This window comes from Streptococcus sp. HMSC066F10, from assembly GCF_001813805.1.
GTDB classification, from domain to species: domain Bacteria; phylum Bacillota; class Bacilli; order Lactobacillales; family Streptococcaceae; genus Streptococcus; species Streptococcus vaginalis.
Genome location: NZ_KV813989.1, coordinates 1 through 115343 on the forward strand (window position 1 = coordinate 1; position 115343 = coordinate 115343).

97 protein-coding genes and 10 pseudogenes are annotated in these 115343 nt (G+C 38.3%); 85 read left to right on the forward strand and 22 right to left on the reverse strand.

The genetic code is table 11. The features are described 5' to 3' along the window. Positions 1-41: 41 nt before the first annotated feature. Positions 42-245, reverse strand: a complete 204-nt coding sequence (locus tag HMPREF2933_RS06255; protein WP_003032129.1) for a cold-shock protein — start codon at positions 243-245, stop codon at positions 42-44. A 191-nt stretch (positions 246-436) separates the two neighbouring features. Here HMPREF2933_RS06255 and HMPREF2933_RS06260 point away from each other — a divergent pair, with 191 nt between their 5' ends. The 10 genes and pseudogenes from HMPREF2933_RS06260 (at position 437) to HMPREF2933_RS06300 (ending at position 7652) form a co-directional block, all read left to right on the forward strand. Next, the gene (locus HMPREF2933_RS06260) at positions 437-673 is read left to right on the forward strand and encodes a DUF2829 domain-containing protein (RefSeq protein WP_024052007.1); all 237 of its coding nucleotides are present in this window, start codon (positions 437-439) and stop codon (positions 671-673) included. Beyond that, positions 666-1364, forward strand: coding sequence for a 3-oxoacyl-ACP reductase (locus tag HMPREF2933_RS06265; protein ID WP_024052006.1), 699 nt, complete (start codon positions 666-668; stop codon positions 1362-1364). Before HMPREF2933_RS06260 ends, HMPREF2933_RS06265 begins: the two co-directional genes overlap by 8 nt. A gap of 13 nt (positions 1365-1377) precedes the next feature. Continuing rightward, positions 1378-2100, forward strand: a pseudogene (locus tag HMPREF2933_RS10385) (GNAT family N-acetyltransferase); the annotation flags it as partial. Positions 2101-2139: 39 nt separating this feature from the next. Further along, complete coding sequence (locus HMPREF2933_RS10390) at positions 2140-2580, forward strand: ASCH domain-containing protein (protein WP_042754033.1); 441 nt, start codon at positions 2140-2142, stop codon at positions 2578-2580. Positions 2581-2673: 93 nt separating this feature from the next. Further along, positions 2674-4053, forward strand: coding sequence for a bifunctional UDP-N-acetylglucosamine diphosphorylase/glucosamine-1-phosphate N-acetyltransferase GlmU (gene glmU / locus HMPREF2933_RS06275; protein WP_024052004.1), 1380 nt, complete (start codon positions 2674-2676; stop codon positions 4051-4053). Between the two features lie 8 nt (positions 4054-4061). Then, the gene (locus HMPREF2933_RS06280) at positions 4062-4613 is read left to right on the forward strand and encodes an NUDIX hydrolase (protein WP_024052003.1); all 552 of its coding nucleotides are present in this window, start codon (positions 4062-4064) and stop codon (positions 4611-4613) included. 10 nt (positions 4614-4623) lie between these two features. Beyond that, entirely contained in the window at positions 4624-4932 is a 309-nt protein-coding gene (macP, locus tag HMPREF2933_RS06285; protein WP_024052002.1) for a cell wall synthase accessory phosphoprotein MacP, read from the forward strand. 51 nt (positions 4933-4983) lie between these two features. Further along, positions 4984-5676 (forward strand): 5'-methylthioadenosine/adenosylhomocysteine nucleosidase, encoded by a 693-nt coding sequence (locus HMPREF2933_RS06290; protein WP_024052001.1) that lies wholly within the window; start codon positions 4984-4986, stop codon positions 5674-5676. A 14-nt stretch (positions 5677-5690) separates the two neighbouring features. Beyond that, positions 5691-5999: a DUF898 family protein gene (locus HMPREF2933_RS06295; RefSeq protein WP_024052000.1), complete on the forward strand. Its 309-nt coding sequence runs from the start codon at positions 5691-5693 to the stop codon at positions 5997-5999. Between the two features lie 111 nt (positions 6000-6110). After that, positions 6111-7652: an ABC-F family ATP-binding cassette domain-containing protein gene (locus HMPREF2933_RS06300; RefSeq protein ID WP_024051999.1), complete on the forward strand. Its 1542-nt coding sequence runs from the start codon at positions 6111-6113 to the stop codon at positions 7650-7652. Positions 7653-7924: 272 nt separating this feature from the next. On the opposite strand, the gene HMPREF2933_RS06305 is transcribed toward HMPREF2933_RS06300, so the two are convergent. From HMPREF2933_RS06305 to HMPREF2933_RS06315, 4 genes are all read right to left on the reverse strand, one after another. Next, positions 7925-8728 (reverse strand): peptidylprolyl isomerase, encoded by an 804-nt coding sequence (locus HMPREF2933_RS06305; RefSeq protein WP_024051998.1) that lies wholly within the window; start codon positions 8726-8728, stop codon positions 7925-7927. 390 nt (positions 8729-9118) lie between these two features. After that, positions 9119-9391, reverse strand: coding sequence for a tyrosine-type recombinase/integrase (locus HMPREF2933_RS09760; protein ID WP_083308047.1), 273 nt, complete (start codon positions 9389-9391; stop codon positions 9119-9121). Beyond that, complete coding sequence (locus HMPREF2933_RS06310) at positions 9292-9864, reverse strand: type II toxin-antitoxin system PemK/MazF family toxin (protein WP_101800867.1); 573 nt, start codon at positions 9862-9864, stop codon at positions 9292-9294. The genes HMPREF2933_RS09760 and HMPREF2933_RS06310 overlap by 100 nt, the downstream gene beginning before the upstream one ends. A gap of 22 nt (positions 9865-9886) precedes the next feature. Further along, positions 9887-10090 (reverse strand): hypothetical protein, encoded by a 204-nt coding sequence (locus tag HMPREF2933_RS06315; RefSeq protein WP_024051995.1) that lies wholly within the window; start codon positions 10088-10090, stop codon positions 9887-9889. Positions 10091-10115: 25 nt separating this feature from the next. Between HMPREF2933_RS06315 and HMPREF2933_RS06320 the strand changes: the two genes are divergently transcribed. The 8 genes and pseudogenes from HMPREF2933_RS06320 to HMPREF2933_RS06355 all read left to right on the forward strand — a co-directional run bounded on the left by HMPREF2933_RS06320 (position 10116) and on the right by HMPREF2933_RS06355 (position 18522). After that, the gene (locus HMPREF2933_RS06320; RefSeq protein WP_024051994.1) at positions 10116-10562 is read left to right on the forward strand and encodes a hypothetical protein; all 447 of its coding nucleotides are present in this window, start codon (positions 10116-10118) and stop codon (positions 10560-10562) included. Positions 10563-10584: 22 nt separating this feature from the next. Further along, positions 10585-10977, forward strand: a complete 393-nt coding sequence (locus tag HMPREF2933_RS06325; protein ID WP_070672644.1) for a hypothetical protein — start codon at positions 10585-10587, stop codon at positions 10975-10977. Positions 10978-11183: 206 nt separating this feature from the next. Continuing rightward, a complete protein-coding gene (locus HMPREF2933_RS06330) occupies positions 11184-11639 on the forward strand; it encodes a stress-induced protein (protein WP_070672646.1) in 456 nt (151 codons plus the stop codon). After that, positions 11629-12938, forward strand: a pseudogene (locus HMPREF2933_RS06335) (PBSX family phage terminase large subunit). Before HMPREF2933_RS06330 ends, HMPREF2933_RS06335 begins: the two are co-directional and overlap by 11 nt. A gap of 147 nt (positions 12939-13085) precedes the next feature. Next, positions 13086-13271 carry a DUF2798 domain-containing protein gene (locus tag HMPREF2933_RS06340; protein WP_042754003.1) on the forward strand — a complete coding sequence of 62 codons (186 nt, stop codon included), beginning with the start codon at positions 13086-13088 and terminating at the stop codon, positions 13269-13271. 108 nt (positions 13272-13379) lie between these two features. Continuing rightward, complete coding sequence (locus HMPREF2933_RS06345; protein ID WP_022525195.1) at positions 13380-13589, forward strand: PspC domain-containing protein; 210 nt, start codon at positions 13380-13382, stop codon at positions 13587-13589. Positions 13590-13675: 86 nt separating this feature from the next. Continuing rightward, entirely contained in the window at positions 13676-15973 is a 2298-nt protein-coding gene (locus HMPREF2933_RS06350; protein ID WP_070672649.1) for a DNA translocase FtsK, read from the forward strand. 248 nt (positions 15974-16221) lie between these two features. Beyond that, a pseudogene (locus HMPREF2933_RS06355) lies at positions 16222-18522 on the forward strand (HAD-IC family P-type ATPase). Between the two features lie 44 nt (positions 18523-18566). Here the strand turns inward: HMPREF2933_RS06355 and HMPREF2933_RS06360 are convergent. After that, a complete protein-coding gene (locus HMPREF2933_RS06360) occupies positions 18567-18920 on the reverse strand; it encodes a DUF3397 family protein (RefSeq protein WP_042754001.1) in 354 nt (117 codons plus the stop codon). 162 nt (positions 18921-19082) lie between these two features. Here HMPREF2933_RS06360 and rplK point away from each other — a divergent pair, with 162 nt between their 5' ends. From rplK to HMPREF2933_RS06450, 18 genes and pseudogenes are all read left to right on the forward strand, one after another. Beyond that, a complete protein-coding gene (rplK, locus tag HMPREF2933_RS06365; RefSeq protein ID WP_003025466.1) occupies positions 19083-19508 on the forward strand; it encodes a 50S ribosomal protein L11 in 426 nt (141 codons plus the stop codon). A 90-nt stretch (positions 19509-19598) separates the two neighbouring features. After that, positions 19599-20288, forward strand: a complete 690-nt coding sequence (gene rplA / locus HMPREF2933_RS06370) for a 50S ribosomal protein L1 (RefSeq protein ID WP_024051988.1) — start codon at positions 19599-19601, stop codon at positions 20286-20288. Between the two features lie 227 nt (positions 20289-20515). Beyond that, a pseudogene (gene acnA / locus HMPREF2933_RS06375) lies at positions 20516-23185 on the forward strand (aconitate hydratase AcnA). Further along, positions 23182-24299: pseudogene (locus HMPREF2933_RS06380) on the forward strand (citrate synthase). Before acnA ends, HMPREF2933_RS06380 begins: the two co-directional pseudogenes overlap by 4 nt. 1 nt (position 24300) lies before the next feature. Then, positions 24301-25487 (forward strand): annotated as a pseudogene (icd, locus tag HMPREF2933_RS06385) (NADP-dependent isocitrate dehydrogenase). A 223-nt stretch (positions 25488-25710) separates the two neighbouring features. Further along, positions 25711-26451, forward strand: a complete 741-nt coding sequence (gene pyrH, locus HMPREF2933_RS06390) for a UMP kinase (protein WP_003025453.1) — start codon at positions 25711-25713, stop codon at positions 26449-26451. 3 nt (positions 26452-26454) lie between these two features. Further along, complete coding sequence (gene frr / locus HMPREF2933_RS06395; RefSeq protein ID WP_070672652.1) at positions 26455-27012, forward strand: ribosome recycling factor; 558 nt, start codon at positions 26455-26457, stop codon at positions 27010-27012. A 338-nt stretch (positions 27013-27350) separates the two neighbouring features. Next, positions 27351-28205: an RNA-binding virulence regulatory protein CvfB gene (cvfB, locus tag HMPREF2933_RS06400; RefSeq protein WP_024051982.1), complete on the forward strand. Its 855-nt coding sequence runs from the start codon at positions 27351-27353 to the stop codon at positions 28203-28205. 80 nt (positions 28206-28285) lie between these two features. Then, entirely contained in the window at positions 28286-29863 is a 1578-nt protein-coding gene (locus HMPREF2933_RS06405; protein ID WP_070672655.1) for a type I restriction-modification system subunit M, read from the forward strand. Beyond that, a complete protein-coding gene (locus HMPREF2933_RS06410; protein ID WP_070672658.1) occupies positions 29853-30848 on the forward strand; it encodes a virulence RhuM family protein in 996 nt (331 codons plus the stop codon). Before HMPREF2933_RS06405 ends, HMPREF2933_RS06410 begins: the two co-directional genes overlap by 11 nt. After that, positions 30848-32593, forward strand: coding sequence for a restriction endonuclease subunit S (locus HMPREF2933_RS06415; RefSeq protein WP_070672661.1), 1746 nt, complete (start codon positions 30848-30850; stop codon positions 32591-32593). The genes HMPREF2933_RS06410 and HMPREF2933_RS06415 overlap by 1 nt, the downstream gene beginning before the upstream one ends. Before the next feature lie 55 nt (positions 32594-32648). Then, positions 32649-35693, forward strand: coding sequence for a type I restriction endonuclease subunit R (locus HMPREF2933_RS06420; protein WP_024051977.1), 3045 nt, complete (start codon positions 32649-32651; stop codon positions 35691-35693). A gap of 58 nt (positions 35694-35751) precedes the next feature. After that, a complete protein-coding gene (gene holA / locus HMPREF2933_RS06425; RefSeq protein WP_070241624.1) occupies positions 35752-36789 on the forward strand; it encodes a DNA polymerase III subunit delta in 1038 nt (345 codons plus the stop codon). A 70-nt stretch (positions 36790-36859) separates the two neighbouring features. Further along, positions 36860-37465, forward strand: coding sequence for a superoxide dismutase (locus HMPREF2933_RS06430; protein WP_003040044.1), 606 nt, complete (start codon positions 36860-36862; stop codon positions 37463-37465). 414 nt (positions 37466-37879) lie between these two features. Further along, on the forward strand, positions 37880-38059 hold the full coding sequence (locus tag HMPREF2933_RS06435) for a hypothetical protein (RefSeq protein ID WP_070672663.1): 180 nt from the start codon (positions 37880-37882) through the stop codon (positions 38057-38059). An 18-nt stretch (positions 38060-38077) separates the two neighbouring features. Next, on the forward strand, positions 38078-38791 hold the full coding sequence (locus HMPREF2933_RS06440; RefSeq protein ID WP_070672665.1) for a CPBP family intramembrane glutamic endopeptidase: 714 nt from the start codon (positions 38078-38080) through the stop codon (positions 38789-38791). 140 nt (positions 38792-38931) lie between these two features. Further along, a pseudogene (locus HMPREF2933_RS06445) lies at positions 38932-39677 on the forward strand (response regulator transcription factor). 33 nt (positions 39678-39710) lie between these two features. Then, complete coding sequence (locus tag HMPREF2933_RS06450; RefSeq protein WP_024051972.1) at positions 39711-41006, forward strand: sensor histidine kinase; 1296 nt, start codon at positions 39711-39713, stop codon at positions 41004-41006. Between the two features lie 21 nt (positions 41007-41027). Here HMPREF2933_RS06450 and HMPREF2933_RS06455 read toward each other — a convergent pair whose 3' ends face one another. The 3 genes from HMPREF2933_RS06455 to HMPREF2933_RS06465 form a co-directional block, all read right to left on the reverse strand. After that, a complete protein-coding gene (locus tag HMPREF2933_RS06455) occupies positions 41028-41177 on the reverse strand; it encodes a ComC/BlpC family leader-containing pheromone/bacteriocin (protein WP_022526763.1) in 150 nt (49 codons plus the stop codon). Positions 41178-41270: 93 nt separating this feature from the next. Then, a complete protein-coding gene (locus HMPREF2933_RS06460; protein WP_070672666.1) occupies positions 41271-42632 on the reverse strand; it encodes a bacteriocin secretion accessory protein in 1362 nt (453 codons plus the stop codon). A 10-nt stretch (positions 42633-42642) separates the two neighbouring features. Next, complete coding sequence (locus tag HMPREF2933_RS06465) at positions 42643-44793, reverse strand: peptide cleavage/export ABC transporter (protein ID WP_024051970.1); 2151 nt, start codon at positions 44791-44793, stop codon at positions 42643-42645. Positions 44794-45074: 281 nt separating this feature from the next. On the opposite strand from HMPREF2933_RS06465, the gene HMPREF2933_RS06470 reads away from it, so the two are divergent. The 7 genes from HMPREF2933_RS06470 to HMPREF2933_RS06500 all read left to right on the forward strand — a co-directional run bounded on the left by HMPREF2933_RS06470 (position 45075) and on the right by HMPREF2933_RS06500 (position 53878). Further along, positions 45075-46130 (forward strand): serine hydrolase, encoded by a 1056-nt coding sequence (locus HMPREF2933_RS06470; RefSeq protein WP_024051969.1) that lies wholly within the window; start codon positions 45075-45077, stop codon positions 46128-46130. Between the two features lie 135 nt (positions 46131-46265). Next, entirely contained in the window at positions 46266-46952 is a 687-nt protein-coding gene (locus HMPREF2933_RS06475) for a Crp/Fnr family transcriptional regulator (RefSeq protein ID WP_024051968.1), read from the forward strand. Positions 46953-47272: 320 nt separating this feature from the next. Further along, complete coding sequence (gene arcA / locus HMPREF2933_RS06480) at positions 47273-48502, forward strand: arginine deiminase (protein WP_021001457.1); 1230 nt, start codon at positions 47273-47275, stop codon at positions 48500-48502. A gap of 23 nt (positions 48503-48525) precedes the next feature. Continuing rightward, positions 48526-49542 (forward strand): ornithine carbamoyltransferase, encoded by a 1017-nt coding sequence (gene argF, locus HMPREF2933_RS06485; RefSeq protein ID WP_003028184.1) that lies wholly within the window; start codon positions 48526-48528, stop codon positions 49540-49542. A gap of 289 nt (positions 49543-49831) precedes the next feature. After that, on the forward strand, positions 49832-50779 hold the full coding sequence (arcC, locus tag HMPREF2933_RS06490) for a carbamate kinase (RefSeq protein ID WP_003025409.1): 948 nt from the start codon (positions 49832-49834) through the stop codon (positions 50777-50779). 237 nt (positions 50780-51016) lie between these two features. After that, the gene (locus HMPREF2933_RS06495; protein ID WP_024051967.1) at positions 51017-52519 is read left to right on the forward strand and encodes a YfcC family protein; all 1503 of its coding nucleotides are present in this window, start codon (positions 51017-51019) and stop codon (positions 52517-52519) included. Between the two features lie 24 nt (positions 52520-52543). Further along, on the forward strand, positions 52544-53878 hold the full coding sequence (locus HMPREF2933_RS06500) for a dipeptidase (protein ID WP_024051966.1): 1335 nt from the start codon (positions 52544-52546) through the stop codon (positions 53876-53878). A gap of 64 nt (positions 53879-53942) precedes the next feature. Here HMPREF2933_RS06500 and HMPREF2933_RS06505 read toward each other — a convergent pair whose 3' ends face one another. Together HMPREF2933_RS06505 and queA are read right to left on the reverse strand one after the other, a co-directional pair. Further along, entirely contained in the window at positions 53943-54416 is a 474-nt protein-coding gene (locus tag HMPREF2933_RS06505) for an arginine repressor (protein WP_003031885.1), read from the reverse strand. A gap of 10 nt (positions 54417-54426) precedes the next feature. Next, entirely contained in the window at positions 54427-55455 is a 1029-nt protein-coding gene (gene queA / locus HMPREF2933_RS06510; protein ID WP_024051965.1) for a tRNA preQ1(34) S-adenosylmethionine ribosyltransferase-isomerase QueA, read from the reverse strand. A gap of 306 nt (positions 55456-55761) precedes the next feature. On the opposite strand from queA, the gene HMPREF2933_RS06515 reads away from it, so the two are divergent. The 3 genes from HMPREF2933_RS06515 to HMPREF2933_RS06525 all read left to right on the forward strand — a co-directional run bounded on the left by HMPREF2933_RS06515 (position 55762) and on the right by HMPREF2933_RS06525 (position 59210). After that, entirely contained in the window at positions 55762-56469 is a 708-nt protein-coding gene (locus HMPREF2933_RS06515; RefSeq protein ID WP_024051964.1) for a glucosamine-6-phosphate deaminase, read from the forward strand. Between the two features lie 116 nt (positions 56470-56585). After that, a complete protein-coding gene (locus tag HMPREF2933_RS06520; RefSeq protein ID WP_024051963.1) occupies positions 56586-57962 on the forward strand; it encodes a DUF1958 domain-containing protein in 1377 nt (458 codons plus the stop codon). A 78-nt stretch (positions 57963-58040) separates the two neighbouring features. Further along, positions 58041-59210, forward strand: a complete 1170-nt coding sequence (locus HMPREF2933_RS06525) for an MFS transporter (RefSeq protein ID WP_024051962.1) — start codon at positions 58041-58043, stop codon at positions 59208-59210. Between the two features lie 253 nt (positions 59211-59463). On the opposite strand, the gene HMPREF2933_RS10120 is transcribed toward HMPREF2933_RS06525, so the two are convergent. Continuing rightward, a complete protein-coding gene (locus HMPREF2933_RS10120) occupies positions 59464-59829 on the reverse strand; it encodes a hypothetical protein (protein WP_024051961.1) in 366 nt (121 codons plus the stop codon). A gap of 170 nt (positions 59830-59999) precedes the next feature. On the opposite strand from HMPREF2933_RS10120, the gene HMPREF2933_RS06535 reads away from it, so the two are divergent. The 18 genes and pseudogenes from HMPREF2933_RS06535 to HMPREF2933_RS10395 all read left to right on the forward strand — a co-directional run bounded on the left by HMPREF2933_RS06535 (position 60000) and on the right by HMPREF2933_RS10395 (position 79359). Beyond that, on the forward strand, positions 60000-61436 hold the full coding sequence (locus HMPREF2933_RS06535; RefSeq protein WP_024051960.1) for a 6-phospho-beta-glucosidase: 1437 nt from the start codon (positions 60000-60002) through the stop codon (positions 61434-61436). Between the two features lie 12 nt (positions 61437-61448). Continuing rightward, entirely contained in the window at positions 61449-61691 is a 243-nt protein-coding gene (locus HMPREF2933_RS06540; protein WP_024051959.1) for a hypothetical protein, read from the forward strand. A 234-nt stretch (positions 61692-61925) separates the two neighbouring features. Then, entirely contained in the window at positions 61926-62165 is a 240-nt protein-coding gene (locus HMPREF2933_RS06545) for a SemiSWEET transporter (RefSeq protein WP_024051958.1), read from the forward strand. A 118-nt stretch (positions 62166-62283) separates the two neighbouring features. Beyond that, entirely contained in the window at positions 62284-62598 is a 315-nt protein-coding gene (locus tag HMPREF2933_RS06550; protein ID WP_003073302.1) for a PTS cellobiose transporter subunit IIB, read from the forward strand. A 55-nt stretch (positions 62599-62653) separates the two neighbouring features. Further along, positions 62654-64645 (forward strand): BglG family transcription antiterminator, encoded by a 1992-nt coding sequence (locus tag HMPREF2933_RS06555; protein ID WP_024051957.1) that lies wholly within the window; start codon positions 62654-62656, stop codon positions 64643-64645. Positions 64646-64657: 12 nt separating this feature from the next. Continuing rightward, the gene (locus tag HMPREF2933_RS06560; protein WP_021001470.1) at positions 64658-64975 is read left to right on the forward strand and encodes a PTS cellobiose transporter subunit IIA; all 318 of its coding nucleotides are present in this window, start codon (positions 64658-64660) and stop codon (positions 64973-64975) included. A gap of 22 nt (positions 64976-64997) precedes the next feature. Further along, complete coding sequence (locus HMPREF2933_RS06565) at positions 64998-65504, forward strand: hypothetical protein (RefSeq protein WP_024051956.1); 507 nt, start codon at positions 64998-65000, stop codon at positions 65502-65504. Between the two features lie 39 nt (positions 65505-65543). After that, entirely contained in the window at positions 65544-66887 is a 1344-nt protein-coding gene (gene celB / locus HMPREF2933_RS06570; protein WP_024051955.1) for a PTS cellobiose transporter subunit IIC, read from the forward strand. A 491-nt stretch (positions 66888-67378) separates the two neighbouring features. Further along, positions 67379-68410 (forward strand): competence protein CoiA, encoded by a 1032-nt coding sequence (locus tag HMPREF2933_RS06575; protein WP_024051954.1) that lies wholly within the window; start codon positions 67379-67381, stop codon positions 68408-68410. Continuing rightward, positions 68362-70164: an oligoendopeptidase F gene (gene pepF / locus HMPREF2933_RS06580; RefSeq protein ID WP_024051953.1), complete on the forward strand. Its 1803-nt coding sequence runs from the start codon at positions 68362-68364 to the stop codon at positions 70162-70164. The genes HMPREF2933_RS06575 and pepF overlap by 49 nt, the downstream gene beginning before the upstream one ends. Before the next feature lies 1 nt (position 70165). Continuing rightward, entirely contained in the window at positions 70166-70849 is a 684-nt protein-coding gene (locus tag HMPREF2933_RS06585) for an O-methyltransferase (protein WP_024051952.1), read from the forward strand. Positions 70850-70955: 106 nt separating this feature from the next. Further along, complete coding sequence (prsA, locus tag HMPREF2933_RS06590) at positions 70956-71894, forward strand: peptidylprolyl isomerase PrsA (RefSeq protein ID WP_070672675.1); 939 nt, start codon at positions 70956-70958, stop codon at positions 71892-71894. Between the two features lie 137 nt (positions 71895-72031). Then, entirely contained in the window at positions 72032-72601 is a 570-nt protein-coding gene (locus HMPREF2933_RS06595; protein ID WP_081333904.1) for an LURP-one-related/scramblase family protein, read from the forward strand. 54 nt (positions 72602-72655) lie between these two features. Further along, the gene (gene alaS, locus HMPREF2933_RS06600) at positions 72656-75274 is read left to right on the forward strand and encodes an alanine--tRNA ligase (protein ID WP_024051949.1); all 2619 of its coding nucleotides are present in this window, start codon (positions 72656-72658) and stop codon (positions 75272-75274) included. Positions 75275-75691: 417 nt separating this feature from the next. Then, positions 75692-77026: pseudogene (locus HMPREF2933_RS06605) on the forward strand (SPFH domain-containing protein). Positions 77027-77076: 50 nt separating this feature from the next. After that, positions 77077-78162: a TFIIB-type zinc ribbon-containing protein gene (locus HMPREF2933_RS06610; RefSeq protein ID WP_024051945.1), complete on the forward strand. Its 1086-nt coding sequence runs from the start codon at positions 77077-77079 to the stop codon at positions 78160-78162. A 17-nt stretch (positions 78163-78179) separates the two neighbouring features. Next, on the forward strand, positions 78180-79064 hold the full coding sequence (locus HMPREF2933_RS06615; protein ID WP_024051944.1) for a TPM domain-containing protein: 885 nt from the start codon (positions 78180-78182) through the stop codon (positions 79062-79064). A gap of 34 nt (positions 79065-79098) precedes the next feature. Then, positions 79099-79359, forward strand: a complete 261-nt coding sequence (locus tag HMPREF2933_RS10395; RefSeq protein ID WP_224783671.1) for a hypothetical protein — start codon at positions 79099-79101, stop codon at positions 79357-79359. Between the two features lie 197 nt (positions 79360-79556). Here HMPREF2933_RS10395 and HMPREF2933_RS06620 read toward each other — a convergent pair whose 3' ends face one another. From HMPREF2933_RS06620 to HMPREF2933_RS06640, 5 genes are all read right to left on the reverse strand, one after another. Continuing rightward, positions 79557-79865, reverse strand: a complete 309-nt coding sequence (locus HMPREF2933_RS06620; protein WP_024051942.1) for an ABC transporter ATP-binding protein — start codon at positions 79863-79865, stop codon at positions 79557-79559. A gap of 62 nt (positions 79866-79927) precedes the next feature. Then, on the reverse strand, positions 79928-81166 hold the full coding sequence (locus HMPREF2933_RS06625; RefSeq protein WP_024051941.1) for an aminoacyltransferase: 1239 nt from the start codon (positions 81164-81166) through the stop codon (positions 79928-79930). Between the two features lie 12 nt (positions 81167-81178). Further along, entirely contained in the window at positions 81179-82393 is a 1215-nt protein-coding gene (locus HMPREF2933_RS06630) for an aminoacyltransferase (RefSeq protein WP_024051940.1), read from the reverse strand. Then, entirely contained in the window at positions 82393-83202 is an 810-nt protein-coding gene (gene yidA, locus HMPREF2933_RS06635) for a sugar-phosphatase (protein WP_024051939.1), read from the reverse strand. Before yidA ends, HMPREF2933_RS06630 begins: the two co-directional genes overlap by 1 nt. Then, the gene (locus HMPREF2933_RS06640) at positions 83192-84511 is read right to left on the reverse strand and encodes an HD domain-containing protein (RefSeq protein WP_042753997.1); all 1320 of its coding nucleotides are present in this window, start codon (positions 84509-84511) and stop codon (positions 83192-83194) included. The genes yidA and HMPREF2933_RS06640 overlap by 11 nt, the downstream gene beginning before the upstream one ends. 208 nt (positions 84512-84719) lie before the next feature. Here HMPREF2933_RS06640 and HMPREF2933_RS06645 point away from each other — a divergent pair, with 208 nt between their 5' ends. Together HMPREF2933_RS06645 and HMPREF2933_RS06650 are read left to right on the forward strand one after the other, a co-directional pair. Beyond that, entirely contained in the window at positions 84720-85106 is a 387-nt protein-coding gene (locus tag HMPREF2933_RS06645) for a YwiB family protein (protein ID WP_024051937.1), read from the forward strand. Between the two features lie 372 nt (positions 85107-85478). Next, positions 85479-88172 (forward strand): cation-translocating P-type ATPase, encoded by a 2694-nt coding sequence (locus HMPREF2933_RS06650; RefSeq protein WP_070672678.1) that lies wholly within the window; start codon positions 85479-85481, stop codon positions 88170-88172. An 85-nt stretch (positions 88173-88257) separates the two neighbouring features. On the opposite strand, the gene HMPREF2933_RS06655 is transcribed toward HMPREF2933_RS06650, so the two are convergent. Further along, positions 88258-88548, reverse strand: coding sequence for a hypothetical protein (locus tag HMPREF2933_RS06655; protein WP_024051935.1), 291 nt, complete (start codon positions 88546-88548; stop codon positions 88258-88260). 105 nt (positions 88549-88653) lie between these two features. On the opposite strand from HMPREF2933_RS06655, the gene HMPREF2933_RS06660 reads away from it, so the two are divergent. Beyond that, a complete protein-coding gene (locus tag HMPREF2933_RS06660) occupies positions 88654-88914 on the forward strand; it encodes a winged helix-turn-helix transcriptional regulator (protein WP_024051934.1) in 261 nt (86 codons plus the stop codon). Between the two features lies 1 nt (position 88915). After that, positions 88916-89716 carry a DUF2785 domain-containing protein gene (locus tag HMPREF2933_RS06665; RefSeq protein ID WP_024051933.1) on the forward strand — a complete coding sequence of 267 codons (801 nt, stop codon included), beginning with the start codon at positions 88916-88918 and terminating at the stop codon, positions 89714-89716. Here the strand turns inward: HMPREF2933_RS06665 and HMPREF2933_RS06670 are convergent. After that, positions 89713-90570 (reverse strand): annotated as a pseudogene (locus HMPREF2933_RS06670) (metallophosphoesterase). The gene HMPREF2933_RS06665 and the pseudogene HMPREF2933_RS06670 sit on opposite strands and share 4 nt — an antisense overlap. Before the next feature lie 135 nt (positions 90571-90705). On the opposite strand from HMPREF2933_RS06670, the pseudogene HMPREF2933_RS06675 reads away from it, so the two are divergent. The 4 genes and pseudogenes from HMPREF2933_RS06675 to ftsX all read left to right on the forward strand — a co-directional run bounded on the left by HMPREF2933_RS06675 (position 90706) and on the right by ftsX (position 94500). Continuing rightward, positions 90706-91452 (forward strand): annotated as a pseudogene (locus HMPREF2933_RS06675) (Cof-type HAD-IIB family hydrolase). A 236-nt stretch (positions 91453-91688) separates the two neighbouring features. Next, a protein-coding gene (prfB, locus tag HMPREF2933_RS06680) for a peptide chain release factor 2 (RefSeq protein ID WP_101749654.1) occupies positions 91689-92784 on the forward strand; the annotation gives its coding sequence in 2 pieces (ribosomal slippage) (positions 91689-91760 and positions 91762-92784; 1095 coding nt in all). A gap of 104 nt (positions 92785-92888) precedes the next feature. Then, entirely contained in the window at positions 92889-93581 is a 693-nt protein-coding gene (ftsE, locus tag HMPREF2933_RS06685; RefSeq protein ID WP_003025346.1) for a cell division ATP-binding protein FtsE, read from the forward strand. Next, positions 93574-94500 carry a permease-like cell division protein FtsX gene (gene ftsX, locus HMPREF2933_RS06690; RefSeq protein WP_024051927.1) on the forward strand — a complete coding sequence of 309 codons (927 nt, stop codon included), beginning with the start codon at positions 93574-93576 and terminating at the stop codon, positions 94498-94500. Before ftsE ends, ftsX begins: the two co-directional genes overlap by 8 nt. Before the next feature lie 92 nt (positions 94501-94592). Here the strand turns inward: ftsX and HMPREF2933_RS06695 are convergent, their stop codons facing one another. Together HMPREF2933_RS06695 and HMPREF2933_RS06700 are read right to left on the reverse strand one after the other, a co-directional pair. Continuing rightward, the gene (locus HMPREF2933_RS06695) at positions 94593-95228 is read right to left on the reverse strand and encodes an MBL fold metallo-hydrolase (RefSeq protein WP_070672681.1); all 636 of its coding nucleotides are present in this window, start codon (positions 95226-95228) and stop codon (positions 94593-94595) included. Between the two features lie 165 nt (positions 95229-95393). Further along, entirely contained in the window at positions 95394-96416 is a 1023-nt protein-coding gene (locus tag HMPREF2933_RS06700) for an IS30 family transposase (protein ID WP_083308048.1), read from the reverse strand. A gap of 125 nt (positions 96417-96541) precedes the next feature. On the opposite strand from HMPREF2933_RS06700, the gene HMPREF2933_RS06705 reads away from it, so the two are divergent. The 7 genes from HMPREF2933_RS06705 (at position 96542) to ezrA (ending at position 106408) form a co-directional block, all read left to right on the forward strand. Further along, positions 96542-99001 (forward strand): bifunctional DnaQ family exonuclease/ATP-dependent helicase, encoded by a 2460-nt coding sequence (locus HMPREF2933_RS06705; protein WP_070672688.1) that lies wholly within the window; start codon positions 96542-96544, stop codon positions 98999-99001. A gap of 122 nt (positions 99002-99123) precedes the next feature. After that, a complete protein-coding gene (locus HMPREF2933_RS06710; protein WP_070672691.1) occupies positions 99124-100104 on the forward strand; it encodes a YeiH family protein in 981 nt (326 codons plus the stop codon). A 47-nt stretch (positions 100105-100151) separates the two neighbouring features. Continuing rightward, on the forward strand, positions 100152-101384 hold the full coding sequence (locus tag HMPREF2933_RS06715) for an FtsW/RodA/SpoVE family cell cycle protein (protein ID WP_024051924.1): 1233 nt from the start codon (positions 100152-100154) through the stop codon (positions 101382-101384). A 12-nt stretch (positions 101385-101396) separates the two neighbouring features. Then, complete coding sequence (locus tag HMPREF2933_RS06720; RefSeq protein ID WP_024051923.1) at positions 101397-101945, forward strand: DJ-1 family glyoxalase III; 549 nt, start codon at positions 101397-101399, stop codon at positions 101943-101945. Positions 101946-102073: 128 nt separating this feature from the next. Beyond that, entirely contained in the window at positions 102074-102637 is a 564-nt protein-coding gene (locus HMPREF2933_RS06725; RefSeq protein ID WP_024051922.1) for an HAD-IA family hydrolase, read from the forward strand. Between the two features lie 12 nt (positions 102638-102649). Then, complete coding sequence (gyrB, locus tag HMPREF2933_RS06730; protein WP_024051921.1) at positions 102650-104596, forward strand: DNA topoisomerase (ATP-hydrolyzing) subunit B; 1947 nt, start codon at positions 102650-102652, stop codon at positions 104594-104596. Positions 104597-104683: 87 nt separating this feature from the next. Next, a complete protein-coding gene (gene ezrA, locus HMPREF2933_RS06735) occupies positions 104684-106408 on the forward strand; it encodes a septation ring formation regulator EzrA (protein WP_070672694.1) in 1725 nt (574 codons plus the stop codon). Between the two features lie 220 nt (positions 106409-106628). Here the strand turns inward: ezrA and HMPREF2933_RS06740 are convergent, their stop codons facing one another. Next, on the reverse strand, positions 106629-107642 hold the full coding sequence (locus HMPREF2933_RS06740; RefSeq protein ID WP_003039903.1) for a lactonase family protein: 1014 nt from the start codon (positions 107640-107642) through the stop codon (positions 106629-106631). Positions 107643-107993: 351 nt separating this feature from the next. On the opposite strand from HMPREF2933_RS06740, the gene HMPREF2933_RS06745 reads away from it, so the two are divergent. From HMPREF2933_RS06745 to budA, 6 genes are all read left to right on the forward strand, one after another. Further along, positions 107994-108650 carry a response regulator transcription factor gene (locus tag HMPREF2933_RS06745; RefSeq protein ID WP_003025323.1) on the forward strand — a complete coding sequence of 219 codons (657 nt, stop codon included), beginning with the start codon at positions 107994-107996 and terminating at the stop codon, positions 108648-108650. After that, positions 108647-110023 carry a sensor histidine kinase gene (locus HMPREF2933_RS06750; RefSeq protein ID WP_024051918.1) on the forward strand — a complete coding sequence of 459 codons (1377 nt, stop codon included), beginning with the start codon at positions 108647-108649 and terminating at the stop codon, positions 110021-110023. Before HMPREF2933_RS06745 ends, HMPREF2933_RS06750 begins: the two co-directional genes overlap by 4 nt. Positions 110024-110172: 149 nt before the next feature. Next, positions 110173-111351 (forward strand): AI-2E family transporter, encoded by a 1179-nt coding sequence (locus tag HMPREF2933_RS06755; protein ID WP_024051917.1) that lies wholly within the window; start codon positions 110173-110175, stop codon positions 111349-111351. Further along, the gene (locus tag HMPREF2933_RS06760) at positions 111338-112567 is read left to right on the forward strand and encodes a tetratricopeptide repeat protein (RefSeq protein WP_042754028.1); all 1230 of its coding nucleotides are present in this window, start codon (positions 111338-111340) and stop codon (positions 112565-112567) included. Before HMPREF2933_RS06755 ends, HMPREF2933_RS06760 begins: the two co-directional genes overlap by 14 nt. Positions 112568-112649: 82 nt before the next feature. Then, the gene (gene alsS / locus HMPREF2933_RS06765; RefSeq protein WP_024051916.1) at positions 112650-114314 is read left to right on the forward strand and encodes an acetolactate synthase AlsS; all 1665 of its coding nucleotides are present in this window, start codon (positions 112650-112652) and stop codon (positions 114312-114314) included. 154 nt (positions 114315-114468) lie between these two features. Beyond that, positions 114469-115188, forward strand: coding sequence for an acetolactate decarboxylase (gene budA / locus HMPREF2933_RS06770; protein WP_024051915.1), 720 nt, complete (start codon positions 114469-114471; stop codon positions 115186-115188). Positions 115189-115343: the final 155 nt, after the last annotated feature.

Genomic DNA, 115343 nt, shown 5'->3' on the forward strand with positions numbered 1-115343 from the left:
TGATAGAAGCTGGGACACTTTTTGCCCAGCCTTTTCTTGTCTTATGCTAATTTTGTAATATTGACTGCTTGAAGACCACGTTGACCTTCTTCAATGTCAAAAGTTACTTTTTCGCCTTCATTCAGTGATTTGAATCCGTCGGATTGAATCGCTGAAAAGTGAGCAAATACGTCTGGCCCGTTTTCTTGTGAAATAAAGCCGAAGCCTTTTTCAGCATTGAACCATTTTACTGTACCTTGTGCCATACATCTTACTTCCTTTCTCTAAAATGTTGCGTAAAAAATAGAAAAAGTAAAGATGAAAAACAAAAATACTCACTCAAAATTCATTTACTCTTGCTAGTCTAACAGAAGTAACAGCAAAAGGCAAGGAAAAACCAGCGATTGGCAATATATTTTGCTATACTAGTAATATGAAAAGCAGAAAGAGGTATATCATGACATTTGAAGAAATTTTACCGGGTTTGAAAGCCAAAAAGAAATATGTCCGCACAGGCTGGGGCGGTGCCGAGAATTATGTCCAGCTTTTTGACAGTATTGAGCAGAACGGAGTGGCGCTTGAAGTGACGCCTTATTTTCTCATCAATGTATCAGGCGAGGGAGAAGGCTTTTCCATGTGGAGTCCGACGCCTTGTGACGTATTAGCAGATGACTGGGTGGAAGTCCATGACTAGGACGGTTTTGGTGACAGGTGTTAGCTCAGGGATTGGTCTGGCTCAGGCGCAGCTTTTTTTGGAAAATGGCTGGCGCGTATACGGTGTAGACCGGTCTGAAAAGCCAAGTTTGACAGGGGATTTTTATTTCCTTCAACAAGATTTGACGTTAGGACTTCAACCAGTTTTTGCTTGGTGTTCGCAAGTAGATGTCTTCTGTAATACAGCTGGAGTGCTGGATGACTACAAGCCCTTACTGGAGCAGACTGCTCAGGAGATCCAAGAAATTTTCGAGATTAACTATGTAACACCAGTAGAGCTAACTCGTTATTATCTGACGCAGATGCTGAAGAAACAATCAGGCATCATCATCAATATGTGCTCAATTGCATCTAGCTTAGCTGGCGGTGGTGGTCATGCTTACACTTCTTCCAAGCATGCTCTGGCAGGATTTACCAAACAGTTGGCACTGGATTATGCGGAGCAGGGAGTGCAGGTTTTTGGGATTGCACCGGGCGCAGTTAAAACAAGTATGACAGCAACGGACTTTGAGCCGGGAGGCTTAGCCCAATGGGTAGCAGACGAAACTCCCATCAAGCGTTGGATAGAACCAGAAGAAGTTGCCGAGTTGACCCTCTTTCTCGCCTCGGGAAAAGCTCAGTCCATGCAGGGCGAGATTGTCAAGATTGACGGTGGCTGGAGTTTGAAGTGAAGAGGCAAGTAGAATGAAAGCAGTGAGCATTGAGCCAAGACTGCAGGAATGTTTCCAACATTGGCAAAAGAACATGGTGAGATATAGTTTGAAGGCGAAGTTAGGGCAGTTTTATACAAATAAAGACGAGACTGCCGTTTTGTATGAACAAGGAGATTTTCTCTTTTTGGCTGGGCAGGCAGATATGGCATTACTGGCGGATTATAGGGACTTTTGTAAGCCAGACTACCGCATTCTCATATCTGAAGAGGCTTCTTGGCAAGGCTGCTTGTCCTCTTGTCCAGCCTTATCTCCTTTTACCCGTTATGCTTTTAAAGATGAGGCAGATTTTGATGACAAGGTTTTGAAAAACATCGTGGAGCAGTTATCGGAGCAGTTCTGTATGGAGGCAATTGATCAAAGAACCTATCAAGAACTAGCTCAGGAAGAATGGTCTCAGGATTTGCAGGGGAATTTTGCAACTTTTAAAGACTTTCAAGAAGGCGGAGCTTTTGGCTTTGTGATCCGGAAGGGTCAGGAAATCGTCGCTGGGGTCTCGACAGCACTTGTCTACCAAAAAGCCATTGAAATTGAGATTGCAACAAAACCGACTTATCAACAGCAAGGTTTAGCTACTGTTCTTGGGGCGAAGATGATTTTGGCATCCCTGCAATGCGGCGTTTTTCCGCTCTGGGACGCCCACAATGAAGCCTCAAAGAAAATAGCTGAAAAGCTAGGTTATCAATGCTTAGGAGCTTACCCATCTTATGAGTTAAAATTACAGATAGGAGAAACCATGACCCCAGAACAATTATGGAATGAATACAAAATAATCAACCCCGCAATTGGTGATGACATTGATGCTTGGGCATTTGGTGTAGAGCCAGATCAGCTGGCGGATTTAGTTTTGAAAAGAGAGAAGAGTGCGACAGCTTCTGCCTACGATTTGTATCAGATAGATGGTGAGCCGATTCCTCAAGCAGGAACCTTTGATGTGATTTTAGACGGTCAAGGTCAAGCTGTCTGCATCATTAAAGTTACCAAGGTAACGGTTGTCCCTTTCAATCAAGTGTCTGCAGAGCACGCTTTTAAAGAAGGAGAGGGAGATAAATCTTTGGCTTACTGGCGGCAGGTGCATGAGGAACTCTTCACGGAATGGATGGCTGAAGCCGGCTTAGCTTTCTCAGAGGAGACGGGCGTGGTCTTGGAGGAGTTTTGCAAGGTTTATCCGATATAAAAGATGCGGATTAAAGCATTACAGAGAGAATCTTAACAAATGATATAAAAAATGCTATAATAAAATAAATTTATTTTGATAAAAGGAACTATTATGACAAACTATGCAATTATTTTAGCAGCTGGAAAAGGCACTCGCATGAAATCAGATTTACCAAAAGTGCTTCACAAAGTTGCTGGAATTTCGATGTTAGAACACGTATTTAGAAGTGTTGCTGCCATTGCACCAGAAAAGACTGTGACAGTAGTCGGACACAAGGCAGAGCTGGTGGAGCAGGTATTGGCGGGGCAGACAGAGTTTGTTCGTCAAACGGAACAATTAGGAACTGGTCATGCTGTGATGATGGCAGAGCCTGTGCTGGAAGGTTTGGCAGGGCAAACATTAGTCATTGCAGGAGACACTCCTTTAATCACAGGAGAAAGCCTGAAAAATTTGATTAACTTTCATGTCAACCACAAAAATGTTGCAACGATTTTGACAGCAGAAGCGGAAAATCCATTTGGTTATGGGCGGATTGTCCGTAATCAGCATGAAGAAGTGATCAAAATTGTGGAGCAAAAGGATGCTTCGGATTTTGAAAAGCAAATCAAGGAAATCAATACAGCAACGTATGTTTTTGATAACGCTCGTCTTTTTGAAGCCTTGAAAAATATCAATACCAATAATGCGCAAGGAGAATACTACATCACAGATGTAATCGGCATTTTCCGTGAGAATGGCGAAAAAGTCGGCGCTTATACTCTGAAAGATTTTGATGAAAGTCTTGGTGTCAATGACCGCGTGGCATTGGCAACGGCAGAAAGTATTATGCGTCGCCGAATCAATCAAGCTCATATGGTGAATGGGGTTAGCTTTGTAAATCCAGAAGCGACTTATATTGATGCAGATGTACAGATTGACCCAGAAGTACAAATTGAAGCTAATGTTAGCTTGAGAGGGCAAACGAAAATTGGCGCAGGCAGTATTCTGACAAATGGTACGTATATTGTTGACTCTGTTATCGGTGAACAAACGGTTATTACCAATTCGATGATTGAAGAGTCTACGGTTGCAGACGGTGTAACGGTGGGACCTTACGCTCATGTTCGCCCAGATTCAAGCCTTGCTAAAAATGTACATGTTGGTAATTTCGTTGAAGTGAAAGGTTCTTCTATCGGTAAAAATACCAAAGCTGGGCATCTGACTTACATTGGTAATTCTGAAGTGGGTGCGAATGTCAATTTTGGCGCTGGAACAATTACAGTTAATTATGACGGACAGCACAAGTTTAAGACCGTCATTGGGAACAATGTCTTTGTAGGTTCTAATTCGACCATTATTGCGCCGGTAGAACTTGGGGACAATTCTCTTGTAGGTGCAGGCTCAACCATTACTAAGGATGTACCAGCAGACGCTATTGCCATCGGACGTGGACGTCAGATTAACAAAGATGAATACGCAAAACGCTTGCCACATCATCCAGATAATAAGTAGGAACGGCTATGGATTTTGAAGAAAAAACGCTAAAACGAACAGAAATTTATCAAGGTCCTATTTTTAACCTTGTCAAGGATAAAGTTCAGCTACCAGCAGGAAAAGGGACTGCTTACCGTGATTTGATTTTCCATAATGGAGCGGTGGCAGTTATTGCGCTAACGCCAGAAGACAAAATGATTTTGGTCAGGCAGTACCGCAAAGCTATTGAAGCAACCTCTTATGAAATTCCAGCTGGAAAGTTAGAAGTTGGTGAAAATGCAGATCCAAAGGCTGCAGCTTTGCGCGAATTAGAAGAAGAAACGGGTTATACAGGTGAGTTAGAACTGCTCTATGATTTCTATTCGGCAATTGGCTTTTGCAATGAGCGAATCAGACTTTATAGCGCTAGCCATTTGACAAAAGTTGAAAATCCTCGTCCACAAGATGAGGACGAGACGTTAGAACTCTATGAAGTGACCTTGGAAGAAGCGAAAGCTCTCCTTGCTAGTGGTGGTATTTGTGATGCAAAAACTATTATTGCACTCCAATATTGGGAAATGGAAATGAATCGAAGATAGGGGGACGCTCATGGGAAGACCTTTATTAACAGATGAAATGATTGAACGGGCAAATCGTGGTGAAGATATTTCAGGTCCACCTTTGCATGATGAGGAAGAAACCAAAATTTTAAAAACGCCTAGAAGCCAGTTTGGTTATTCCTCTCAAAATAGTGTCTTCAATCAAGATACGCTGCAAATTGATGTGGAACCAACGGTAACCAAAAGCCGACGCATTGAAAATGCAAAACGTGGAGTATTTCAAGCAAAATTAAACAAAATTCTATTTTGGATTGTCCTGCTTTTGATTGCTTTGATTGCTGCTATTATTTGGCTATAAAAAGCGATAAGCTCGACTTTCGCTTTTTTTGTGATAGAATGAGAGGAAATAATGAAAATCGGAATTATTGCGGCCATGCCTGAGGAACTAAAAATTTTAGTGGAAAACTTGGAAAATGCCGAAAAACACTTACGTTTGGGGCATGTTTATCATACGGGAAATATCGGTCGTCATGAAGTTGTGCTGGTGGAAAGCGGGATCGGCAAGGTTATGTCTGCTATGAGCGTGGCTGTTTTGGTCAATGAGTTTAAAGTGACGGCTGTCATCAATACAGGTTCTGCTGGTTCGGTAGCTGAAGGTTTGCAAATCGGCGATATTGTAGTGGCTGACCGGCTAGTGTACCATGATGTAGATGTAACAGCTTTTGGCTATGAATACGGACAAATGGCACGCCAGCCACTTTATTTTGAAGCGAGCCGTTATTTGGTTTCTGAGATGAAAAAGACTTTAGAAAAGACACATCAGACAAGTCGCGTTGGCTTGATTGCAACAGGGGATAGCTTTATTGCCAGTCAGGACAAGATTGACCGTATCAAAGGACACTTTCCAGACGTTCTAGCGGTTGAGATGGAGGGCGCAGCCGTCGCTCAGGCTACGCATTCGATTGGGCTACCTTTTATGGTTATTCGGGCCATGAGTGATACAGCTTCTCATGACGCCAATATTAGCTTTGACGAATTTATTCATGAAGCTGGCAAGCGCTCAGCAGACACTCTGATTCAATTTCTGAAAGAATTGGTTTAGACAAGGAGAATATAGTGTATAAAGAATCTTATTTCGACGGTGGCCTCTTTTCTTACATTGGTCATGTCATCTTAGCCATTTTGATTACTGTCATGACGTTGGGTATCTGTGCTCCTTGGGGCATGTGTATCCTGTATAATTGGAAGATTAAGCACACAGTCATTGACGGACACCGTCTCTATTTTGATGGTACTGCGATGCAGCTTTTTGGAAATTGGGTGAAGTGGTGGCTCTTGACGATCATTACTTTTGGCATTTATGGTTTTTGGCTTAATATCAAGCTAACCCAGTGGATTACCAAACACACCCATCATTTGAATTAGATGAAAGCAAGCGAGAATGAAGCAGTCTCGCTTTTCATTTGTTCTACCTTGCCAAAAAATCCCTTTTGATGGTATAATCAAGAAACTGTAATCAATGATAGAGGAGAAAAGATGAGTATCTTAGAAGTAAAAAATCTCAGCCACGGTTTTGGAGACCGGGCTATTTTTGAGGATGTATCCTTTCGTCTGCTGAAGGGTGAGCATATCGGCTTAGTTGGAGCCAACGGTGAAGGAAAGTCCACCTTTATGAGCATTGTAACTGGTCAATTGTTGCCAGATGAAGGCAAGGTTGAGTGGTCTAAGTATGTGACAGCTGGTTACTTGGATCAGCATGCTGTGTTGAAAGAAGGTCAATCCGTGCGTGATGTGTTGCGGACTGCTTTTGATGAACTTTTCAAGACTGAAGCTCGGATCAATGATATATATCTGGCTATGGCAGAAGATGGAGCTGATGTTGATGTCCTTATGGAAGAAGTGGGTGAATTGCAGGAGCGATTGGAAAGTCGAGACTTTTATACTTTAGATGCTAAGATTGATGAGGTAGCTCGTGCTTTAGGGGTTATGGATTACGGTATGGAAACGGATGTCACCGCTCTTTCTGGAGGTCAACGAACCAAGGTGCTCTTAGCAAAACTTCTCCTTCAAAAACCAGACATCTTGCTCTTAGATGAGCCTACCAACTATTTGGACGCAGAGCATATTGATTGGCTCAAGCGCTATCTGCAAAATTATGAAAATGCTTTCGTGCTCATTTCCCATGATATTCCTTTCTTAAACGATGTAATCAATATCGTCTACCATGTAGAAAATCAAAACTTGACCCGCTATTCTGGTGATTATTATCAATTCTTAGAAGTCTACGAGATGAAAAAATCTCAGCTGGAAGCAGCTTATGAGCGTCAGCAGAAGGAAATTGCAGACCTCAAGGACTTTGTAGCTCGCAATAAAGCCCGTGTGGCGACCCGTAATATGGCCATGTCCCGCCAGAAAAAATTAGACAAAATGGAACTGATTGAACTGCAGGGCGAGAAGCCTAAGCCCTCCTTTGACTTCAAAATGGCTCGTACACCAGGGCGCTTTATCTTTCAAACTCAGGATTTGAAAATTGGTTACGATCGTCCATTAACTTCACCGCTTAATTTAACTTTTGAGCGTAATCAGAAAGTTGCCATTATAGGAGCTAACGGAATCGGAAAAACCACCCTGCTAAAGAGTTTGCTAGGTATCATTCCTCCAATAGCTGGTCAAGTAGAACGTGGAGACTATCTGGAATTGGGCTATTTTGAGCAAGAGACAGCTAGTGGTAATCGCCAGACTCCTCTGGAAGCTGTTTGGGATGCTTTCCCGTCACTCAATCAAGCGGAAGTTCGTGCTGCTCTGGCTCGCTGCGGTCTGACCTCAAAGCATATTGAAAGCCAGATCCAGGTTCTTTCAGGTGGGGAGCAGGCCAAGGTCCGCCTCTGTCTCCTGATGAACCGAGAAAATAATGTCTTAGTACTGGATGAGCCTACGAATCACCTCGATGTGGATGCCAAAGATGAACTCAAACGCGCTCTCCAAGCGTACAAAGCCAGTATTCTCATGGTCTGCCATGAGCCTGACTTCTACGAAGGATGGGTAGATCAGATTTGGGATTTTAATCAATTAATGTGAGAATAAAGAAAATGAGGAGTAAGTCTGTAAAAGCTGATAGCATCAGTGCATATAGAGCGCTCAACTACTGCGTATTGAGTTTTATTCTAGAAAGTAAACGAGAGTTTGGGACAAAAAGATTTCAATTTTGAAAAATCTTAATTATTAAGCCCTTCAAATCTATAATTAAATGCGAAAAGCGAACAAAGCAGAATTCTGATTACCAGAAAACTAGTTTTGTTCGCTTTTTATATTTGAGGTCGGACTTTTATCCCAGCTTCTTCGTTTTGTAATTATTTCTTAAGTGTATAGTCCTTAATGACTTCAATTTTCTCGATTTTGATTTCTTTTTTTGGTTTGTCGTTTTCGCCTGTCTCAGTCGTAGCGATTTTATCCACGACATCCATGCCAGAAATGACTTGCCCAAAGACAGTGTAATTTCCATCTAAACTTGGATTTCCACCTTTTTTATAGGCTTCAATAATTTTTTCAGGATAAATTGTGCTAGAGAGTTGACTCGAACTGTCCTTGGTGTTTTGGTTGATGAAAAATTGACTACCGTTGGAATTTGGATTGGAAGAACGAGCCATGGCTAATGCACCACGGATATTGTAGAGATAAGACGAAATCTCTGTTTTAAAGCCACTTCCAGAGTCGATCTTAGAGTTTTTGCCTTTCCAAATGGACTCACCACCAGTCCCGTCTCCTTTAGGATCTCCTGTTTGAATCATGAAATCCTTAATGACACGGTGGAAAGTTACACCGTTATAATAACCTTCTTTAGCGTGCGTTAAGAAATTTTCAACTGCAAGTGGAGCATATTTTGGAAAGAGCTTCAAGGAGATAATACCTTCAGTTGTGGTTATTTTCACTTCCGCTTCATCGTTAGCGACCTTGTCAGACAACTGTGGGAAATGAGCATTTTTATCGGTCAAAGCAGCTTTTTGCTCTTCTTTTTGTTTTTCAGCTGCTTTTGAGCTGGATTCGGAAGCAAGACTGGAGTCTACATAGTCATTTCCTCTGATAGCTCTTTGTAAATTGGTACAACCTGTCAAAAATAAACCAGCAGCCAGTCCTAAGATAAGTAATTTTTTCATAGATTTCCTTTCTGAATGTTGAACTATTCACATTTTACTATAAGTAAAAGCCTTTTTCAAATCTTTTGAGAGGTTGTCTCTGCTAACTGAAAGGTACTATCGGACTATCTTTTTGATGTAAAGATAGCTCAATCGTTTTGAGTATGAAAATATTTTCTTATGAAAAGTTTTGTAAATTCGCTTACGAGAAAAAAATTTTTTGTGCTAAAATAGCGTTTATCAACAAAGAAATGGAGTTTTTATGCCGAAGAATTTTAAGGAATTATTATTTTTTACAGCCCTTATGTGTAGCATGATGGTATATATAACTAAAACCCTTGTAATATCAAGGGTTTTACTATTGTCTGAAACATGATTAAAGGCAAGGAGGGGCAAAAAAGGGGCAAAAGTTTATAACTTGTTTAGAGCGTCTATAGCATTCTTTCTTGCGTTTTTTGTGACGTGATTATAAATAGCTAGAGTAGTTTTTGGATCAGAGTGTCCTACTCGTTCCATAATTACCTTAAGCGGCAGGTTTAACTCGGATAACAAAGAGATGTGAGAATGTCTGAATATGTGGCTAGTTAAATGCTTTTTGAAATGTAACTCTTCTTCTGTGGAAGCAAGTACAGAATTAAATGAACGAATGGAGAGCGGTTTCTTTTTATGAGAGGCAAGAAAGATAAAAGAATCGTCGTTGGTTCAATTCTAGATGGTAATGCTGAATTGATTTCATCGAGCAATGTTTGGTCTACTTTTTTACTATTTTCAACCGCAACTTGATGTGTCATATGAAATAATTCTCTTGAAAAATTGAAATCAAGTTTGAGTTTATCTTTTCCTGACTTTGAGGTAAGCGGTACAACAGTTATTGTCCTTTTCTTTTTGTGATCGTTTTTAGATAGGGTAATAGCGAAATGTGTTTTTGAAAATTCTTCCCCAAAATTCATTCCAAAGTGAACATAAACAATTGTACCGGGTAGATATTTTTTATAGCGTCGTCTATATTGTTTAATATCTCTTTCGAGTTGATTGACATAGTTTGAAAAACTTTGCCCCATTCCTAAAGATTTATGATATTGAGGGTTACGCTTGATTAACTCAAGTAATCTGCTAGATGACGCTGACAACAATTCCAAGTCTTCTTGTCTATCCAAAATTTCACCCCACTAAAACTTTTTATTTTGCTTTAAATGTTCTACCACAGTTTTTACAGTGCCAATTGTTTTTTCCGTTTTTTCCAACAAGGCCAAGCAATACCAATGGCCAAGCTATCAGAAAACCTATACATCCTACAAGACCATTGAAACCTTTTCTTTCTTGGTTCATAAACTCAATATCAGTTGACATACAATAAGGACAACGTTGTGCAAACAATCCCATAATATTTTCCTTTCACATCAGCTTTTTGTGTGGTTCAGTTATTGCACATTATTTTAATTTTTATAAATCTAAACCTTCTATAACCAGAGCTGAGCGGAGAAGACTGATAAAAGCAGGATATTTTAAAATAGAGCAGAAAAGGGATGCCCCTAAAAATAACTCAAAACCATCCTTTAATAGAGCAAAAGAAATTAGTAAATTTAGTGATTTTGCTTATAGAAAAGAAAACACTCCTAGAGGAGCTAAGTCATTTGCTACAATGTTCCAGAAAAATGGCAGCTTGACTCACGGTATATTAGCTCATAACGAAGAGTACGCAATAGCAAAATGGGCGAACCAAAAAGGGTATAAGAACCTAGATAAAAAATCCAAAAATGATATTGGAAAAATTATTGGTGAATACTCTAAAGGATATAATCCGAAACTATCAAGAGTAGTTAATTCTAATGAATGGGATTGGCACAAATATTGATAAACGAAAAAGAGGTTAAAACATGGGTGGACGTGGTGCAAGCATTGGTCTTGGCTTTGGTAAGTATAAATACGGTACAGAATATGAAACATTACATAGTTCGGGCAAGATAAAATTTGTCAGAAGTACTAGCGGTTCAGCAAAAGCTCCCATGGAAACACGAACTAAGGGGCGTATTTATGCCACCGTGAACAAGCAGAATAAAATAAAATCTATATCTTTTTATGATAGAAAAAATAAAAGAAAACGACAGATAGATGTGACAGGATCTCCGCATACTATAAAAGGCAAGAAAATCATTCCTCATGTACACAAAGGATATAATCACAATGAAAAAGGTGATAGAAATCTGACCATCAGAGAGAGGAAATTACTTGCAAGAGTTCAAAGAATATGGGATAATAGAAATAGATAAGTAGGGCAGTGGTTTGAAGAAGGAATACGCTCTATATCATAGAGAAATGGCGGTGCAAATCCGTCCGACTACTTAGATAAGCTCCAGAAATGGGGCTTTTTATTTTTTTGTCTCAAAACAGCGTAAAACATCCCCTTTTTAATAAAATAAAATGAAATCATAAGTAATAAATACTTGTGATTTTTTTGTTTGAAAGGAGGTCAGAATTGCCTAGAGATGGAACTAGAAACTTAAAGCCAATGAGCGAACGAAGCAAAGACGAAGTAAAGAAGATTGCATCTAAAGGTGGCATAAACAGCGGCAAAGCCAGACGTAAAAAAGCTGACCTCAAAAAAGCATTTGAAACGTTGCTCTCATTGGACGTAACGGATAAAAATATCAAGAAGCAACTTGAAGATATGGGAATGGATGGCAGTAATGAGGCTTTGTTAGCCTTTGCCACATTTCAGCAAGCTGTAAAGGGCAATCAAAAAGCCACAGAAAACATCATCAAGCTAACCAATACAAAAGATAAGTACGACATTCAAGAACAAAGAGAGCGCATTAAATTGCTCAAATTGGATAATAAGGAGCGCACAGAGAATAATAAGATAACTGATGCGCCTATTAACATCATAGATGAATGGGCTGGTGATGTGGAGGGAGCAACAGATGACCTTTAATGTTCAGAAGAATGTCAACCCTCATTTTAAGCCTGTCTGGGTGTCAAGATTGCCATACAATGTATTAAAGGGCGGGCGTAACTCTTTCAAATCGTCTGTAATCGCGTTGAAACTAGTCTATATGATGTTGCGATATATAAAAACTGGAGAGACAGCAAATGTAGTGGTTATTCGTAAGGTTGCTAACACTATTAGAGATAGCGTGTTTAATAAAATCTGGTGGGCTTTAAATCTATTTGGAGTTGGTGATAAGTTTAAAAAGACAGTCAGCCCGTTTCAAATCATCCACAAGAAAACAGGTTCAACATTTTACTTTTACGGTCAAGATGACTTTCAAAAGCTCAAATCTAATGATATTGGTAATCTGATAGCTGTTTGGTATGAAGAAGCGGCAGAGTTTGCAAGCCGAGAAGATTTTGACCAATCTAACGTAACATTCATGCGGCAGAAGCATCCACGCGCTAAATTTGTACAATTCTTTTGGTCTTACAACCCACCACGAAATCCATATAGTTGGATAAATGAATGGTTTGAGGATGTCAATACTAATGACAATTATCTAGCGCACTCTAGCACTTATCTTGATGATGAATTAGGCTTTGTAACTGATCAGATGCTAGAAGATATAGAACGTATCAAAGAAAATGATTACGACTATTACAGATACTTGTATTTAGGCGAGGCAGTCGGACTAGGTAACAACGTGTATAACATGAGCACGTTTCACGCTATTGAGACTTTGCCGAGTGATGATAAGCTGATAGGTATCTCATTTGCGCTTGACGGAGGACATCAACAGTCAGCAACGGCTGTATGTGCTTTTGGTATCACAGCTAAAGGTAAGGTAATCTTACTTGATACGTGGTACTATTCACCAGCTGGTCAAATTGTCAAGAAAGCGCCCAGCCAGCTATCGCAAGATATTAACAGTTTTATCAATCGGATTGTGGATAAGTATAAAGTACCAGTATTGCAATACACAATCGACAGCGCAGAGGGTGCTTTGCGTAATCAAATGTATCTTGACTTTGCTATCAGATGGCATCCAGTAGCTAAACTCAAAAAGGTAACAATGATTGATAGTTTTCAGTCATTGTTGGCACAAGGTCGCTTTTATTATTTGAATACAGAGAATAACAAGATATTTGTTGAGGAGCATAAGATGTACAGATGGGATGAGAAAACTATCAAATCAGACAATCCTAATGTGATCAAAGAAGATGACCACACATGCGACACCGCGAATATTTTGTATTAGATAATGCTAAAATACTAGGTTTGCGCGTGGGTAACACATAAGGAGGGCAACAATGAGCCTATTAGACAAAATAAAAGACTTTTCTCTTAGACCTTCTTGTGGCAGGACCAGTTGTGAAGGGACTTGTTTTTAATTTTTTAACAGAACGCCATAAACCTTGGTAGAAGATCCTCGTTGTTTCAGGTGGTATGGTTCTGATTATGGTTTCATTGATGTCTCTTTATGATCTGCTTTTTAACGGCGTGCCGCTTTCAGTAACCAATTACCTTGGAGCTTGGTTGACCAATTTTATTGTAGCGTTTCCCTTGAATTTTCTGATTGTTGGACCAATTTCTCGCTTTATTTTAGGTCAACTGCAACAGCAACTTTTTTAATCTTGCTGACGATGAACATTTGACAATTGGTTCATGGAAATTCTTTATGATATTTATTTAATGGTAAAAAATTTATGTTATAATAGATTTATAAAGGAGGGACAGAGAATGGCTAAACGATTGACAAGAGATGTGCGAAATAAGAAAATTGCGGGTGTCTGTGCAGGTATAGCAAATTATTTTGACATTGATCCTACCATTGTACGACTGATCTGGGGAGTAGCATTTTTTGTATATGGAATCGGTCTAATCCCTTATTTGATTTTGTGGTTTGTCTTGCCAGAAGATGATGGGAATGATGATGTGATATGGAAGTAAGCAATGTTGTTTCAAAAGTGGAAGCATGGAGCTTCTGCTTTTTTCTTGCATTGGATTAGTGTTCAATTTGTGGTATAATAAAATTTATGGCAAGTAAGAAAAATAGTAAAAAAGGTCGGACAACGAGACGACCTACAAAAGCAGAAATGGAGCGGCAAAAAGCCATTCGGAGGATGCTTGCAACTTTCGGTATCGCTTTTTTGCTTCTTTTTGCAGCATTAAAATGGGGTGCCGTTGGAATCACTCTATATAACCTTATTCGATTGTTAGTAGGAAGTTTAGCCTATATGGCTATTATAGCCAGTCTCATTTATCTTTTCTTTTTTAAGTGGGTCAATAAGCATGAAGGGTATAAATCAGGCTTTTTCAGTATTTTTATTGGCTTGCTGCTTATGTTTCAAGCTTATTTTGTAAATGTTTTAAATTTAAAAGGACAGGTTCTAAGTACAACCTTGTTACGGATTTTAACGGATTTGACAGCTGTTAAAGTCAGTGCTTTTGCTGGTGGCGGTTTATTAGGAGCGACACTCTATACTCCTATAGCCTTTTTATTTTCAAATATTGGCACCTACTTTATCGGACTCCTCTTAATATTGCTAGGGGCGCTACTCATCAGTCCATATTCGATTTATGATATTTTTGAAAAATTAAGTGAAACCTATCATACTTGGAGTGAGAAGCGAGAAGCAAAGCGTCAGCAACGTTTTATCGAAAAAGAAGAAAAAGCTGCGCAAGCAGCGATGAATGCTATTCAGGTAGAGCAAGACGAGCCACAAATTGATTCTGAAACGGGAGAAATTTTAGATGATGAGGTCTTAGCTCATACGCCGATTCAGTTTGAAGAAGCAGAGCCAGAAATTTATGATTATGATGAGAGTTTGTCTGAGAAACAACACAAAGAAGAGCAGCAAGATAACACAGATGAAGATGTTGAGGTTAATTTCACACCCAAAGAAAGTTTAGATTACAAACTTCCAACAATCAATTTGTTTGCGCCAGACAAGCCTAAAAATCAATCCAAAGAAAAGAAAATTGTCCGCGAAAATATCAAGATTTTGGAAGAAACATTTGCTAGTTTTGGCATTCGTGCTAGCGTTGAACGTGCTGAAATCGGACCGTCTGTGACTAAGTACGAGGTCAAGCCAGCTGTCGGAGTGCGGGTCAATCGCATTTCCAATCTGGCTGACGATTTAGCTCTGGCTTTGGCTGCCAAAGATGTGCGAATTGAGGCACCTATTCCGGGCAAATCTTTAGTCGGAATTGAAGTTCCGAATTCCGAGATTGCGACGGTTACTTTCCGTGAGCTTTGGGAGCAGTCTAAGACAGACGACAAGAAATTACTTGAAATTCCTTTAGGAAAAGCTGTCAATGGCTCTGTTCGGACATTTGATTTGGCAAAGATGCCTCATTTGCTGGTGGCAGGATCGACTGGTTCTGGAAAATCCGTTGCAGTCAACGGCATTATTGCTAGTATTCTCATGAAAGCACGACCAGATGAAGTCAAGTTCATGATGGTTGATCCAAAAATGGTTGAATTGTCTGTCTATAATGATATTCCTCACTTGCTGATCCCTGTTGTGACTAATCCGCGCAAGGCGAGCCGAGCTTTGCAAAAAGTGGTAGATGAAATGGAAAATCGCTATGAGCTATTTTCTAAGGTCGGTGCTCGCAATATTGCAGGTTACAATGCCAAAGTAGCCGAGTACAATGCCAGTCAACCAGAATATAAACAAATTCCTCTTCCCTTGATTGTGGTCATTGTGGATGAGTTGGCAGACCTTATGATGGTAGCCAGCAAAGAAGTGGAAGATGCCATTATTCGCTTGGGACAAAAAGCTCGAGCAGCTGGTATTCATATGATTTTGGCCACTCAGCGACCGTCTGTTGATGTTATCTCTGGGCTCATCAAGGCCAATGTTCCTTCGCGGATTGCTTTTGCTGTCTCTAGCGGAACTGATAGCCGAACGATTCTAGATGAAAATGGTGCCGAGAAACTCTTGGGACGTGGGGATATGCTCTTTAAGCCGATTGATGAAAATCATCCTGTCCGTCTGCAAGGCTCATTTATTTCCGATGAAGATGTAGAGCGCATTGTCACTTTTGTTAAGAATCAAGCCGAAGCAGATTATGATGATAATTTTGACCCAGGCGAAGTATCTGAGAATGACATGGATTCAGGTAGTGAGAGTGAACAAGGAGATCCACTCTTTGAAGAAGCCAAGGCTTTAGTCATCGAGACGCAAAAAGCGAGTGCTTCAATGCTCCAACGTCGATTGTCTGTTGGGTTTAATCGTGCGACTCGGCTCATGGAAGAGCTAGAAGCTGCGGGTGTCATCGGTCCAGCAGAAGGCACCAAGCCAAGAAAAGTTTTATTGAATAACTAAAACTAAATAGGTGTGGTTTAAAAAATGTAACATCCTTTCCCAACAAATTTCTGTTGGGATTTTTTTGTAGCTGTTCTATTTTAAAGTTTTGTAGAAAAGGTATGAAAAATCTCATGTTTTCCAGTTTTATGACTTTTCTATGACCTAAGGATAACTTTTTTGATAGAATACTAATATGATTTGTGAATGGAGGCTATATGTCAGAACAGATATACACAGGGCTTAGCCAATAAAAGGTTGAAGAACGAATTCAAAAAGGCTTAGTCAATAAAGTAATAGTTAGCACGGAAAAAACAACTTGGCAAATCATTCAGTCGAATGTGTTTACTTATTTTAATTTTATATTTTTTGTCCTTGCTATGTTGCTAGTTATTGTACAATCATGGAATAATTTACTTTTTTTACCTATTCTTATTATCAATTCTTTGATTGGAATTGTTCAAGAGCTTAGAGCGCGCAAAATATTGAGCAACATGCAGTTACTTCATCACTATACAGCGATTGCAGTGCGAGACGGTAAAGAAATCCAACTAGAGACAAAAGATTTAGTACAAGATGATATCGTTCTTTTCTCGGCAGGGGACCAAATCTATGCAGATGCTAAGATTGTATCAGGTGAATTGAAAGTCAATGAATCACAGTTGATAGGATAAGCGGATGAAATAGCAAAGCAAATAAGTGATACAGTTATGTCAGGCAGTTTTGTCGTATCTGGTAAAGCCTATGCTCGCTTGGAAAAAGTAGGTGATGAATCCTATATCAATCAACTGACGTTGAAAGCAAAAGAAGTCTCTGGAAAAGAAGAATCTGAAATGGTACGTTCGGTCAATAATTTGGTTAAAGTGATTGGATTTTTGATTATTCCTTTAGGGCTTCTTCTATTTTTCCAAAGTTATGTGACCAATCACGAAAGTTTTCAAGTTAGTATTGTCTCCACGGTAGGAGCTATTATTGGGATGATTCCAGAAGGGCTTTATCTTTTGATGACTCTAGCGCTGGCTTTGGGATCAGCTAGTCTAGCAAGACAGCAGGTTTTATTAAACAGTATGAAGGGGATTGAGTCTCTTTCTCGTGTAGATGTTTTGTGTGTAGATAAGACAGGAACCATTACGGAAAATACGATGAAAGTTGCACAAGTACTCTCTGTTCAGCAAGACAAGAATGCTTCGCAGGAAGCTCTTAAACAATATCTGGTAGCAAGTCCAGATGAAAATGAAACGATTGCAGCGATTCGAGACTTTTTTGTTTCAGAAGTAGTAGAAAAGGCTTGGACCGTAGTGAAAACCTTTCCGTTTAGTTCAAAGACCAAGTTTGGTGCTATTTCTTTCAAAGAAGGCAATTTTATTTTAGGTGCTCCAGAGTTTGTATTAAAAGAAAAGTTGGAAGAATATCGCAGCTATTTTCAACAATATGCAGAAAGCGGCTCACGTGTTCTTGTTTTTGCTGAATCAAAAGATCAACCATTTACAGGTGATTTGACTCAAACAGTAGAACCCCTACTCTTCATCTTATTAGAAAATCCAATTCGAGAAAATGCAGCCGAGACCTTTTCATATTTTGATGTTCAAGGTGTGGAAGTCAAAGTTATTTCAGGAGATAATCCTGTCACAGTTGCTGCAGTGGCTACCAAAGCAGAGATTCCTCATGCTGAAAATTATGTAGATGCGCAAAACTTGGATACTGATGAAAAAATCACTCAAGCAGTTGAAAAATATACGGTCTTTGGTCGAGTGACCCCTCAACAGAAACAAAAATTAGTTCAAGCACTTCAAGCTAATCAACATAAAGTTGCAATGACAGGTGACGGTGTAAATGATATTTTAGCAATGAAGACTGCAGATTGCAGCATTGCTATGGAGTCAGGCAACGGTGCTACCAAACAGATTGCACAAGTTGTTTTGCTGGATTCTGACTTTTCGCATATGCCGCATATTGTGGCAGAAGGACGTAGGGTTGTCAATAACATTCAGCGTTCCGCTAGTTTATTTCTTGTAAAAAATATCTTTTCCATTTCACTAGCTATTTTGTCCAGTTTGTTTGCTTTTACCTATCCTTTGCAAGCATCACAAGTTTCCTTGATTAGTGCGTTCACTATTGGTATACCTGGATTTATGTTAGCTTTGGAGCCCAACAAGCAGCGCATTCGAGGGCGTTTCATAAGAACGGTTTTACAGAATGCGATACCAGCAGCTTTTGTTGATTTATTGGCCGTTTTGATTGTCATGGCTTGTGGTCGGATTTTTCGATTATCTACGCAAGAAGTTGCGACATCATCTGTTATCTTATTAGCAGTGGTTGGTTTCATTATCATCATCAAGCTTATTCAGCCGCTCAATCGAATGAAAACTATTGTCGTACTCTTTAACCTCATCGGCTTAGTGATTTCGGGCTTGTTATTTCACTCTATTTTTTTGTTATCCAAAATCTCACCGATTACCATTATCCTCACAGTCATTCTCTCCTTAATGTTAGAATCACTCATGAGACTGTTCCAATTCATAACAAATAAGTTATTTGCTCTATTTGATAAGTTCTCAACAAAATATTAAATATAAAAATATCGGAAGCAGATGAGTCTGTCCGATATTTTTTATTATTTTGTTAAAAATAAGCCAATCACCATGGCGAGGTAGAGAAAGAAGGTCAAAATAAAACCAGCTCGCCAGAAAAATTTAAAGAACTTAGGATAGTAAAAACTGCGTTTAATTCGAAGAAAGTAGACAGTAATGGCAATTGCTAAGGCAGAAAGGGCTAATGCTAATTCTGGCAAGAAACTGTGGTAGAAAGCTCTATCAGAGATGACATAGAATTCCAACACAAAAAGTGGAAAAGCCAAATCTGCAAAATTCCAGCCAAATCGTTTCAAGCGAAATAATTTAGTAATAATAATGGTTAAAATAATAGTTAAAAAGATAAATAAAATAGATGCGATTTTTAATAATGTCATACACATATTTTACCACAAAAATCGAGAAAAATAGAGAATTTTTTTAGTATTTTTTCTTGCAATTTAGTCGTTTTAGTGTATAATAGAAAGGTATGCAAGAAGCATACTTGTGGGAGGTAAAAATCTTACATTACCGCCAAAACCACAAAGGAGGATTTAAAGATGGCTAAAAAAGTCGAAAAACTTGTAAAATTGCAAATTCCTGCTGGTAAAGCTACTCCAGCTCCACCAGTTGGTCCTGCGCTTGGTCAAGCCGGTATCAACATCATGGGATTCACAAAAGAGTTCAACGCTCGTACAGCTGATCAAGCTGGTATGATTATCCCAGTTGTTATCTCAGTATATGAAGACAAATCATTTACTTTCGTAACAAAGACACCGCCAGCTGCTGTTCTTTTGAAAAAAGCTGCAGGTGTTGAAAAAGGATCAGGTACACCAAACAAAACAAAAGTTGCAACAGTTACTCGTGCACAAGTACAAGAAATTGCTGAAACTAAGATGCCAGATTTGAACGCTGCAAACCTTGAGTCTGCAATGCGTATGATCGAAGGTACTGCTCGTTCTATGGGATTCACTGTTGTTGACTAATCAATAACACCCAAACCCGCAAGACTTCATCATTTCGAGAAGGACGTGGGAGATGAAAATCGATTGAACCACTTACAAGGAGAATAGAAAATGGCTAAAAAAAGCAAACAACTTCGTGCTGCTCTTGAAAAAATCGACAGCACAAAAGCATACAGTGTAGAAGAAGCTGTAGCACTTGCAAAAGAAACAAACTTTGCAAAATTTGACGCAACTGTAGAAGTTGCTTATAACTTGAACATTGATGTGAAAAAAGCGGATCAACAAATCCGTGGTGCAATGGTTCTTCCAAACGGAACTGGTAAAACTCAACGTGTGCTTGTTTTTGCACGTGGTGCAAAAGCAGAAGAAGCAAAAGCTGCTGGTGCAGACTTCGTTGGTGAAGATGACCTCGTTGCAAAAATCAACGGTGGCTGGCTTGACTTTGATGTCGTAATTGCTACACCTGATATGATGGCACTTGTCGGACGTCTTGGACGTATCCTTGGACCACGTAACTTGATGCCAAACCCTAAAACTGGTACTGTAACAATGGATGTTGCAAAAGCAGTTGAAGAGTCTAAAGGTGGTAAAATTACTTACCGTGCAGATCGTGCAGGTAACGTACAAGCTATCATTGGTAAAGTTTCATTTGACGCTGATAAGTTGCTTGAAAACTTCAAAGCATTCCACGATGTGATTGCAAAAGCTAAACCAGCTACAGTAAAAGGAACTTACATAACAAATCTTACTATCACCACTACTCAAGGTGTGGGTATTAAGGTTGATGTTAACTCACTTTAATTTAGAATCTAAAACTCTATCTTCGGATGGAGTTTTTCTTTTGCAAAATCAAAAGCATTGGATTGATGAAATTCATCGCTTTTTTATGCTTTGGATTTTTTGGCGAATACATATTTGAAATAGTAAACGAAAACCAGTAATGTTATATTTTCTTACATGTTTTTATAAAAACTATTGCATGAATTTTTGTAAAATATAAAATAATTATTCCTAGTGGGAGGTTTCTCATGCTAACATATAAATCTATATTATATCAAGATAAGCGAGAATATAGCTATATTGATCTCGAAAAAGTTGCATTAGATATGGGTGGAGACTTAGACAATCTTCCTTATTCTATTCGCATATTATTAGAAAGTCTTTTGCGAAAAGAAGATGGCGATGTTGTGAGAAAACATCACATAGAGAATCTAATGCACTATCAAGCTGTTAAACCGAGAGGTGAAGTGCCCTTTAAACCAAGTCGTGTTATTTTACAGGATTTTACGGGAGTACCAGTTGTTGTTGACTTGGCAAGTATGCGCGATGCAGTTGTAACAAATGGGGGAGATCCAGAACTTATCAATCCTGAAATTCCTGTGGATTTAGTCATTGACCATAGTGTGCAAGTTGATTGTTATGGCTGTGAGACTGCTTTGGAAGAAAATATAACAAAATAATTTTCACGTAATAATGAGCGGTATGAATTTTTGAAATGGGCTGAGCAATCTTTTGATAATTATCGTGCAGTTCCACCTGCAACTGGGATTATTCACCAAGTTAATATTGAATTCCTTAGTGATGTTGTTATTGAAAAAGACGGCATGCTTTATCCAGATTCAATGTTTGGAACAGACAGTCATACAACAATGATCAATGGAATAGGGGTTCTTGGCTGGGGAGTTGGAGGAATTGAAGCAGAGGCTGCTATGTTGGGAGAAGCTTCTTATTTTCCAGTTCCAGAAGTGATTGGTGTACGCTTAGTTGGGGAATTGCCTAAGATTACAACGGCAACTGACTTAGCTTTAAAAGTAACACAACGATTACGACAAGAAAATGTAGTTGGAAAATTTGTAGAATACTTTGGGGAAGGACTAGCAACACTTGGTTTGGCAGACCGCGCAACAGTTGCAAATATGGCGCCAGAATATGGAGCAACCTGCGGTTACTTTCCTATTGATGAAGAGACCCTTCATTATATGCGACTAACAAATCGGAAAGAATAACATATTGCGTTAACGAGGCTCTATGTCCAAAAGAATAATTTATTTTATGATGAAAAAGTGGAGCCAATTTATTCAAAAATTGTTGAGATTGATTTGTCCACCATTGTTCCGAGTATTTCTGGTCCCAAACGGCCACAGGATTTAATTGAATTGACAAAGGCTAAGTAAGAATTTCAAGCGAGTCTTATCCGAGAAGTGGGTGTTCGAGGTTTTGGTTTGCCAAGAGAGGAATTGAGGAAAACAGCGACGGTATTGTTTGATGATTATGAAGAAGAGATTAAAACGGGTCATGTCGCTATTGCAGCAATTACTAGTTGTACTAATACCTCCAACCCATATGTCTTAATGGCGGCAGGCTTAGTAGCTAAACGTGCTGTGGAAAAAGGATTACGTGTTTCAAAAACAGTCAAAACGTCACTTGCACCAGGCAGTAAGGTTGTTACGGCCTATTTGAAGGAGAGTGGTCTCCAAGTCTATCTGGACAAATTAGGTTTTAATGTTGTTGGATATGGCTGCACCACTTGCATTGGCAATTCTGGAAATTTGTTACCAGAAGTGGCAAAAGCAATTACGGATACGGATTTACTTGCTAGCGCTGTCCTATCAGGTAATCGGAATTTTGAAGGACGAATCAATCCTTTGGTTAAAGCAAATTTTTTAGCTAGTCCGCCACTGGTGGTCGCTTATGCTTTAGCTGGGAATGCAAATATTGATTTAACAAGTGCACCGCTTGGATATGATAGGAATGGACTACCTGTTTACTTCATGGATCTTATGCCAAATCATGATTTGGTAGCAGACTATGTACAAAAATACGTTACCAGTAGTTTGTTTAAAAAAGAGTATGAGCATGTTTTTACTGATAGTGAAAAATGGAATCAAATTTCAACAACAAAATCGAAAATCTATCATTGGAATCAAGCCTCTACTTATATACAAAATCCTCCTTACTTTGATGGCTTGGAAGATGATACAAACATTCAAACGTTGAAAAATCTAGCTGTTTTAGCAAAATTTGGAGATACGATTACGACAGATCATATTTCTCCAGCAGGAAATATTGCTAGAAATAGTCCAGCAGCATCATATCTAGAGGAACATGGTGTAAGCTATCAAGACTTTAATTCTTATGGTAGTCGTCGCGGGAATCATGAAGTGATGATGAGAGGCACCTTTGCCAATATTCGGATAAAAAATGAACTAGCAGCTGGAAAACTTGGTGGTTATACAAAGTATAAGGGTGAACTGATGCCGATTTATGAAGCTGCTATGTGTTATAAGAAAGAAAAAGTGGATACGATTATTTTGGCAGGTCGAGATTATGGTATGGGTTCTAGTCGTGATTGGGCAGCTAAAGGAGCAAATCTTTTAGGTGTTAAAGTGGTTTTAGCTGAAAGTTTTGAAAGAATTCATCGTTCCAATTTAGTCATGATGGGCATTCTTCCTCTTCAATATTTGGACGGCGAAAATGCTCAAAATATTGGATTAACTGGAAAAGAAATATTTGATATTCAATTGCCGAAAGAGCCACAGGTAGGGCAAGTCATAACGGTTATTGCAAAAGAAGGCGATCGAATCACACGATTTAAAGCACGTCTTCGTTTTGATGCAGATGCGGATATTCGTTATTATGAAAATGGGGGAATTTTACCAATGGTGGTTAGAAAGAAATTGCAAGAGGTAAAACAATGACACAAAGCAATGGTTTAAAAGATACGATTGCCTGTGAGACTCGTATCAGTCAGATTATAGATGATACTCTTTCTTATGCAGTCTATAATATTTCAGAATTGATGGAGAATAATGCAAGTTTTGAAGAAGTCATTTACCTACTTTGGAATTTACATTTGCCAACTCAGATTGAATTGAAACATTTTGTGAACGATTTACGTGCCAACTATGCCCTTAGTGATGCGGTGGAACAATGTATTCTCATCCAGTCGCGCAAGCATCTGCATCCAATGAGTGTATTGCGTTCTACAGTTAGTCTTTTAGGAGTCTATAATATCCATGCCGAAGAGACGTCTCTAGAAGCAACTTATGAACAAAGTATTCAATTGATGGCTAAGATTCCAACGATTATTGCAACATTTACAAGGTTGAGATTGGGACAAACTCCGATTGAACTGAGAAAAGATTTAGGATTTGCGGCGAACTTTTTATATATGTTAAATGGGCAGGAACCAACAGAATTAGAAATTCAAGCTTTCAATCGTGCTTTGGTTCTTCATGCAGATCACGAGTTAAATGCTTCAACTTTTGCAGAGCGGGTCTGTGCTTCCACTTTAACCGATATTTATTCTTGTGTGACGGCGGCAATCAGCGCTTTAAAAGGGTCACTTCATGGAGGTGCCAACGAATGCGTCTTTGACATGTTAAAGGAAATTAAAGCCGAGGGAGATACGAATGCATATTTGGATCGAAAATTAGCCTCACATGAAAAAATCATGGGCTTTGGTCATCGTGTTTATAAAACACAGGATCCTCGTGAAAAATATTTGCGAGAAATGGCAGAGGAATTGACAAAGGGAACAGAAAAAGAAATTTGGTACAGATTTCAGAAGAAATCGAACGTTATATGAAGCACACCAAGTATTTAATACCGAATGTAGATTTTTACTCAGCAACGGTTTATCATGTTTTAGGTATTGACAGTAGTATCTATACATTGATTTTTGCAATGAGTCGGGTGTCTGGCTGGATTGCCCACATTCAAGAACAGCGCAAAAATAATAAGTTGATTAGACCTCGCTCTCATTATGTTGGCGCTCAAAATTTACATTATATTCCTATTGGGAGGAGATAAAATGGCAGAAAGAATTCGTCTTGTGAATAAGCAGTTGCTAGTTCCAGATAATCCCATTATCCCTTATATCGAAGGTGATGGAATTGGGCACGACATTTGGAAAGATGCACAGCTTGTCTTGGATAAAGCGGTGGAGATAGTTTATGGAAGCAGTAGAAAGATTTTTTGGAAAGAGATATTGGCGGGAGAAAAAGCCTTTCGTTTGACAGGAGAATGGTTGCCAGAAGAGACTTTAACGACAATTCAGCATCATTTGGTTGCGATTAAAGGTCCTATTACAACTCCTGTTGGTGGTGGCATTCGTTCTTTAAATGTTGCCTTGCGTCAAGAACTAGATCTCTACGCTTGTGTACGTCCCGTACGGTATTTTGCGGGCGTTCCTAGCCCACTACGACATCCTAAAAGACGAATATGACAATTTTTCGTGAAAATACCGAAGATATTTATGCAGGAATTGAATGGGAAGGTGAGTCTGATGAGGCTCAACAAGTGATACAATTTTTACAAAAGGAAATGGGAATTGATAAAATTCGTTTTCCGAAGACGAGTGCTATTGGCATTAAACCAATTTCACGCCAAGGAAGTGAACGGTTGATTCGTGCAGCGATTCATTATGCTCTATCTGCCAATGTAAAAAACGTAACTCTGGTTCATAAAGGGAATATCCAAAAATTTACAGAAGGTGGTTTCAGAAAATGGGGATATGAGCTTGCTGAGAAGGAGTTTGCAAAGGAATTAGTAGCTGGAAAATTGATTGTGACAGATGTGATTGCAGATAATTTTTTACAACAAATTCTATTAAATCCTGAAAAATTTCAAGTAGTAGCTTTGACAAATTTGAATGGGGATTATGTTAGTGATGCTCTGGCTGCTCAAGTCGGCGGCATTGGTATTGCTCCTGGAGCTAATATCAATTATGAAACAGGTCATGCTATTTTTGAAGCAACGCATGGAACGGCTCCTGATATCGCAGATCAAAATAAAGCAAATCCTTGTTCACTTTTATTGTCTGCCTGCATGATGTTTGATTACATTGGATGGTCCGAAGCTGCGCAAGTTATTATAAAAGCAATTGAAAAAGCGTTAGCACTTCAAAAGATGACAGATGATTTTGCTAGTCAGATAGAAGGTGTCCCTGCGCTTTCAACGAGTGATTTCACTCAGGTTTTATTAGATTTTTTAGCTTAGGTTCTGATTTTTACACATGAAACAAACGGCAAAGAAGCTGAGACAAAAGTTTCTGATTTCAATATTCGTTGCATAATGAATGAACGACACCATAGCTGGTTGCTCAAATAGCGTGGCAAACTATCTTCTCCCTTTTATCGAAATTTTTATTTTTTAAAGAATTTGACTATATAAAAATCTCAAAATATGGTAAAATAGTACAGATAAAATAAGGAGAATAAAAATGGTAGCCCCGAAATATAAACGTATTTTAATCAAATTATCAGGTGAAGCTCTTGCTGGTGAGAAAGGTATTGGAATTAACATTTCAACCGTTCAAAAAATGGCAGAGGAAATCAAGGAAGTACATGATTTGGGTATTGAAATTGCCCTTGTTATCGGCGGTGGGAATCTCTGGCGTGGAGAGCCTGCGGCAGAAGCAGGAATGGATCGTGTGCAGGCTGATTACACAGGAATGTTAGGAACAGTCATGAACGCTCTGGTTATGGCTGATTCCCTTCAACAAGTGGGGGTGGATACGCGCGTACAAACAGCGATTGCGATGCAGCAAGTAGCAGAACCTTATATTCGTGGACGCGCTCTGCGACACTTGGAAAAAGGACGTATCGTTATCTTCGGTGCTGGAGTTGGTTCTCCCTACTTCTCAACAGATACAACAGCTGCCCTTCGCGCGGCTGAGATTGAAGCTGATGCGATTCTGATGGCAAAAAATGGTGTAGATGGTGTTTATAACGCTGATCCGAAGAAAGATAAGACTGCGGTGAAATTTGATGAATTAACCCACCGTGACGTGATTAACAAAGGTCTTCGTATCATGGATTCAACGGCTTCTACTCTTTCAATGGATAATGACATTGACCTTGTTGTCTTTAATATGAACGAACCTGGTAATATCAAACGCGTTGTCTTTGGTGAGCAAATCGGAACAACCGTTTCAAATAATGTAGAAAAAGAAGAGGAATAAGTTATGGCAAATGCAATTGTAGAAAAAGCGAAAGAAAGAATGACACAATCACACCAAAGTTTAGCGCGTGAATTTGGTAGCATTCGTGCTGGTCGTGCGAATGCCAGCCTTTTGGATCGGATTTCAGTTGAGTATTATGGAGTGGAAACTCCACTTAATCAAATCGCGTCTATCACGATTCCTGAAGCGCGTGTCCTTTTGGTGACGCCGTTTGACAAATCTTCTATCAAAGATATTGAGCGCGCACTCAACGCTTCTGATCTTGGTATTACCCCTGCGAGTGACGGTACGGTTATTCGTTTGGTCATTCCCGCTTTGACAGAAGAAACTCGCCTTGATCTTGCTAAGGAAGTGAAGAAAGTCGGTGAAAATGCTAAAATTGCTATTCGTAATATCCGCCGTGACGCCATGGATGAAGCAAAAAAGCAAGAAAAAGCAAAAGAAATTACTGAAGATGAATTGAAAACACTTGAAAAAGATATTCAAAAAGTGACAGATGAGGCTGTTAAGCATATTGATGATATGACTGCCAGCAAGGAAAAAGAATTGATTGAAGTGTAAGCTTTTCTCTGTATGTAGTAAAAAATAGAAAGCAAGGAGGGTGGGACGAAATCAGTCGTTTCCTAGAAACTTGACTCTTCGCAAAGTTGAGTAGGGCTGTAAAAGTTGATTTATCAACGAGTTAGAACCCACTCAGCAGTGATTGATTAGGCACTAAAGTGCCAAATAATTGTGTATGAGAAACTCTAATTGACTAAAGTCAACGTAGTTTCTCCAAATCACTACGTCTTAGAATGATAACTATATAAACAAAGGAAGCTGAACACTTTTGTTCCAGCTTCTTCTTTTGAAGTAGGAAGAAAGTTTCATATCCGCTTCGAACGATAGAAAGATGAAAAATGAATACAAATCTTGCAACATTTATAACAGGTCTTGTAACCGATGAAAATAATCGTTTTTACTTTGTTCAAAAAGATGGGCAGACATATGCTTTAGCTAAAGAAGAGGGGGAGCATCAACTGGGCGAATCGGTCAAGGGCTTTGCCTACAGCGACATGAAGCAGAAACTTCGCTTGACGACTCTTGATGTAACAGCGACCCAGACGACTTTTGGCTGGGGAACAGTGACGGATGTTCGTAAGGACTTAGGTGTTTTTGTTGACACAGGACTTCCAGATAAGCAAATTGTAGTGTCCCTTGACATTTTGCCAGAAATAAAAGAACTTTGGCCTAAAAAAGGCGATTGCCTCTATATCCGTCTGGATGTGGATAAAAAAGACCGCATTTGGGGGCTTTTGGCCTACCAAGAAGATTTCCAGAAATTAGCTCGTCCAGCTTATAATAATATGCAAAATCAAAATTGGCCGGCTATTGTTTATCGTTTGAAGTTATCTGGAACCTTTGTCTATCTGCCTGAAAATAACATGCTGGGCTTTATCCATCCCAGCGAGCGCTATGCTGAGCCGCGTCTGGGACAGGTATTGGATGTGCGTGTCATTGGTTTTCGTGAGGTGGATAGGACTTTGAACCTTTCGCTCAAACCACGCTCTTTTGAAATGCTGGAAAATGATGCTCAGATGATCCTGACTTATCTGGAGACTAACGGTGGCTTCATGACCTTGAATGATAAGTCAGCTCCAGAGGATATTAAGGCGACTTTCGGCATTTCCAAGGGACAGTTTAAAAAAGCCCTGGGTGGCCTCATGAAAGCTGGTAAGATTAAACAGAACGCGACTGGGACGGAGTTGATTTAAAAAGAAAATGCTTGTTGTCAATTGAAACAAGCATTTGTTTTTTGTACAATAGAGAGTAGTAAGAAAATGAAGGAATGAATATGGCGAAACATAATAATGAAGCGAGTCAGAGAGCAGAGTTGCACCGAAAAATATGGGCAATTGCTGATGATGTAAGGGGGGCAGTCGATGGATGGGATTTCAAGCAGTATGTACTCGGAATTCTTTTCTATCGTTTTATCTCAGAAAACATGTCTGCTTATTTTGATAAAGCGGAGCATGAAGCGGGTGATTTGGACTTTCGTTATGCAGACTTGAGTGATGAGGAAGCAGAAGAAGATTTTCGTCCAGATACAGTTGAGGACAAAGGTTTTTTCATCCTTCCCAGTCAATTATTTGAAAATGTTGTGAGGCATGCTGCTGAAAATGATGATCTGAATATAGAGTTGGCTCAAATTTTCAAAGACATTGAAGCATCTGCGATAGGTTTTAAGTCAGAAGAAGATATTAAGGGCTTATTTGATAATTTGGATACCCGCAGTAATATCCTGGGAGGAACAGTAAAAGAAAAAAATAAACGTCTTTCGGATATTTTAAATGGTATTAATAGTATTAATTTTGGAAATTTTGAAGAAAATGATATTGATGCCTTTGGGGATGCTTATGAGTTCTTGATTTCCAACTATGCCAGTAACGCAGGGAAAAGCGGGGGTGAATTTTTTACACCACAGACAGTATCTAAACTGTTAGCTCGACTAGTCATGGTCGGCAAGGACAAGATTAATAAGGTCTATGACCCGACCTGTGGTTCGGGCTCACTCTTGCTTCAGATGAAAAAACAATATGAAGAACATATCTTGGAGGACGGTTTCTTTGGTCAAGAAATCAATATGACCAACTATAACTTAGCTCGTATGAATATGTTCTTGCATAATATTAACTATAATAGTTTCAATATAAAGAGAGGGGACACACTTTTAAACCCTCAGCATCTGGAAGAAAAGCCTTTTGATGCCATCGTGTCGAACCCACCCTATTCTGTCAAATGGGTGGGAGATGGAGATCCAACTCTAATAAATGATGATCGTTTTGCACCAGCTGGCAAGTTAGCACCCAAGTCAAAAGCTGACTTTGCCTTTATCATGCATAGTCTCAATCATTTGTCCAATAAAGGTCGGGCAGCTATTGTTTGTTTCCCAGGTATTTTCTATCGTGGAGGTGCTGAAAAGACCATTCGTCAGTATCTGGTAGATAACAACTTTGTTGAGGCAGTCATTGCTCTTCCAGACAATCTCTTCTTTGGAACTTCTATCGCAACGACAATCTTGGTTTTGGCGAAAAATAAAGTGGAAAATAAAACTCTCTTTATTGATGCGAGTAAGGAATTCAAAAAAGAGACTAATAACAATGTCTTGACGGATAGCAATATCGAGCATATAGTTGAATTATTCTCTAATTATCAAAATGTTGACTATAAATCTGCTCTTGTTGATAATGATGTGATTGGCTCAGAGCAGGATTACAACCTGTCTGTCTCAACCTATGTCGAACAAGAAGACACACGTGAGAAGATTGATATTGATGTGCTCAATAAAGAAATCGCTGAGACTGTTGCCAAGATTGACCACTTGCGTGCAGAGATAGATAAGATTGTAGAGGAATTGAGCCATGGCAAATGATGTGATTCTCTATAGAACAGATGACGGAGAGTCCGCTATTGAGCTTCACTTAGATAATGGAACAGTCTGGCTGACCCAACAAGAACTAGCTGAACTCTTTCAGACTTCCAAGCAAAATATTAGTAAACATATCAAGGCTATCTTTGATGATGGTGAATTATCGGAAGAGGCAACTGTCAACTATAAGTTGACAGTTCAAAATGAGGGGAATAGAAGTGTTCAGCGAAATGTTGCCTACTATAATCTCGATATGATTTTGGCGATTGGTTATCGAGTTCGATCTCCTCGTGGAATCCAGTTCAGACACTATGCTTCGACAGTCTTGAAAGAGTATCTGATCAAGGGCTTTGCCATGGATGATGAGCGCTTGAAAAACTTGGGTGGAGGCTCTTATTTTAAAGAACTCCTTGAGAGAATCCGAGACATTCGCTCGAGTGAAAAAGTCTTTTACCGTCAGGTTTTAGATCTTTTTGCGACATCAAGTGACTACAATGCAAATGCACCAGAGGCAAAGAAATTTTTTGCGACGGTGCAGAACAAGATGCATTACGCTATTCACCACAATACTGCGAGCGAACTCATCTACAATCGTGTTGATAGCGAAAAGGAGTTTATGGGCTTGACCACTTTTAAGGGAGACCTCCCTACTCTATCTGAAGCAAAAGTTGCCAAGAACTATCTGACAGAAAAGGAACTCCGTGGACTTAATCAGCTTGTATCAGGATATCTAGACTTTGCTGAAAGACAGGCAGAGCGAGAGGAAGTCATGACCATGGCGGACTGGGTGACACATGTAGATCGTATCCTTCAGGCTACTGGAGAAGACTTGCTGGATAACAGTGGTTCGATCTCTCGTGAACAGATGAAGCAGAAGGTAGATAAGGAATATAAGAGATACCAAGCCAAGACCCTTAGTCAAGTTGAAAAAGATTACCTCAAGGAAATTAAAAGCATTGAAAATCTAGCCAAGGAAGGAGGTAAGTGATGAACATCCTAGAAGAAAACCAGAACTGTCCCGTTGAGTGGAAAGAGTTGGGGGAAGTTTGTTCTGTTAAAAAAGGTAAACAACTAAATAAAAATTTATTGACAGAAGATGGATTATATCCTGCATATAATGGTGGACAAACTTATTCAGGAAGAACTAATGATTACAATGTGGAAGCTAATACAATCATTGTAAGTCAAGGTGGAGCTTCTGCGGGTTTTGTTAATTTTGTCGATACTAAATTTTGGGCTAATGCACATTGTTATTATATACTTCCTGATGAGACTCGAGTGAATAATAGATTTGTATATCATTTTGTAAAAATGAATCAGAAATATCTTATGGATTTTCAACATGGAGCGGGGATACCCGCGTTAAAAGCTGACAAATTGTCCAAACTATTACTCCCCATCCCTCCTCTAGAAATTCAAGAAAAAATTGTGCAAATACTTGACAAAATGACTGAATATGTTACAGAATTGGCCTCAGAATTGGCCTCAGAATTGGCCTCACGTAAAAAGCAATATTCTTATTATCGAGATAAACTTTTATCATTTGAGGATGAGGTTTATCAGGTTGAGTGGAAGACGTTGGGGGAAGTTGGTAAAGTTTCGATGTGTAGGAGAATCTTAAAAAATCAAACTTCGGATAATGGTGAGGTTCCTTTTTATAAAATTGGGACATTTGGTAAAGTTGCAACTTCTTATATTTCTAGAGAATTATTTGAAAACTATAAATTAAGGTTTTCTTATCCTAAATTGGGAGATATTTTAATTTCGGCGTCTGGTACTATTGGTCGAACAGTTGTATTTAATGGTGAGGATTCTTATTTTCAAGATTCTAACATTGTTTGGCTTGATCATGATGAGAGTCAAGTTCTAAATCGCTACCTATATTATTTTTATCAGATGAATCCTTGGAAAGTCTCAGATGGTGGGACGATCAGTAGGCTTTATAATGGAAATATAGAAAAAACAAGAATCCCAGTCCCCTCCCTCGAAATTCAATCACGCATTGTTCAAGTTCTAGACAATTTTGATATGGTTTGTAATGACCTAAACATCGGACTTCCCAAAGAGATTGAACTTCGTCAAAAACAGTATGAATATTTTAGAGAAAAACTCTTGACATTCGTCGCCGAAGGCGAGTACACTGAGAGTAGAGTAGAGGAGTGGGACAACTCTGCAATTATCAAACTTTTACAGTGGGTATTTGGTCCAATTCGAGTGAAGGTGGGACAAGTTGTCAATTTGCAACGTGGGAAACGTCTTGTTAGAAAGCAACTAACTACTTTAGGAAGTATTCCAGTTTATCAAAACAGTTTGACGCCTTTAGGATATTATACTGAATCAAACAGAGTGAAAAATACTAGCTTTGTAATTTGTGCAGGGGCGGCTGGTGAAATTGGGTATAGCGCTGTGGATTTTTGGGCAGCAGATGATGTCTACACATTAGAGACATCAGATAATATTTCTGATAAATTTATGTACTATGTCTTGTTAAGTAAGCAAGATAGACTCAAATCACAGGTTCGAAAGGCTAGTATTCCTAGATTATCTAAGGATGCTATTGATAAAGTAACGTTCTACTTACCATCCCTTACTGAACAAAAAAGAATAGTTTCCATTCTTGACCACTTCAATACCCTAACCACTTCTATTTCAGAAGGTCTTCCTAAAGAGATAGAACAGAGACAGAAACAGTATGAATACTGGCGGGAACAATTATTAAACTTCACTAGATAAATTCTTAAATTATTTTGAGAAAGAATCTTTATTAAAACAAAAAAGGAAGCATGCTATGGTTGATTATTCAAAAGTACATGAAGTAATTGCGGAAACAAATGAAGGGATTCTCTTGGCTGAATATCAACCAGAGTATCGCACAGATAGAGAGTATCAGTCAGAAGCAGATTTAGAAAATCGGTTGATTTCTGATTTAGTAAATCATCTCAACTACGAACGCTTAAATATTCATACACCTAAAGAGCTTTTAGCAAATGCCAAGCTCCAAATTGAAAAACTTAATAAGGTAACCTTTACGGAGACTGAGTGGAATCGCTTTGTAGTGGAGTATCTGGACTGTCCCAATGAAGGACTAGTTGAAAAAACACGAAAAATCCAAGAAAATCATATCTACGACTTTGTCTTTGATGATGGACGGATTAAAAATATTTTTATCCTTGATAAGAAAAACATTCACAACAACAGCATGCAGGTCATCAATCAAGTGACCCAGGTGGGGAGTCATACCAACCGTTATGATGTGACCATCCTAGTAAACGGCCTCCCTTTAGTTCAGATTGAATTAAAGAGACGTGGAGTTAGTCTGCAAGAAGCCTTTAATCAGGTTCACCGTTATAGCAAGGAAAGCTTCAATAGCGAAAATTCTTTATACAAATACATTCAGATTTTTGTGATTTCGAATGGGACTTATACACGCTACTTTGCAAATACGACTGCTCAAAATAAAAATCACTATGAGTTCACCTGTGAGTGGGCAGACCGCAAGAATAAAACAATCCACGACCTAGAAGACTTTACTGTCACTTTCTTAAGTAAGCGAGTCCTTTTGGAAGTTTTGACCAAGTATTGTGTTTTTGATGCTGATAATACCTTGCTCATCATGCGCCCTTATCAGATAGCAGCAACTGAGAGTATCTTGCGCAAGATTCATTCTTCCAATGAAATGAAGAACTTTGGCACTATCAATGCTTGTGGCTATATCTGGCATACAACGGGGTCAGGAAAAACTTTGACTAGCTTTAAGACTGCGCGCTTGGCAACAGAGTTGGACTACATTGACAAAGTGATTTTTGTGGTCGATAGAAAAGACCTTGACTATCAGACCATGAAGGAGTATCAAAAATTCCAGCCAAATTCAGTCAATGGTAGCAACAATACCAAAGAGCTTCAACGAAGTATCGAAGAAAATGATGATCGAATCGTTGTCACAACCATTCAAAAGTTAAATAAATTTATAACTGCGAATCCAAACCATGAAATCTATAGTAAAAAATGTGTTCTAATCTTTGATGAATGTCATCGCTCTCAGTTTGGGAAGGCGCAAAAGCGTATTAAGAAGGCTTTTAAACAGTATGCTCTATTTGGCTTTACAGGAACACCGATTTTCCCAGAAAATAGCTTGACGGGTGAAACGACACAAGAAGTCTTTGGAGAACAACTTCATAACTACGTTATCACAGATGCTATTCGAGATAAAAAAGTATTGAAGTTCAAGGTTGACTATAACTATATCAAGCCTGAAATCAATAAATATAGAGACGCAGAAAAGGCAGTCGGTCAAGAGCTTGATGAGAAGAAACTCAAAAAGATGGAGAAAGAACTTCTTCTCCATCCAGAGCGGATAGCGACAATCACTGACTACCTGTTGAGAGTTTATAATACCAAAACGCACCGAAATCAACACTATACCCATAAACAAAAACAGATGTCTGGATTTAACGCCATGTTAGCAGTACAAAGTATTGAAGCTGCTAAGTTATACTATGACGAACTCCATCGACAACAAGCAGCTTTACCAGAGGCTAAGCGTTTGAAAGTTGCTACCATCTTTAGCTTTGCACCTAACGAAGAACAGTCTGCTTATGGGGAAATTCAAGACGAAGAGCTAGAACCTCAAGATACAGCTATGCCTCTATCTTCTAAAGAGTTTCTTTCTAGGGCGATTGATGACTATAATCACATGTTCAAGACCAACTTCTCAACCGATGGTAAAGAGTTTCAAAATTACTATCGTGACCTTTCTAAACGAGTTAAGTCCAAGGAAGTGGACCTTCTAATTGTAGTGGGAATGTTCTTGACGGGATTTGATGCTCCGACTATGAATACTCTCTTTGTCGATAAAAACCTACGTTATCATGGTTTGATTCAGGCATTCTCGAGAACCAATCGAATTTTTAATAAGGTTAAACCTTTTGGAAATATTGTTTGTTTCCGTGATTTAGAAAAGGCTACGCAAGAAGCTATTAAGACTTTTGGAGACACAAATAAGCTTGAAATTATCTTAGAAAAAAGCTTTAGTGAATACATGGATGGTTTCGTGGATCAAGTAACGGGTATCGAGGTCAAAGGATATACAGAAGTCTGTCGGGAAATTCTTGAGAGATTCCCAAATCCACAAGAAATTAAAACAGAAAATGATAAAAAAGAGTTTGTCAAGCTATTTGGTGAATTGCTGAAACTAGACAATGTTCTCAGAAACTACGATGAATTCCAAGAGTTAGACAAACCAATCTCAGAAGGATATCTCCAAGATTTGAAGAGTGCTTATGTAGAAATTCGAGATGAATTCTTAAATCTTAAAAACTATGGAAAGAGCAAAGATTTAGAGGTTGACCTTTCAGATGTTGAATTTGAAATTGAACTCTTAAAAACAGATGAGATTAATCTAGATTATATTCTGGCATTGATTGTTGAAAAATCTAAGAATTCTGAGTCCAAAGAGGCAATGAAAGCAGAAGTTAGTCGTGTGATTCGTTCTAGTATTGATATTCGTGCCAAAGAAGAGTTGGTTATTGGATTTATCAATGATACTGATTTAGCGAATCTGAAAGATCATGATGAGATTATCAATGCATTCTATGCTTATGGTAAAGAACGTAAAGCAGTCGCTATTCGTGAATTGGCAGAGTCTGAAAAGCTAGTAGATGGCTATCAATTATTCATTGATCGGGCGATTCAACGGGGATATGCGGAAAATAGTGGAACAGATTTGGATGAAATCATTCCACCAACCTCTCGTCGTAAGGGAGCTCGAGAGTTGAAAAAACAGCAAATTCTTGTTAAAGTTCAGCACTTAGTTGAGATTTATAAAGGTATTTAATTTAATAGAATAAACAACACGTGAAGAGAGAAACGTAAATTTATAAAAGGAGATCATGGTGTTAGCGATTGAAGAGTGCAAAGCTGTAAATCTGACAAATCTACCTAGTTTGACGATTTTGACTGGTGATGATACAGGGCAATTTGAATTGATGAAATCACAATTTTTACGTCAAATTCAATACGATGCTGCAGATTTAAATATGACTTACTTTGATATGAAAGAAGCCGTTTATCCAGATGTGGAGATTGATCTAGTGAGTTTGCCCTTCTTTTCTGAAGAGAAGATCGTCATTTTGGATCATTTTTTGGATGTGACAACAGCTAAAAAATGCTATTTGACGGATGATGAGCTAAAATCTTTTGAGCAATATTTGGAAAATCCTGCCGATACGACAAAATTAGTCATTTTTGCAGAAGGGAAGTTAGACAGTAAACGGCGAATTGTAAAATTGCTCAAGCGAGATGGTAAAATTTTTGAAGCAAGTGAGCCAAAAGAGCAGGAGCTGCGGGCATACTTTAGTAAGTTGGCTCAGGAACAAGGATTAGAATTTAGTTCACCAGTTTTCGAGGAATTGTTTGTCAAATCCGGCTTTGATTTTAGTGAAATTAGTAAAAACTTAGCTTTTTTAAAGGATTATAAAAAAGATGGCATCATTACAAGCGATGACATTGCTGAAGCAATTCCAAAAACTTTACAGGATAATATTTTTGATCTTACCCAGATGATTTTGCATCAAAAGGTAGATGCGGCAAGAAGCCTGGTGCGAGACTTGACATTGCAAGGTGAAGATGAAATTAAGCTGATTGCGATTATGTTGGGACAGTTTCGTATATTTGCACAAGTGAAAATCCTCTTTGAAAATGGACGTAATGAAAGTCAGATTGTAGCAGACTTGTCCAGTTATTTAGGACGAAAGGTGAATCCTTTTCAAATCAAATATGCTTTGCGTGATGTGCGATCTTTACAGCTTGATTTTCTAAAAAAAGTACTTGCTTGCTTGATTGAAACAGATTACCAAATCAAGTCTGGAGTTTATGAGAAAAGTTACTTATTTGACTTGGCTTTGTTAAAGATTGCTACCCACAACTTATAAGCAAATAAGTTGAAAATTTTGTAGGTCTACGTTATCATTTTCATATAAAATGAAAAAGGGGAACAAACCAATGGCAATTATTTTACCTGATCTACCTTATGCTTACGACGCTTTGGAACCGTATATTGACGAAGAAACGATGCACTTGCATCATGACAAACACCACAATACTTATGTCAATAATGTAAATGCAGCTCTGGCAAAACACCCTGAAATCGGTGAGGATTTGGAGCAACTTTTGTCAGATGTGGCAACTATTCCAGCGGATATTCGTCAAGCTGTTATCAATAACGGTGGTGGTCATCTCAACCATGCTCTTTTCTGGGAATTGATGACACCAGAAAAGACAGAGCCATCAGCAGCATTAGCAGCAGACCTTGAAGCAACATTTGGTTCATTTGATGACTTCAAAGCAGCATTTACAACAGCTGCGGCAAGTCGCTTTGGTTCAGGTTGGGCTTGGCTGGTGGTCAATAATGATGGTAAATTAGAAGTGACTTCAACTGCTAATCAAGACACACCAATCTCTGAAGGGAAAACACCAATTTTAGGAATTGATGTTTGGGAACATGCTTATTATGTGAAGTACCGCAATGTTCGTCCAGATTACATCAAAGCATTCTTCTCAGTCATCAACTGGAATAAGGTTAATGAATTGTACGCAGCAGCAAAATAAGGTGTGCAATGAGATAGAAAAAACGAATCTGATTAGGTTCGTTTTTTTCTGTTATAGTAAAATTACCTATAAATTCCTTCCAAATAAAACCAGATTTGTTGTTTGAAGAATTTCAGAGAATGATCGTTTGTTCTGTCAATCACACCAAAAACGAGATAGTGATTTTTAAATAATAGCTCATAATCAATATTTTCTCCGACAATAATAATTTTTCCTCCTGTAGAATTATCTTACCATATAATATGATGTATGGATGAGCAAAATCTTAAATAGTCGTCATATGTACTGAACGATATTTTTGCCCATTCAGGACATCAGAATTACCATTCAGGATTTTCCGGAAATTTTTTATAAAAAGTTGATAAAATGAGAATGTAACGTTACAAAAATAAATTATAGAAAAGAGGAATATCTATGAATCATTTAACATTTAGAGAATTGTCGGAACAAGACTTAGCCAACTATAACGGTGGTGGATACACTTTTGAAGCATATCGTGGTGAGTTTCCGCCACCATCATATTATAGCCAAGCATTAAGCCCACAAGCTTTACACGCACGTATGACTGCATGGGCATATGGAGTTCGTCCATAATTAAAATCAGGAGACGTGATGAAGAAACTAGCATGTTCATTTATTTTTCTAATATTTTTCACTATTTTGCTAGCTGGCTTTCCGGAAACAGTAGCGCTTCATATTGCTATTTTGTTTAAGTGGAATTTAGATGCAGTTGGTGTGATGGTGTTGGTTCAAGAGATTTTGTTGCTATTCTTCATCATTTATCTCTTGAAACGAGCAAATTTATATTCTATTTTTAAAAAGAAAAAGATCCGTAGAGGAGATATACTAGGGTTGCTTGCTTTGTGTTTTATATTTTACTTCTTAACGCATATTAGACAAGAGCTGGTGCAGTATATGGCTCGGACAACCATGAATGCAAAACTTTATAGTAAGGTTGGTATTTGGACTGGGAGTAAACTATTTGAGATTTGTAGCGTTTTGATAACAATGTTGATTTCTCCAATAATTGAGGAACTCTTTTACCGAGGTTATGTCATGTCTCGTATTTTTGTTAAGTCAAAATATTATTTAGATGTCTTATTTTTAGCTAGTCTGTTTGCATTGGGGCATATGGTCTTACTTCAAAGAGATTGGGTCAATCTCAGCTTTTATTTCTTAAGTGGGTTTGCAATGTCTCTATTTTATCGTTATTGTAAAAATATACGACTCCAGATTTTCTTTCATATATCATGGAATGTATATACTTTTATAGCTTCTATTTGGTATATCATTTATAATTGGATTTATTTTCATTTCTTTTTTTAATAGGTGAAAACAAGTTGATAGGTATTAGCTTGTTTATTTTTGTTTAATTATTTTGAATATACAGAATATTCTTTCATTTTATTTTTGTGAATTTCTTATTCTTTTTATATAATAAATTATATGATAGGGAGAATCATGAAATGAATATTTTTATATTAGAAGATAACATTGTGCAACAATATCGCATTGAAACGATTATTAAAGAGATTCTAGAAGAACATCATCTACAATATCACAATTTTGAAGTCTTTGGAAAACCTAAACAATTACTAGAAGCCATATCTGAGAAGGGAAGTCATCAGGTTTTCTTTTTAGATATTGAAATAAAAACCGAAGAAAAAAGGGCTTAGATGTTGCCAAAAAGATACGCGAAATAGCTCCTTATGCAGTCATCGTGTTTGTAACCAGTCATTCTGAATTGATGCCTACTGCTTTTCGACTACAGGTTGCTGCTCTTGATTATATCGACAAATCTTTATCCAATAAAGCCTTTAAAGCACGGATAGAAACTGCGTTGTTTCACGCTAATAGTATGACGGGAAAAGGACTGGCGGATGACTCCTTTATTTTTGAGTCTCCTAATGCACAGATTCAAGTTCCATTTAAAGACATCCTTTATATAGAAACTTCGTCTCGCCCTCATCGCTTAGTCCTTTACACATATAGAGGACGGACAGAATTTACTGCTAATCTTTCAGATATTTTAGAGCAAGAAAAACGGCTATATAAATGTCACCGTTCCTTTGTTGTTAACCCTGCGAACATTGCTCGAATAGAGAAAAAAGAACGTATCCTTTATTTCCCAAACGGTGCTACTTGCCTTATTGCAAGAACAAAATTAAAGGGGGTGTTAGAAGTAGTTGCAGCCCTACATCGGAGGAGATGATAGATAATACAACTATTATTAGTAGTTTTAGATATGTTTCTGTTATTGTTTCTTTTTTCTTATGTTAGTGGCCAAAAATTAACAAGTAAAATATATCTAGTAGCAATTTTAACAAATTTACTTTATAGTATAAGTTTTTCTGCTATCCCAAATAGTTTATTTTCGTACTTAATAGGTCCGACCTATTCCTTGATATTTGCTTGGATTATTGGAAAGTCTTATAGTAAAACATTAAAGATTTTTTATGGGCTTTTTCCGATTACGTTATGGAATTTGATACAACGTTTGATAATCTTTTTTATATTTCCCTTATTTGGATTTGGTGTGGTAAGACTTAATAAAAGTTTGTTGGGGCCGATTATGACATCGATTATGGCTGCTTTAATGGTATTGCCTTTTTTACGATTGATTCAATATAATTTTAAGACATTATCATTTCAATTGATTGACCAAAAAGATAAAAAAGTTTTAATCTTTGTAAATTTGAGTATGATAATTTACCATTTAATTGTTCAAATCTTGGCTTATTTAGAGAATGAGAGTGGTGCACAAACATTAGTTTTTAGAGAAAGTTTGGTAGTCTTTTATCTTATCCTTTTCATGAGTGCTGCAAATTATTTGGATAAGCGTTTACGAGAAAGGATTCAAAGTGATTTAATGTTCCAAAAAGATTTGCAGTTAAAAAATTTGAAAGACTACAGTCATCATATTGAGGGATTATATACAGAAGTTCGGAGTTTTCGGCATGATTACGCAAATATTTTAACGACTTTGAAATTAGGAATTGAGCAAAATGATATAGAAATTGTAAAAAATGTTTATGACTCAGTGTTAAAAGATTCCAATAAGCACTTTCGTAATCCAAAGTATGATATTGGACGATTAATCCATATCAAAAATGATGCTTTAAAGAGCCTGTTAGCAGCTAAGTGTGCACAAGCTCAAGAACATAATGTGGCAGTTTCATTGGAGATTCCAGAAGATATTTATTCACAGGGAATGGAATTAGTTGACTTTATCACTATTGTCTCCGTTTTGTGCGATAATGCTATTGAAGCTGCTGCTCCAAATATGACGATTGCCTATGTTTCATCAGGACAAAAGCAGATATTTTCCGTTGAAAATTCAGTAAAAGAAGAAAGTGTGGATATTTCACAAATCTTTGACTTGGGAGTTAGTTCGAAAGGGGCTACGAGAGGAGTGGGACTGCATAATGTAATATCTATTTTGGATAGATATCCTAATGTTTCGCTTAATACAACTAGTCAAAATTATTGTTTTCGTCAGACAATTGAGATTCAAATAAAAGGAAATCATTACTGTAATTAAATTCAGTAATGATTTTGTATATTATCCTAAATTAGTTTGGCTGGATTGACCTAATTTATATTTATTTAAGTAAGGAGAAAGTAGCTTCTCTAACCAGCCACTACCAACAATTTGTTCAAGTTCTTGGTCTGTGAGAGTATGAAAGTGATTAAGTGTTTGTTCTTTGTCCATAATAGGAACCCCCTTTTTGATAAATTTATTATAAACTAAATTTTGCTTTGTGTATCATTGGATCTTAAACGGAATTGATTTCGTCTTAAACGATCATTCAACGTTGTTTAACAGTTTATCTTTGTAGTAATGAAAGAATGATTTTTTCGCAATGACACTCGTTACTCGTCCTTGCAAACCGTACTTCAAGATTTGGCTATCTTTTTTAGATACGGAGGCTTTTGCAGTGATTTTAAACAGGTTTTCCTGTTTTGTTTCAGTAGCAGAAGTGTCAATGCTGTTAATTTTACCGATAATAGTGATTGTCTGATTTCCAATTTTTTCTAGAGTAAGGCGGGAAGTTTGTCCCTTTTTTAAATTGGTCATATAGGTTGAAGGAACGTAATAGGTGATAAGAACTTCTTTTGTTTTCGTAATATCTGGATAAATCTGAGCAATTTCCGTTCCTTTTGGTAGTAAAGTCTTTCCTTTGAGCGTACTGCTGATATGAAGAATACCTGTTTCAGGAGCAGTTAACTGATTGTTTTGAAGCTGAGCATTTGCTTGGTTCAATTGATTTTGCAAATCAGTAATTTGTGTCGTAAGACTTGCTAACTGTTGGTCTGCTGTTTGGATAAATTGTGTGCGAAGTACCTCAATCTTAGTCGAAAGGCTATTATCATAGGTCGTCGCAGTTCCAGTGCCAGCTTTTTGAATCTTTAGATTGGCAATGGAAGAATTTAGGCTGGATATCTTTGTATCAATTTGAGCTAAGTATTGATTTGTAGTTGACGAATCATGTTTGACGTGATATTCATTTTTATATAAGTTAAAGGTTGCTTGATGAGGATTGCTTTTTGGCAAATTTGAGGCATTGCTAGAAATGGCATTATACAATTCATGATAATCATTGATTTGTTTTGTTAATTCGTTCATTTGCTGATCAATAGTAGCAATTGTTTGATTGGTTAAAGACACTTGCTTACTAACTTCAGAATTATTTTTTGAAATGCCGATAGTTAAATCTTCTGATTGTTTGATAAAAATGTTAAATGTGTTGGCATAGCCAAACTCATCTTTGCCTGTAAAAAGATTTGTTCCCTGATGTAAACTGTTTTTTAATGTTTCTAATTCTGCTTTTTGGCGCTGGTAAGTGGCAAGTTGCGTTTCAATGGTTGTTTGTTGAGAAGAATCTATATTTTTTGTATATTGAACCAACAGCTCTCCTTTGGTGACGGTCTTATTTTCAGCTAAATGATTGGTCAGAACCGTATTGTCACTAGTTGACTGAATCATGGCAATGACTTTCGTTGGTGTGATTTCGCCAATGGATTTGACAGTCACTTCTTTTTGCCCGACAAAGGAAAAGAGGACAAGAAATAGAGCGAAGACTACCAAAGGCAGAATGAGAACAGTCGCAAAGTTGTGGTATCTTCGATGATAAAATTCTGCACTTTTAAACAGATTGGGATTCATAATTTACTCCTTATTTATTAAATAGATGATAATAAAAACCTTTTCTTCCTATCAATTCAGTATGAGAACCAATTTCAGTCACTTTTCCTTGGTCAAGGACGATAATCTGATTTGTACGCTTTGAAATGCTGAGACGATGAGCAACAAAAATAATGGTTTTGTCGGGTAATTTCATGAGATTATCAATGACTTTTTTCTCTGTTAAAACATCTAATCCACTCGTTGCTTCATCTAAAATGAGAATGGGAGATTTCGTCAGCAGAGCGCGTGCAAGTGCAATTCGTTGCTTTTGTCCACCAGATAATCCAGCTCCGTCAGACAATTCTGTCTGGTATCCCATGGGCATTTGTTCGATATCTGAACGAATTTCTGCAATTTCACAGGCACGAAGAATATCTGATTGAGAAACTGTTTGATCGGCTCCTAATGTGAGGTTGTCTAGAATGGAACCACTAAAGATGTAAGCTTGCTGAGGTAAGTAGTTGATATATTGCCGAAGAACTTTCTTATCAATTGTCTTGAGGTCATTTCCATTGAGGCGAATTTGTCCTTGATAAGGCTCATAAAAATGAACAATCATCTTAGCAAGTGTTGTTTTTCCCGAACCGCTAATACCGAAAAGACTGATTTTATCTCCCTTCTTGATAGTTAAACTAATATCTGATAAAGTATCTCGTCCAAAGCCATATTTATAGGAGACGTTATGAAAAGTAATATCACCAGCTAAGAAATTTTTCTCCGTAAGGACTTGTTTGGTTTTGAATTCGGATTCTACCAGATAAACTTCATTCAGTCGATGATTGGCAACTTTAGCTGATTGCAGTTTGGTTTGAAGATTGATAATACTTTCAAGCGGGCTTGTAAAATACGAAAGGAGTGCATTAAAAGTAATCAGTTGACCAATTGAAATCTTTTGAGACATGACTAAGGACGCTCCAACCCAGAGAATGACCACATTCAAAACAAATTGTGCTCCTTGTTTGAGAGCGGTCTGCATAATGGAATATTTACTTAATTTGAAAGTTTTATCCAGATAATCAACAAACTCGCTATCAATCTTCTGGTAACGACTTTCTTCACTGGTTAAGGATTTAATAGTTTCAATTCCATTGATATCTTCGATAATGGCAGAATGTACCATAGCATTGCTTTGCATAACATCGTTGTTCATTTTTTCAAAGGGCTTCATAAAAACAAAAATAATGAGAGCGTAGATAGGAATTGCAAGCAAAGTGAGTAAAAAGAGATTGACATTTTGCAGTAAAAGAACACTACCGACAATCATCACAATGAACAAATCAAGAAAGAAAGACAGGATAGTTGAAGCTAGAGCATCAATAATAGAGTTGGCATCTGTAAAACGAGAAATAATCTCTCCAGTGCGTCTCATCGCAAAAAAGGACATTGGCAATTCAAAAATATGCCGAATATAAGACAAAATCACATCAATTGTTAATCGTTGACTGAGTACTGTTAGCAGGTAGTCTCTTGAAAAACTCATCATTTGCTGTAAGATGTAGGCAATGATAAGTCCAATCGAAATAATCCCAAGAGTTGATTTCATCTGATTTGGGATGTATTCGTCCAAAACACTTTGCAGATAATAGGAGCCAACAATGTTGATGAGGGTCACGAGCAAACTAGCTAAGACAATATAAAAAATCAAAGAACGCTGTTTAAAGATGAGTGGTAAAAAGCTAGCAAGTCCATTTTTCTTATCCTTATGAGGTTTATAGCTAGGTTTTGGGGCGAGAAAGATAGCAACACCTGTCCATTCTTTAGTAAATTGTTCTTTGCTAATCTTAGTTATTTTGACAGTTGGATCAGGATCACCGATAAGCAAGTGCTTTTGCTCGTTTTTATAAACGACATAATAGTGTTGAAGCTTGCCGTCTTTGTTGACATGTGCGATGAAAGGATAGGGAAGCTCTTCTGTATCAAACAATGTCATGTCTGCTTGGATTGGTCGGGTTTCAAAGCCCATTTCTTTTGCTGCTTTGACAATTCCAAGTGCAGTTGTCCCTTCTTTGTTTGTCTTTGCGAGCTCTCTCAAGTGTGCTAAAGAATAATTTGAACCATAGTATTTAGCAATGGAAGCCAGAGCAGCAACACCACAATCTCTAGCATCTATTTGTGGAACAAACGATTTTTTAAAATTCACTATAATGTTTTCCTTTCGTTTTGTAATGTTATTTTCTCAAAATACGCAAGAAAAAGAGTATTTTAATCTTAAATGGTAGTTCTGATGTCTTAAATGGTTAAAAAACACTATTTAGGATGTGAAAGCTACCATTCAGGCTTATTTTAAATGAACTAGAATTGTTACTTTATACTGTATATATACAATAAAGGAAGTTGAAAATAATTGATGATTCTGTTTATCATATCTTGTCATTTTTTCATTCTTCCTATATAATGAGGTATATAAGTTAGGAGAAGTGCGTGAGTAAAAAGACAATAATTCTTTGTTTGCTTGGTTGCTTTATGATGTGTGGTGTGTTGGTGTTAAGTGCTGTGCACTTTGGGCAAGCTAGAAAGCCACATCATACGAAGGTAGCTAAAAGTTACACAGTTAGTCAAGAAAAGAAAAAAAGTCCGTCAAAAGAGTCAAAACCAGCCACTCGTGTTCCAATAAAAAGTATGGAAGAAAAGCAGAAGGTCATGGAAGCTGATTTGCCGGTAATGGGTGCCTATGGTTTGTATTATGATTATGCCAATCTAAATTTGGTTCAAGTTGTACAGGCTTATCTTGATGAAATGGGTATTGAACATTCACAAGTTGCATTTTCTTATAAGGATTTAACGAGTGGGCAAACCTATGCTATGAATGAGACGCAGCCGATGACAGCAGGCTCAACTTACAAATTGCCATTAAATATGTTGGTCGTTGATGAGGTAGAAAAGGGAAATTTATCACTAACCGAGCGGTTTGATATTACACATACTCGCTATGAATATATCGGTGAACACAATAATTACGTAGCGGCATTTAATGGGACAATGAACATTCCTGAGATGCAGGAATACTCTCTTCTCTATTCTGAAAATACACCTGCTTATGCTTTAGCGGAACGCTTAGGTGGCTTGGATAAAGCCTATACGATGTATCAGCGCTATGGAAAAGGAAAGGGCGAGATTAAGACAATCAACCAACAGAATCAAACAACGACGGATTATTATATTCAGGTATTGGATTATCTTTGGAAACATCAGGAGAAGTATAAAGAGATTTTGTATTATATCGGTGAATCTTTTCCAAACGAATACTATAAACGATATGTAAGAGATATTCCAATCTACCAAAAGCCAGGTTACGTTGCAGAAGCCCTGAATATAGACGCAGTTGTATGTGAAGCAAAGCCTTATTTGATTGCCCTTTATACAGCAGGTCTAGGGGGAACGACTTCCGAAAGCGATGAGATTAGCGGCGTTGGTATTACGCAAGTTGGACAATTGGCCTATGTCATCAATGAATGGCATCGAGTGAATATGAATTAAGATGCATATATTTATAGGGTGAAGGACACGTTGTAAAAAGAACAAATTTCAGAAAAATGTAAGGGTTCTCTTTAAGATTGAAGCCCTTTTGTGTTATAATGAGAACAGAATGTAAAAAAGGATCACAAGGATATCATGATTAACAAAGAGCATTATCGTTACATTAGGGAACATCCTGCTTTTGAAAATTTACCAGTTGAACATTTTGATAAAATAGCGGTTGAAATTCAATTTCGCAAAGTGCCAAAAGGGCAAATTATTTTCTTTTCTGGAGATAAGCGAGAGCGACTTTTTTTGATTTATAAGGGTTATGTTCGGATTGAGCAGTATGATCAGACAGATTCGTTTAATTACATTGATTATGTGAAAGAAAATACCATGTTTCCTTATGGTGGCATGTTTGAAGATAAAGATTATCATTATTCTGGGATTTCTGTGACGGATTTAGAATACTTTTCGATTCCTGTTGACTTGTATGAATACTATTCCAAACAAATTATAGAGCAAATGTTATTCATTACGCATAAGTTATCAAATATTTTGCGTTTCCATGAATTACGCTTGCGAAATTCCGTTTTAGCGAGTGCGACAGAGCGAGTTATCCAAGTGATTTCAATTTTATGTATTGATTTTTGTCAAGATAGAGATGATATTCCTTTTGCCCTTAGTATGAAAGAGTTAGCCAAGTTGGGGGCGACCACTCGTGAAACAGTTAATCAAGTGTTGAAAAAATTGACAGAAGAAAACATTATTCAATATAATCGAAAGAAACTCGTCTTTTTGAATAAAGAATACTTTTTAAAGTATTTTGAAGATATGTAGAAAAGAAGGACAGAATTGCAGTCCAAAAAGCAATTTTTGGTCCTTTTTTAATTTAGAAACCTAAACATTTAAAAATATCCTCAAAAACTTCATTTGTTTCTAAAAAATAATTATTCATAAAATCAATAAAATGCATAAAATATTTATAGAAAGCGTTTTATTTTGGGTAAATATCTGAATTTCTTTTAAAAAAAGCAAAGGATTTGGCATTTTAAATGTATAATTGATTGTGAAAACGAAAACAAAAGATATTACAATATGACATGTAAATAGAACTTAAGGAAACTTAAGTCACAAAGAAAAAAAGAGGAGGACATAAGATGTCTACACATCCTATTCATGTTTTCTCAGAAATAGGAAAACTGAAAAAAGTTATGCTACATCGTCCTGGTAAAGAGTTGGAAAACTTGATGCCAGACCATTTGGAACGTCTACTTTTTGACGATATTCCATTCTTGGAAGATGCTCAAAAAGAACACGATGCATTCGCAGACGCTCTACGTAAAGAAGGTATTGAAGTTCTTTACCTCGAAAAATTGACTGCTGAATCATTGATTTCTCCAGAAATTCGTAACGAATTTATTGAAGAATATCTTGACGAAGCAAATATTCGCGGAGCACAAACAAAAGTTGCTATTCGCGACATTCTTCATGGTATAGAAGATAACCTTGAGTTGGTTGAAAAGACAATGGCAGGCTTCCAAAAAGCAGAATTGCCAGAAATTCCTGAAGAAGCTAAAGGACTGACTGACTTGGTAGAATCAGACTATCCATTTGCCATTGACCCAATGCCAAACCTTTATTTCACACGTGACCCATTTGCTACAATTGGTAATGCGGTGTCATTGAACCACATGTACTCAGATACACGTAATCGTGAAACACTTTATGGTAAATACATTTTCAAATACCACCCAGTATATGGTGGCAATGTTGACTTGGTTTATAACCGTGAAGAAACAACTCGTATTGAAGGTGGAGATGAACTCGTTCTTTCTAAAGATGTCCTTGCAGTAGGTATTTCACAACGTACAGACGCAGCATCTATTGAAAAACTTTTGGTTAATATCTTCAAGAAGAATGTTGGCTTTAAGAAAGTGATTGCATTTGAATTTGCTAATAATCGTAAATTCATGCACTTAGATACAGTCTTCACAATGGTTGACTATGACAAATTCACGATTCACCCAGAAATTGAAGGCGACCTTCGCGTTTACTCTGTTACTTATGAAAATGAAAAACTTCATATTGCAGAAGAAAAAGGCGATTTGGCTGAATTGTTAGCTAAGAATCTTGGTATTGATAAAGTTCATTTGATTCGTTGCGGTGGCGGAAATGCTGTTGCAGCTGCTCGTGAACAATGGAACGACGGTTCAAACACCCTTACAATAGCACCAGGTGTAGTAGTGGTATATGACCGTAACGTTGTTACAAATAAGATTCTTGAAGAATACGGACTTCGTTTGATTAAGATTCGCGGAAGTGAATTGGTTCGCGGTCGTGGTGGACCTCGTTGTATGTCAATGCCATTTGAACGTGAAGAACTTTAAGATTAGAAAGAGGAAATAATAGAATGACAAACTCAGTGTTCCAAGGACGCAGCTTCTTGGCAGAAAAAGATTTTACACGTGCAGAATTAGAATACCTTATTGGTTTAGCAGCTCACTTGAAAGATTTGAAGAAACGCAATATTGAACATCACTACCTAGCAGGTAAAAATATTGCTCTCTTGTTTGAAAAAACTTCAACTCGTACTCGTGCAGCTTTCACAACAGCAGCGATTGATCTTGGCGCTCATCCAGAATATCTAGGAGCTAACGACATTCAGCTTGGCAAGAAAGAATCTACTGAAGATACAGCTAAAGTATTGGGACGTATGTTTGACGGGATTGAATTCCGTGGATTTAGCCAACGTATGGTAGAAGAACTAGCAGAATTTTCAGGCGTTCCTGTATGGAATGGTTTGACAGACGAATGGCATCCAACTCAAATGTTAGCTGACTATTTGACAGTTCAAGAAAACTTTGGGCGTTTGGAAGGCTTGACTCTTGTCTACTGTGGTGACGGACGCAATAACGTTGCAAACAGTCTCCTTGTAACAGGTGCTATCCTCGGTGTAAATGTTCATATCTTTTCTCCAAAAGAACTCTTCCCAGCTGAAGATATTGTGAAATTGGCAGAAGGATATGCGAAAGAAAGTGGCGCACATGTCTTAATTACTGACAATGCAGATGAAGCTGTTAAAGGTGCGGATGTCCTTTACACAGACGTTTGGGTATCTATGGGTGAAGAAGACAAATTTGCAGAACGTGTTGCACTGTTGAAACCTTATCAAGTAAATATGGATTTGATTAAGAAAGCTGACAATGAAGATTTGATCTTCTTGCACTGCTTACCAGCTTTCCATGATACAAATACTGTTTATGGTAAAGATGTTGCTGAAAAATTCGGCGTTGAAGAAATGGAAGTAACTGACGAAGTATTCCGCAGCAAATACGCTCGCCAATTTGACCAAGCTGAAAACCGTATGCATACTATTAAAGCAGTTATGGCAGCAACTCTTGGTAACCTTTATATTCCAAAAGTATAATTTAAAACCAAAACCGTTTACCAACAGCTATGAGGGCTGCGACTAATAGCTTTAGTCCAGTCCTCATTTTTGATAGTTCTTGTGTTCATTTTAGTATGATGTTAATAGAGGAAAAAGGCGATAGAACAAACAACTATAATTACTGATGCAGTCACTCTCAGAGAAATGTAGTCTGAGACAATGCTATTCTAACCTCATTCCTACGTTTGTTGCAGCTGGATTCTATCTTGGACTACTAAAATGAAATTGAAACACTATAATGAGAAAACTCTAAGGAGGCTAATTATTTATGGCAAATCGGAAAATCGTTGTGGCTTTGGGAGGAAATGCCATCCTTTCATCTGATCCATCAGCTAAAGCACAACAAGAAGCATTAGCAGAAACAGCAAGTCATCTTGTAAAATTGATTAAAAATGGTGATGACTTGATTATCACTCATGGAAATGGACCGCAAGTTGGAAATCTTTTATTGCAACATTTAGCAGCAGATTCTGAAAAAAATCCAGCATTCCCGCTTGATTCGCTCGTTGCGATGACAGAAGGAAGTATCGGCTACTGGTTGCAAAATGCTCTTCAAAATGCTTTACGTGAAGAAGGGATTGAAAAAGAAGTTGCTTCTGTTGTGACACAAGTCGTGGTTGACAAAAACGACCCAGCTTTCACAAATTTGAGCAAACCAATCGGACCATTCTACACAGAGGAAGAAGCAAAAGCAGAAGCTGAAAAGAGTGGAGCTACTTTCAAAGAAGATGCTGGACGTGGCTGGAGAAAAGTAGTTGCTTCACCAAAACCAGTTGGAATCAAAGAAATTGAAACTATTCGTACACTCATCAATGCAGGACATGTCGTTGTGGCTGCTGGTGGTGGCGGCATTCCTGTTATCAAGGAAGACAATGGTCATCTTGCCGGCGTAGAAGCAGTAATTGACAAAGACTTTGCTTCACAATGTCTGGCTGAATTGGTCGAAGCAGATCTTTTCATTGTCTTGACAGGTGTTGACTATGTTTATGTGAACTACAATAAACCAGATCAAGCTAAGTTAGAGCGTGTTAATGTAGCTCAGCTTGAAGAATACATCAAGCAAGAACAGTTTGCACCAGGAAGTATGTTACCTAAAGTGCAAGCAGCTATTGCCTTTGTAAATGATCGACCAGAAGGCGAAGCTGTCATTACTTCTCTTGAAAACTTAGGTGCTTTAATTGAGTCTGAAAGCGGAACGATTATTGAAAAAGGATAACAGAGTGTTATCATTTATAAGTTTAAGACTGTAATAAAACTTTTTAAAACAATGTCGGTGTTTCCTATTTTTAGATTTGCTTTCTTTAAGTCTATTTTACTGTTGTAAAATGATAATTTTTTTGAAAATGACTAGTATTTTTCATTTGAATATGTTAAAATATAGTCAAAGGAAGCGCTTTCTGAAAATGGGATTCGGTTAAATTTTTACAATTTGTTACATTTAGGAGGAAAACAAATGAGTGAAAAAGCAAAAAAAGGGTTTAAGATGCCGTCATCTTATACCGTTTTGATGATTATCATTGCCATTATGGCAGTATTGACCTGGATTATTCCAGCTGGTCAATATGATGCTGATAAGTCTGGTAATCTAATTACAGGAACCTATAAGACTGTTGCTCAAAATCCGCAAGGGATTTGGGATGTCTTAATGGCTCCGATTCGTGCTATGCTTGGGAAAGAACCAACATCAGCAGCAATTGATGTTGCCTTCTTTATTCTGATGGTTGGTGGTTTCCTTGGTGTTGTCAACGAAACAGGTGCCCTTGATGTAGGGATTGCTTCTATCGTGAAGAAGTACAAAGGCCGCGAAAAGATGTTGATTTTAGTCTTGATGCCTTTGTTTGCTCTTGGCGGATCCACTTATGGTATGGGTGAAGAAACCATGGCTTTCTATCCACTTCTTGTGCCAGTTATGATGGCAGTAGGATTTGATAGTTTGACTGCGGTGGCTATTATCCTTCTTGGTTCTCAAATTGGATGTTTGGCTTCTACTCTGAATCCATTTGCTACAGGTATAGCTTCTGCGACAGCAGGTGTAGGTACTGGTGACGGTATCGTTCTTCGGTTAATCTTCTTTGTTGTAATGACAGCACTTGGTACGTATTTCGTTTATCGTTATGCGGATAAGATTCAAAAAGATCCTACAAAATCTTTGGTTTACAGTCATCGTGAAGAAGATTTAAAACATTTCAATGTAGATGCAGTTGCTAATGTAGAATCCACTCTTAGCAAGAAACAAAAACAAGTGTTGGTACTCTTTGTCTTGACCTTTGTTCTCATGATTATGAGTTTCATTCCATGGACAGACTTGAAGGTAACTATTTTTGAAAGTTTCAATAAATGGTTGATTGGACTTCCGTTCATTGGTAAAATTGTGGGTACATCAACTTCTGCATTAGGTACTTGGTACTTCCCAGAAGGAGCAATGCTTTTTGCAGTTATGGGTATTATCATTGGTTTTGTTTACCGCATGAAAGAAGATCGCTTCATCACTGTATTTATCAATGGTGCAACTGATTTGCTTGGTGTTGCACTTATCGTAGCTGTTGCTCGTGGTATTCAAGTTATCATGAACGATGGTATGATTACGGCTACAATCCTTCACTGGGGTGAAGTAGGACTCAAGGGTCTATCATCTCAAGTATTCATCGTATTGACTTACATTTTCTATCTACCAATGTCGTTCCTCATCCCATCAACATCTGGTCTTGCCAGTGCAACAATGGGAATTATGGCACCACTTGGAAAATTTGTCAATGTGCAAGCAAGCTTGATTATCACTGCTTACCAATCTGCTTCTGGTCTTTTGAACCTTGTTACTCCAACATCTGGTATCGTTATGGGGGCACTTGCTCTTGGACGTATTGATTTGGGTACTTGGTGGAAATTCGTTGCAAAATTGGTTGCAGGAATCTTTGTAGTAAGTATTCTACTTCTTATTTTAGGAACGTTCTTATAATAGGAAAATAACGAGGTGTTCTTTATGAAACAATTTTTAACCGAAGAAATTAAGTCTGATTATTTAGAATCGCTGAAAACAATCGTTTCCTACCCATCAGTTCTTAATGAAGGAGAAAACGGAACACCTTTCGGACAATCTATTCAAAACGTCTTAGAAAAAATGCTAGAGCTCACTAGGAGTTTAGGTTTTAAAACTTACATTGATCCTAAAGGCTATTATGGATATGCAGAAATTGGTCAGGGAGAAGAACTCCTGGCCGTTCTCTGCCATTTAGACGTTGTTCCAGTGGGAGATTTGTCCGATTGGGAAACTCCTCCATTTGAAGCAACTATAAAAGATGGTTGGATACATGGACGTGGGGTGCAAGATGATAAAGGTCCGTCCCTAGCTGCACTTTATGCTGTTAAAGCATTGATGGATGCAGGTGTGACATTTAACAAGCGGATTCGTTTCATCTATGGTACAGACGAAGAAACTCTGTGGCGCTGTATGGCTCGTTACAATGAGCTGGAGGAAACAGCGACGCTTGGTTTTGCACCGGATTCTTCTTTCCCGCTGACTTATGCTGAAAAAGGTTTGCTGCAGATTAAGTTACATGGTTCAGGTTCGCAAGAACTTGCTATTGAAGCAGGAGAAGCCTTTAATGTTGTACCTGCAAAAGCAAGCTATACGGGAAATTTAGCAGATTCATTAGAAGTTGAATTGAAAAAACAGGCTTTTGAATACGAACGAACTGCAGATACAGTAACAGTCATTGGTGTCCCTAAGCATTCAAAAGATGCAGCTGAGGGAGTGAATGCTATTGTACGTTTGGCAATGGGGCTAAATCCACTTGTTCAACACTCTACTATTCAATTTATGGCAGAAGCAGTTGGTGAAGATGCTACAGGCAGCAGCTTGTTTGGTGAAATTTCAGATGAGCCTTCAGGAACCTTGTCGTTCAATGTTTCTGGGCTAACTATAAATCAAGACGAGTCCGAGATTCGGATTGATTTGCGGATTCCAGTTCTTGCTGACAAAGATAAATTAGTACGAGAACTAAGTCAAATTGCTGAAAAATATCAATTACGTTATGAAGAATTTGACCATCTTGCACCGTTATATGTGCCACTTGATAGTGAATTGGTCAGCACCTTAATGGCTGTCTATAAAGAAAAAACCAATGATGATAGCCCTGCTGTGTCTTCTGGCGGTGCTACATTTGCTCGTACTATGCCAAATTGTGTAGCTTTTGGTGCACTTTTCCCTGGTGCTTTGCAAACAGAACATCAAGCCAATGAACGAACTGTGATTGACGATCTGTATAAGGCAATGGATATTTATGCTGAAACGATTTATCGCTTGGCTGGAAAATAGTTAGAAGAAAAAAGCTGAGAGTGGACAAAAATGTCCATTCTCAGCTTTTTCATACTTAAAAAGGTTATTCTTTACTAAAGAAGAACGGGGGTGCAAATTGTTTTAATTTGTTAAAACAGTCTTGTGCTTTTTGATTGTCCTCGCAGATAATCAAGCAGACATCATCACCGCAGACCGTTGCGACAATTTCGGAAAATTCTAGAGCATCTAAGATAGAGCCGAATGATTGTGCCAATCCAGGAAGAGTTTTCATGACAACTTGATGTTGAACAGGACGCAACATAATCAAGGCATCTTCCATATAGAGACGCAGGCGTTTTTCCCAGCGTGAAGGTGCCATGCTATTGATAATATAATAAGAAATATCTGCTTCATGTACTTTTACTAAGTTCAAAGCTTTAATGTCTCGAGAAAGTGTGGATTGCGTCACTGTAACGCCATTTGCTGAAAGCAAATCTTGTAATTCTTGTTGTGTGTGAATTTTTTTCTCTAGGACAAGCGAGCGAATGAGTCGATGACGGCTTTCAATTTTATTCATATTTCACCTATTATTTTATAAACATAGCATCTCCAAAGCTGAAAAAGCGGTATTTTTCATCAATGGCATGTTGATAAGCGGAGAGCACCAATTCTCGCCCTGCAAAGGCTGAAACGAGCATGACGAGAGTGGACTTTGGAAGGTGGAAATTGGTAGAAAAAGCATCTACGATTTTCCAATCGTAGCCAGGTTTAATAAAGATGTTGGTCCAACCAGAGTCAGCTTTGATTTCCCCGTTAAACTTTGAACCAATTGTTTCCAGTGTACGGATAGAAGTTGTTCCAACTGCAACGACATGATGTCCACTAGCTTTGACTTGTCGAAGCGTGTTAGCTGCTTCTTCAGACAATGTATAGAATTCTGAATGCATCTCGTGTTCGTCTACATTGTCTACAGAGACAGGACGGAAGGTTCCTAGACCAACATGAAGCGTCAGATAGACTAATTTTACGCCTTTAGCTTCAATCTGAGCCAGCAGCTCTTTGGTAAAATGAAGTCCGGCAGTAGGAGCAGCCGCTGAGCCATTTTCTTTAGCATAAACAGTCTGATAGCGTTCACGGTCTTTTAATTTTTCATGAATATAAGGTGGCAAAGGCATTTCGCCCAGACTTTCAAGCACTTCCAAGAAAATCCCTTGGTAATGGAAACGTACAATTCGTCCGCCGTGTTCTAATTCTTCTAAGACAGTTGCTGTTAAGCGCCCGTCACCAAAAGATATAGCTGCTCCGACTTTTAAGCGCTTGGCTGGCTTCGCTAGCACTTCCCAATCATCTCCTGCGATGTTTTTCAACAGTAGTAATTCAACATGTCCGCCTGTTTCAGACTTTTCACCATGAAGGCGTGCTGGCAAGACGCGCGTATCATTCATAACCAAAGCGTCTCCAGGATGTAATTGATCAATAATGGCATCAAAGTGCGTATCTTCCATTTGACCAGTTTCGTGATTGACGATTAAAAGGCGGGAAGCATCTCGCTTTTCTAAAGGGGTTTGTGCAATTAATTCTTCTGGTAAATGAAAGTCAAAATCAGCAGTATTCATACATTCTCCTTAGGCTGTAATTAAAATCCATAACGAATAACAACAAGCAACAAGTGGCAGGCACATGAGTAAAATGCCTAAAATCAATAGGGTATAATACCAGATTCGCTTGGTTTTGAAAAGGAGCGCAGCGATAACAAATGCAACTCCCAGTAAAAATAAACAGAGTAAATAGACTAACATTCTTCTATTATAGCACGATTTTTCGTGCAAACAAGCTCGGATTTTTTAAAAAGAAACAAATTCTCTTGACAAAAATCGGTCTATACCATATAATGTAATTAAATAAGGAAAAGGAGTTTAGCGATGAGAATTATTCAAGTGGAAAATCAAGTAGACGGCGGTAGAGTAGCCTTTGAATTATTAAAAGAAAAATTAGCTGAAGGAGCTAAAACGTTAGGCTTAGCGACAGGGAGCAGTCCTTTGAGTTTTTACGAGCAAATTGTTGAAAGTGACCTTGATTTGTCAGGCTTAACCAGTGTGAATCTAGACGAGTACATAGGATTAAGTGGGGAAAATCCTCAGTCTTATCGTTATTTTATGCAAGAACATTTATTTAATCAAAAGCCTTTTAAAGAAAGCTTTTTACCAAATGGTGTTGCTGAAGATGCGGAAGCAGAAGTGAAACGCTACAACCAAATTTTGGTAGAACATCCTGTTGATTTGCAAATTTTGGGAATTGGTACAAATGGTCATATTGGGTTTAATGAACCAGGGACGAGCTTTGATAGCACGGTTCATGTAGTGGATTTGGAGCAATTAACTATTGAAGCGAATGCTCGTTTCTTTGATAAAATAGAAGATGTACCGACGCAAGCTTACTCAATGGGGATTCGGAATATTCTCGATGCAAAATCTATTATTTTATTTGCTTATGGTGCTTCAAAAGCTAAAGCGATTGCAGGAACAGTAGAAGGACCGATTATAGAAGAACTACCAGGAAGCGTCCTTCAAAAACATGAAGATGTTGTCATTATCGCAGATAAAGAAGCTTTAAGCATTTTGAAAAAATAAGAATCTATTTCCTATCTAATTTTTAGGTAGGTTTTTTGACATTTTGAAAAAAGTTCGTTATCCTATGGATAAAGTGTGCTATACTAGAAGATAAGTGAGAACTTAGGAGGATTCTAGTGAAAAAGCTGTTAGCTATTGTTTGTCTTTTTGTGTTGTATGTGGGAGTAACTGCTGCTCGTGCAGATGAGTTGGTTGATATGGCACAAAAAATGTATCCAAACGAGAAGATCAATCCAATCAATCGACCTAAATCGTCCTTGATTGTAGATGCTAATACGGGAAATATCCTTTGGCAAGACAATATTGATGAAGTTCGTGATCCTGCCAGTATGAGCAAATTGATGACCTTGTATTTAGTTTTTGAAGCAATTCAGCAAGGAAAGTTGAGCGAAAATACAGTTATCAAAGCAACACCACGTGATGAAGCAATTGCCAAAATTTACGAAATTTCCAATAATAAAATTGTGGCGGGAGTAGATTATACTGTCTCTGAATTGATTACGATGACAGCTGTTCCATCTTCAAATGCGACAACTGTTATGTTAGCCAATTATTTATCTAACAATGATCCAGATACATTTTTGGACATGATGAATGCCAAGGCAAAAGAATTAGGTATGACCAATACAAAATGGTTCAATGCTAGCGGAGCTGCAGCTGTTTCTTTCAAAGGCTTGTATACTCCACAACGGTATGATAACAATGCAGCCAATCAGACAACGGCGCGCGATTTAGCCATTTTAGGGTACCATTTCGTCAAGAATTATCCAAATATTTTAAATTACACCAATAAACCAGTCGTAACGGTAAAAAAGGGAACGCCGTATGAAGAAACCTTTGAAACCTATAATTACTCACTTCCCGGTGCCAAATATGGCATTGAAGGCGTCGAAGGTTTAAAGACGGGGTCAAGTCCACGAGGAGCTTTTAATTACATCGCAACGATTAAGCGAGGGGAACAACGTTTGATTAGTGTTATCATGGGAGTTGGGAATTGGTCTGACCAAGACGGAGAATATTACCGCCATCCATTTGGCAATGCCTTGATTGAGAAAGCTTATGCTGATTATGAGTACAAAAAAATTTTCAAGGCTGGAGAACAAACAATCAATGGAAAAAGATATAACCTGTCAAAAGATTTCTATGCAACAGTGAAAAAAGACACAGCAGCAAAAGCAGTTGTGGAAAATGACGTATTGAAAAATGATAATGGTTTGGAGCAACTTTCTTCGCTTATTTCAAACGGAGATAATGTCACAGAAGTAAAGAATACAGCAATTAAAAACAGTACAGCTAAATCAACTGTAAAAACTACAACAGCAAAATCTAGCGGAAAAAGTTTGAAGCAACTCTTTTTAGATTATCACATTCTGGTCGCAGTTCCGTTGCTTATTCTTTTGCTCATTGTCGTTTTTGAAGCAACGAAACGTAAGCAAAGAAGAAAACAGCGTACGACTAACGATACACAATTATCTCGTCGTCAGAAACGTTAATTACTCATTTGTAGAATAGAAAGCTCGATTGGTTGATCCAATCGGGCTTTGTCACCTTTTTAGGGAGAAGGAAAAATCATGTTTAGGAAATTTCAAAATAGCTATTTTGCTTATTTTTTGATGTATAATTTTTATTTTTTATCATACTCATTGTTTTCAACTTTAATTTCAGTTTATATGCTGGATAAGGGGTATTCGGCTAGTCAGGTTTCACTTGTTGTCTCTGCCTCGTTCTTTTCTTCAATGCTTGTACAGCCTATTATGGGTGTTTTGAATGATGCGATTGGCATTAAAAAAGTAACCATTTATAGCTTTCTTTTCATCATCGTTGGAGCAATTTTTTTCATGCAAGCCAATAATCTCTTGCTCTTGACAATTTGGTACAGCGCTGTTTTAATGCTAATCAACGGTGTGAATCCTGTTATGGACGTTCTAGCTGCTAGAAGCCCTTATACTTATGGGAAAATCCGTATCTGGGGGACTTTTGGCTATGCAATGGGCTCACAATTAGCAGGGCTGATTTATAAGTTCATCTCTCCGCAAGCGATTTTCATCGTGTTTATCGGTATGATGTGTGTGAGTATTCTTGGAGTGCTGGGAATTGAGCCAAAACAAGATCAGCGTCCTAAAAAAACGACACAAACGAAAAATGATTCCTATATTGGACAGATTTTTAAAAATAAAACATATTTGTTTTACCTCGTTATTGTAGCGCTCTATTCTGGAGTCGGGAATACTGGTCACACTTATATACCATCTATGTTAGAGCATAGTGGTTTAAGTGTCAATGTGGCGACGACTGTGGTAGCTATTTCTGTTATTTGTGAGTCGCCCTTGATCTTCTTTTCTTATCTTTTTATGGATAAACTTCCGATTAAAAAATTGCTTTATATTTCCCTGCTCATTTTGCTCTTACAGTATGTGATTTATGGTCTGGATTTTGGATTGACTTCCAAGATTCTTTTGACCTTGATGTCAAAGCACGCCACAGGAATGTTGTTGATTATGGTGACTTTAAAGATTGTTGCTAATGTAGTAGATGAAAAATATATGGTGACAGCTATTGTCCTTGTTCAAACAGCCCGAAATTTGGGAACCATTCTTATCCAAAATATTGCAGGAGACATTATTGACAAATCTGGCTATGAAATGATGAGCTTTTTCTTAGCTGGTGTGATGATTGTAGTGCTTGTTTTAGCCTTCTTTTTGAAAGTGCCAAACAAGCCAAATCAGAAATTATTCGGTTAAAATAAGAGAGGTATAAAAAATCTGGATTGAAAGTCTCCAGCTTCATAGCATATTGTATAATAAAGCAATGACGAATTAGTTACCGGATAAGGCTCATGAAACGAGTCTTAACCTTGTTTGCTTTTTAAGCTCGAAAAAACACTTTTGATGAAAACGTCGTTTTTGTCATTCACCATCTCAACTGTCTCTCAGGCTGTGGGGTGAGACAGAACTAAAAATTTTCAAATTTTAGTTCTGTTTCACTCTTTTTAATTTACTCATTTAGTTTTTTCTTAAATAAAAAGAGCCAAACATAGGCAATCAGGCTGACACATCTATAAACGACTAAAAATGGAAGTGTAATACTAACAGGCTTGATACCAAGTAGAAAAAGTCCTGTTTTTAAAACTCCGTCTATAAAACCAGCAAAGATAAAAGTAGAAACTTTCTTTTGCTGAAAGAAAGGAGGTAAGCTAAAAGGAAAAGTAAAGAGGGAAAGATAAAACGGGCGTGAATCAATGGGTAAAAAGTACAATAAAAAAGCTATCATAGTACAAGTTATAGCAATAATAGGTATATAAATCAAAAACTTTTTGTAATCATAGCGGAATGAGATGACCTTTCTTAGATAGAGAAACATAATGTAGATTTTATATTCTTTTCCTTCATTATAGAAAGAAATGAGCCGAAAAAGCAACCGCTTTCACAAACTTTGGATTTATTTTCCGCATTGCTGTGGCAAAAATATGGGTTTTAAAAGCGCTTTCTTAGGAGTATAATAAAAGTATCAAAATCAGGAGGACTTTAGACATGTCAACATTTAAAGACGGATTTCTCTGGGGTGGAGCAGTTGCAGCTCATCAACTAGAAGGTGGTTGGCAGGAAGGCGGCAAGGGCATTAGTGTGGCTGATGTGATGACAGCAGCTCGCCATGGGGTTCCGCGTGAAATTACGGCTGGAGTGTTGCCAGGCAAATACTACCCAAATCATGAAGCAATTGATTTTTATCATCTTTATAAGGGGGACATTGCTCTGTTTGCGGAAATGGGTTTCAAGTGCTTCCGAACTTCTATTGCTTGGACGCGGATTTTTCCTAAGGGAGACGAAGAGCAGCCCAATGAAGCTGGTTTGCAGTTTTATGATGACCTTTTTGATGAATGTCTCAAATACGGGATTGAGCCAGTTATTACTCTGTCGCATTTCGAAATGCCTTATCATTTGGTGACCGAGTATGGTGGCTGGAAAAATCGTCAGGTGATTGACTTCTTTGTCCGTTTTGCAGAAGTTGTTTTTGAGCGTTATAAGGATAAAGTCAAATACTGGATGACTTTCAATGAAATCAATAACCAAGCTAATTATCAGGAGGATTTTGCTCCCTTCACTAACTCTGGGATTGTCTACAAGGAAGGCGATGATCGCGAAGCAATCATGTATCAGGCGGCTCACTATGAGCTGGTAGCTTCTGCGCGAGCAGTTAAAATCGGTCATGAGATCAATCCTGACTTCCAAATCGGTTGTATGATTGCCATGTGTCCGATTTATCCAGCTACTTGCAATCCTAAGGACGTCCTCATGGCGATGAAAGCTATGCAGAAGCGTTATTACTTTACAGATGTGCATGTCTTTGGCCGATATCCTGAGCATATTCTCAAATACTGGGAAAGGAAGGGAATCAAGGTGGACTTTAGCGAGCAGGATCAAAAAGACTTGCTAGAGGGCACTGTTGACTATATTGGTTTTAGCTACTACATGTCCTTTGCTATTGACTCCCATCGGGAAAATAATCCTTACTTCGACTATATAGAGACTGAAGATTTGGTTAAAAATAACTTTGTCAAGGCTTCTGAATGGGAATGGCAGATTGACCCAGAAGGCCTGCGCTATGCTCTCAATTGGTTTACGGATCATTATCATCTACCGCTTTTCATTGTGGAAAATGGCTTTGGAGCTATTGACCAAGTGGAAGCAGACGGTATGGTACACGATGATTACCGGATTGACTATCTGGGTGCTCATATCCGCGAGATGAAAAAGGCCGTGGTAGAAGATGGTGTGGATCTCATGGGCTACACGCCTTGGGGCTGTATTGACCTAGTATCAGCAGGTACGGGTGAAATGCGCAAACGCTATGGATTTATCTATGTCGATAAGGATGACGATGGCAAGGGGAGTTATGAACGTTCACCGAAGAAGTCCTTTAACTGGTATAAGGAAGTCATTGCATCAAATGGAGAAACTGTAGACTAGATAAGGGATTTTATGAGTAAAAAAATAACCTATGTCATCAAATTTTCTAAAGGAGTCGCTGTGCCAGACTTGGCTGCCAATCCAGCTATCACTCAGCATTTGACGATTAAGTTGAAAAATGCAGACGGCTTTTTCGTAGACAGTGACATCAATGATGCCAAGATTCGCGAATTGATTATGGAAATCTATGGTTTGGAAAAGAAGGATGTCCAGGTCCTGTTAAAATATCCAGGTATCATGAATGCCTACATCTGATGGAAAGACACTGATCCCAAAAGGAGTGGAAGAGGAATGGAGATTTTTCTTCCGCCCATTTTCTTTGAGAGGAAAATGTACTTTTCTTCGTCAAACTCTTCAAAATAGATGGTTGGTGGGTATTTCCAGTCAATAAAATTTGATACAAGTTGAAGAGTTTTTCGTAGACTATGCGTCACTTGGCCATAGGCTCATCAAGAGCGCTGGTCGTTACTTATTATTCAGGAGATAAACATGATTGGCAGTATTGCTGCTATTTTAACAACCTTTGCCTTTTTGCCCCAGGTTTTCAAAGTCATCAAGACCAAGGACACAGAGTCTATTGCGCTTGGCATGTATCTGATGCAAGTTGTTGGTATTGCTTTGTGGCTGTTTCATGGCTTGGTGATTAACGATCTGCCTTTGATTATGGCTAACAGCGTTTCTTTGGTTTTATCAGGAACTATTCTCCGTTATAAGTTAAAATATAAGTAAAAAAAGTGACTAAGGAAATGTTTCCGTTTAACTAAGGAAAAAAATAAGATGGAAGTTGCAACCGTTTTCATATATAATGAGTTTATAAAATAAATTTTATTTATAAGGAGAAAATCTTATGGCTAAAGCATTGATTATCTGTGCAGCAGGTATGTCATCTTCTTTGATGGCAAAGAAAACAACGGAATTTTTAAAGAGCAAAGGGCATGACATTGAAGTAGATGCTATTAGTGCGACAGAAGGTGGAAAAGCCATTGCTGCTGCTGAATTTGATCTTTATCTCATTAGCCCTCAAACAAAAATGTATTTCAAGCAATTTGAGGATGCTGGAGCAAAAGTCGGCAAACCTATTGTACAAATTCCTCCGCAAGCCTACATTCCTATTCCAATGGGAATTGAAAAAATGGCAAACCTCATCTTGGAAAAGATTTAAATTTTCAGCTCAAAAAGGGTAAAATAGTTCTTATAAATGCGGAAGGAGAACTGTATTGCTACATCAGAAAGAAAAATTGATTCTTCAATCTTTGTTGGAAAATAAAGATCATTATATTACAAGTAAGGAATTAGCTAGTCAGCTTTCTTGCTCTGATCGTACGATAAGAACTTACCTGAAATCATTGATGGATTGGAAGCCTGATGAAACTGGTTGGAAGATTACAGCCAAGCAAGGTTATGGTTATCGACTTGAACTTCAAGATAAAGCTCTCTATCGAAACTTTATAGAAACAGAATTTTTTACAGAGCAAAACTCTGCTAAGACTGAAAATATAGAGGATCGTTACAATTACATTTTAAATAAATTGCTCTTTGAGCAGGAAAAACTTTATTGTGATGACTTAGCAGAAGAGCTGTTTGTCAGTCGTTCAACCTTGTCAGCAGATTTCAAGAAAATCAGACAAGACTTGGCAAAGTATGATTTACAAATCGAGAGCAAAGCCAATCGTGGTGTTTATGTAAAAGGCAGCGAACGGAATAAACGACGTTTTATCATGGATTACTTTTTTCGTGATAATTTCTTTCAAAGTTTGCACAATTACATTAACATTGAAGTTCCAGGACGGCAAATCAGCTTAGAAGAATTGACGATTATCGTATTGGACGAATGTCGTGAAGGTCACTTAAAGTTGTCAGATTTTGTGATTCAAAATTTAGTCATTCATATTGCCTTATCGTTTAAAAGGATTGCAGAAGGCTTCCAAATTAGCAAGATTGAAGACTGGGAACAAGGTAATTATCTGGCAGAACGAAAGATTGCTGAGAAAATTTTACACAGAGTGTATTTGGCAACTGGGCTGGAATTTCCCAAAGAAGAAGTAGACTATATCACGCTCCATTTGATTTCAAAAGCTTCTTGTCAAGAAAGCCAGAATACCAAAATAGACACCAATCAAGAAATTCGCAAGCAGCTACTAGAGGCGTTAGAGCAAGTCGAGCATGTCAAGGCTTATCAATTTCAGCATGATTTTCAATTAGTTGAAGGAGTTGTTGTTCATTTATCTACTTTCTATGTGCGTTTGCAAAATCATGTGATGCTTGAAAATCCCCTTTTACAGGATATTCAACAGCAAGCACCAGCAGTTTTGGAAATGACACGAGAAATTTTGCAGGAAATGCCGATTTTTTCTAAGGAAGACTTATCAGATGATGAAGTGGCTTATGTGGCACTGCATTTCATGGCTGCTTTGGAGCGATTAAAGGAAAAGCAAAAGTTTAACATTTTGGTGATTTGTGCTACGGGTTATGGATCGGCATTAATGCTAAAAAATCGGATTGTCAATGAGCTGGGTAACTTAGTTCACATTGTAGATGTGATTGGTTATTATGAGTTGGATGATGAACGTTTGAAAGATATTGATTTCATCATTTCGTCTATTGACTTGTCAAATTTAGTCTTTAGTGTTCCTGTTTTTACTGTTAGTATCTTTTTAAATGCAGAGGAATTAAAGTCCATCAAGCAAAAGGTCAGTCAGTTAAAGCCGATTGGAACCTGTTTGCCAGTTAAAGCGATGATAACATTTGATAAAGATAGTGAAAGGATTTTTGATGAATATTTCTCTCCATCTTGTTTTATTCTCATGCAGGATGCGTCAAAAGAGCAGATTTTGCAAGAATTATTAACAAAAATGGAGCAGGGAGAAGAAAAGGATTTTGTTACACATATGCAAGAGCTAATCAAGCAGCGTGAAAAGATGAGTTCTGTCGTTTTTTCAGAACAAGTTGCGGTGCCTCACCCGATTAAGCCCCTTGCAAAGAATCATAAAATTGGTGTTGCCATTGTGAGAAATGGCGTGCAGTGGAATGAAGAAAGTCCTAAAATTCAACTCATTTTTCTCCCTTCTCCGTCCGTTTATGGGAATGAAGAAATGGCAACGTTGACATCAAAGATTGTTGATTTGTTAGAGCAGCCTGACCTGCAAGCAAAGATATTGAGCTGTCAGTCGTTTACAGAATTTAAAGCATTATTTTTAAACATAAAGTAAAGGAGATTGTCTATGAATCAGGAAGAATTACAAGTTGCAGCTTTTGAAATTATCCTGCATAGTGGTTCAGCAAGAACAACAGTTCATGAAGCATTTGCAGATATGCGCGAAGGGCATTATGATGAAGCTGCTGAAAAGTTAGAAGCTGCCAATGCAGAACTATTGGAAGCTCATCATGCACAAACAAATTTGCTACAAGAATACGCAAGTGGAACGGAAATCAAAATTGAAATTATCATGGTGCATGCTCAGGATCATTTGATGACAACTATGACCTTGCGTGAGGTAGCACTTGAAATGCTCAGTCTTTATCGAAAGATTGAAAAGTAAAAGATGAATGAAAGGGGAAAACATGACTGAAAAAGAGAAACAAGAACTAGAAGCAAGACGAAAAGAAGCAGCAATAAAAAACATGTACTACACGCGTTTCTTTTCAGTCCGCTACGCGACAGCATTTTTCTTCTTTGCTAATCTTTATTGGATGCTAATGCTGTATCTTTCAAAGGCTGGTTTAGTTTTGCTGTTGCCTTTGTTGCTAACTGTTCTAGCGGCGTTGGCAATGTGGGAACAAACACGAATGTACAGCGTTCATCAAAAAGAAGCGACATTAACGCGGTTCTTTTACAATATTTCTGCTTTAGCAAATGTTTTGCTACTGATAATTGTTTTTGTGGGACAGTATCATTTCCTCTTTCCATTTTTTTCGATTAGTACAACCACTGTAACCGTTTTAACGGTTGTACTTTTATTGGGGCTACTTTTAGCCATTCTAATGTTAAGAAAATTAAGTCGAATTCATCACCATACAGATAAGCAATATAAACGCATTCAAGAATATATTGCCACTGTTCAACGTTAGTTTATAAATTATATTTCAAACATCATAGGAGGATATATTATGAATAAATTGTTTGAATTTCTAGAAAAGTACCTCATGGGACCAATGGGGAAAGTCTCTACTTGGCGTCCTGTTCGTGCTATTGTTGCTGCCGGGATGGCCAGCATTCCCTTTACAATCGTAGGGTCTGCTTTCTTGGTTCTTAGTGTTATACCGCAAGCCTTTAATCTTCAATTTATTGTTGATTTGTGGGCGAATTCATTTGATAAGATTCAAGCTCTATACTTGTTAGCTTATAAGTGTACAATGGGGATTTTGTCTCTCTATTTTGCCATCGTTATTGGGTATGAATACACAAAAATTTATGTCGAAGAAGAAGGGCTCAACCTCAATCCACTCAATGGTGGTCTCTTAGCGGTATTTGCTTACTTTTTGACCATTCCTGAATTAACTTATTCTAAAGGAGTGATTTCAGCCGTTACAGGAAAAGCAACAATTGGTGGTTGGACTGTTGGCGGAGATAGTTTGACACGTTTATCTACATCAGGTATGTTTACTGCGATTCTGATGTCCATTCTCGCTGTGCAACTATATCGCCTTTGTGTGCAGAAGAATTGGGTCATCAAGATGCCTGAAGCTGTTCCAGAAGGAGTTGCTCGTTCATTTACAGCCCTCATTCCAGGTTTTGTCATTGCATTTGCAGTACTCTTCATTAACGGTATCTTTATCCTATTTGGTACAGATATTTATAAAGTTATTGCAATTCCGTTTGCCTTTGTTAGCCATATCACTAATACATGGCTAGGTATCGTTGTGATTTACTTATTGGTTCATGCTCTTTGGATTGTCGGTATTCACGGTGCTAATATCGTTATGGGACTGGTTAATCCGATCTTGCTTGCTAATATGGCACAAAACGTTGACGGCAAATTCATTGCTTATGCAGGTGAATTTACCAACTCTTATGTAACAATCGGTGGTTCTGGTGCGACCTTATTGCTTTGCTTCTATATTGCTTTCCGTGCGAAGTCAGATCAATTACGTATGCTTGGAAAAGCAGCTATGGGTCCAGCTATTTTCAACATCAACGAACCCCTTATCTTTGGTCTACCAATTGTGTATAATCCAATGTTGACCATTCCGTTTATTTTGGCTCCAATTGTCTCTGCTTCAATTGGTTACTGGTCTGTCCGACTTGGACTAGCTGGTAAAGCAATTGCCCAAACACCATGGCCAACACCTATTGGTCTTGGAGCTTATGTTGGTTCAGGTGGTAATATTGGTGCTTTCGTAGTTGCACTTGTCTGTGCTCTGTCTGCCTTTGTGATTTGGTATCCATTTATTAAGATGTATGATACGAAGTTGTACAAAGAAGAAATGGGCGGCGCTGAAGCGATTCAATAATTTTGTTTCCCCTTATAAAAAATTTGAAGCTGGAACGAAAGTCTCCAGCTTCAATTTATATAGTGCAATAAACCAAGGTCGCAGTAGCTGTTTGCTCAAAGCACTACTTTGAGGTGGAGGATGAGAGTGGGGCAGAAATCAGTAGTTTTGTAGAAACTTGATTTCATCGTCCCACCTCCGCACGGTTGAGTAGGACTGTAAAAGTTGATTTATCAACATATTAGAGTCCACTCAACTACTGTGTCTTATAATTCTAACTATATAAACAAAGGAAGCTGAGCACTTTGCCCCACCTTCAAAGTTCTTCATTTTTCAAGCTCAGAAAAGCACTTTTGATAAAAACTTTGTTTTCTTTATCCACCAGCTCAACAGTCTGGAAGACTGTTGAGCAACTTTGCGGGGGTGAAACAGAACTTAACTTAAAATTTTTAAGATGAGTTCTGTCTCACTCTTTTTTTACGAATAATTTAAGTAAAAGGGGAAAATAATCTATGTTAATGGCTTGTCAGGAAAACGGAAAAATGCTAAATGCTGTGGAAGATACGGTAAATCCGTTGGATAGGTTTCTCTGCCCGGCTTGTAAGGAAGCGGTGCGATTTAAGAATGGCAAGGTGATGCGATCGCATTTTGCTCATATTTCCTTGAAAAACTGCCATTTTTCTACGGAAAATGAAAGTGCAGAGCACCTAAATCTGAAAACTGCTTTGTTTACTTGGGCTAGAAAATCCAATCATGCGATTCAAGTAGAAGCTTATTTACCAGAATTGCAGCAAATCGCAGATTTGTTAGTTGAAAAACAAATTGCGCTTGAAGTTCAGTGTAGCTCGCTTAGTCAAAAACGCTTAAAAGAGCGTACGGACAGTTATCGTCAGCATGGTTATCGCGTCTTTTGGCTCTTGGGAAAGAAACTTTGGCTGAAAGATTCCTTGACCAATTTACAAAAGGACTTTCTCTATTTCAGTCAAAATATGGGCTTTCATCTATGGGAATTAGACGAACAGCAACAGCTCTTGAGGCTTAAATACTTGATTCATGAAGATTTGCATGGCAAGGTTCAGTATAAGGAGAAAAGTTTTGCTTTTGGTAAAGGAAACCTTTTAGACATCTTTCGTCAGCCATTCTGCAAGCAGGAAATGACGAGTTTTCTGGCAAAAGAAGATAAAAATATTTGCAGTTATGTGCGCCAGCAGCTCTATTATCAGCAGCCCAAATGGATGAAATGGCAGGCAGAATTGTATCAAACGGGTGATAATTTATTAACCAAAACGGCTAGTGACTTTTACCCGCAAGTCCAACCTGTTCGTTCCAGCTCTTTCTGCCAGATTTTTCAAGATCTCACACCTTATTACCAGCAATTTTCAGCTTATTATGAAAAAGAAAAAAATAAAAATTTCCAAATTCTCTATCCTCCAGCTTTTTATGCAAAGATTTTTGGCAATATTTATGATAGAATAGGAAGGACGGAGGAAATTTTATGGCAAAACAAAGAAATGAAATTGAAGAAAAATACACTTGGGACCTAACAACGATTTTCACAACAGATGAAGCTTTTGAGGCAGAGTTAACTCAAGTTTCAAAAGAATTAAAAGAAGCCAGCAGCTTAGCAGGGCATCTTTTGGACTCATCTGACAGCCTTTTAAAAACAACAGAAATCCAATTGGACTTGATGCGTCGTATCGAAAAACTCTATTCCTATGCTCACATGAAAAATGACCAAGATACGCGCGTGGCAAAATATCAAGAATACCAAGCCAAAGGAATGGCCATTTATAGTGAGTTCGGACAGGCCTTTGCTTTTTATGAGCCAGAATTTATGGCAATCACAGACGAGCAATATCAGACTTTCTTAGCTGAAAAGCCCGAATTGCAAATCTATCAGCATTTCTTTGATAAGCTACTGCAAAAGAAACCTCACATCCTTTCTCAACGTGAGGAAGAATTGTTAGCAGGAGCTGGTGAAATTTTTAGTGCTGCGGGTGAAACTTTTGGAATCTTAGATAATGCTGATATTGTCTTTCCAACCGTGCACGACGAAGAAGGAAATGAAGTGCAATTGACGCACGGAAATTACATTAGTTTAGTGGAGTCGAAAAATCGTACAGTCCGCAAGGAAACTTATGAAGCGCTTTACAGCGTCTATGAGCAATACCAACATACTTATGCTAAGACACTCCAAACGAATGTTAAAGTTCATAATTACAATGCCAAAGTTCGTAATTTTTCTTCTGCGCGTGAAGCTGCTTTGTCTGCTAACTTTATTCCAGAAAGTGTTTATGATAGCTTAGTGTCTGCGGTCAACAAACACTTGCCACTCTTACATCGCTACATTGCCCTACGTGCAAAGATTTTAGGCCTTTCTGATTTGAAAATGTATGACCTCTATACACCATTGTCAGAAGCAGATTACAAATTTACTTATGAGGAAGCCTTGATGAAAGCAGAAGAAGTCTTAGCTATCCTTGGAGAAGATTATCTAGGTCGAGTAAAAGAAGCCTTTTCAGATCGTTGGATTGATGTTTATGAAAACCAAGGCAAGCGCTCTGGGGCTTATTCTGGTGGTTCTTACGATACCAATGCTTTTATGTTGCTCAACTGGCAAGATACGTTGGACAATCTTTTCACGCTGGTTCATGAAACAGGTCACAGTATGCATTCTAGCTATACTCGTGAAAATCAGCCATACGTTTACGGAGATTATTCTATTTTCTTAGCTGAGATTGCTTCTACGACCAATGAAAATATCCTGACGGAGAAATTATTGGAAGAAGTAGATGACGATCAAACCCGCTTTGCGATTCTGAATCATTTCTTGGACGGTTTCCGTGGAACTGTTTTCCGCCAAACTCAATTTGCCGAGTTTGAACATGCCATTCACAAAGCTGACCAAGAAGGTCAAGTCTTGACGAGTGAATTTTTGAATGATTTGTACGCAGATTTGAATGAAAAATATTATGGTTTGACGAAAGAAGACAACCCACAAATTCAATACGAATGGGCACGGATTCCGCATTTCTACTATGATTACTATGTTTTTCAATACTCAACCGGTTTCTCAGCTGCTTCTGCCTTAGCAGATAAGATTGTTAACGGAACGCAAGAAGATAAAGAGAAGTATCTCAACTACTTGAAAGCAGGAAATTCTGATTATCCGCTAAATGTCATTAAAAAAGCTGGTGTAGATATGGAAAAAGAAGACTACCTCAATGCTGCTTTTGCAGTCTTTGAACGTCGTCTTGATGAATTTGAAGCATTCGTAGAAAAGTTAGGACTGGCATAAAATGGTTGAATCCTATAGTAAAAATGCCAATCACAATATGCGTCGTCCCGTTGTCAAAGAAGAAATCGTCGATTTTATGCGGACACGGCAAAAGCAAGTTTCGGGCTCCTTAAAAGAGCTCGAAACTTTTGCTCATGCAGAAAATATTCCCATTATTCCTCACGAAACAGTTGCCTATTTTCGTTTTCTGTTAGAAACTTTACAGCCACAGAAGATTTTGGAAATTGGGACAGCCATTGGTTTTTCAGCTCTTTTAATGGCAGAACATGCACCGCACGCACAAATCACAACGATTGATCGAAATCCAGAAATGATTGCTCTTGCCAAAGCGAACTTTTCCAAGTTTGATAAGCGCAGGCAAATTACATTGCTGGAAGGAGATGCAATGGATATTCTTCCTCATTTGAAAGATTGCTATGACTTTGTCTTTATGGACTCTGCTAAGTCCAAATACGTTGTCTTTCTGCCAGAAGTTCTGAAGCGCCTTTCTTCAGGAGGAATTATCATCATAGATGATGTTTTTCAAGGTGGAGATGTCACAAAGGAGATGAGTGAAGTTCGCCGAGGTCAACGAACGATTTATCGAGGGTTGCACCAATTATTTGATAAAACACTGAATCAGCCTGAATTGACTTCAACCTTGCTACCACTTGGCGACGGCATTCTGATGATTAGAAAAAAATGAGATTCTTAATATTTTCCTAAATTTTCAAAGTTTTTAGGAAAATTTAAGATATTAAATCTATTTTATGGTACAATAAGAAAGTGAATTAAAAAAAGGAGTTTTCATAATGAAGAAAAAAATTCTAGCAGGAGCCATTACGCTTTTGTCAGTTGTAACATTAGCGGCATGCTCGCAAGCTGGTGGTAAAGATATTATCACGATGAAAGGAAATACAATTACTGTCAATGATTTCTATGACAAAGTAAAAAATAATGCAGCTGCTCAACAAGTACTTCTCAATATGACCATTCAAGAAGTTTTTGAAAAGAGCTATGGTAAACATGTTACAGAAAAAGAAGTCAATGAAACGTTCAATAAGAGTAAGAGCACTTACGGAACTGCTTTCCAACAAGTATTGGCAAGAGCAGGATTGACGGAAGATACTTATCGTGAACAAATCAGAACCAATAAATTGGTCGAATATGCTGTCAAAAAAGCAGCTGAAAAAGAATTGACAGATGCAAACTATAAAAAAGCATACGAATCTTATACACCAGAAGTGACTGCTCAAATCATCAAGGTAGATAGCGAAGATAAGGCAAAGGAAGTATTGGAGAAAGCAAAAGCTGAAGGTGCTGATTTCGGACAAATTGCCAAGGAAAATTCTACGGATACGAAGACCAAAGATAAGGGTGGGGAAGAGAAGTTTGACTCAGCTTCAACAGATGTTCCAGATGCTGTTAAAAAAGTGGCTTTTTCCCTTGAAGCAAACGGTATTTCTGATGTTATCACCGTTAAATCATCAACCTATTCTTCAAGTTATTATATTGTGAAACTAAATAGTAAGTCTGAAAAATCAGCAAACTGGAAAGACTACAAGAAACAACTGAAAAATGTTATCTTGACACAAAAACAAAATGATCGAACCTTTATCCAAAAAATTGTTGCCAAAGAATTACAAGCAGCCAATATTAAGGTGAAAGATCAAGCTTTCCAAAATCTGTTCTCACAATATGTCAAGTCAGATAGCAAATCAACATCTAGCTCGTCATCTTCATCAAAATAAGTTGACGAAAAGCTCATAAGTGAGTATAATAGGACTATTGAGAATTGATTTTTGACCTCTTAGTTCAGAGAATTGGCGGTGCTGCAAGCCATGTAAGAACGAAAATCATGCTACTCAAAGGAAAAATTGCATATATAATGAGAATGACAAGTTCATTGAATGAAGGTGGTACCGCGGTTTTTCGCCCTTCGTCTAGTGGACTTGTCTTTTTGCGAGGAACCGTCATGAAGACTTATCTTGTAAAACAAAAATTTCGCTTTGGTGGTGAGAAATTTGACATCAAAGATGATCGTGGGAACATTGATTATCAAGTGGAGGGAAGCTTTTTAAAAATTCCCAAAACTTTTACGATTTATGATGACAAGGGTGAAGTGGTCAGCCAAATTCAAAAGACTGTGCTAACAGTCTTACCTCAATTTGAAATTCAATTGCGCAATGGTTCGAGTTTTTATATCCGTAAAAAATTCACTTTTTTACGAGATAAATATGAATTTGATAACTTAGATCTGCGCATCGAGGGGAATATCTGGGATTTAGAATTTCGTCTGCTGGATGCGCAGGGACAAGTGATTGCAGAGATTTCAAAAGAACTCTTGCACCTGATGTCCGCTTATCAAGTTGTAGTTTATGAAGATGCCTACGCGGATTTAGTGGTTTCATTGTGTGTGGCTATTGACTATGTAGAAGCTCTTGAAAGTAGTTCTTAAAACTCACATGGGCAATAGAAAAATCAGTTAGAGAAATGTTTTAAGGAGAAGAAAATGAAACAATTATCAAGTGCTCAAGTACGCCAAATGTGGCTAGATTTTTGGGCCTCAAAAGGACATGCTGTCGAACCGTCTGTTAGTCTAGTACCGGTCAATGACCCGACTCTACTCTGGATTAACTCTGGCGTTGCAACATTAAAGAAATATTTCGACGGGACTATTATTCCAGAAAATCCACGGATTACCAATGCGCAGAAAGCGATTCGGACGAATGACATTGAAAATGTCGGAAAAACAGCACGTCATCATACTATGTTTGAAATGCTGGGGAATTTTTCTATTGGTGATTACTTCCGTGATGAAGCGATTGAATGGGCATTCGAGCTCTTGACTAGTCCTGATTGGTTTGATTTTCCAAAAGACAAGCTATACATGACTTACTATCCAGATGATCATGATTCTTATAATCGTTGGATTTCAGTTGGTGTCGATCCAAGTCATTTGATTCCAATTGAAGACAATTTCTGGGAAATTGGTGCAGGACCTTCTGGACCAGATACAGAAATCTTCTTTGACCGTGGGGAAGCATTTGACCCTGAACATCAAGGAATTCGTTTGCTTGCAGAAGATATTGAAAATGATCGTTATATTGAAATTTGGAATATTGTTTTGTCTCAATTCAATGCTGATCCAGCTGTTCCAAGAAGTGAATACAAGGAGTTGCCGCACAAAAATATTGATACGGGTGCAGGTCTAGAGCGCTTAGTAGCTGTTATTCAAGGGGCAAAGACCAACTTTGAAACAGACCTTTTCATGCCGATTATTCGTGAAGTAGAGAAGTTATCTGGTAAGAATTACAATCCAGATGGTGACAATATGAGCTTCAAGGTCATTGCAGACCATATCCGCTCTCTGTCATTTGCTATTGGCGATGGTGCGCTTCCAGGAAATGAAGGACGTGGCTATGTTCTGCGTCGTTTGCTCCGTCGTGCTTCGATGCATGGTCAAAAATTAGGAATCAATGAGCCTTTCCTTTATAAACTTGTTCCAACTGTCGGAAAAATTATGGAAAGCTATTATCCAGAAGTGCTTGAAAAGCAAGATTTTATCGAAAAAATCATTAAAAGTGAAGAAGAATCTTTTGCTCGCACGCTTCATTCAGGTCAACACTTTGCACAAAGTATTGTAGAAGAGTTAAAGGTAAAGGGACAGTCTGTTATTTCAGGAACGGATGTCTTTAAACTGTACGACACCTATGGTTTCCCAGTAGAATTGACCGAAGAAATTGCCGAAGAAGCTGGTATGACAGTAGACCGCGAAGGCTTTGAAGCTGCTATGAAAGAGCAGCAAGAACGCGCACGGGCTAGTGTGGTTAAAGGTGGATCTATGGGCATGCAAAATGAAACCTTGCAAAACATTACAACTGAAAGCCACTTTAACTATGAAAAAGAGGCTTTATCTGCGGAGTTGGTTGCGATTGTGGCAGATGATAAAGAAGTAGAAGAAGTGGCTTCTGGTAAAGCTTACCTCGTTTTTACAGAAACGCCATTTTATGCTGAAATGGGCGGACAAGTAGCAGACCACGGACAAATCTTTGACCTTGCAGGCAATCTCGTTGCACAAGTCGTAGATGTTCAAAAAGCGCCGAATGGACAACCGCTCCATACGGTAGAAGTGGTGTCACCACTCACGCTAAACCAAGAATATAAGCTTGAAATTGACCACAATCGTCGTCACCGTGTTATGAAGAATCACACAGCAACACACTTGCTTCATGCGGCTCTTCACAATGTTTTAGGCAAACACGCAACGCAAGCAGGTTCTCTCAATGAAGTAGAATTTCTTCGATTTGACTTCACTCATTTCCAAGCAGTTACAGCAGAAGAGCTACGTCGCATTGAGCAAGAAGTTAATGAAAAAATTTGGGAAGCGATTGACATCAAAACGATTGAAACAGACATTGATACGGCTAAAGAAATGGGTGCGATGGCTCTCTTTGGAGAAAAATACGGAAAAGAAGTTCGTGTGGTGACAATTGGAGATTACTCTATTGAGTTGTGTGGCGGTACTCACATGAAGAATACTTCTGAAATTGGTCTTTTCAAGATTATCAAAGAAGAAGGAATTGGCTCAGGAACTCGTCGTATCCTCGCTGTGACGAGCAAAGAAGCATTTGAAGCTTACCGTGAGGAAGAAGATGCTTTGAAAGCTATTGCAACGACACTGAAAGTCCCACAAATGAAAGAAGTTTCGCATAAGGTTGAAGCCTTGCAAGAACAACTTCGCCAATTGCAAAAAGAAAATGCTGAACTGAAAGAAAAAGCAGCAGCAGCAGCTTCAGGTGAAGTCTTCAAGAATGTTCAGGAAGCTAATGGACACAGCTTTATTGCCAGCCAAGTTTCTGTATCTGATGCGGGTGCTCTACGCACTTTTGCAGACACTTGGAAACAAAAAGACTATTCAGACGTTCTTGTCCTTGTGGCAGCCATTGGTGAGAAAGTGAATGTCCTTGTGGCTAGCAAGACAAAAGATATTCATGCTGGCAATTTAATCAAGGAACTTGCTCCAATCGTAAATGGTCGTGGTGGTGGTAAACCAAACATGGCTATGGCTGGAGGAAGCAACCAAGCAGCTATTCAAGAATTACTTGCAGTTGTTCCTGAAAAAGTATAATGTCATATACTTTAAGTGAGATAGATCTGTGCTTGTCTCTACAAGGATTTCAAAAAATGAAATCTAAGAGAGTTGCATAAAAATCATACAAAAAACGAACAGTTTCGATATTCTGTTAGTCAGAACATCGGAATTATTCGTTTTTTTATTTATACGATTAAGTTCTGGCGTTTTATAAATCCAAAAATAGCTTTCATATTTTTGATAGTTACAATTTTATAAAAATATGGTAAAATAGTTTTGGAGATAAAACGCTTTCATACAGCTAATTATGTTGCGATAAAAAGACAAATATTGCCAGTTAGCGTATGATTTTTTGTAAAAATTTACAAATTTATGATAAAGGAGATGATGTCGTTCAGTAGTACAGTGTATGGTAGCGGAAACATGCTTTTTAAAGAGAGAAAGGAGATTCTTATGGGACTCATTAAAGCAGGAATTGGTGCCGTAGGCGGCGTATTGGCTGACCAATGGAAATAATTCTTTTACTGTGATGCCATGGACAAGTCCGTCATGGTGGTCAAAGGACAAAAGCAAGTATCTGGACGTTCATCTAATACGAAGGGCAGCGACAACATTATTTCGAATGGTTCTGGAATTGCTGTTGCAGATGGTTAGTGTATGATGATTGTTGAGCAAGGAAAAATTGTTGAAGTCTGTGCTGAGCCTGGTCAATTCACTTATGACACTTCTAGCGAGCCGAGTATTTTTACAGGTAATTTAGGTGATTCCATTAAGAAGACCTTCAAACAAATCGTAAAACGGTTCACTTATGGTGGTGACACAGGCAAAGATCAACGTGTTTATTATTTCAATACAAAAGAGCTGATTGATAATAAGTTTGGCACACCAAATCCGATTCCGTTTCGTGTGGTGGATTCAAAAATCGGCTTAGATGTGGATGTTTCTGTCCGTTGTTCTGGTGTTTATTCTTATAAGATTGCAGACCCACTTCTTTTCTATACCAATGTCTGTGGCAATGTCGAAAAAGAATATTTGCGTGAAGAATTAGAATCACAGCTAAAAACCGAATTTATCAGTGCCCTCCAACCAGCTTTCGCTGCATTATCTGATCTAGAATTGCGGCCAAATCAAATCGTTAGCCACAATACAGAACTTGAAAATGCTATGAATGAAGCACTCTCTAGCAAATGGGGCGAGCTTCGTGGCTTGAAAGTCGTCAGTGTAGCTCTTGGTTCAGTAACTCTTCCAGACGAAGATGCTGAAATGATTAAGCAGGCTCAACGTGTGGCTATTATGAAGGACCCAACCATGGCAGCGGCTACCTTAGTCGGTGCACAGGCAGATGCTATGAAAGCAGCGGCTGAAAATCCAGGCGGTGCGATGACTGGCTTTATGGGAGTAGGAATGGCAGCGGGCGCAGGCGGCATGAATGCTCAAAATCTTTTTGCGATGGGATAAGAGCAAGCAGCTAGTCAGCAAACGCAAACAGCGAGTGCAACCTCTCAAACCCAAACTACTGCAGATAAATTGACTTGTCCAAATGGACATGAAGCTTCAGGTAAATTCTGTCCTGAATGCGGTTCACCAAAACCTGTGAGTGACAGCTGGACTTGTACTTGTGGGACTGTCAATAATGGTAAATTCTGTTCAAACTGTGGTCAACCGAAACCAGAAACCCGCCGTCAATATCGTTGTAGCAATTGTGGCTGGCAACCAGAAGATGCTTATAATCCACCTAAATTCTGCCCTGAATGTGGCAATGTATTTGATGAAAATGACCTTGTTTAAAAGCTTTTCTAACTATCTCATAGCTCGATGACAGTAGAAAGGAGGTCATCATGGCTGATTTACAAGAATATAAATGTCCAAATTGTGGTGGTGCTCTTGAATTTAATAGTTCAATCCAGAAAATGAAGTGCCCTTATTGTGATTCCGAATTGGATATGTCAAGTTTGAAGGAATTGGATGAACAATTAAAAACCCAGACTGATGAAAATATGACTTGGAGTACGCAGGCTGGTGGTGAATGGGATACGGGCGAGATTGATCAGCTATCAGTTTATGTCTGTAAATCTTATGGTGGTGAAATTGTTGCTGACGAGTCAACAGCAGCCACTTCGTGTCCATTCTGCGATAATCCTGTTGTTATGATGGGACGCTTTGCTGGTGATTTAAAGCCAGATTATGTGATTCCATTCAAATTAGATAAAAAGGCAGCAAAGGCGAATCTGAACAAGCATCTCATGGGGAAACGTCTCTTGCCAAAAGTTTTTAAAGACCAAAATCATATTGATGAAGTAAAGGGGGGTTATGTTCCGTTCTGGCTTTTTGACACAGAAGCAGATGCGGATGTTCATTATAAAGCAAGCAGGATTAGAACATGGAGTGATAGTGAGTATGACTATACCGAAACAAGCTATTTTTCAGTTATTCGTTCCGGTCAGTTAGCGTTTGAACATATCCCGGTAGACGGTTCAAGTAAATTGGATGATCAATTAATGGAATCCATTGAACCCTTTGATTTTTCAGAAGCTGTTGATTTTCAGACAGCTTACCTAGCAGGATACCTAGCAGATAAATATGATGTCGGAGCCGAGGAGAGCATTACTCATGCTAACAGCCGTGTCAAGCAAAGCACGGAGGAAGCCTTTGAAGATACAGTTACGGGGTTTTCTACCGTTACCCCAGAATCTTCGAATATTCGCTTGATAAATGGTTCAACTAAGTATGTTCTCTATCCAGTTTGGCTCTTAAATACGACTTGGAGGGGCAAAAAGTTTGTCTTTGCAATGAATGGTCAGACTGGTAAATTCGTCGGAGATTTGCCCTTAGACAAGCAAGCTTATAGACGTTGGCTAATCGGACTGGGCGTGGAGGCAAGTATAGTTAGTTATGCGGCTGTATGGCTGATTCACTTACTGTAAGAAGGGAGGATGAGATTATGTTGAAGAAATTCATAACATTACTGACAACTCTTCTTCTCTCCTTTCTCATGATTGGGACTGTCTGTGCAGAAGAAACCAGCTATATTCGTGATGAAGTCTCAGCCTTTTCAAGCAAGGAAATAACAGAGATTAACAAAGCGGCTAAAGCTATTGAAGAACAATATCATTTTAAAGTTTACTTTTTGGCAGCAAAATCAGTAGGTGAAGATGGTATTTTGTCTGATGCTGAAAAGGTTTATCAAGAATCTGCAGGCACAGCTGAAGGTATTCTCCTTGCTGTTGATAAAGAAAAAAAAGAATGGATCCTATATTATGCCGGAAACGCTAAAGAAAAGCTAGGAGCAAAGAGTGACGACATACTTTGGAAAGCTTTTGAGAGTGGGAAAAATATTTATAGCGGTGTTCGGTATTATCTCAATAAAGTAACCAAATTGCTCAATGCATCGGCCAATCCATTACTGGTAGATGAAGCGGACTTGCTGAAGCCGGATCAAGAAAAAGCCTTGTTAGCAAAGCTCAAAGATGTTAGCAAACGCCAAAAATGTGATGTCGTTGTCGTGACCGTTAAGAGTCTGGAAGGAAAAAGTGCTCAAGACTTCGCAGATGACTACTTCGACTACAATGGCTACGGTCAAGGAAAAAATCATGATGGGGTGCTTTTCTTAATCAGTATGTCAGAACGGAAGTGGCATATTTCAACGACAGGCTACGGCATCACTGCTTTTACCGATGCTGGCTTAGACTACCTATCAAAGCAGTTCTTGCCTGATTTAAAAGATGGTGACTACAATGCTGCTTTTACAACCTACGCTGAGCAGTGTGATGAATTCCTCACTCAAGCACGAAAAGGGCAGCCTTATGATGTAAAAAAGTCTCCCTAAGGAGCCTTTAAGTTGGTACTGGATTCCTGGAGCATTGGCTATTGGCTTTGGTATCGCCTTTCTCATCGTAACAGGAATGAAAGGTCAGCTCAAATCTGTCTATCATCAAACCGGAGCCACTGATTACATCAAGAAAAATAGTCTCCAGATTACCAATGCTCAAGAATTCTTCCTCTACTCAAATGTAGATAAGAAAGCAAAACTGGAGCCTAGCAGCTCCAGTGATTCTGGGGGTAGTAGCACACATACATCTTCATCAGACAGAAGTCACGGGGGCAGTGGTGGAAGTTTTTAGATGGATAATAGTGGAAGTTAAAAAAGGTCAGGATATTTATGCTAGCCTTTTTATTACACTTCATTTTACAACGGGGCGAATTTTAAAATTTTCAAACGATGTTGTCCACAATAATTTTATTGCTAGGGAAATTCAACGAGGAATGGTAAAAGATATCAATTTGCTTTACATCATTTTCCAAGTCAGAAAGAATATCTTCATTTTTTGCACTTAGATTGTAAATTCAAGTACAAAAAAGTAGCAAACATCTTTCCTTTTATATTTGCATTGAAATCTGCAATGACTTTTGCATAAAAATAGCGTTTGCCTACTAAACCTAAGACAATCAGCATATTTCCAAAAATTCCCAACATCAAGATTTGCCAGAGAATTTTTAAATTTTTCGTTTGAAAACTATCAATAATCATCCGAACGAGCGTTGGGTTTAAAACTGACTCAATCCATGTCAGCACGATAAACAGAAAGTAAATCGCTAGTAGTTTTTTTGAAATAAATCGTTTCAGCATATTTGATAAGTCCTATCTAAAATACGAATATTTAAAAACTCTCAAAAAGCTGTTTGAGAGTTTTAAGCGCGCCGTAGCAGTTTTTTAATCAAACTGAGAATTTTAAATTTAAGTGGTTGTGGATAATAGCGGAAGGTCCCCATTTTGCGAACAATGTAGCCATTGAAATTTTGCTTGAAACGGAGCACGCCGTCTGAGCCATCGAAAATTCCTGTAATACCAAGAAAATTGTAAAAGGGAATATGTCGCTTGATAGCTTCTTTCATGACATATTCTTGGAGAAGCGCTGGGGCATAAAATTTGTTAAATTCAGGATAGGAACCACTAAAGAGGTAGGTCGCTTCTTGTGGTGTATAGAGGAAGAGGCTGCCAGCAAGCACTTGGTCTTCCATTCCATATTTATCTATCAATTCTTGTGCTCCGGCTTTACGTGTTTCAAAGCTTTCAAATTGGCTGGAGAATTCACGCAGTTGATTGTGTTTTTTCTCTGACTGAGGATTTTTTTCTAAATCCGCTTTTAATTTTTGAATTTTTTGTTTTAGTTTTTCTTGATCATGTTGCAGATGTTGCAGATAATCTTGAAAATTAAGCGTTGCAATCATAAAGTCCGCTTGATTGCCAAAAGCATCGTAGAAATCTTGGTAATAATCCAAAGGTTTGTCACTATATTCACGCCGTTCGGAAGTGGCAGAAGTGATTTCCTTGAAAATATTTAATTCATCTCGCTTCAATTTTTTTAATTGAATGCCGAAAGTATTGGCTTTTTTTACAGTCGATTTACCATTTTTGCTGAAGGATTTGAGCAGATCTTTTTCAGTTAGTTCAGTCAGGTCTTTGACATAGTGCCAATCAGGTTCGCCGCCTGGATAACCTGTCTGCAATCCATCAAATTCATAACCTAAGTCTGTCAACTCTTTTATCAATTCTGTTTTTTCGGGCGAAGTAGGTTGACCATTGCTGTCAAATGTTTGATAAGTTTCATAAGGTTTGATAATTAGCTCTAAAGCACCATTTTCTTTGGCGTAGGTCTTGAGTTCACGGTAAAAAGCTTGTAGGTCGTGAGGATTTGTTGAAACAGGACCGCAATTGATTTCCATGTGCAGTCCGCCTGTCATGGGCATACTGTAGAGCACGGCTGAAACGGTTAATTCACCGTGTTCATCTGTGTGACCGACATATTGGCAAGTAAAACCGCGTTTCGCTAAGAGCATTTCCATTTCTACTGTTTGCATAAAAGAACGTTGAGTGCAAGACGCGCTATGGTTTACAAATTCTTCCTGACTAAGTCGTTTGAATGTCATACGATTCCTTTCTTAGTGTTTGCTGCGGAATTTCTTTCTCAAAGTATAGGCAAGGTTAGAGAGATGATAGAGTGGATTGGTTGGCAAGTTAAACTCACCGACAAACTCTTCAATGGTTGGATTGAACTTGGACTTAAAGTGATAAAGTCCGCCGTCTAAATCATTTTCAACACCACCCATGTTTTGCCAGTTCGCCCCACGGTCAAAGGCGTGCTTTGCTGTTTCATACCAAGTGAGGAGAGCTGGCTGGTAGCGGCGGTATTCTTCATCCATTCCAGCATAGATATTTTCAGAAGTGGCACCATATTCGAGAACCAAAGTTCCAGAGAGAGGAACAATAGTTGCTCCCTGTGCTATTTTTTCTGACAAGAAATCCATTTCTTCTTGCAGTCGTTTTTGTTCTTGCTTATTGTTTTCAATTTTACCAGGTTTAGTTTTTTCAGTGAATTTGCTGGCTTCTTTTTCAGCTTTGGCTTTTTGAGCTTGAAGACTTTCTAGACGCTCATTTAGGTCAATGCTTGCAAGTGTGATATAGGAATGCTCTGGGTAAGTATCAAGGAGTTTTTGATAATAGTCCTTCCCCCGCAAGTGAATACTCTTTCGATTCTCGGTTTTTTTCATCAAAGCAGAGAAATCATCCAAAAGTTCTTTGCCACCAAACTGGACTTGAATGCCTTTGTTTCGTGCAGTGCGAATGGCTTGGCGTGTACTTTTTGATAAAAGTTCTTCGCTGAAATTATCCTTATAAATATTTGCTTGAAAACGTGGCTGAATCGTTTCATCAAGTGATTCTGTTCGCCCCACCCAAATAGCTCCCGCTTTCTGGAGATTTTGAATCACGTCAAGTGTTTCTTGCTGTTCTTTTCTGTTTTCTCCGATTTGAGCCTGCACGAGGAAAAGACTCGGATCAAACTTGATAAAAAGGGCTTTTTTAGTTTTAGCAAATTGTTTCAAGGAAGTCAGGACAAATTGCAGTAATTCTTGATTCTGATAATCCATAATAAGACCGCGAGGAATATAAAGCATAGTCATACCGAGCGGCAAAGGCTTAATGAGAATACTAGCAGAAGCCACTAATTGGTTATTTTTGTAAAAGCCAATTCGTTCATTGTTCCAATTATCTTTGACCTTTGCCCAAGAAGCACTTTGAAGCAAGTTGGTTTGAGAACTTTTCTTAACAAAATCATCGTGTTCTTGAGCAGATATTCCTATTTTATAAGTGTACATTAGTTTAAAACCCACTCTCTAATAGCGTATGCAACGCCGGATTCATCGTTTGATTTGGTGATATATTTGGCAATTTTCTTCAACTCGTCAGTCCCATTTTCCATTACAACAGGATTTCCCACAACTTCTAGCATCGCACGGTCATTTTCTTCATCACCAATTGCCATGGTTTCCTCTTTTGTCAATCCTAATTTTTCCGCTAGATGCACGACTGCAGCCCCTTTATTGACGGATTTTTTGACAATTTCTAAGTAAAAAGGTGCTGATTTCACGAGTGTGTATTTGTCATACAATTCTTTAGGGAGTTTGGCGATTGCTTGATCTAAAATTTCTGGTTCGTCAATATACATGATTTTGACGATTTCTTTGTCTACCATCTCTTCTGGAGTGCGGTAGTAGACTGGCATATTGACCAGTCCGGCTTCGTAAACGGTATATTTTCCAATGTTACGGTTAGCAGTATAAATACCGTCCTTGGTGATAGCGTGCATGTGAACCCCTAATTTGCGACTGAGACATTCAATATCCAAATAATCATCGTAGGTTAGAGTTTCTTTGATATATTCTTCCCCTGTAACTGTATCTTGAACCAGCCCGCCATTGAAGGTAATGACATAATTACCTGGCTCGTTTAGGTGTAACTCTTCAAGCAAATTTCTCACTCCTGGAATGGGGCGTCCAGTTGCAATGACAATCTTTACTCCAGCAGCTTTGGCATCTTGTACAGCAGAAAAAACTTCTGGTGTGACTTCTCTTTTGGTGTTTAATAAGGTTCCGTCAATATCAACGGCAACTAGTTTAATACTCATGTTCGTATGCTTCTCCATATATAAATTGGTCGTTTTTGATATACGACAAGAAAGTTTTACTATTTTCACTAAAAAGTCCAGCTTCTTTCAGCATTTCTTTTGGGAAATAGAAACGGTTGTCGCCGTGCCTTGTGCCTGCTAATGTTTCGACGATAGGGGATAAAGTGGACAACTCCGCGAGACTGCCATCCTTTTGGATAATTTCAATCTGAGTGCGTGGTTTTTCGACATCTGGACGGTAAAAATCATAAGGTAAGTCAAAATTACGATGAATGGCAGTGTAATAATCAGGGTCAAAACCAACTTCCGCAACTAAGCTCCGCATGACATTCAGATATTTCTCATTTTCTTTTGAAAAAATAATAGATTTAAAGACTTTGCGGTTGATGAAACGCTGTGCTAAGTCAGATAAAATCGTATCAGGACTCGTCATCCAGACCTGAAAATAAGTATTCATCACGCCGTCATCCAGTGCTAGATAATCTTTCAAGGTCACTCGCTTTTCAAAGAAAGGAATGAGGTTGGGAGAAGAGAGTGCAAAATAGTCTTTCTGCTTTTCGTAGAGAAATTTAGCTCGCTTGAGCAAGTTTTGCAAGAGCACTTCCATTGCCCGACTAGCAGGATGAAAATAAACCTGCATATACATCTGGTACCGACTGACGACATAGTCTTCCACGGCATGCATGCCGTGGCGTTTGAAAGCAATGCCATTTTCAACAGGACAAATAACGCGCAAAATCCGTGTTAAATCAAATTGTCCATAAGAAGCGCCTGTATAGTAGGAGTCTCGCAAGAGATAATCCATGCGATCGACATCAATCTGACTGGAAATAAGTTGCACCACCTGTTTGTTTGGATAGGTGTGGTTGATAACGCTGGCTACTTTTTCCGGAAAATCAGGCGAAACTTGAACCAGAACTTTGTTAATCTCTGTTTCAGGGTTTGTGATAATCTGGCGTGTAATTTCCTCGTGGTCGGTATCAAAGAGACGCTCGAAAGTATGTGAATAAGCGCCGTGACCGACATCGTGCAAGAGGGCTGTTGCCATGACAAGTAAGCTTTCATGACAATCCCAAACCTCTGGATATTTTTCGTCAAAGATTTTTGTAATTCGTCTTGAAATTTCATATGCTCCGAGGCAATGCGAAAAACGGCTGTGCTCGCCTCCGTGAAAAGTATAGCCGGAAGTTCCTAACTGTTTAATGCGGCGCAGTCGTTGAAATTCTTTGGTGTTTATTAAATCATAGATGACTTGGTGATCCACATGAATGTAATTGTGGACGGGATCACGAAATACTTTTTCAATCATGGCTCTATTATACCACATCTCGTCTAGCAGTCCAAATAACAAAGTAATCTATAACCTCTGAAAATAGCGATTCAAACTTGCTGTTTTAATTCAAAAATTCTCCCATTCAGAGCTATGGTAAAATAAAAGTATAAGAAAAAATGGGAGAAATATTTTTGATTTTCTGTTAAAATGAAAAAAGAAATAGGAAGACGAGGAAATTTAAAGAGTGAAAATTAGAATCCAAAATCGAATTCAAATGGATGAGCAAGTAGAGCAAATTGACCAAAGTTACGCTGTAGATTGGACTCAAAAGGGCGCTTATCATTATTTATTGTTTAAAAATGAAGAAGGAGAGAAGGTTGTGCTGAAGTTTCATGATGAAGAACTAGTCATGACACGCTTCTCTACTCATAAATCTTTGATGCGGTTTATCAAAGGAGGAGAAGCCTTGATTGGAATTCCCACACCGGTCGGCATACAGCAATTTATCACAAAAACAAGTCATTACCAGGTTGATTTGAAAAAGCAGACACTTGAACTGCATTATCAATTGAGAACACCTGATGGCGGTCGAGCTTTTGCGGATTATCAAATGGAAATTTCGTGGAGGTAGAAAGTGATGGGAAGAATCCTTTTTAGTTTAGTAATAGCGGCTATTTTTATTCTCAGCAGATTTATTTGGTTTTTTATAACAAGACAAAGCTTAATATGTTCTTTGACCTAACAGGGACACTTGTCATAGCGATTATTTTATTTATTGCGTCTTATTCTTTGTTGGGTAAAATAGATAGAAATTGAACTTTTTTTGCTTGAAAAAATTGAAGAATTTGATATAATAAAAACACTCAAGGGAGTAGCTAGCGGGATATCCGTTACAAGGTCGTCAATACGAAAGCAATTTCCGGCCTTGTATGAAACAGCGAGACTTGTTGCAATAAACAGGTCTCTTTTTGTTTGTCAAAAAGGGATCAAAGGAGGAAATATTTTGTCAAAAGAACAAAAACGCCAAGCGTTTTATACGCAAGGTTCGGAGGAAGTTTTAAAAAATTTAGAAACTTCTGAGCAAGGTTTATCAAGCAATGAAGCCGCTAAGCGTTTAGATGAATACGGACGCAATGAACTGGATGAGGGAGAGAAAAAATCCCTTCTGATGAAATTCGTTGAGCAATTTAAGGATTTGATGATTCTTATTTTGCTGATTGCGGCTATTCTTTCGGTTGTGACTTCAGGTGGTGAAGATATTGCAGATGCGATTATTATCCTAGCTGTGGTCATTATTAATGCCATTTTTGGAGTTTACCAAGAAGGTAAGGCAGAAGAAGCAATTGAAGCACTCAAATCTATGTCTAGCCCAGCTGCGCGTGCGCTGCGTGACGGGCATGTGACAGAAGTAGACTCAAAAGAATTGGTCCCTGGAGACATCGTTATGCTGGAAGCAGGTGATGTGGTACCTGCTGACATGCGTCTTTTAGAAGCAAATTCTTTAAAAATTGAAGAAGCGGCTCTGACTGGCGAATCCGTTCCAGTTGAAAAACATCTGACTGTTGATGTAGCTACTGATGCAGGTATTGGCGACCGTATCAATATGGCATTCCAAAATTCAAACGTTACGTATGGACGTGGAATGGGTGTCGTTGCCAATACAGGTATGTTTACAGAAGTCGGTCATATTGCTGGTATGCTCCAAAATGCTGATGAAACAGATACTCCACTCAAGCAAAATCTAAATGGCCTTTCAAAAGTGCTGACCTATACGATTTTAATCATTGCAGCAATCACTTTTGTGGTCGGCGTATTCGTTCAAGGAAAAGACCCGCTGGGCGAATTGATGACATCAGTCGCACTTGCTGTGGCAGCAATTCCAGAAGGACTTCCTGCTATTGTGACCATTGTCTTGGCACTTGGCACACAAGTTTTGGCGAAGAGAAATTCCATTGTCAGAAAGCTTCCTGCAGTTGAGACGCTTGGCTCTACTGAAATTATTGCTTCTGATAAGACTGGTACATTAACTATGAACAAAATGACAGTTGAAAAAGTCTTTTATGACGGCAGTTTGCATGAAGCAAAACAAGATATTGACCTTGGACTCGACTTGCCATTGCTACGCTCGGTTGTCCTTGCTAATGATACTAAAATTGACCAAGACGGAAAACTCATTGGTGACCCAACAGAAACAGCCTTTGTTCAGTATGCACTTGATAAAGGGTATGATGTTAAAGCTTTCTTAGAGAAATATCCTTGTGTCGCAGAGTTGCCGTTCGATTCTGAACGTAAGCTCATGTCAACCATTCATCCTTTGCCAGATGGTAAATTCTTGGTTGCTGTAAAAGGTGCGCCAGATCAACTTTTAAAACGTTGTGTGGCTCGTGACAAGGCAGGCGATATTGCGCCGATTGATGAGGCAACGACTCAGTTAATTAAGGAAAATAACTCAGGTATGGCTCATCAGGCTCTGCGTGTGTTAGCTGGTGCCTACAAAATTATTGATGAAATTCCAGAAAACTTAACGTCTGAAAATCTTGAAAATGATTTAATATTCACAGGTATGATTGGGATGATTGATCCTGAACGACCAGAAGCTGCTGAAGCTGTTCGAGTGGCTAAAGAAGCGGGTATCCGTCCGATTATGATTACGGGTGATCACCAAGACACAGCGGAGGCTATTGCTAAACGTCTTGGAATTATCAATGATGATAGTAAAGACCATGTCATGACTGGTGCTGAGCTTAACGAATTGTCAGACGAAGAGTTTGAAAAAGTTGTTGGTCAATATTCTGTCTATGCGCGTGTATCTCCTGAGCATAAGGTGCGAATTGTCAAAGCATGGCAACATCAAGGCAAGGTTGTTGCTATGACAGGTGACGGTGTAAATGATGCACCAGCCTTGAAGACAGCCGACATCGGTATCGGAATGGGGATTACAGGGACAGAAGTTTCGAAAGGTGCTTCTGACATGATTCTGGCTGATGATAATTTTGCAACGATTATCGTGGCTGTTGAGGAAGGACGGAAAGTCTTCTCTAACATTCAAAAGACCATTCAATATTTGCTTTCAGCCAATACAGCAGAAGTGTTGACGATTTTCCTTGCAACTCTTTTTGGCTGGGATGTGCTGCAGCCGGTTCATCTTCTCTGGATTAACCTTGTGACAGATACTTTCCCAGCTATTGCACTAGGGGTTGAGCCAGCTGAGCCGGGTGTGATGACGCATAAACCGCGTGGTCGTAAGTCTAGCTTTTTCTCAGGTGGTGTCATGAGTTCGATTATTTATCAAGGGCTTTTGCAAGGTGCTTTGGTACTCGGTGTTTATGCTTATGCTTTGATGAATCCAGTTCATGTTGGTGACATGAGAGCTATTCATGCGGATGCGTTGACCATGTCCTTTGCAACGCTTGGACTAATCCAGCTTTTCCATGCCTTTAATGTAAAATCTGTTTATCAATCACTTCTAACAGTTGGGCCATTCAAATCTAAAACTTTCAACTGGTCTATTCTTGTTTCATTCATTTTATTGGCTTCTACCATTTTGGTTGAGCCACTAGAAGGAATTTTCCATGTAACAAAATTAGACCTCTCACAATGGGCAGCCGTTCTCATTGGAAGTTTCTCCATGATTATCATCGTAGAAATTGTTAAATTTGTTCAACGTAAATTAGGCATGGATAAAAATGCCATTTAAGACAGAAAAGTCATCTTCGGGTGGCTTTTTTAATTGTCAAACTATAATAAAAAATTGCCGTGAATACGACAATTTTAAGTCCTTATTACAAGCCATAAATACGAACATCTGGATCTTGTTTCCAAAGTGGTTGAAGTCCAACAAAAACATCATTTTTGAACATATCACTTTGTAGATAATTTTGAGCGTGCTCAACAGAGTCAAAACCATGTAAAACTTGCACATCTTCTGTGCGAATAAGTAAGTTCTTGCTCACAGCCCCTTCGATAGTATCTAGAAATGGCTTGCGATAGTCATTATAAACTTTCGCTACGGCAGGAAGACTTTCATTCGGAATATCTAGAGTGATTTGTAAATATGCTTTAACTTGAGACATAGTATTAAGTTCCCTTTCCTTTTATTTGAATTTATTATAAAATAGTGCTATTTTAAATGCAATATGTTACCAAATTAGTGAGTAACTAACTAACTATAAGCAGAAATGCTAGATATTACAGATACTGTTCTCTCTAGAACTTTGAAAGAATTGATGCAAAATAATATGGTAGAAAGACGACAATATAATGAAATCCCTATGCGTGTTACTTATCAGTTAATAGAAAAAGCAGAGTCTGTGATACCAATTTTTGAAACGATATGTCAATGGTCAAAAAAGTATTTAGCGCCTGATGATATTAATAATAGTATTTATGGACAGTTTCCTAAACAGGATGGTGAGTTTTTCATCTTAGCCGAGGAATAAAATGGTAAGAATAAAAGATAGTTTACAGCAGAAGTTACTTGATAATCAAGTGCATTATGAAAGGGAGGAAATTCTTTGGATGTTAGATTATATCGGTCATCCTGATTATAAAATACGAGATGAGTTAATTTTTGTTACTCTAGCTAGAGCCATACAAGAGCAACTATTTACAAAGGAACAGTTTGATTTTGTAGCGATTGAGGCTCTAAAACGACAAGGACTCTTGTATAAAAAAGAAGAGGTTGGTCAAGCGACTCTGACTCGATCTTTTACGGCTTTATTATTCGCTAATTTGCTAAATGCAGATGCTAAGAAAAATTCACTTTATTTTAAAAGACTTTCTAGTCAGCAAAGAATGGCTCTATTTGAACAAGGAATGTCTTATTTGCTGTATGAAAATGATAGGACTGACTATTCTGAAGAATATGGTTGGGTGCATGCCTTTGCTCATGGTGCAGATCTTTTAGTTGAGATTATTTGTCACCCAGATTTTCCTATAACACGAGTAAATGAAGTTCTACAAGTATTAGAAAAGATGTTTAAAAGAGTGAATTGGCGCTTTATCAGTGATGAGGACTGGCGTTTGGCACGAGTCATCTATCAGGCTGTTTTAAATGAAAGACTCTCACAAACCAGAGTTGCAGCTTGGTTAACTTCACTTGACTTTCCACTAGAAAACTCAACAGACTTCTTACAATTTTCTAATGCTCGTTCGTGCTTGTTAGAAGTTTATCTTCAGTTAGACAAAGAAAAAGCTCTATCAGACGAGCTAAGAGAAGCTATTCAGTTGTTTTCGTACTAAATATCAAAAATGATAAGGGCATCTTCTAGTTCTTTTCGGAGGTGCTTTTTCTTATATGATTGGAAAAGAGATAAGTCTTGTACTGCATTATAGCGTTTGTGGAGACGGTACATTTGAGGGATTTTGTATTGAGGATAATCTTCAAAAAATTGCTGAGTCAACTGCCATTCGCGGATGTAACCAAGAGGTCTTGTATGATAGCAGACACCGTCAATCATTCGAGCGGAGTGGCGGTGGTGAAGATGACCAAAGACAACATCTTTCACACCATATTTGACAAAGAGATTATGAAAGGATTGACTACCCAGAAAAGCATTAAAGCGCTGAAAATAAGGGTGATTGTAAAGAAAATCTTTGTGAGGAACAAAATGCATAGCTAGGATAATAGGATCATTCAGAGAAGTCAAAATTCTCTCAAGTTGTTCTAGGGTCTGTTGAGTGAGTATAGGGTCATCAGTGTTGCGGTTCAATCGTCTATCAAACCAGAAAAATTGCTTGGTCCGTTTGTGTTCTTCAGGTGTTTTTTCGGGAACGAAGCCATAGTCATACCAACCTGCTAGGCTAATAAACTGAGTCTGTCCAAATGATTGTACATTGAAATTGTGCTGTTAAATGTCGTCTTCTGTCATTCCTAGCATGTCATGATTGCCTAAATTGTAAGAAACGGAGAAGGATTTTTTGAGCTTTTGTAAAAAAGGCAAACTAATGTGTTCAAAATCATTAGACAGATCCCCTGCAAAGTGAATGTGGTCAACTTTTTTCTTTTTTAGTAAATCAATCAAAATGGTGATGTCTTTATCGGTAAATTGGTTTGAATCCAAATGAAGATCGCTCATAAATGCTAAATTTGTCATGCTCCTAGTGTAGCATATTTGAGGTAAAATGAAAGAAATAAATTTTTCGTCAAAAATCATAGGAAAGTTTAAGTCTTTTGGTGTAAAATAGAAGTAAGTGGAGGTCTACGAAAGATAAAATTAGTAGCATTTGACATGGACGGTACATTTCTGCGCTCAGACAATACCTATGATGTGGAGCGCTTTGAGAAAATTTATCGACCATTGCAAGAAAAAGATATAAAAGTAGTCGTCATTTCAGGCAATCAGTATGCCTAACTGGCTTCATTTTTTCCAAAATATCAGGATGAGTTAATTATTGTTTCAGAAAATGGAGCACTAATTTTTGAAGGCGAGAAGTTATTACGAGAAGAAAAAATCGCTAGAACAGAGATTGAAAAGGTTTTAGACGTGCTTGTGTTAGAAGGATTAGAAAATGCGACAACTCTTTGCAGGCTTCATTCTGCTTATTTGATCAAGTCAGCGCCCAAACAGTACAAAGAAGAAATTGCAATTTATTATCATGCATTGAAAGAAATCTCTAATTTTCAGGATTTACCAGAAGATGATTTTGTCAAGTTAGCTTTATTGGTGCCAGAAGAAAAAACAGATCAACTCCTTGAAAAGCTAAATTAAGTTACTGGTCAACTCGTTCAGGCAGTTTCAAGTGGACATGGTTCGATTGATATCATCCAAAGAGGTGTTCATAAAGGCTCTGCTCTTGAATTCCTTAGTCAGCATTTTGGTATTGCACTACAGGAGATGATGGCTTTTGGGGACGGTGGAAATGACCTAGAAATGCTAGCTTATGTGGGTCACAGCTATGCGATGGCAATGCTCCTGAAAAGGTCAAGAAAACAGCAAAGTATCAAGCGCCAAGCAATCAAGAATCAGACGTTTTAGAAGTTCTTGAACAAGAGATTGTAACATAACTCATTACATACGCATCATTTTGGTATATCTATCCTCTTAATATTTTTAGCCAGACGGCAACCTATCTAATAATCATGTAACAAAGAACGAAATTTCTTGATTCAGAATTAGAAATTTTATACAATAACTATTATTGGACTCTGTCAGAAATTAGAAAAAAATACTGACTTGTGATATAATAAAACGATATGTGAAAAGAGGTAAGTATGGATATTTCAGAAATTCGTCAAAAAATTGACGCAAATCGCGAAAAATTAGCTTCTTTCAGGGGGTCTCTTTGACTTAGAAGGTCTGGAAGAAGAAATTGCAATCTTAGAAAATAAGATGACAGAACCTGATTTTTGGGATGATAATATTGCGGCGCAAAAAACATCTCAAGAATTAAACGAACTTAAGCAAACCTATGATAACTTCCAGCAAATGGCTGATTTATTTGACGAATCAGAGATTTTGCTTGATTTTCTAGCGGAGGATGATTCTGTACAGGAAGAGTTGGAAGAAAAATTAGCAGAGTTGGAAACAAAAATGACCAGCTATGAAATGACACTCCTCTTGTCGGAACCTTATGATAATAACAATGCTATCCTTGAAATTCATCCAGGCTCTGGTGGAACAGAAGCTCAAGACTGGGGGGATATGTTGCTGCGGATGTATACACGCTTTGGCAATGCTCATGGTTTCAAGGTTGAAGTATTGGACTATCAAGCGGGAGATGAAGCGGGAATTAAGTCTGTTACTTTGTCTTTTGAGGGACCTCATGCCTATGGTTTGTTGAAGTCTGAAATGGGAGTTCATCGCTTGGTGCGCATTTCGCCATTTGACTCAGCTAATCGTCGTCACACTTCTTTTACTTCAGTGGAAGTCATGCCGGAGTTGGATGACACGATTGAAATTGAGGTGCGAGACGAAGACATCAAGATGGACACTTTCCGTTCCGGTGGTGCTGGCGGGCAAAATGTCAACAAAGTTTCAACCGGTGTTCGTTTAACCCACATACCAACGGGAATTGTGACACAATCCACTGTTGACCGCACACAATATGGAAACCGTGATCGGGCAATGAAATTGCTTCAATCGAAACTCTACCAAATGGAGCAAGAAAAAAAAGCAGCTGAAGTGGATTCCTTAAAGGGAGACAAAAAAGAAATTTCTTGGGGAAGTCAAATCCGCTCTTATGTCTTTACGCCCTATACCATGGTGAAGGATCATCGAACTGGTTATGAAGTAGCCCAAGTTGATAAAGTCATGGATGGCGATTTAGATGGCTTCATCGATGCCTACTTGAAATGGCGGTTAAACTAAACATTAAATTTACGAGAGTGGAATAAACAACCATAATTGCAATGCAATCATGGTTGTTTATTCCACTCCCTCAACTATCTTACGAAAGGAACTCTTAACAATAAATGTCAATTATTGAAATGAGAGATGTTGTCAAAAAATATGACAACGGGACAACAGCCCTGCGTGGTGTGTCCATTGAAGTAGAGCCAGGAGAATTCACCTATATTGTAGGTCCTTCTGGAGCAGGGAAATCAACTTTTATTCGATTATTGTATCGTGAAGTGAAAGTTGATAAGGGAAGTCTGCAAGTTGCTGGCTTTAATCTTGCTAAAATTAAAAAACGTGATATTCCAATGTTGCGTCGTAATGTTGGCGTCGTTTTCCAAGATTATAAATTGCTACCCAAAAAGACGGTGTATGAAAATATCGCCTACGCTATGGAAGTTATTGGAGAACGCCGTCGGAATATCAAAAAGCGCGTTATGGAAGTGTTGGATTTGGTTGGTTTAAAACACAAAGTCCGTTCATTTCCAAATGAACTCTCAGGAGGGGAGCAGCAGCGAATTGCCATTGCTCGTGCGATTGTGAACAATCCTAAAGTTTTGATTGCCGATGAGCCGACAGGAAATTTGGACCCAGATAATTCGTGGGAAATCATGAATCTACTGGAGCGAATTAACCTGCAAGGGACGACGGTTCTAATGGCGACCCACAATAGCCAAATTGTAAATACTTTGCGTCACCGCGTTATTGCCATCGAAAATGGTCGTGTGGTGCGTGATGAAGCAAAAGGAGAGTACGGATACGATGAATAGTAGATTTTTAAGTCACCTGCTTGAATCGCTCAAAAGTTTGAAGCGAAATGGTTGGATGACAGTTGCTGCAGTCAGCTCCGTGATGATTACACTAGGGTTAGTCGCAATCTTTGTGTCAGTCATTTTAAACACGGCGAAGCTAGCAACAGATATTGAAAATAATGTGCGGGTTATGGTCTATATGCGACCAGATACAGCGGACAATGAAGAGACTATTACAAAAGAAGGTCAAACAGTCAAAAATGAGGACTACCATAAGGTATATGATGCCCTCAACAAAATGTCAAATGTGAAATCAGTAACATTTTCTAGCAAGCAAGAACAATTAAAGAAACTAACAGAAGTCATGGGTAAAGATTGGAAACTCTTTGAAGGAGATGCCAATCCCCTACATGACGCTTATATTGTCGATACAACCGACCCCAAATACGTCACGTCTGTCGCAAACAATGCGAAGAAAGTGGAAGGGGTTTCTGAAGTAGAATACGGTGGAGCCAATACAAAACGTATTTTTGCGTTAGCTAATTTTATCCGTACATGGGGAATTGTAGGAGCGCTCCTCTTAGTCTTTATTGCTGTTTTCTTGATTTCAAATACTATTCGGATTACGATTATTTCACGCAGTCGTGAAATTCAAATCATGCGTCTGGTGGGAGCAAAAAACAGTTACATTCGAGGTCCGTTCTTGTTAGAAGGAGCTTGGATTGGCTTGCTTGGGGCAGTTGTTCCAGCTGGCTTGGTCTATTTTATTTACGAAATGACCTATAAGTCATTTAATCCATCTCTTGCTAGTCAAAATCTTTCAATGATTGTACCCAAAACCTTTATTCCATTGATGATTTCTTTCCTTTTTGTAGTAGGAATTATCATCGGAGCATTTGGCTCGGTTCTCTCAATGAGACGATTCTTGAAAATTTAAAAAAGAAGTGATAATAAAAACCCTATTGAACCCTGACCCGAAAGTTAGACAGAAAAATCTAACTTTCGAGATGCAGTTCATTTAGGGCTTTTTTAATGCAAAAATGGATTAAACATTTTTTCATGAACAATGGTGGTTTGAGGACCATGACCAGGGTAAACATCATAATCAGTCAAGACCAGCAACTCGTTTTTGATGCTAGAAATGAGTTGTTCTATATTTCCAGTATAGAGGTCCGTTCGACCAATTGATTCGCAGAATAAAGCATCGCCAGTTAAAACAAAGTGCTCGTTAGGAAAGATGATTGAAACACCACCGATTGAATGTCCTGGTGTTGGTACGACGTAAAAATAAAAATCATCTAGACTGTAAGGACTATGATAGTCAAAAAAGACATCGGCAGGCTGGAGAATGATGTTATCAATATCTTGGTGGCGAGCTAGTCCAGATAGATTATACTCTGGAGTGTAAAGCCAAGTTGCTTCACTTTCAGCGACATAGACAGGTGGATGTCCAAAATGTTGACGAACTAAATCAACACTCATAATATGATCGTAATGAGTATGGGTCAGCAAAATAGCTGTAATTGGCTTATTGATTTCTTGGATTTTTGCTGCAATTTTATCCCAGTCACTACCCGGATCAACTACGATGAGGTGATGCTCATTTTCTAAATAATAAGTATTTTCATATGCTTGAGCGTTTAAAGTTTTATGAATTGTTATCATGAGAACTCCTTTCACTTCATAGTTTAGCAAAAAATATGAAAAATGACATAAAAGAAATATTAAGTTATTTATCAAGGGAAAATAAGGCATAAAACGTGATACGAAATAGTTCCCCACTTGTCAAGTCAAGTGCAACAAGTTCATTGATAACTAGAGTTCCAGAGGTTAAGCTGTTTGGGCTAGCCCAAACAAAATATTTGCGGTTTTATACTTTTGAATTCGTCTAGGCCTGTCATTGATAGCAGAGACGTAGTGATTGAGTTCTTCTGTCGTTAGTGAGTTAAGAGAGACACCTTTTGGGAGAAACTCTCTCAAGAGACCATTGAAATTTTCATTTGTTCCTCTTTCATGAGAAGCATAAGGATGGGCAAAATAGACTTCCACACCTTTTAAGTCTGACAAGCTACTGAACTCTGAGCCGTTGTCCGATGTGATAGAGCGAATAGGGTACTGTGATAGTAAGCTCTTAACAGCCCTATTGATGGTTTCTGCTTGTTTATTAGCCAGTTTTACAGCGATGGCAAATCGTGTTTGACGCTCTACTAGGGTCATGACAACAGCTTCCCCTTTGGTCTTCTTGCCAAGCATGAGATCAATTTCCCAATGTCCAAATTCAGAACGATTGGTAATAGTTTCTGGACGTTTTTCAATGGATTTTCCTAAGATTTTCTTCGTGGCCTTAGGCGTTACTTTAGACCGTTTTCGGATGCACACCATCTTAGGTAAATCAATCGGTTTAACCCTCAACAGTCCGTCTTTGATGTAACGATACACTGTCTTGGTGGAAGGGATAACTTCCAGTGGATGTTTTTCTTGGTAAGTTTGAACAAAGCTATCGACACTGTGACAACGAGGTTTCGTTTTCAGGGCTTTCTCAAGTTCCTTGAAGAAGGTCTGGGAGCAGTACGATAGTTTATGATAGGCACTTTTTCGACGATTGGTTTCATAAACACGTTGACCACTATCTGGAAAGTAAACCGTTGAGTAGATTCGTTTCCCGTTCTTATATTGAACCTGAGAAACACTTCCTCGTTTGATTTCACGACTGATGGTTGAGCGATGACGCCCAAGCAGACGAGCAATCTCAGAGGGGGTTTTGCCCATCTTGAGATAGGCGCTGATTTCTCCTCGTTCAGAGGCTGAAAGGTGTGAGTATAACGATTTTTTGGTAGAATGATTAGTGGACATGTTCATCTGCTTTCTATACTGAGTTGGAGAATTCTAGTATATCAGACGAGCATGTCTTTTTTGTTGCACTTCATTTTACAACGCGGGATACGAAATAGTTGGATTTATGGTATAATTTTTCTAATATGACACAAGAAAAAAGAAAATATGCTGTGGTGGATTTAGAGGCAACGAGTGCCGGCAGCAACGCAAAGATTATTCAAGTCGGGATTGTGCTGATTGAAAATGGTCAGATTGTTAAAACTTATGAAACCGATGTGAATCCTCATGAGAAGCTGGATTCTCATATTTGCCAATTAACAGGATTGACAGAAAAGCGATTGAGAAGGGCGCCAGACTTTTCTCAAGTAGCTCGTGAGATTTATGAGTTGATTGAGGATGCCATTTTTGTGGCTCATAATGTGAAATTTGATGCTAATTTATTGGCAGAAGCCCTCTTTTGGGAAGGATTTGAATTAGTGACTCCGAGGGTAGATACAGTAGAGCTTGCGCAAGTCTTTTTCCCAACGTTTGAAAAATACAATCTAGGAATATTATGTGAACAGTTAGACATTCCTTTGAAACATGCGCATACAGCGCTTGCGGATGCCTCGGCAACGGCTACATTATTTTTAAAAATACAAGAAAAAATCCAAAAACTTCCGAAAGAATTAGTGGAATATTTGTTGAAATTTTCGGATAGTTTGATTTACGAATCACGCTTAGCAATAGAAGATGCTTTTAACCAAATGTCGGACATAACTTTCCACGATTTGATGAAGTGTCAGGGAATTTTTCTTAGAAAAAGTAAAAAAATTCAAAAAGCGCGAAAATTGTCCAAAAATTTCACTCATAACATCAATTTGCTGGATTTAGAGGAGCGAAAAGAACAAGATGAGTTTGCACATGATGTGGAACAGGCTTTAAAAAGTCAGCAACCAAGTTTTTTACAAGCTCAGACAGGTTTAGGCAAGACCTATGGTTACTTGCTCCCTGCTTTGGTTCAAACGAGCAAGCAAATTTTGGTAACGGTTCCTACGAAAGTGTTGCAAGATCAGATTGTGGCAAATGAAGGACAAAAGTTAGAAGAAATCTTTCATGTTTCTGTTCATAGCTTGAAAAGCCCTGCTAATTATTTAAAACTTGACTTCTTTTATGACAGTTTGCAGCAGGTAGATGACAATCGTTTGGTCAATCGTTGCAAGATGTTGCTTTTAGTTTGGCTCACAGAAACGGAATCTGGTGATTTGGATGAAATTAGTCAACGGCATCGCTATCAGACCTATTTTCAACAGGTGCTTCATGATGGCAAATTGAGCAAAAAATCCCTCTTTTATGATGCGGATTTTTGGCAAAAAGGTCAAGAAAAATCGAAATGCAGCCGTGTGTTAGTGACCAATCATGCTTATTTTTTGACGCGGCTAGAAGATGATAAATCTATAGTGGAAGATCGACTTTTGATTGTGGACGAGGCTCAAAAATTGTTTTTAGCTTTGGAAAATCTTTCTCGAAAATCTCTCAATATGACAAAATGCTTGCAGCAAATTCAATCAGAACTTGAAATAGCAGATACCATTTTGAAACGTCGTTTATTAGAAGATATTCAATTTGAGCTGGCTCATGCGGTGGAGCAATTCCAACACTACAAGAAAAATGAGTTAACGAAAGAAACCTGTTTCAAACTCCGACAAGATTTATCAGAGTCAGATCAAAGATCTCTTTCTGACTTACGCACTATTTTTGTCACAAAATACGACCAGTTCTGGTTAAAAGAAGAGCAGTTCGATGATTATCGAGTGACGGTGTTGGAAGCCGCTTGCCTAGAAGTGCTAGATTTTCGAGCTTTGCTGCCTGAAGAAGTTCAAGTCTTATTCGTTTCAGCCACGCTTGAAATCAGTAAAAAAGTGCATTTAGCGCATTTACTTGGTTTTGAAAATGCACCATTTTATCAGTTACCACAAAAGCAGAAACATCAGCAGAAAATATGGTTGGATAAGAATTTTCCAAATGTTGTAGACTTGGATGTGGACACTTATGCAGAATTGATTGTCAAATGGGTTCATAAATTAGCTACTCAGGAAGTTCCACTTCTCGTTTTATTTACATCGAAAGCGTTATTGTTAGCTGTTTCAGAACGCTTGCGCCTGCCTCACTTAGCCCAGTACAAGAATGGTGAAGCGGCTAATATTAAACGTCGTTTTGATAGAGGGGAAACGAGTATTTTACTAGGAGCGGGTAGCTTTTGGGAAGGGACAGATTTTTCTAGTCAGAAACAAATGATTGAAGTTATTACACGGATTCCATTTGACAATCCGAGTGATTTCTTTACGCAGAAGCTCAATCGCAAATTGCGGCAAGAAGGCAAGAATCCTTTTTATGATTATAGTTTACCTGTTGCGATTTTACGCCTAAAACAGGCTTTGGGACGTACAATTCGACATCAAGAGCAGCAGTCAGCAGTCGTCATTTTAGACAATCGCATGTTAACCAAACGTTACGGACGCCAAATTCAGACAGCCTTGGAAAAAATTGCTCCAATATCCGTCACAAGTATGAAAAAAATTCCAAAAGAAATCGAGCAATTTTTGAGGAAGAAATCTCCTTAACGTCAGCAGAGTAGAAGACTCAGTTAAAATGTAAACTGAGTTTTTTTGATAAAAGTACGAATTTCCTCCGCTGCTAGTTTTAAATTTTGTTATAATAGAAACAAAAAGAAAGAAGGTTCAATATGTATCAAAAATATCTTCCAGGAGTTGGTTTTGCTTTTGTACTAGCAGCAGTAGCAACTGTCTTGGGAAATTTCTTTCCCTTGATTGGCTCTAGTGTTTTTGCCATTCTTTTGGGAATTTTAGCCAATAATCTTTTTCAGATAAAGAAGATTTATCATGCTGGTCTAGCTTATTCAGGTAAGAAATTACTACAGTATTCCATTATTTTACTGGGGTTTAGTATGTCTATTGGTCGGGTTTCTGCTACAGGCATCTCCTCTTTAAAAATTAGCATTTTAACTATACTGATTGCTTTTATTTCAGCTTATGTGGTAGGACGTCTGTTGGGAATGGGCAAAGTTCTAACCACTTTAATTGGATTTGGAACGGCTATTTGTGGTGGTTCTGCCATCGCAGCAGCTTCACCGATTTTAGAAGCAAAAGATGAAGACATCGCTTTATCTATTTCAACAATTTTTTTCTTTAACATTTTAGCGGTCTTTATTTTCCCATTTTTAGGGCATCTGATGCATATGAATAATGCAACTTTTGGAACTTGGGCAGGAACAGCTATCAATGATACGTCATCTGTTGTAGCAGCGGGCTACACTTACAGTCAGTCAGCAGGAGATTTAGCAACGATTGTGAAGCTCAGTCGTGCTTTAATGATTGTACCAGCTTGTCTCATCTTTGCAGGAGTCCGATATGTACGCTCACAAAACAGTCATCAAAAAGTCGATTTAAAGAAAATTTTCCCTTGGTTTATTTTGTGGTTTGTTGTGGCGTCTATTGTTACTAGTGTTGGGATTTTTCCAAGTTTGCTCGTTCCTGCAACGAAGTTCTTGTCACAGTGGCTCATGGCAATGGCTCTTGCTGGAATTGGTGCAAGAGTATCCTTTGGGCAATTTAGAAAAGCAGGCGCAGCGCCGTTGTTGACAGGAGCATTTGCTTGGTTTGCAGTTGCTGTATCTAGCTTAATTATTCAATACTTTTTCTCGTAAAAGTGCTTTAAAAGTGACTGACATTTATTACGTATGTTGGAGGAGATATGCCTTATCAAAAACGCTCGATTGATTCACGAGTGGATTATAGTTTAATATTACCGGTATTTTGTTTGCTTTTTATTGGTGTTGTAGCTATTTATATCGCTGTTAGTCATGATTATCCAAAAAATGTTTGGCCAATTGTAGGGCAGCAGATTGCTTGGATTGCTCTGGGAACGGTCATCAGTCTGGTTATCATGCTATTTAATACAAAATTTCTTTGGCAAATAACGCCATACTTATATGTGTTCGGATTGGCATTGATGGTGCTCCCGCTTATTTTTTATAGTTCAGAACTAGTCGCTTCGACAGGAGCAAAAAACTGGGTGACTATAGGACATGTGACCTTGTTTCAACCATCTGAATTCATGAAAATTTCTTATATTCTTATGCTATCGCGAGCTGTTGTTAATTTTTTACAGCGTTATAAAGATAGAGAGCGAAAGGTTCAATTGGACTTCTTCCTGATTTTTGAACTAGCCCTTTATACTTTACCCGTTCTGATTTTGTTGGCATTGCAGAGTGACTTAGGGACAGCTTTAGTTTTTATTGCCATCTTTTCAGGAATTGTCCTTTTGTCAGGTGTATCTTGGAAAATTATTGTACCAGTTGCTTTGACCGTTCTGGTTGTAGGTGGCGGCTTTTTACTTATCTTCATTTCAAAAGATGGGCGAGCTTTTTTGCACCAAATTGGGATGCCAACCTATCAGATCAACCGTATTTTGGCTTGGCTGAATCCGTTTGACTACGCTCAAACCACTACTTATCAACAGGCACAAGGTCAAATAGCAATTGGTAGTGGTGGTCTCTGGGGACAAGGGTTTAATGTATCCAATCTATTGGTGCCTGTACGTGAAAGTGATATGATTTTTACTGTCATTGCAGAAGATTTTGGTTTTGTCGGTGCAACGATTGTGATTGCCTTGTACTTGCTATTGATTTATCGTATGTTAAAAATTACGCTGAAATCAAATAATCAATTTTACACCTATATTTCTACTGGTTTTATCATGATGTTACTCTTTCATATTTTTGAAAATATCGGAGCAGTGACGGGAATTTTGCCTTTAACAGGAATCCCACTTCCATTCATTTCTCAAGGTGGTTCTTCGATTATTAGTAATTTAATTGGTGTCGGACTCTTGCTTTCGATAAGTTATCAAAATAATCTCTCAGATGAGAAACGCTCACATTATCCTACAAGGCGTAAAAAAGTAGTATTAAAACAATTAAAATAAAGGAGAAGAAGTATGACAAAAGTAGCTGTTATGTTAGCCAATGGCTTTGAAGAAATTGAAGCATTGACGGTTGTGGATGTTCTTCGCCGTGCAGGAATCCTATGTGACATGATTGGCTTTGAAAAAGCGGTAACAGGTTCTCACGGTATCGCAGTTCAAGCAGATAAAGTTTGGGCTGGAAAGTTAGATGATTATGAAGTGGTGATACTGCCGGGAGGAATGCCTGGTGCGACAAATTTGCGAGATGATGATCGTTTGATGTCAGCTCTACAGAAGATGCAAGAAGAAGGTAAGTGGATAGCAGCCATTTGCGCAGCACCGATTGCACTCAATCGTGCAGGAGTCTTAAAGAACAAACAATTTACCTGTTATGATGGTATCGAGTCAGATATTGATTCTGGTACTTATATCAAGCAAACAGTTGTTGTTGATGGGAAAGTGATTACCAGCCGAGGTCCCGCAACTGCTCTAACTTTTGCTTATGAGTTGGTTCATCAGTTAGGTGGAGATAGTGAGCAGCTTGCAACTGAGATGCTTTACAATGAGGTCTATGGTAATTGATTTTCTGGGATACTGAAACTTATTTGGAATTAACCAAGTAAGTTTTTTTATGGGAATTCATATCTAAAATAAGCTATCCTATCCCTTTTTACCGCCATTTTTTACAAAAATATGTTATAATAAAGAATATGGATTATCAAGATTATATTTGGGATTTAGGAGGAACTCTCCTCGATAATTATGAGACTTCAACGGCTGCTTTTGTAGAAACATTAGCCAGCTTTGGTATTCAAGCTGCCCATGATGATGTTTACAAGGCGCTAAAGATTTCAACTCCTTATGCAATTGCTCAATTTGCGCCCAACATTCCTGCATTTTTACAAACTTATAAAGTGAATGAAGCAAGAGAGTTAGCTCATCCAGTATTATTTGAAGGTGCTGCAGACTTGCTCAGAAATATCGTTGTACAAGGAGGGCGTAATTTTCTGATTTCTCATCGGAATGATCAGGTTTTAGAGATTCTTGATAAAACAGGGATTTCAGGCTACTTTACAGAAGTGGTGACTTCTAATCGTGGTTTTAAGAGAAAGCCAAATCCTGAGTCAATGCTGTATTTAAAAGATAAGTATCAGATTGAGAATGGGTTAGTCATCGGAGATCGCTCAATTGACACAGAAGCGGGTCAATCAGCTGGCTTTGCAACTTATCTCTTTGATGATATGAAAAATCTCAAGAAATTTATAAAAATATAGAAAAGGAATCGTATGTCAGAAGAGAATAAAGAACTGCAAGCACAGGATTATGATGCCAGTCAAATTCAGGTTTTAGAAGGTTTGGAAGCTGTCCGAATGCGTCCAGGGATGTATATTGGCTCAACTTCAAAAGAAGGACTGCATCATCTTGTTTGGGAAATTGTAGATAACTCAATTGATGAGGCATTAGCTGGTTTTGCAACACATATTCAAGTGTTTATTGAGAAAGACAATTCGATTACCGTTGTTGATGACGGTCGTGGAATCCCTGTAGATATTCAAGAAAAAACAGGTCGTCCTGCGGTAGAAACTGTCTTTACCATTCTTCATGCTGGAGGAAAATTCGGCGGTGGCGGGTACAAGGTATCTGGAGGATTGCATGGTGTTGGATCTTCTGTGGTTAATGCTCTTTCTACTCAACTTGATGTTCGGGTTTACAAGAACGGTCAGATTCATTTTCAAGAATACCGTCGCGGGCACGTCGTAGCGGATCTGGAGATTATCGGCGAGACTGATCGCACAGGAACAACTGTTCATTTTACACCAGACCCAGAAATCTTCACAGAAACGGTTGAATTTGATTTTGAAAAATTAAACAAACGGGTGCAAGAACTAGCATTCTTGAATCGTGGTCTGCGAATTTCTATTACCGATAAACGGGAAGGTTTGGAGCAAACAAAAGATTACCATTATGAAGGTGGGATTGCCAGCTACGTCCAATATATCAATGAAAATAAAGATGTTATCTTTGAAAATCCGATTTATACAGACGGAGAAATGGATGATATTACTGTTGAAGTAGCTATGCAGTATACAACAGGCTATCACGAAACTGTCATGAGTTTTGCTAACAACATCCATACTCATGAAGGCGGGACGCATGAACAAGGTTTTCGTACAGCGCTCACACGTGTCATCAATGACTATGCCAAGAAAAATAAACTTTTGAAAGAAAATGAAGACAACCTGACTGGTGAAGATGTCCGTGAAGGATTAACAGCTGTTATCTCTGTAAAACATCCTAACCCACAGTTTGAAGGACAAACAAAGACGAAGCTTGGAAATAGTGAAGTTGTTAAAATTACTAATCGTCTCTTTAGCGAAGCTTTCTCAGATTTCCTTTTGGAAAATCCTGCGGTTGCTAAGAAAATCGTTGAAAAGGGAATTTTGGCGTCCAAGGCTCGGATTGCAGCTAAACGTGCACGTGAAGTGACCCGCAAGAAATCAGGTCTTGAAATTTCAAATCTACCTGGTAAATTGGCAGATTGCTCTTCTAATGATCCGCATGAAACAGAATTGTTTATCGTGGAAGGAGATTCAGCAGGTGGTTCAGCGAAATCTGGTCGAAATCGGGAGTTTCAGGCTATTTTGCCAATTCGCGGTAAGATTTTAAATGTTGAAAAAGCCAGCATGGATAAAATTTTAGCCAATGAAGAAATTCGTAGTCTCTTTACCGCAATGGGAACAGGTTTTGGAGCAGATTTTGATGTGAGAAAGGCTCGTTATCAAAAATTAGTCATTATGACCGATGCCGATGTTGATGGTGCGCATATCCGAACCCTTCTTTTGACATTGATTTATCGTTATATGAAGCCTGTTTTAGAAGCGGGGTATGTCTATATTGCTCAACCGCCTATTTATGGTGTGAAAGTCGGCAGTGAAGTGAAAGAATACATCCAGCCCGGAGCCAATCAAGAAGAAGAGCTACAGTTGGCATTGGAGCGTTATTCTGAAGGGCGTTCTAAACCAAGTATTCAACGTTACAAAGGCTTGGGAGAAATGGACGACCACCAACTTTGGGAAACAACGATGAACCCAGAACATCGCTTAATGGCGCGTGTCTCAGTCGATGATGCAGCAGAAGCGGACAAGATTTTTGATATGCTAATGGGGGACCGTGTAGAACCTCGTCGTGAATTTATCGAAGAGAACGCCGTATACAGTACATTGGACGTTTAAAAAAATCTGAAAAAATTCACATTTACCAAGAAAATTATGATATAATAATCATGATTATTTTCAAGTAATATTTTGAAGGAGTTTTACATGTCTAATGGACTAATCATACTAATCATAGTGATAGCAGTTCTCTTGATTGTTGCTTACATAACTGCTGTCTTATTAAGAAAAAGAAATGATGCTTTACTTGCTAAGTTAGAAGATCGTAAAGAAGAGCTTTATAATCTTCCTGTGAATGATGAAGTCGAAGCGGTTAAAAACATGCATTTGATTGGACAAAGTCAAGTGGCTTTTCGTGAATGGAATCAAAAATGGGTTGATCTTTCTCTGAATTCCTTTGCAGACATTGAAAACAACCTTTTTGAAACGGAAAGTTACAATAATTCGTTTCGGTTTCTAAAAGCAAAGCATGGTATTGATAAAATTGAGAGCCAAATTGACTTGATTGAAGAAGATATTACTGCTATTCGCAATGCACTTGCTGAATTAGAAAAGCAAGAGTCTAAAAATAGCGGTCGTGTCTTGCATGCTTTGGATTTATTTGAAAAGTTGCAAGTGTCTGTGGCAAATGATACAGAAAGTTATGGATCAGCGCTTCCTGAGATTGAAAAGCAATTAGAAAAAATTCAATCTGAATTCTCTCAATTTGTGACCTTGAATTCATCAGGAGACCCTGTTGAAGCAGCGGAAATTTTGGATAAAACAGAGGATCACATCCTTGCTTTGACACATATTGTTGAAAAAATCCCAGATCTTGTATCAGAATTAGATCAAAAGTTACCAGAACAGTTAGAAGATTTGGAATCTGGTCATCGCAAATTGCTAGAATCTGGTTATCATTTTATTGAAACTGATATTGAATCTCGCTTCCAACAGATGCATACTAGTTTGAAACGCAACAGTGAAAACATTGCTAGTTTGGAATTGGATAATGCGCAATATGAAAATACGCAAATCCAAGAAGAAATGGATGCTTTATATGACATGTTCAACCGTGAAATCAAGTCACATAAAGTAGTTATCAAATTAGTCAATAGTTTACCAGGTTATTTAGGTCATACAAAAGAAAACAATCAAAATCTTTTGACAGAGATTGCTCGCCTTTCAAAATTGTATCTCTTGACAGAAAGCGATACAAATCATGTTCGCCGACTTCAAAGTGAACTTTCTAGCTTGGATGATGTTGTTTTAGAAGCAATTGAAGATTCTTCAGAAAGAAAACAGGCTTATTCTGTTCTTCAAGAAAACCTTGAAACCATTCAAAAACGAGTCAAAGAAATTGAAGATGAACAATTAGTACTGAGTGAAAAATTGGCTAAAATTGAAAAAGATGATGCCAATGCTCGACAAAAAGTTACTATTTATATAAACAAATTGCACACGATTAAGCGTTATATGGAAAAACGCAATTTGCCGGGTATTCCACGGAGCTTCCTGACCACTTTCTTTACTGCAAGTGATAACACAGAAGCTTTAGTAGCAGAATTGGAACAATATCGTGTCAATATCGAATCAGTAAACCGTATGCTAGAGATTTTGACAAATGATATGAATGAACTGGAAAATGAGACTTATCGGATTGTTGAAAATGCTACTTTGACAGAGCAATTGTTACAATATTCAAATCGCTACCGTTCATTTGATGAGGGAGTTCAAACTGCTTTCAACCGTGCACTAGAGATTTTTGAAAATGACTTTGATTATCAAGCATCGTTTGAGGAGATCTCGCAAGCATTGGATGTAGTAGAACCCGGTGTAACCAATCGTTTTGTTACATCGTATGAAAAAACACGAGAAAATATCCGATTTTAAACTAAAACAATAAAGAGACAAGGTTTTATTCCCTTGCCTCTTTTTATTATGTTCTTTTCGTCAGTATCATGATGTTCGGTGTAAAATTGGAGACTAAAGTAGACAGTCGTGCTCCTTAATGCAATTACTTGCAAACGAATAGAATCTGGGAAGATGACATATAAGACAACAAAAAATCCCAACCATAGGCGATTGGGATTAGTCTCTTAAGAAGAGCCGATTAATGAGTAAAAGCAACACAAACACCTTCTGGAACAAAGAAGTCATGTGATAATTCTGTTAATTTTCCTGTTTCTGGGTCACGTTTGAAGACAGTCGCATTGTCTGAGTCTTGATGAGCTGCGATAATATACTGTTGATCTGGTGTAATATTAAAATCACGTGGATTTTTTCCATTAGTTGGTACGAATTCTACAAGTTCAAGCGTTCCGTCTCCTGCTACTTTGTAAACTGCAATTGAATTGTGTCCACGGTTAGATCCATAAAGGAAGCGACCGTCAGCAGATAAGCGAATAGCAGCTGTTCCATTAAATTCTGAAAAGTCTTCTGGTAAAGTGGAGATGGTTTGCAGGCGTTCAAACTGACCGTCACCATCGTAAATTAAAACTTCAATAGTAGAGTTTAATTCACAAATAAGATAAGCAATTTTGTAGTGAGGGTGGAACACAATATGACGTGGGCCAGCGCCGGGTGTCGCATGATAAGTCTCTAATCGATTTAGGCGTCCATAATCACTAATTTCATATGTCACAACTTCATCAGTTCCTAAATCACACGTAACCAGATACTTATCGGGTGTTAAATCTGCAAAATGCACATGAGCAGCAGCTTGGTTTTCATGAGGACCGTAGCCGATATGAACATCAGAATCAACTAATTTAAGGCTACCATTTTCTTGTCGTCTATAAACTAATACTTGTCCTTTATGGTAGTTTGCCCCGTAGACAAGGCTTCTTGCTTCATCTACACTCACATAGCATAGAGGAGCACCTTCGGCCACAACGTGATTGAGTAACTGTCCCGCTTTATTAAAGGCTGCAATGCCTCCCTCACCGTGTTCAGTTCCGACAGAATATAGGTTCTGTTGCTTGTCAAAAGCTAAATAAGTAGGATTTGGCTCTTTTGCAATAAGTGTTAAATTTGCCAGTTCTCCTGTGCTAGTATCAAAATCAGCTTTGTAAATCCCTTCTGAGCTACGACGTGTATAAGTTCCAAAATAAACTGTTTGTGTCATTATTCACCTCGAAATATTTGATACTTTTATTATAACACAAAAATAGATGAAATGGTTTTCACAAATGAAAGCCGCTGTCAGTTTTATGATGAAAAAATAGATAAAAAATAGATTCGAGATAGGATGGGAACAGATGACTTTGATACAATAAAAATAGATTTGCAGGTGGTTGTGCTAACAATTATGGTTGTCTGTTTGACTTCTGAAAAATGTTTAGTTTTTTGGAAGAAAGTTTTTATCCTGCATCACGGTTCAATCTTTGTAAGTTCACTATTTTGTTGTATAATAAAAGTAATCTTTACATTGATTAGCAGTCATTTAATTTTATATCTATATTTTAAGGAGTAAGAAATGCATAAGATTTTAGTAGTAGAAGATGACACTACGATTAATCAAGTGATTTGTGAATTTTTGAAAGAAAATCATTATGAGGTGACACCAGTTTTTGACGGGGCAGAAGCCTTACGTGAATTTGAGGAAAAATCGTTTGACCTCATCATTTTGGACGTTATGTTGCCCTCTATGAGCGGTCTGGATGTGTTGAAGGAAATCCGGAAGACGTCGCAGGTACCAGTTATGATGTTAACTGCACTAGATGATGAATATACTCAGCTGGTCAGCTTTAATCACCTTATCAGTGATTATGTTACCAAACCATTTTCGCCACTTATTTTGATGAAACGCATTGAAAATATTTTCCGGAGTACTGTGACAGAATCAGAGATTGTCGTTGGAGACTTACGTGTTTCAATTGACGATTGTACAGTTTATTGGCAAGAAGAGAAAATGTCTCCTACTAAAAAAGAATATGAAATTATCCAAGCTTTAGCTAAAAGAAAAAATCATTTGGTGACTCGGGATCAATTGATGAATACAATTTGGGGTTATAGCGAACTGGATAGTCGTGTTTTGGATAACCATGTAAAAAATATTAGGAAAAAAATTCCTGGAATACCTCTTAAAACCATTACTGGTATGGGTTATCAACTTGGAGGAGAAGAAGAGTGAGAATTGCTAAAAAGCATTTTCTTTTGACAGGAACAATAATTTTTATTGTCGTGACAACGGTTTTAACAACACTCTATTTTGTGATGCCTGTTTATTATGAGCAAGTCAAGCATCGAGAAGCTAAAAGTGAGTTCTTTCAGATTGCTCAGCAAGTTCAAGGAAAACCGTCAGATGATATAGGAAAGCTTTTAAGTGACTACAATCGAAAGAATACACGCGTCTGGTTTAGTATATTAGATGTGAAAGGAAAACTTATTTATCCACATATTGATTTAGCTAATGAAAAGGGAGAATTCCAATTAACAATTTTACCTTCTGACATGAGTTTGAATAATCAAACTAAAAGTATGAGCAAGAAGATAAGAACGGCAGAAGGGACCACATTGACCTTACGTGGGGAATATTCGCTCCAACCAATATCGGATGCTACTTACGTGTTGTTAAGTCTTTATCCTTATATCTTATTCTTTTCGTTAACGTTAGGGGGTATAGTGGCTTTTCTTTATAGTCGATTTGCAACCAAACGCATTACAGATATTTCAGAGAGCACGCGAAAAATGGCAACTCTTTCTCCAGATGTGGCTTGTCCTGTCAAAGGGCGAGATGAAATTTCCACTCTCGCTCAAGATATTAACAGTCTGTATAACAATCTTTTGACAAGTATTGAAGCGCTGCGATTGGAAAATGAGAAAGTTGCTGAAAGTGAACGTGAGAAAGCAGAATTTCTACGGATGACTTCTCATGAGCTGAAAACGCCGATTACCAGCATGATGGGAATTGTGGATGGTATGATTTACGGTGTTGGTGACTTCAAAGATAAAGATAAATATCTGCATAAATGTCGTGAAATTTTGGAAGAGCAATCAAAACTTGTACAGTCTATCTTGGCAATTTCTAAGATTGAAATGCGAATAGAAGCTGAAGAAGAGGACTTTTCACTTAATCAGCTCTTGGAGGAAAACTTGAGCAGCTATAAAATGTTAGCTGATGTGAAAGGCTACCAATTTACTGTACAGTTAGAAGAGCTTCAAGTGCATGGCAACAAGACTTATTTGCTGAAAGCTATTAAAAATTTACTAGATAATGCTTTCCATTATACCTTAGCCGGCGGAGAGATTCTTTTAATGATTAAAGACAGTCAGTTAATCATTGAAAATGATGCAGAACATGTGTTGGATGAACAGCAAATCCAGCAAATATTTCAGCCATTTTATCGTCCGGATTACAGTCGTAACCGCAAAGATGGTGGAACAGGTCTGGGACTCTTTATCGTGCAACAGATTTTGGAAAATCATCATTTGCGCTATCGCTTTGAAGCTGTTGATGACAAACGAATGCGATTTACAATTTTTTTCTCAGATAAAGAAAGCTAAAAGTGGGAATCCGTTCATGAATTGAATGGATGACCGCTTTTTGTGTTTGACTCGGGCGCAAGAAGGAAATTCATAAAGGACTACCCTTTCTTCAAGAATTTTTTAGTGAAAAATGCTACAATGAGATAAATAAAGAAAAGGATGTCTGTATGGAACACAAAAAGAAGGATTTCAGCCTATCATGGTTTTTTCGGTGGTTTTTAGACAATAAGGCAATCACTGTTTTTTTGGTGACCTTATTGTTGGGGTTGAATATTTTTGTATTAAGCAAAATTAGTTTTATTTTTATTCCTGTTCTAGAATTTATCGGAGTTATCATGCTGCCGGTGATTTTAGCAGGGCTTTTGTATTATCTCTTAAATCCAATTGTAGATTTTATGGAGAAACATAAGATCAATCGTTTGGTCGCGATTACGATTGTCTTTATCTTAATTGCTTTGCTCTTGATTTGGGGATTGGCTGTGGCAATTCCAAGTTTGCAGCATCAGATAGTTAGCTTTGCCAAGAATTTACCAGCTAATTTGCAAAAGTTGAATAAAATAATTCAGGATTTTTTGGAAAATCGAATTTCTGATGATGTCAAGCCTCAATTAGAAGAGATTGTGAATAATTTTTCAGTTCAAGTGACGACTTGGGCAAGTAATTTTTCATCGAAAGCAGTGAATTGGGTAAGCACATTGATTAGTACGGCTTCGCAAGTGATTGTAGCCATTATCATCATGCCTTTTATCCTTTTTTATCTTTTGCGAGATGGAAAAAACTTAAAATCTTATTTGACAAAATTCATGCCAACTAAGTTTCGTGAACCAGTCGGACAAATTTTGACAGATGTCAATACGCAGCTTGCCAATTACGTTCGTGGGCAAGTAACTGTAGCTATTATCGTAGCGATAATGTTCATCATTTTCTTTAAAGTAATCGGGCTTCGCTATGCAGTGACACTTGGGGTGACGGCAGGAATTTTAAATTTGATTCCTTATTTGGGAAGTTTTCTAGCTATGCTGCCGGCTCTTGTTCTGGGGTTAATTGCTGGACCAATTATGCTCTTGAAAGTCATTGTGGTCTTTATTGTAGAGCAAACGATTGAAGGGCGGTTTGTGTCGCCATTAATTCTCGGTAGCCAATTGAACATTCATCCAATCAATGTTCTTTTTGTCCTTTTGACAGCGGGATCTATGTTTGGTATCTGGGGCGTTTTACTGGGAATTCCCGTTTATGCGTCTGCAAAAGTTGTGATTGCTGCTATTTTTAATTGGTATAAGAAAGTCAGCGGCTTGTATGAAGAAGAATTGGTAGATGAAACAGGAGAAGAAATTGAACAACAGTAAGAAAATGGTCGCTTCTTTGCAAAAGCAGGATTTGGCGCATGCCAATAAATATTTTGAAAGAGCTCTAACAAATGATACAGAGGAAGAATTACTTGAATTAGCCGACTACTTAGAAAGTATCGGCTTTTTCCCTCAAGCGAAGCGAATTTATGAAACATTAGCTCCTCATTATCCAGAAGCCTACATCAGTTTGGCGCAGATTGCTAGTGAAGACGGGCAAGTGGAAGAAGCGTTTGCTTATCTGGAAGAAATTACTTCTGATAGTGACTGGTATGTGACAGCACTCTTGGTCAAAGCTGATCTCTATCAAATGGAAGGCTTGCCAGATGTTGCAAGGGAAAAATTAGCCGAGGCAAAGCAATTATCTGATGAACCGTTAGTGACTTTTGGCATGGCTGAAATAGATTTTGAATTGGGAAATTTCAATCAAGCCATTAAGGAATACGCTAGCTTAGACAATCGCATGATTTATGAGCAGACGGGTGTTTCTACTTATCAGCGGATTGGTGTTTCCTATGCAAGTTTGGGAAAATTTGAAGTGGCGATTGAGTTTTTGGAAAAATCTTTAGAGATTGAATACGATGATGCTGTAGCCTTTGAATTAGCGACTATTTTGTATGACCAGAAAGAATATCAAAAAGCTAATCTATACTTTAAGCAAATTGATACGATTTCGCCGGAATTTGAAGGTTATGAGTATGGTTATGCTTTGTCGCTTCATGCAGAACATCAGACAGAAGAAGCATTACGCCTTACGCAGCAGGGCTTGTCGAAAAATCCATTTGATACACGTCTTTTGTTGCTAGCTTCGCAGCTTTCTTATGAGTTGCACGATGAGCGAAAGGCAGAAGATTACCTTTTGAAAGCAAAAGATAATGCGGAAGACTTGGAAGAAATTGCATTGCGTTTGTCTAATCTTTACTTAGAGCAAGAGCGTTTTGATGAAGTTTTGAAATTTGAGGAGCAAGACATAGACAATGTACTGACTAAGTGGAATATTGCGCGTGCCTATCAGGCTTTGGAACAGACAACAGCAGCTTTGGAGCGATATCGACTGTTGCTCTCGGATTTAAAGGAAAATCCAGAATTTTTAGAGCAATATATTTATCTACTTCGTGAAATGGGAGATTTTGAAGAAGCAAAACACCAAGCAGAGCATTATCTTCACTTGGTTCCAGATGATGTGGAGATGCAGGAATTGTACAATAGTTTGTAAAAAGAGTAACAAGCACAATCCTATAAGACGCATGGGAATTATGATATAATGATGAGCGTGATATTCAGGAAGGATGAAGAAAATGACTGAAAAATTTGGTGCGGATTTGATTGTGGATAGTTTAATCAATCACAAGGTGGATTATGTATTTGGAATTCCCGGTGCAAAGATTGACCGTGTATTTGATACCTTAGAGGACAAAGGCCCACAACTTATCGTTGCTCGTCATGAACAAAATGCTGCTTTTATGGCGCAAGGAATTGGGCGGATTACAGGAGAGCCGGGTGTCGTGATTGCAACGAGTGGACCAGGTGCTTCAAACTTAGCAACGGGCTTGGTTACGGCGACCGCAGAGGGCGACCCAGTGCTGGCTTTGGCTGGTCAGGTCAAACGCTCTGACCTTCTCAAACGCGCTCACCAGTCTATGGACAATGCTGCACTATTTAAGCCGATTACTAAGTATTCAGTCGAAGTGCAAGACGGCAATACTCTGTCAGAAATCATTGCCAATGCGTATCGTCATGCCAAGTCAGGAATGCCGGGGGCAAGTTTCATTTCCATTCCACAGGATGTGGTGGATAGTCAGGTACAAGTGAAAGCAATTAAACCGCTGACGGATCCGCAGCTGGGTTCTAGTTCTGTGGCAGACATTAACTATCTAGCGCAAGCGATTAAAAATGCTGTGTTACCGGTTCTTCTCTTAGGAAATGGCGCTTCAAGTGCCAAAGTGACGGCTTCTATTCGTCAGTTATTGGAGCAAGTACAGTTGCCTGTTGTGGAAACATTCCAAGGGGCTGGGATTGTGTCTCGTGAATTGGAAGAAGCTACGTTCTTTGGACGTGTCGGACTGTTTCGCAATCAGCCGGGTGACATGCTTCTAAAAAAATCTGACCTAGTCATCGCTATCGGCTATGATCCGATTGAGTATGAAGCACGCAACTGGAATGCTGAAATTTCTGCCCGCGTCATTGTGATTGACGTAGAGCCAGCAGAGATTGATACTTACTTCCAACCGGAGCGGGAGCTGATCGGAGATATTGCAAATACTTTGGATTTATTGCTGCCAGCGATTAACGGCTATCAATTACCAGAAGGCTCGCGGGAATATCTGCAAGTGCTGCGAGATAAAATGGACGGTGATGTGAAATTTGACCGCAGCCAAGCTGAAAAAGGTCGCCTACACCCGCTGGATATTGTCGAAGTCTTGCAGGAAAATACGACAGACGATATGACAGTTACTGTCGATGTGGGTACGCATTATATTTGGATGGCACGTTATTTCAAGAGCTATGAACCAAGGCATCTGCTTTTTTCAAATGGGATGCAAACGTTAGGAGTAGCATTGCCTTGGGCGATTTCGGCAGCCTTGGTTCGTCCCAATACAAAAATTATTTCTGTATCTGGAGATGGTGGTTTTCTCTTTTCGGCCCAAGAGCTAGAGACAGCGGTTCGCCTGCAATTGCCAATTGTTCATCTTATTTGGAACGACGGTCATTATAATATGGTGGAATTTCAAGAAGAAATGAAATATGGTCGTTCATCTGGAGTGGACTTTGGGCCTGTTGATTTTGTTAAATATGCAGAGAGTTTTGGTGCGAAAGGATTCCGAGCAACATCTCCAGCAGAATTAACACAGTTGCTCCAAAAAGCCTTAAAGGAAAATGGACCGGTTATCATTGATGTGCCAGTGGATTACAAGGACAGCAGTACACTAGGAGAAACGATTTTACCAGATGAGTTTTATTAAATTGAAACTGGGAAGGGCTCAAGACTATTTCAAGAGAGTTCAATTTCTCATTTTCTTGTACGGTTGATGTGTAGTTCAGTATTAGAAAGTAAAAGGCTGGATGTGAGACCTGCTTTTTTCAAGGAAAGATAGTAAAAATTGCCTAGGAGGAGAAATGGAAAAGCTTGTAACATTATTTCACTATAATACTTTGGGGGCTTTGATGGCGGGGCTTTACAAGGGGACGATGACGATTGAAGAATTGCTTCAACATGGCGATTTAGGGATTGGTACTTTAGACTCTATTGACGGAGAGCTGATTGTGCTTGACGGCAAGGCCTATCAAGCCAAGGGGATAGGAGCAAGTCCTGAAGTGATAGAAGTTTCAACAGATAGGACGGTTCCTTATGCTGCAGTGGCTTTTCACCGAGCAGAAGCGTGTTTTCGTCAGGACGTTGAGCTGACTGATGAAGCGTTGAAGAAGCGCATAGAAGCTAGCTATGTCGGGGAAAATCTTTTTCACTCAATTAAGATTCATGGTGAATTTAGCAGCATGCATGTGCGCATGGCTCCAAAAACCTCTCCGGGAAAGAACTTCGCAGAAATCGCAGCTCATCAGCCTGAGTACCAGGTAGAACACATTTCGGGAACAATCGTTGGCTTTTGGACGCCAGAGCTGTTTCACGGTGTCAGCGTAGCTGGTTTTCATCTTCATTTTCTATCTGATGACCACCAATTTGGCGGACATGTTATGGATTTTGTCATGAAAAATGGAGAGGTTGAAATCGGAACGATTGCAGCATTGGAGCAGCGTTTTCCGGTTCAAGACCAAGATTTTCTCGCTGCCAAATTGAATGTGGCGGAGCTAAAAGAAGATATTGAGAAATCTGAATAAAAGGCGGCGGGGTAGGTTTAAGAGACTTACATACACCTTAAATAGTCTGAAATAGAATACAAAGGTTGGAATTCAGTTTCCAACCTTTTTTAGGTCTGTCGCCCCGGTCGACGGAGAGAATAAGACTTGTTTTAGTCTGTCGTCCCGGTCGACGG

Bases quoted from the DNA above. Each gene is read 5' to 3' on its own strand.
- HMPREF2933_RS06620 (WP_024051942.1), bottom strand. From the start codon at position 79,865: ATGCTGAAACGATTTATTTCAAAAAAACTACTAGCGATTTACTTTCTG.
- HMPREF2933_RS06340 (WP_042754003.1), top strand. From the start codon at position 13,086: ATGGTTCTGATTATGGTTTCATTGATGTCTCTTTATGATCTGCTTTTT.
- argF (WP_003028184.1), top strand. From the start codon at position 48,526: ATGACAAACTCAGTGTTCCAAGGACGCAGCTTCTTGGCAGAAAAAGAT.
- HMPREF2933_RS06260 (WP_024052007.1), top strand. From the start codon at position 437: ATGACATTTGAAGAAATTTTACCGGGTTTGAAAGCCAAAAAGAAATAT.
- HMPREF2933_RS06460 (WP_070672666.1), bottom strand. From the start codon at position 42,632: ATGAATCCCAATCTGTTTAAAAGTGCAGAATTTTATCATCGAAGATAC.
- HMPREF2933_RS06655 (WP_024051935.1), bottom strand. From the start codon at position 88,548: ATGTCTCAAGTTAAAGCATATTTACAAATCACTCTAGATATTCCGAAT.
- HMPREF2933_RS06345 (WP_022525195.1), top strand. From the start codon at position 13,380: ATGGCTAAACGATTGACAAGAGATGTGCGAAATAAGAAAATTGCGGGT.
- HMPREF2933_RS06440 (WP_070672665.1), top strand. From the start codon at position 38,078: ATGAAGAAACTAGCATGTTCATTTATTTTTCTAATATTTTTCACTATT.
- HMPREF2933_RS06700 (WP_083308048.1), bottom strand. From the start codon at position 96,416: ATGTCCACTAATCATTCTACCAAAAAATCGTTATACTCACACCTTTCA.
- HMPREF2933_RS06300 (WP_024051999.1), top strand. From the start codon at position 6,111: ATGAGTATCTTAGAAGTAAAAAATCTCAGCCACGGTTTTGGAGACCGG.
- HMPREF2933_RS06500 (WP_024051966.1), top strand. From the start codon at position 52,544: ATGAAACAATTTTTAACCGAAGAAATTAAGTCTGATTATTTAGAATCG.
- HMPREF2933_RS06660 (WP_024051934.1), top strand. From the start codon at position 88,654: ATGCTAGATATTACAGATACTGTTCTCTCTAGAACTTTGAAAGAATTG.
- ftsX (WP_024051927.1), top strand. From the start codon at position 93,574: ATGAATAGTAGATTTTTAAGTCACCTGCTTGAATCGCTCAAAAGTTTG.
- cvfB (WP_024051982.1), top strand. From the start codon at position 27,351: ATGAATACAAATCTTGCAACATTTATAACAGGTCTTGTAACCGATGAA.
- HMPREF2933_RS06495 (WP_024051967.1), top strand. From the start codon at position 51,017: ATGAGTGAAAAAGCAAAAAAAGGGTTTAAGATGCCGTCATCTTATACC.
- HMPREF2933_RS06525 (WP_024051962.1), top strand. From the start codon at position 58,041: ATGTTTAGGAAATTTCAAAATAGCTATTTTGCTTATTTTTTGATGTAT.
- HMPREF2933_RS06450 (WP_024051972.1), top strand. From the start codon at position 39,711: ATGTTTCTGTTATTGTTTCTTTTTTCTTATGTTAGTGGCCAAAAATTA.
- HMPREF2933_RS10120 (WP_024051961.1), bottom strand. From the start codon at position 59,829: ATGTTTCTCTATCTAAGAAAGGTCATCTCATTCCGCTATGATTACAAA.
- ezrA (WP_070672694.1), top strand. From the start codon at position 104,684: ATGTCTAATGGACTAATCATACTAATCATAGTGATAGCAGTTCTCTTG.
- HMPREF2933_RS06695 (WP_070672681.1), bottom strand. From the start codon at position 95,228: ATGATAACAATTCATAAAACTTTAAACGCTCAAGCATATGAAAATACT.
- pepF (WP_024051953.1), top strand. From the start codon at position 68,362: ATGGCAAAACAAAGAAATGAAATTGAAGAAAAATACACTTGGGACCTA.
- HMPREF2933_RS06560 (WP_021001470.1), top strand. From the start codon at position 64,658: ATGAATCAGGAAGAATTACAAGTTGCAGCTTTTGAAATTATCCTGCAT.
- prsA (WP_070672675.1), top strand. From the start codon at position 70,956: ATGAAGAAAAAAATTCTAGCAGGAGCCATTACGCTTTTGTCAGTTGTA.
- HMPREF2933_RS06315 (WP_024051995.1), bottom strand. From the start codon at position 10,090: ATGGGATTGTTTGCACAACGTTGTCCTTATTGTATGTCAACTGATATT.
- HMPREF2933_RS06475 (WP_024051968.1), top strand. From the start codon at position 46,266: ATGATTAACAAAGAGCATTATCGTTACATTAGGGAACATCCTGCTTTT.
- HMPREF2933_RS06515 (WP_024051964.1), top strand. From the start codon at position 55,762: ATGAGAATTATTCAAGTGGAAAATCAAGTAGACGGCGGTAGAGTAGCC.
- HMPREF2933_RS06755 (WP_024051917.1), top strand. From the start codon at position 110,173: ATGGAACACAAAAAGAAGGATTTCAGCCTATCATGGTTTTTTCGGTGG.
- celB (WP_024051955.1), top strand. From the start codon at position 65,544: ATGAATAAATTGTTTGAATTTCTAGAAAAGTACCTCATGGGACCAATG.
- HMPREF2933_RS06350 (WP_070672649.1), top strand. From the start codon at position 13,676: ATGGCAAGTAAGAAAAATAGTAAAAAAGGTCGGACAACGAGACGACCT.
- HMPREF2933_RS06305 (WP_024051998.1), bottom strand. From the start codon at position 8,728: ATGAAAAAATTACTTATCTTAGGACTGGCTGCTGGTTTATTTTTGACA.
- HMPREF2933_RS06360 (WP_042754001.1), bottom strand. From the start codon at position 18,920: ATGACATTATTAAAAATCGCATCTATTTTATTTATCTTTTTAACTATT.
- HMPREF2933_RS06505 (WP_003031885.1), bottom strand. From the start codon at position 54,416: ATGAATAAAATTGAAAGCCGTCATCGACTCATTCGCTCGCTTGTCCTA.
- HMPREF2933_RS06255 (WP_003032129.1), bottom strand. From the start codon at position 245: ATGGCACAAGGTACAGTAAAATGGTTCAATGCTGAAAAAGGCTTCGGC.
- HMPREF2933_RS06435 (WP_070672663.1), top strand. From the start codon at position 37,880: ATGAATCATTTAACATTTAGAGAATTGTCGGAACAAGACTTAGCCAAC.
- HMPREF2933_RS06725 (WP_024051922.1), top strand. From the start codon at position 102,074: ATGGATTATCAAGATTATATTTGGGATTTAGGAGGAACTCTCCTCGAT.
- HMPREF2933_RS06420 (WP_024051977.1), top strand. From the start codon at position 32,649: ATGGTTGATTATTCAAAAGTACATGAAGTAATTGCGGAAACAAATGAA.
- glmU (WP_024052004.1), top strand. From the start codon at position 2,674: ATGACAAACTATGCAATTATTTTAGCAGCTGGAAAAGGCACTCGCATG.
- HMPREF2933_RS06575 (WP_024051954.1), top strand. From the start codon at position 67,379: ATGTTAATGGCTTGTCAGGAAAACGGAAAAATGCTAAATGCTGTGGAA.
- HMPREF2933_RS06665 (WP_024051933.1), top strand. From the start codon at position 88,916: ATGGTAAGAATAAAAGATAGTTTACAGCAGAAGTTACTTGATAATCAA.
- HMPREF2933_RS06595 (WP_081333904.1), top strand. From the start codon at position 72,032: ATGAGAATGACAAGTTCATTGAATGAAGGTGGTACCGCGGTTTTTCGC.
- budA (WP_024051915.1), top strand. From the start codon at position 114,469: ATGGAAAAGCTTGTAACATTATTTCACTATAATACTTTGGGGGCTTTG.
- HMPREF2933_RS06625 (WP_024051941.1), bottom strand. From the start codon at position 81,166: ATGACATTCAAACGACTTAGTCAGGAAGAATTTGTAAACCATAGCGCG.
- alsS (WP_024051916.1), top strand. From the start codon at position 112,650: ATGACTGAAAAATTTGGTGCGGATTTGATTGTGGATAGTTTAATCAAT.
- HMPREF2933_RS06585 (WP_024051952.1), top strand. From the start codon at position 70,166: ATGGTTGAATCCTATAGTAAAAATGCCAATCACAATATGCGTCGTCCC.
- pyrH (WP_003025453.1), top strand. From the start codon at position 25,711: ATGGTAGCCCCGAAATATAAACGTATTTTAATCAAATTATCAGGTGAA.
- HMPREF2933_RS06610 (WP_024051945.1), top strand. From the start codon at position 77,077: ATGGCTGATTTACAAGAATATAAATGTCCAAATTGTGGTGGTGCTCTT.
- HMPREF2933_RS06720 (WP_024051923.1), top strand. From the start codon at position 101,397: ATGACAAAAGTAGCTGTTATGTTAGCCAATGGCTTTGAAGAAATTGAA.
- HMPREF2933_RS06535 (WP_024051960.1), top strand. From the start codon at position 60,000: ATGTCAACATTTAAAGACGGATTTCTCTGGGGTGGAGCAGTTGCAGCT.
- queA (WP_024051965.1), bottom strand. From the start codon at position 55,455: ATGAATACTGCTGATTTTGACTTTCATTTACCAGAAGAATTAATTGCA.
- arcA (WP_021001457.1), top strand. From the start codon at position 47,273: ATGTCTACACATCCTATTCATGTTTTCTCAGAAATAGGAAAACTGAAA.
- HMPREF2933_RS06290 (WP_024052001.1), top strand. From the start codon at position 4,984: ATGAAAATCGGAATTATTGCGGCCATGCCTGAGGAACTAAAAATTTTA.
- HMPREF2933_RS06640 (WP_042753997.1), bottom strand. From the start codon at position 84,511: ATGATTGAAAAAGTATTTCGTGATCCCGTCCACAATTACATTCATGTG.
- HMPREF2933_RS06410 (WP_070672658.1), top strand. From the start codon at position 29,853: ATGGCAAATGATGTGATTCTCTATAGAACAGATGACGGAGAGTCCGCT.
- HMPREF2933_RS06710 (WP_070672691.1), top strand. From the start codon at position 99,124: ATGTATCAAAAATATCTTCCAGGAGTTGGTTTTGCTTTTGTACTAGCA.
- HMPREF2933_RS06615 (WP_024051944.1), top strand. From the start codon at position 78,180: ATGTTGAAGAAATTCATAACATTACTGACAACTCTTCTTCTCTCCTTT.
- ftsE (WP_003025346.1), top strand. From the start codon at position 92,889: ATGTCAATTATTGAAATGAGAGATGTTGTCAAAAAATATGACAACGGG.
- HMPREF2933_RS06715 (WP_024051924.1), top strand. From the start codon at position 100,152: ATGCCTTATCAAAAACGCTCGATTGATTCACGAGTGGATTATAGTTTA.
- rplK (WP_003025466.1), top strand. From the start codon at position 19,083: ATGGCTAAAAAAGTCGAAAAACTTGTAAAATTGCAAATTCCTGCTGGT.
- HMPREF2933_RS10390 (WP_042754033.1), top strand. From the start codon at position 2,140: ATGACCCCAGAACAATTATGGAATGAATACAAAATAATCAACCCCGCA.
- HMPREF2933_RS06265 (WP_024052006.1), top strand. From the start codon at position 666: ATGACTAGGACGGTTTTGGTGACAGGTGTTAGCTCAGGGATTGGTCTG.
- gyrB (WP_024051921.1), top strand. From the start codon at position 102,650: ATGTCAGAAGAGAATAAAGAACTGCAAGCACAGGATTATGATGCCAGT.
- HMPREF2933_RS06415 (WP_070672661.1), top strand. From the start codon at position 30,848: ATGAACATCCTAGAAGAAAACCAGAACTGTCCCGTTGAGTGGAAAGAG.
- yidA (WP_024051939.1), bottom strand. From the start codon at position 83,202: ATGAGTATTAAACTAGTTGCCGTTGATATTGACGGAACCTTATTAAAC.
- HMPREF2933_RS06740 (WP_003039903.1), bottom strand. From the start codon at position 107,642: ATGACACAAACAGTTTATTTTGGAACTTATACACGTCGTAGCTCAGAA.
- frr (WP_070672652.1), top strand. From the start codon at position 26,455: ATGGCAAATGCAATTGTAGAAAAAGCGAAAGAAAGAATGACACAATCA.
- HMPREF2933_RS06705 (WP_070672688.1), top strand. From the start codon at position 96,542: ATGACACAAGAAAAAAGAAAATATGCTGTGGTGGATTTAGAGGCAACG.
- HMPREF2933_RS06280 (WP_024052003.1), top strand. From the start codon at position 4,062: ATGGATTTTGAAGAAAAAACGCTAAAACGAACAGAAATTTATCAAGGT.
- HMPREF2933_RS06405 (WP_070672655.1), top strand. From the start codon at position 28,286: ATGGCGAAACATAATAATGAAGCGAGTCAGAGAGCAGAGTTGCACCGA.
- HMPREF2933_RS06430 (WP_003040044.1), top strand. From the start codon at position 36,860: ATGGCAATTATTTTACCTGATCTACCTTATGCTTACGACGCTTTGGAA.
- HMPREF2933_RS06550 (WP_003073302.1), top strand. From the start codon at position 62,284: ATGGCTAAAGCATTGATTATCTGTGCAGCAGGTATGTCATCTTCTTTG.
- HMPREF2933_RS06455 (WP_022526763.1), bottom strand. From the start codon at position 41,177: ATGGACAAAGAACAAACACTTAATCACTTTCATACTCTCACAGACCAA.
- HMPREF2933_RS06745 (WP_003025323.1), top strand. From the start codon at position 107,994: ATGCATAAGATTTTAGTAGTAGAAGATGACACTACGATTAATCAAGTG.
- HMPREF2933_RS06545 (WP_024051958.1), top strand. From the start codon at position 61,926: ATGATTGGCAGTATTGCTGCTATTTTAACAACCTTTGCCTTTTTGCCC.
- HMPREF2933_RS06540 (WP_024051959.1), top strand. From the start codon at position 61,449: ATGAGTAAAAAAATAACCTATGTCATCAAATTTTCTAAAGGAGTCGCT.
- alaS (WP_024051949.1), top strand. From the start codon at position 72,656: ATGAAACAATTATCAAGTGCTCAAGTACGCCAAATGTGGCTAGATTTT.
- HMPREF2933_RS06325 (WP_070672644.1), top strand. From the start codon at position 10,585: ATGGGTGGACGTGGTGCAAGCATTGGTCTTGGCTTTGGTAAGTATAAA.
- macP (WP_024052002.1), top strand. From the start codon at position 4,624: ATGGGAAGACCTTTATTAACAGATGAAATGATTGAACGGGCAAATCGT.
- arcC (WP_003025409.1), top strand. From the start codon at position 49,832: ATGGCAAATCGGAAAATCGTTGTGGCTTTGGGAGGAAATGCCATCCTT.
- HMPREF2933_RS06565 (WP_024051956.1), top strand. From the start codon at position 64,998: ATGACTGAAAAAGAGAAACAAGAACTAGAAGCAAGACGAAAAGAAGCA.
- rplA (WP_024051988.1), top strand. From the start codon at position 19,599: ATGGCTAAAAAAAGCAAACAACTTCGTGCTGCTCTTGAAAAAATCGAC.
- HMPREF2933_RS06630 (WP_024051940.1), bottom strand. From the start codon at position 82,393: ATGTACACTTATAAAATAGGAATATCTGCTCAAGAACACGATGATTTT.